Annotated in this window: 107 protein-coding genes (1 of these 107 running past the window's edge); 93 read left to right on the forward strand and 14 right to left on the reverse strand. The window is 29.1% G+C overall.

Annotation, left to right across the window (positions count from 1 at the left end; genetic code table 11):
• Positions 1 to 28 precede the first annotated feature (28 nt).
• From J2Z71_RS09080 to J2Z71_RS01680, 3 genes are all read left to right on the forward strand, one after another.
• Positions 29 to 142 carry an IS3 family transposase gene (locus J2Z71_RS09080; protein WP_425351653.1) on the forward strand — a complete coding sequence of 38 codons (114 nt, stop codon included), beginning with the start codon at positions 29 to 31 and terminating at the stop codon, positions 140 to 142.
• A gap of 113 nt (positions 143 to 255) precedes the next feature.
• Positions 256 to 1,845: an S-layer homology domain-containing protein gene (locus J2Z71_RS01675; RefSeq protein WP_210060119.1), complete on the forward strand. Its 1,590-nt coding sequence runs from the start codon at positions 256 to 258 to the stop codon at positions 1,843 to 1,845.
• A gap of 89 nt (positions 1,846 to 1,934) precedes the next feature.
• Positions 1,935 to 2,291: a class II SORL domain-containing protein gene (locus tag J2Z71_RS01680; RefSeq protein WP_210060120.1), complete on the forward strand. Its 357-nt coding sequence runs from the start codon at positions 1,935 to 1,937 to the stop codon at positions 2,289 to 2,291.
• 37 nt (positions 2,292 to 2,328) lie between these two features.
• Here J2Z71_RS01680 and J2Z71_RS01685 read toward each other — a convergent pair whose 3' ends face one another.
• Positions 2,329 to 2,985, reverse strand: a complete 657-nt coding sequence (locus tag J2Z71_RS01685) for a GntR family transcriptional regulator (protein ID WP_245311151.1) — start codon at positions 2,983 to 2,985, stop codon at positions 2,329 to 2,331.
• Positions 2,986 to 3,139: 154 nt separating this feature from the next.
• Here J2Z71_RS01685 and J2Z71_RS01690 point away from each other — a divergent pair, with 154 nt between their 5' ends.
• The 3 genes from J2Z71_RS01690 to J2Z71_RS01700 all read left to right on the forward strand — a co-directional run bounded on the left by J2Z71_RS01690 (position 3,140) and on the right by J2Z71_RS01700 (position 5,908).
• Positions 3,140 to 4,453: an aspartate kinase gene (locus J2Z71_RS01690; RefSeq protein WP_210060122.1), complete on the forward strand. Its 1,314-nt coding sequence runs from the start codon at positions 3,140 to 3,142 to the stop codon at positions 4,451 to 4,453.
• 96 nt (positions 4,454 to 4,549) lie between these two features.
• Entirely contained in the window at positions 4,550 to 5,173 is a 624-nt protein-coding gene (locus J2Z71_RS01695) for a PepSY domain-containing protein (RefSeq protein ID WP_210060123.1), read from the forward strand.
• A 429-nt stretch (positions 5,174 to 5,602) separates the two neighbouring features.
• Complete coding sequence (locus tag J2Z71_RS01700; protein ID WP_210060124.1) at positions 5,603 to 5,908, forward strand: hypothetical protein; 306 nt, start codon at positions 5,603 to 5,605, stop codon at positions 5,906 to 5,908.
• Between the two features lie 56 nt (positions 5,909 to 5,964).
• Here the strand turns inward: J2Z71_RS01700 and J2Z71_RS01705 are convergent, their stop codons facing one another.
• Positions 5,965 to 6,636 (reverse strand): MBL fold metallo-hydrolase, encoded by a 672-nt coding sequence (locus J2Z71_RS01705; RefSeq protein WP_210060125.1) that lies wholly within the window; start codon positions 6,634 to 6,636, stop codon positions 5,965 to 5,967.
• Positions 6,637 to 6,774: 138 nt separating this feature from the next.
• Between J2Z71_RS01705 and J2Z71_RS01710 the strand changes: the two genes are divergently transcribed.
• From J2Z71_RS01710 to J2Z71_RS01720, 3 genes are all read left to right on the forward strand, one after another.
• Positions 6,775 to 8,037: a S1C family serine protease gene (locus tag J2Z71_RS01710; protein WP_210060126.1), complete on the forward strand. Its 1,263-nt coding sequence runs from the start codon at positions 6,775 to 6,777 to the stop codon at positions 8,035 to 8,037.
• Between the two features lie 132 nt (positions 8,038 to 8,169).
• Positions 8,170 to 9,132 carry an NAD(P)-dependent oxidoreductase gene (locus J2Z71_RS01715; RefSeq protein ID WP_210060127.1) on the forward strand — a complete coding sequence of 321 codons (963 nt, stop codon included), beginning with the start codon at positions 8,170 to 8,172 and terminating at the stop codon, positions 9,130 to 9,132.
• A gap of 150 nt (positions 9,133 to 9,282) precedes the next feature.
• Positions 9,283 to 11,022, forward strand: coding sequence for an ABC-F family ATP-binding cassette domain-containing protein (locus J2Z71_RS01720; RefSeq protein WP_210060128.1), 1,740 nt, complete (start codon positions 9,283 to 9,285; stop codon positions 11,020 to 11,022).
• A gap of 41 nt (positions 11,023 to 11,063) precedes the next feature.
• On the opposite strand, the gene J2Z71_RS01725 is transcribed toward J2Z71_RS01720, so the two are convergent.
• On the reverse strand, positions 11,064 to 11,639 hold the full coding sequence (locus J2Z71_RS01725) for a xanthine phosphoribosyltransferase (protein WP_210060129.1): 576 nt from the start codon (positions 11,637 to 11,639) through the stop codon (positions 11,064 to 11,066).
• A gap of 136 nt (positions 11,640 to 11,775) precedes the next feature.
• Here J2Z71_RS01725 and J2Z71_RS01730 point away from each other — a divergent pair, with 136 nt between their 5' ends.
• The 19 genes from J2Z71_RS01730 to J2Z71_RS01820 all read left to right on the forward strand — a co-directional run bounded on the left by J2Z71_RS01730 (position 11,776) and on the right by J2Z71_RS01820 (position 29,240).
• Positions 11,776 to 12,297, forward strand: a complete 522-nt coding sequence (locus J2Z71_RS01730) for a nitroreductase family protein (protein WP_210060130.1) — start codon at positions 11,776 to 11,778, stop codon at positions 12,295 to 12,297.
• 50 nt (positions 12,298 to 12,347) lie between these two features.
• Complete coding sequence (gene tsaE, locus J2Z71_RS01735) at positions 12,348 to 12,818, forward strand: tRNA (adenosine(37)-N6)-threonylcarbamoyltransferase complex ATPase subunit type 1 TsaE (protein ID WP_210060131.1); 471 nt, start codon at positions 12,348 to 12,350, stop codon at positions 12,816 to 12,818.
• The gene (tsaB, locus tag J2Z71_RS01740) at positions 12,799 to 13,485 is read left to right on the forward strand and encodes a tRNA (adenosine(37)-N6)-threonylcarbamoyltransferase complex dimerization subunit type 1 TsaB (protein ID WP_210060132.1); all 687 of its coding nucleotides are present in this window, start codon (positions 12,799 to 12,801) and stop codon (positions 13,483 to 13,485) included. Before tsaE ends, tsaB begins: the two co-directional genes overlap by 20 nt.
• Positions 13,466 to 13,906, forward strand: coding sequence for a ribosomal protein S18-alanine N-acetyltransferase (rimI, locus tag J2Z71_RS01745; RefSeq protein ID WP_210060133.1), 441 nt, complete (start codon positions 13,466 to 13,468; stop codon positions 13,904 to 13,906). Before tsaB ends, rimI begins: the two co-directional genes overlap by 20 nt.
• A 3-nt stretch (positions 13,907 to 13,909) precedes the next feature.
• Positions 13,910 to 14,908 carry a tRNA (adenosine(37)-N6)-threonylcarbamoyltransferase complex transferase subunit TsaD gene (gene tsaD, locus J2Z71_RS01750; RefSeq protein ID WP_210060134.1) on the forward strand — a complete coding sequence of 333 codons (999 nt, stop codon included), beginning with the start codon at positions 13,910 to 13,912 and terminating at the stop codon, positions 14,906 to 14,908.
• A 9-nt stretch (positions 14,909 to 14,917) separates the two neighbouring features.
• Positions 14,918 to 15,361, forward strand: coding sequence for a ribose 5-phosphate isomerase B (rpiB, locus tag J2Z71_RS01755; RefSeq protein ID WP_210060135.1), 444 nt, complete (start codon positions 14,918 to 14,920; stop codon positions 15,359 to 15,361).
• A 98-nt stretch (positions 15,362 to 15,459) separates the two neighbouring features.
• Complete coding sequence (locus J2Z71_RS01760; protein ID WP_210060136.1) at positions 15,460 to 17,025, forward strand: glycoside hydrolase family 26 protein; 1,566 nt, start codon at positions 15,460 to 15,462, stop codon at positions 17,023 to 17,025.
• Between the two features lie 212 nt (positions 17,026 to 17,237).
• Positions 17,238 to 19,316 carry a glutamine synthetase III domain-containing protein gene (locus J2Z71_RS01765; protein WP_210060137.1) on the forward strand — a complete coding sequence of 693 codons (2,079 nt, stop codon included), beginning with the start codon at positions 17,238 to 17,240 and terminating at the stop codon, positions 19,314 to 19,316.
• A gap of 8 nt (positions 19,317 to 19,324) precedes the next feature.
• Positions 19,325 to 20,923, forward strand: coding sequence for a CTP synthase (locus tag J2Z71_RS01770; protein ID WP_210060138.1), 1,599 nt, complete (start codon positions 19,325 to 19,327; stop codon positions 20,921 to 20,923).
• A gap of 262 nt (positions 20,924 to 21,185) precedes the next feature.
• Positions 21,186 to 22,586, forward strand: a complete 1,401-nt coding sequence (cysS, locus tag J2Z71_RS01775; RefSeq protein WP_210060139.1) for a cysteine--tRNA ligase — start codon at positions 21,186 to 21,188, stop codon at positions 22,584 to 22,586.
• Positions 22,571 to 22,996, forward strand: a complete 426-nt coding sequence (locus J2Z71_RS01780; protein WP_210060140.1) for a Mini-ribonuclease 3 — start codon at positions 22,571 to 22,573, stop codon at positions 22,994 to 22,996. Before cysS ends, J2Z71_RS01780 begins: the two co-directional genes overlap by 16 nt.
• Entirely contained in the window at positions 22,986 to 23,744 is a 759-nt protein-coding gene (gene thyX, locus J2Z71_RS01785; protein WP_210060141.1) for an FAD-dependent thymidylate synthase, read from the forward strand. Before J2Z71_RS01780 ends, thyX begins: the two co-directional genes overlap by 11 nt.
• A gap of 9 nt (positions 23,745 to 23,753) precedes the next feature.
• Positions 23,754 to 24,494 carry a 23S rRNA (guanosine(2251)-2'-O)-methyltransferase RlmB gene (gene rlmB / locus J2Z71_RS01790; RefSeq protein ID WP_210060142.1) on the forward strand — a complete coding sequence of 247 codons (741 nt, stop codon included), beginning with the start codon at positions 23,754 to 23,756 and terminating at the stop codon, positions 24,492 to 24,494.
• Complete coding sequence (locus J2Z71_RS01795) at positions 24,466 to 24,999, forward strand: NYN domain-containing protein (protein ID WP_210060143.1); 534 nt, start codon at positions 24,466 to 24,468, stop codon at positions 24,997 to 24,999. Before rlmB ends, J2Z71_RS01795 begins: the two co-directional genes overlap by 29 nt.
• 126 nt (positions 25,000 to 25,125) lie before the next feature.
• Positions 25,126 to 25,791 carry an S-layer homology domain-containing protein gene (locus tag J2Z71_RS01800; protein ID WP_210060144.1) on the forward strand — a complete coding sequence of 222 codons (666 nt, stop codon included), beginning with the start codon at positions 25,126 to 25,128 and terminating at the stop codon, positions 25,789 to 25,791.
• A 96-nt stretch (positions 25,792 to 25,887) separates the two neighbouring features.
• Positions 25,888 to 26,988 carry a hypothetical protein gene (locus J2Z71_RS01805; protein WP_210060145.1) on the forward strand — a complete coding sequence of 367 codons (1,101 nt, stop codon included), beginning with the start codon at positions 25,888 to 25,890 and terminating at the stop codon, positions 26,986 to 26,988.
• Positions 26,981 to 27,823, forward strand: a complete 843-nt coding sequence (locus J2Z71_RS01810; protein ID WP_210060146.1) for a mechanosensitive ion channel family protein — start codon at positions 26,981 to 26,983, stop codon at positions 27,821 to 27,823. The genes J2Z71_RS01805 and J2Z71_RS01810 overlap by 8 nt, the downstream gene beginning before the upstream one ends.
• The gene (locus J2Z71_RS01815; RefSeq protein ID WP_210060147.1) at positions 27,823 to 28,047 is read left to right on the forward strand and encodes a DUF951 domain-containing protein; all 225 of its coding nucleotides are present in this window, start codon (positions 27,823 to 27,825) and stop codon (positions 28,045 to 28,047) included. The genes J2Z71_RS01810 and J2Z71_RS01815 overlap by 1 nt, the downstream gene beginning before the upstream one ends.
• A gap of 65 nt (positions 28,048 to 28,112) precedes the next feature.
• Positions 28,113 to 29,240, forward strand: a complete 1,128-nt coding sequence (locus J2Z71_RS01820) for a glycerate kinase (protein WP_210060148.1) — start codon at positions 28,113 to 28,115, stop codon at positions 29,238 to 29,240.
• A gap of 894 nt (positions 29,241 to 30,134) precedes the next feature.
• On the opposite strand, the gene hydF is transcribed toward J2Z71_RS01820, so the two are convergent.
• The 4 genes from hydF to J2Z71_RS01840 are packed head-to-tail and all read right to left on the reverse strand — an operon-like array spanning position 30,135 to position 34,019.
• Positions 30,135 to 31,280, reverse strand: coding sequence for a [FeFe] hydrogenase H-cluster maturation GTPase HydF (hydF, locus tag J2Z71_RS01825; RefSeq protein WP_210060149.1), 1,146 nt, complete (start codon positions 31,278 to 31,280; stop codon positions 30,135 to 30,137).
• A gap of 9 nt (positions 31,281 to 31,289) precedes the next feature.
• The gene (gene hydG, locus J2Z71_RS01830; protein ID WP_210060150.1) at positions 31,290 to 32,711 is read right to left on the reverse strand and encodes a [FeFe] hydrogenase H-cluster radical SAM maturase HydG; all 1,422 of its coding nucleotides are present in this window, start codon (positions 32,709 to 32,711) and stop codon (positions 31,290 to 31,292) included.
• Positions 32,712 to 32,724: 13 nt separating this feature from the next.
• Positions 32,725 to 33,765, reverse strand: a complete 1,041-nt coding sequence (gene hydE, locus J2Z71_RS01835; RefSeq protein ID WP_210060151.1) for a [FeFe] hydrogenase H-cluster radical SAM maturase HydE — start codon at positions 33,763 to 33,765, stop codon at positions 32,725 to 32,727.
• A complete protein-coding gene (locus tag J2Z71_RS01840; RefSeq protein ID WP_210060152.1) occupies positions 33,762 to 34,019 on the reverse strand; it encodes a TM1266 family iron-only hydrogenase system putative regulator in 258 nt (85 codons plus the stop codon). The genes hydE and J2Z71_RS01840 overlap by 4 nt, the downstream gene beginning before the upstream one ends.
• A gap of 255 nt (positions 34,020 to 34,274) precedes the next feature.
• Between J2Z71_RS01840 and rpsF the strand changes: the two genes are divergently transcribed.
• The 14 genes from rpsF to pyk all read left to right on the forward strand — a co-directional run bounded on the left by rpsF (position 34,275) and on the right by pyk (position 47,629).
• Entirely contained in the window at positions 34,275 to 34,559 is a 285-nt protein-coding gene (rpsF, locus tag J2Z71_RS01845; RefSeq protein ID WP_210060267.1) for a 30S ribosomal protein S6, read from the forward strand.
• A gap of 30 nt (positions 34,560 to 34,589) precedes the next feature.
• Complete coding sequence (locus J2Z71_RS01850) at positions 34,590 to 35,111, forward strand: single-stranded DNA-binding protein (protein WP_210060153.1); 522 nt, start codon at positions 34,590 to 34,592, stop codon at positions 35,109 to 35,111.
• 18 nt (positions 35,112 to 35,129) lie between these two features.
• Positions 35,130 to 35,354, forward strand: coding sequence for a 30S ribosomal protein S18 (gene rpsR, locus J2Z71_RS01855; RefSeq protein WP_210060154.1), 225 nt, complete (start codon positions 35,130 to 35,132; stop codon positions 35,352 to 35,354).
• Between the two features lie 144 nt (positions 35,355 to 35,498).
• On the forward strand, positions 35,499 to 35,765 hold the full coding sequence (locus tag J2Z71_RS01860; protein ID WP_210060155.1) for an autorepressor SdpR family transcription factor: 267 nt from the start codon (positions 35,499 to 35,501) through the stop codon (positions 35,763 to 35,765).
• Positions 35,762 to 36,415, forward strand: a complete 654-nt coding sequence (locus tag J2Z71_RS01865; RefSeq protein ID WP_210060156.1) for an SdpI family protein — start codon at positions 35,762 to 35,764, stop codon at positions 36,413 to 36,415. Before J2Z71_RS01860 ends, J2Z71_RS01865 begins: the two co-directional genes overlap by 4 nt.
• 502 nt (positions 36,416 to 36,917) lie before the next feature.
• Positions 36,918 to 37,838 (forward strand): aspartate carbamoyltransferase, encoded by a 921-nt coding sequence (gene pyrB / locus J2Z71_RS01870; RefSeq protein ID WP_210060157.1) that lies wholly within the window; start codon positions 36,918 to 36,920, stop codon positions 37,836 to 37,838.
• Complete coding sequence (locus tag J2Z71_RS01875; RefSeq protein WP_210060158.1) at positions 37,838 to 38,266, forward strand: aspartate carbamoyltransferase regulatory subunit; 429 nt, start codon at positions 37,838 to 37,840, stop codon at positions 38,264 to 38,266. The genes pyrB and J2Z71_RS01875 overlap by 1 nt, the downstream gene beginning before the upstream one ends.
• A 1-nt stretch (position 38,267) precedes the next feature.
• Entirely contained in the window at positions 38,268 to 38,966 is a 699-nt protein-coding gene (locus J2Z71_RS01880; RefSeq protein WP_210060159.1) for a dihydroorotate dehydrogenase electron transfer subunit, read from the forward strand.
• The gene (locus J2Z71_RS01885) at positions 38,959 to 39,858 is read left to right on the forward strand and encodes a dihydroorotate dehydrogenase (protein WP_210060160.1); all 900 of its coding nucleotides are present in this window, start codon (positions 38,959 to 38,961) and stop codon (positions 39,856 to 39,858) included. The genes J2Z71_RS01880 and J2Z71_RS01885 overlap by 8 nt, the downstream gene beginning before the upstream one ends.
• 313 nt (positions 39,859 to 40,171) lie before the next feature.
• The gene (gene whiA / locus J2Z71_RS01890) at positions 40,172 to 41,146 is read left to right on the forward strand and encodes a DNA-binding protein WhiA (protein ID WP_210060161.1); all 975 of its coding nucleotides are present in this window, start codon (positions 40,172 to 40,174) and stop codon (positions 41,144 to 41,146) included.
• Complete coding sequence (locus J2Z71_RS01895) at positions 41,115 to 41,381, forward strand: HPr family phosphocarrier protein (RefSeq protein ID WP_210060162.1); 267 nt, start codon at positions 41,115 to 41,117, stop codon at positions 41,379 to 41,381. The genes whiA and J2Z71_RS01895 overlap by 32 nt, the downstream gene beginning before the upstream one ends.
• Positions 41,382 to 41,446: 65 nt before the next feature.
• Positions 41,447 to 44,896, forward strand: a complete 3,450-nt coding sequence (locus J2Z71_RS01900) for a DNA polymerase III subunit alpha (RefSeq protein WP_210060163.1) — start codon at positions 41,447 to 41,449, stop codon at positions 44,894 to 44,896.
• 7 nt (positions 44,897 to 44,903) lie between these two features.
• Entirely contained in the window at positions 44,904 to 45,863 is a 960-nt protein-coding gene (locus tag J2Z71_RS01905) for an ATP-dependent 6-phosphofructokinase (protein WP_210060164.1), read from the forward strand.
• A gap of 20 nt (positions 45,864 to 45,883) precedes the next feature.
• A complete protein-coding gene (gene pyk, locus J2Z71_RS01910) occupies positions 45,884 to 47,629 on the forward strand; it encodes a pyruvate kinase (RefSeq protein ID WP_210060165.1) in 1,746 nt (581 codons plus the stop codon).
• 28 nt (positions 47,630 to 47,657) lie between these two features.
• Here the strand turns inward: pyk and J2Z71_RS01915 are convergent, their stop codons facing one another.
• Positions 47,658 to 48,203, reverse strand: a complete 546-nt coding sequence (locus tag J2Z71_RS01915; protein WP_210060166.1) for a hypothetical protein — start codon at positions 48,201 to 48,203, stop codon at positions 47,658 to 47,660.
• A 202-nt stretch (positions 48,204 to 48,405) separates the two neighbouring features.
• Between J2Z71_RS01915 and J2Z71_RS01920 the strand changes: the two genes are divergently transcribed.
• From J2Z71_RS01920 to J2Z71_RS01955, 8 genes are all read left to right on the forward strand, one after another.
• Positions 48,406 to 49,578 (forward strand): iron-containing alcohol dehydrogenase, encoded by a 1,173-nt coding sequence (locus tag J2Z71_RS01920; protein ID WP_210060167.1) that lies wholly within the window; start codon positions 48,406 to 48,408, stop codon positions 49,576 to 49,578.
• A gap of 129 nt (positions 49,579 to 49,707) precedes the next feature.
• Entirely contained in the window at positions 49,708 to 50,880 is a 1,173-nt protein-coding gene (locus J2Z71_RS01925) for an iron-containing alcohol dehydrogenase (RefSeq protein WP_210060168.1), read from the forward strand.
• 84 nt (positions 50,881 to 50,964) lie between these two features.
• On the forward strand, positions 50,965 to 52,458 hold the full coding sequence (gene glpK / locus J2Z71_RS01930) for a glycerol kinase GlpK (RefSeq protein WP_210060169.1): 1,494 nt from the start codon (positions 50,965 to 50,967) through the stop codon (positions 52,456 to 52,458).
• Positions 52,459 to 52,501: 43 nt separating this feature from the next.
• Positions 52,502 to 53,083 (forward strand): SF0329 family protein, encoded by a 582-nt coding sequence (locus J2Z71_RS01935; protein ID WP_210060170.1) that lies wholly within the window; start codon positions 52,502 to 52,504, stop codon positions 53,081 to 53,083.
• A 293-nt stretch (positions 53,084 to 53,376) separates the two neighbouring features.
• Positions 53,377 to 54,621 (forward strand): UV DNA damage repair endonuclease UvsE, encoded by a 1,245-nt coding sequence (gene uvsE / locus J2Z71_RS01940; protein ID WP_210060171.1) that lies wholly within the window; start codon positions 53,377 to 53,379, stop codon positions 54,619 to 54,621.
• A gap of 386 nt (positions 54,622 to 55,007) precedes the next feature.
• Positions 55,008 to 56,552 carry an NAD(P)/FAD-dependent oxidoreductase gene (locus tag J2Z71_RS01945; protein WP_210060172.1) on the forward strand — a complete coding sequence of 515 codons (1,545 nt, stop codon included), beginning with the start codon at positions 55,008 to 55,010 and terminating at the stop codon, positions 56,550 to 56,552.
• Between the two features lies 1 nt (position 56,553).
• Complete coding sequence (locus J2Z71_RS01950; protein ID WP_210060173.1) at positions 56,554 to 57,021, forward strand: tRNA (cytidine(34)-2'-O)-methyltransferase; 468 nt, start codon at positions 56,554 to 56,556, stop codon at positions 57,019 to 57,021.
• Between the two features lie 5 nt (positions 57,022 to 57,026).
• On the forward strand, positions 57,027 to 57,662 hold the full coding sequence (locus tag J2Z71_RS01955; RefSeq protein WP_210060174.1) for a class II aldolase/adducin family protein: 636 nt from the start codon (positions 57,027 to 57,029) through the stop codon (positions 57,660 to 57,662).
• 333 nt (positions 57,663 to 57,995) lie between these two features.
• Here the strand turns inward: J2Z71_RS01955 and J2Z71_RS01960 are convergent, their stop codons facing one another.
• Positions 57,996 to 58,466, reverse strand: a complete 471-nt coding sequence (locus J2Z71_RS01960; protein ID WP_210060175.1) for a methylglyoxal synthase — start codon at positions 58,464 to 58,466, stop codon at positions 57,996 to 57,998.
• An 811-nt stretch (positions 58,467 to 59,277) separates the two neighbouring features.
• Between J2Z71_RS01960 and J2Z71_RS01965 the strand changes: the two genes are divergently transcribed.
• Entirely contained in the window at positions 59,278 to 59,724 is a 447-nt protein-coding gene (locus J2Z71_RS01965; RefSeq protein WP_210060176.1) for an REP-associated tyrosine transposase, read from the forward strand.
• 680 nt (positions 59,725 to 60,404) lie between these two features.
• Here the strand turns inward: J2Z71_RS01965 and J2Z71_RS01970 are convergent.
• Positions 60,405 to 61,268 (reverse strand): YitT family protein, encoded by an 864-nt coding sequence (locus tag J2Z71_RS01970; RefSeq protein ID WP_210060177.1) that lies wholly within the window; start codon positions 61,266 to 61,268, stop codon positions 60,405 to 60,407.
• A 1,063-nt stretch (positions 61,269 to 62,331) separates the two neighbouring features.
• Between J2Z71_RS01970 and J2Z71_RS01975 the strand changes: the two genes are divergently transcribed.
• The 28 genes from J2Z71_RS01975 to J2Z71_RS02110 all read left to right on the forward strand — a co-directional run bounded on the left by J2Z71_RS01975 (position 62,332) and on the right by J2Z71_RS02110 (position 103,341).
• Positions 62,332 to 64,899 carry an S-layer homology domain-containing protein gene (locus tag J2Z71_RS01975; RefSeq protein ID WP_210060178.1) on the forward strand — a complete coding sequence of 856 codons (2,568 nt, stop codon included), beginning with the start codon at positions 62,332 to 62,334 and terminating at the stop codon, positions 64,897 to 64,899.
• 1,642 nt (positions 64,900 to 66,541) lie between these two features.
• Positions 66,542 to 67,108, forward strand: a complete 567-nt coding sequence (locus J2Z71_RS01980; protein WP_210060179.1) for a sigma-70 family RNA polymerase sigma factor — start codon at positions 66,542 to 66,544, stop codon at positions 67,106 to 67,108.
• Entirely contained in the window at positions 67,098 to 67,571 is a 474-nt protein-coding gene (locus J2Z71_RS01985) for a peptidoglycan recognition protein family protein (RefSeq protein ID WP_210060180.1), read from the forward strand. The genes J2Z71_RS01980 and J2Z71_RS01985 overlap by 11 nt, the downstream gene beginning before the upstream one ends.
• 896 nt (positions 67,572 to 68,467) lie before the next feature.
• Positions 68,468 to 69,130, forward strand: a complete 663-nt coding sequence (locus tag J2Z71_RS01990) for an S-layer homology domain-containing protein (RefSeq protein ID WP_210060181.1) — start codon at positions 68,468 to 68,470, stop codon at positions 69,128 to 69,130.
• Positions 69,131 to 69,368: 238 nt separating this feature from the next.
• A complete protein-coding gene (locus J2Z71_RS01995) occupies positions 69,369 to 71,246 on the forward strand; it encodes an S-layer homology domain-containing protein (protein WP_210060182.1) in 1,878 nt (625 codons plus the stop codon).
• 225 nt (positions 71,247 to 71,471) lie between these two features.
• Positions 71,472 to 71,999 (forward strand): S-layer homology domain-containing protein, encoded by a 528-nt coding sequence (locus tag J2Z71_RS02000; protein WP_210060183.1) that lies wholly within the window; start codon positions 71,472 to 71,474, stop codon positions 71,997 to 71,999.
• 58 nt (positions 72,000 to 72,057) lie between these two features.
• Positions 72,058 to 73,662 (forward strand): hypothetical protein, encoded by a 1,605-nt coding sequence (locus tag J2Z71_RS02005; RefSeq protein ID WP_210060184.1) that lies wholly within the window; start codon positions 72,058 to 72,060, stop codon positions 73,660 to 73,662.
• 124 nt (positions 73,663 to 73,786) lie between these two features.
• On the forward strand, positions 73,787 to 76,981 hold the full coding sequence (locus tag J2Z71_RS02010) for an S-layer homology domain-containing protein (RefSeq protein WP_210060185.1): 3,195 nt from the start codon (positions 73,787 to 73,789) through the stop codon (positions 76,979 to 76,981).
• A 381-nt stretch (positions 76,982 to 77,362) separates the two neighbouring features.
• On the forward strand, positions 77,363 to 81,034 hold the full coding sequence (gene rpoB, locus J2Z71_RS02015) for a DNA-directed RNA polymerase subunit beta (protein WP_210060268.1): 3,672 nt from the start codon (positions 77,363 to 77,365) through the stop codon (positions 81,032 to 81,034).
• 112 nt (positions 81,035 to 81,146) lie between these two features.
• A complete protein-coding gene (gene rpoC / locus J2Z71_RS02020) occupies positions 81,147 to 84,722 on the forward strand; it encodes a DNA-directed RNA polymerase subunit beta' (protein WP_210060186.1) in 3,576 nt (1,191 codons plus the stop codon).
• Between the two features lie 263 nt (positions 84,723 to 84,985).
• Positions 84,986 to 85,399, forward strand: coding sequence for a 30S ribosomal protein S12 (gene rpsL / locus J2Z71_RS02025; protein ID WP_210060187.1), 414 nt, complete (start codon positions 84,986 to 84,988; stop codon positions 85,397 to 85,399).
• Positions 85,400 to 85,492: 93 nt separating this feature from the next.
• Positions 85,493 to 85,963 carry a 30S ribosomal protein S7 gene (rpsG, locus tag J2Z71_RS02030; RefSeq protein ID WP_210060188.1) on the forward strand — a complete coding sequence of 157 codons (471 nt, stop codon included), beginning with the start codon at positions 85,493 to 85,495 and terminating at the stop codon, positions 85,961 to 85,963.
• Positions 85,964 to 85,981: 18 nt separating this feature from the next.
• Positions 85,982 to 88,063 carry an elongation factor G gene (gene fusA / locus J2Z71_RS02035; protein ID WP_210060189.1) on the forward strand — a complete coding sequence of 694 codons (2,082 nt, stop codon included), beginning with the start codon at positions 85,982 to 85,984 and terminating at the stop codon, positions 88,061 to 88,063.
• Between the two features lie 22 nt (positions 88,064 to 88,085).
• Entirely contained in the window at positions 88,086 to 89,279 is a 1,194-nt protein-coding gene (tuf, locus tag J2Z71_RS02040; RefSeq protein ID WP_210060190.1) for an elongation factor Tu, read from the forward strand.
• A 163-nt stretch (positions 89,280 to 89,442) separates the two neighbouring features.
• Positions 89,443 to 89,976, forward strand: coding sequence for a biotin transporter BioY (locus J2Z71_RS02045; RefSeq protein WP_210060191.1), 534 nt, complete (start codon positions 89,443 to 89,445; stop codon positions 89,974 to 89,976).
• Entirely contained in the window at positions 89,976 to 90,371 is a 396-nt protein-coding gene (locus tag J2Z71_RS02050) for a DUF1284 domain-containing protein (protein WP_210060192.1), read from the forward strand. The genes J2Z71_RS02045 and J2Z71_RS02050 overlap by 1 nt, the downstream gene beginning before the upstream one ends.
• Positions 90,372 to 90,434: 63 nt before the next feature.
• On the forward strand, positions 90,435 to 90,878 hold the full coding sequence (locus tag J2Z71_RS02055) for a hypothetical protein (protein ID WP_210060193.1): 444 nt from the start codon (positions 90,435 to 90,437) through the stop codon (positions 90,876 to 90,878).
• 58 nt (positions 90,879 to 90,936) lie between these two features.
• Positions 90,937 to 92,316: an aminotransferase class I/II-fold pyridoxal phosphate-dependent enzyme gene (locus J2Z71_RS02060; RefSeq protein ID WP_210060194.1), complete on the forward strand. Its 1,380-nt coding sequence runs from the start codon at positions 90,937 to 90,939 to the stop codon at positions 92,314 to 92,316.
• Complete coding sequence (tmk, locus tag J2Z71_RS02065) at positions 92,313 to 92,930, forward strand: dTMP kinase (RefSeq protein ID WP_210060195.1); 618 nt, start codon at positions 92,313 to 92,315, stop codon at positions 92,928 to 92,930. The genes J2Z71_RS02060 and tmk overlap by 4 nt, the downstream gene beginning before the upstream one ends.
• Positions 92,927 to 93,253: a cyclic-di-AMP receptor gene (locus tag J2Z71_RS02070; protein ID WP_210060196.1), complete on the forward strand. Its 327-nt coding sequence runs from the start codon at positions 92,927 to 92,929 to the stop codon at positions 93,251 to 93,253. Before tmk ends, J2Z71_RS02070 begins: the two co-directional genes overlap by 4 nt.
• Positions 93,254 to 93,269: 16 nt before the next feature.
• Positions 93,270 to 93,554, forward strand: coding sequence for a cyclic-di-AMP receptor (locus J2Z71_RS02075; RefSeq protein WP_210060197.1), 285 nt, complete (start codon positions 93,270 to 93,272; stop codon positions 93,552 to 93,554).
• Positions 93,554 to 94,507, forward strand: coding sequence for a DNA polymerase III subunit (locus J2Z71_RS02080; RefSeq protein WP_210060198.1), 954 nt, complete (start codon positions 93,554 to 93,556; stop codon positions 94,505 to 94,507). The genes J2Z71_RS02075 and J2Z71_RS02080 overlap by 1 nt, the downstream gene beginning before the upstream one ends.
• Complete coding sequence (locus tag J2Z71_RS02085) at positions 94,504 to 95,394, forward strand: PSP1 domain-containing protein (RefSeq protein ID WP_210060199.1); 891 nt, start codon at positions 94,504 to 94,506, stop codon at positions 95,392 to 95,394. Before J2Z71_RS02080 ends, J2Z71_RS02085 begins: the two co-directional genes overlap by 4 nt.
• Before the next feature lie 3 nt (positions 95,395 to 95,397).
• A complete protein-coding gene (locus J2Z71_RS02090; RefSeq protein ID WP_210060200.1) occupies positions 95,398 to 97,539 on the forward strand; it encodes an alpha/beta hydrolase in 2,142 nt (713 codons plus the stop codon).
• A 63-nt stretch (positions 97,540 to 97,602) separates the two neighbouring features.
• Positions 97,603 to 97,875, forward strand: a complete 273-nt coding sequence (locus J2Z71_RS02095; RefSeq protein ID WP_210060201.1) for a hypothetical protein — start codon at positions 97,603 to 97,605, stop codon at positions 97,873 to 97,875.
• A 15-nt stretch (positions 97,876 to 97,890) separates the two neighbouring features.
• A complete protein-coding gene (locus J2Z71_RS02100; protein WP_210060202.1) occupies positions 97,891 to 98,376 on the forward strand; it encodes a ferritin in 486 nt (161 codons plus the stop codon).
• A 260-nt stretch (positions 98,377 to 98,636) separates the two neighbouring features.
• Positions 98,637 to 98,807, forward strand: a complete 171-nt coding sequence (locus J2Z71_RS02105; RefSeq protein WP_210060203.1) for a DUF362 domain-containing protein — start codon at positions 98,637 to 98,639, stop codon at positions 98,805 to 98,807.
• Between the two features lie 259 nt (positions 98,808 to 99,066).
• Positions 99,067 to 103,341: a 2-hydroxyacyl-CoA dehydratase gene (locus J2Z71_RS02110; protein WP_210060204.1), complete on the forward strand. Its 4,275-nt coding sequence runs from the start codon at positions 99,067 to 99,069 to the stop codon at positions 103,339 to 103,341.
• Between the two features lie 31 nt (positions 103,342 to 103,372).
• On the opposite strand, the gene J2Z71_RS02115 is transcribed toward J2Z71_RS02110, so the two are convergent.
• Genes J2Z71_RS02115 through J2Z71_RS02125 form a run of 3 tightly spaced genes read right to left on the reverse strand, consistent with a single transcriptional unit; the run spans position 103,373 to position 105,636 of the window.
• Entirely contained in the window at positions 103,373 to 103,951 is a 579-nt protein-coding gene (locus tag J2Z71_RS02115; protein ID WP_210060205.1) for a TetR/AcrR family transcriptional regulator, read from the reverse strand.
• 57 nt (positions 103,952 to 104,008) lie between these two features.
• Positions 104,009 to 104,944 carry a copper amine oxidase N-terminal domain-containing protein gene (locus J2Z71_RS02120; RefSeq protein ID WP_210060206.1) on the reverse strand — a complete coding sequence of 312 codons (936 nt, stop codon included), beginning with the start codon at positions 104,942 to 104,944 and terminating at the stop codon, positions 104,009 to 104,011.
• An 8-nt stretch (positions 104,945 to 104,952) separates the two neighbouring features.
• Positions 104,953 to 105,636: a ferlin gene (locus tag J2Z71_RS02125; RefSeq protein WP_210060207.1), complete on the reverse strand. Its 684-nt coding sequence runs from the start codon at positions 105,634 to 105,636 to the stop codon at positions 104,953 to 104,955.
• Positions 105,637 to 105,927: 291 nt separating this feature from the next.
• Here J2Z71_RS02125 and J2Z71_RS02130 point away from each other — a divergent pair, with 291 nt between their 5' ends.
• From J2Z71_RS02130 to J2Z71_RS02140, 3 genes are read left to right on the forward strand one after another with little or no spacing between them, the layout of a single operon-like run.
• Positions 105,928 to 107,256, forward strand: coding sequence for a CCA tRNA nucleotidyltransferase (locus J2Z71_RS02130; protein ID WP_210060208.1), 1,329 nt, complete (start codon positions 105,928 to 105,930; stop codon positions 107,254 to 107,256).
• Position 107,257: 1 nt separating this feature from the next.
• Positions 107,258 to 108,601, forward strand: coding sequence for a phosphoglucosamine mutase (gene glmM, locus J2Z71_RS02135; protein ID WP_210060209.1), 1,344 nt, complete (start codon positions 107,258 to 107,260; stop codon positions 108,599 to 108,601).
• A 9-nt stretch (positions 108,602 to 108,610) separates the two neighbouring features.
• Positions 108,611 to 109,450 (forward strand): DegV family protein, encoded by an 840-nt coding sequence (locus tag J2Z71_RS02140; RefSeq protein ID WP_210060210.1) that lies wholly within the window; start codon positions 108,611 to 108,613, stop codon positions 109,448 to 109,450.
• A 27-nt stretch (positions 109,451 to 109,477) separates the two neighbouring features.
• Here J2Z71_RS02140 and J2Z71_RS02145 read toward each other — a convergent pair whose 3' ends face one another.
• On the reverse strand, positions 109,478 to 109,813 hold the full coding sequence (locus J2Z71_RS02145) for a hypothetical protein (RefSeq protein ID WP_210060211.1): 336 nt from the start codon (positions 109,811 to 109,813) through the stop codon (positions 109,478 to 109,480).
• A gap of 507 nt (positions 109,814 to 110,320) precedes the next feature.
• Here J2Z71_RS02145 and rpsJ point away from each other — a divergent pair.
• The 11 genes in view from rpsJ to rpsQ are tightly spaced (at most 59 nt apart) and all read left to right on the forward strand, a layout consistent with a single transcriptional unit that may run on beyond the window.
• Entirely contained in the window at positions 110,321 to 110,638 is a 318-nt protein-coding gene (rpsJ, locus tag J2Z71_RS02150) for a 30S ribosomal protein S10 (RefSeq protein ID WP_210060212.1), read from the forward strand.
• Between the two features lie 59 nt (positions 110,639 to 110,697).
• Positions 110,698 to 111,330: a 50S ribosomal protein L3 gene (gene rplC, locus J2Z71_RS02155; RefSeq protein WP_210060213.1), complete on the forward strand. Its 633-nt coding sequence runs from the start codon at positions 110,698 to 110,700 to the stop codon at positions 111,328 to 111,330.
• 20 nt (positions 111,331 to 111,350) lie between these two features.
• Entirely contained in the window at positions 111,351 to 111,974 is a 624-nt protein-coding gene (gene rplD, locus J2Z71_RS02160; protein ID WP_210060214.1) for a 50S ribosomal protein L4, read from the forward strand.
• Complete coding sequence (rplW, locus tag J2Z71_RS02165) at positions 111,974 to 112,264, forward strand: 50S ribosomal protein L23 (protein ID WP_210060215.1); 291 nt, start codon at positions 111,974 to 111,976, stop codon at positions 112,262 to 112,264. The genes rplD and rplW overlap by 1 nt, the downstream gene beginning before the upstream one ends.
• A 19-nt stretch (positions 112,265 to 112,283) precedes the next feature.
• Positions 112,284 to 113,114, forward strand: coding sequence for a 50S ribosomal protein L2 (rplB, locus tag J2Z71_RS02170; RefSeq protein WP_210060216.1), 831 nt, complete (start codon positions 112,284 to 112,286; stop codon positions 113,112 to 113,114).
• 13 nt (positions 113,115 to 113,127) lie between these two features.
• Complete coding sequence (gene rpsS, locus J2Z71_RS02175; RefSeq protein WP_210060217.1) at positions 113,128 to 113,412, forward strand: 30S ribosomal protein S19; 285 nt, start codon at positions 113,128 to 113,130, stop codon at positions 113,410 to 113,412.
• 18 nt (positions 113,413 to 113,430) lie between these two features.
• Positions 113,431 to 113,766, forward strand: coding sequence for a 50S ribosomal protein L22 (rplV, locus tag J2Z71_RS02180; protein ID WP_210060218.1), 336 nt, complete (start codon positions 113,431 to 113,433; stop codon positions 113,764 to 113,766).
• Between the two features lie 13 nt (positions 113,767 to 113,779).
• Positions 113,780 to 114,517, forward strand: coding sequence for a 30S ribosomal protein S3 (gene rpsC, locus J2Z71_RS02185; RefSeq protein ID WP_210060219.1), 738 nt, complete (start codon positions 113,780 to 113,782; stop codon positions 114,515 to 114,517).
• A gap of 24 nt (positions 114,518 to 114,541) precedes the next feature.
• On the forward strand, positions 114,542 to 114,973 hold the full coding sequence (gene rplP / locus J2Z71_RS02190; RefSeq protein ID WP_210060220.1) for a 50S ribosomal protein L16: 432 nt from the start codon (positions 114,542 to 114,544) through the stop codon (positions 114,971 to 114,973).
• Positions 114,963 to 115,169, forward strand: a complete 207-nt coding sequence (gene rpmC, locus J2Z71_RS02195) for a 50S ribosomal protein L29 (protein ID WP_210060221.1) — start codon at positions 114,963 to 114,965, stop codon at positions 115,167 to 115,169. The genes rplP and rpmC overlap by 11 nt, the downstream gene beginning before the upstream one ends.
• A 4-nt stretch (positions 115,170 to 115,173) precedes the next feature.
• Positions 115,174 to 115,343, forward strand: partial view of a 30S ribosomal protein S17 gene (gene rpsQ / locus J2Z71_RS02200; protein WP_210060222.1) — the 5' portion only. The gene runs 85 nt beyond the window's last position; the window shows 170 of its 255 coding nt (coding positions 1-170); it begins with the start codon at positions 115,174 to 115,176; its stop codon lies beyond the right edge, outside the window.

The following is a 115,343-nucleotide window of genomic DNA, read 5'->3' on the forward strand; positions in this document are numbered from 1 at the left end:
AAGATTAAGATTAGTTGGTTTAAAAAATATGAAAGAAACTATTTTGGAGATAAAAAAATACGTTCAGTGGTATAATACTGAACGTATTCAAAAAGCCTTAGGATACTTATCTCCCTTAGAATACAAATTAAAATATCTATAATATTTTATTTGATGTGTACTTGACAGGGCATAGTATCTATGCCTTCTTTTTTTATTACATAATTGTTAAATTTATAATTATTTTATATAATAATAAATAAGAGGTGAATCAATTTGAAAAAATCGTTTAATAACTACTTATTTTTAATTTGTACTTTAATATTTTCAATAATTAGTACAAATGTTTATGCCGCAGAAGACATTCAAGTTATATTAGAGCAGCCAGCAGTATATTCCGCAGCACCTGGAGATAAATTAAAGTATACCTTAAATGTAAAACTTCCAAAGGATTATGAAAATAAATATAAATCCTTTGCAATAACTGTTCTTATGGACAATAATTTAGAAGTAAAAAATACAGAATTAAAAGACATAAAACTTCAAGAAAATAAAATTTCTGTAAAGACAACAAATCTGACAAAGAGTACACAAAACTTAGTAACTTTTACAGTTTCAGAAACAAAACTTTTAAATAAAAAAGAAGACATTAAATTAGATATTAATACAGAAGTTAAAAAGGGAGTAAAGGGAGATAATCTTTTTAAAAATTCCTTTGTACTAACTTATACTGACAGAGCAGGAAAAGAAGAATCAGATCCACAAAAAGATTTAGTTTCAAATACTTCAACAAATGGACTTTTAAATGTAAATGAAGTTTTTAGTAATTCAAAAGAAATTAAGGGAACTACTGAAAAAAATGCAAGTTTAAAAGTATTTTTAGGTGAAGAGATTATATCAGAAGGTAAAAGTAATGATAAGGGAGAATTTAGCTTAAAGATAACTCCTCAAAAAGAAGGAACTGAAATTAAAATAGTAAGTTATTTTAAAAAAGATGCAGAAGAAAAAAATTCATCGAAGGAAATAGTTGTTAAAGAAGAAAAAATTGAAACAACTGATTTATTAGATAAAGAAGAATCTAGTGAAAAAGTAGATGTTAAAAAATATAATATGACAGTTTTAAAGGACTTTTTAAATATGGCAGATGATCTTAATGTAGATAATGCATCAAAAGAGGACTATGCAAGACTTAAAGCCGCTATTGCAAATGGAGAATATATAAAAGTTAAGTCTAAGGTTTTAGATGTTGATTATAAAAATGCAATAGATAAATTAGAAGAAGCTATTAAATATATTAGAAAACCTTATATGACTGGATATAAAGAAGATAAATTTGGACCAAATGACAAAATGACAAGAGCACAAACTGCAGTTGTACTTTCAAGAATAATTAAAGATGAAGAATTAGAAGGTTATTATTCTTCTTTTAAAGATGTAAAACAAGACAAATGGTATGCAGAGGCAATTGGATTTATGGAAGAAAAAGAAATATTAAAGGGATATAAAGATAAGACTTTTAAACCTGAAAAATCTATTACAAGAGCAGAGTTTGCCTCTTTAGTATCAAAAATAATAGATGCAGAAACTGAAAAAGATTCAATTGAATTTAAAGACTTAAAAGAAAATCACTGGGCAAAAGATGATATAGATACTATGACTTCTCTTGGAATTATGAATGGTAGAACAAAGGATACTTTCGCACCTAATGAAGAAATTACAAGAGCAGAAGTTGCAAAAGTTTTAAATAAAATTCAAAAGAAAGAAATAAATAAAGATTTTATAGATAATTATTCTAAAAATCCTTTTACTGATGTTAAAAAGGGCTTTTGGGCATATTATGACATATTAGAAATAACAGCAAATTAAAAATATTATATAAACTTGGTATAACTTAATAATTTTTGGGTAATTAATAATAGAGAAGAAAATTAATTTTAATAGGGGGTTATATAATAATGAAAAAAATTACAGAAACAGTACAAAGTGGAGATTGGAAAGCAGAAAAGCATGTGCCAGTATTACATGTTGAAGAAAACAATGGAATACTTAATATAAAAGCTATTGTTGGAGAAGAAATTGAACATCCAAATACATTAGAACATCATATTGGATGGATTAAAATATTCTTCCAACCAGAAGGAGCTAAATTCCCAATTGAAGTAGCTTCATATGATTTCTCAGCTCATGGAGAAGAGGAATTATTTACAAAACCAGAAGTAGCAGCAGCTATTAAAACAGACAAAAAAGGAACTGTATTTGCAATTAGCTACTGTAATATTCACGGACTTTGGGAAAATTCTCAAGAAATTTAATATACTAAAAAAGAGATTGCTAAGCAATCTCTTTTTTTTAAAATCTAAACATTTTGTAGTCACTTTGTGATTCAAGCATAGGATAGATATTTGAAACATATTTATAACTAAGATCAAAGGCTCTATCTTGATCTTTTGCTTCAATAGCATCATAAATACTACTAACACTATCATAAACATCTTTAATATTATTTTCATCTTTAAAAATGAAGTTTGCAAATCTATAAAGTCTTTCATTTATTACAAATAAAGTATCTCTTAAAATTGAATTTTGAGTTAACCTTATAAGAGCTGCATTCCAGTTCATGATTTCTTTTTTAGTTGTTTCAAGATCATTTTCCTCATAGGCTACAATTAGCTTTGTGACAATGTCTTCAAGTTCTTGAGTTCTTTTTGCAATACCTTCTTGAGCAAGAAGTTTAACAGCAAGTGGTTCAAGAGCAGTTCTAACATCGTATAAGTCTTTTGCTTTCTTCATAGAAATTTTAGAAACTATGTAGGATTTTCTAGGAAAGTTTTCTACAAGACCTTCATCATTTAATCTAGAAAGAGCCTCTCTAACAGGAGTTCTGGAAACCTCAAGTTCTTTTGCAATATCCATTTCTATAAGTTTATCTCCAGGAAGAAGCTCGTTGTTTAAGATTTTTCCCTTTAGATTATCGTAAACTATGCTACTTAATGATTTTTTTTCCATATAAATCGTCATTCCTCACTTCTTTTATTCAATTATTATTATAACAAATTTAAGTGCTAGATTATACACTATATTCAAAGTTTTTTGGAATTCTTGACGAAAATTGCACTAAATATTAATATATATATAATTATATTTTTTTAGGGAGGATTTTATGAGTATAATAGTATCGAAATTTGGCGGAACATCACTTGCCAATGGAAGACAGTTTTTAAGAGTAAAGGATATAATTTTATCAAATGAAGATAGAAAATATATCGTTGCATCAGCTCCAGGAAAATCAAATAGTGAAGATACCAAAGTAACGGATTTATTATATTTAAGTTATGATCTTGCAAAACATAAAATTACATTTATAGATACTTTAGAAAAAGTTTTTGATAAATATAAAGATATTATAAAAAATGCAAACTTAGATTTAGATTTGTCTGAATATTTTAATCAATTAAAAATAGATTTAGAAAGTGGAAAAGATAGAGATTTTATAGCAAGTAGAGGAGAATATTTAAATGCTTATATACTTGCAAATTTAATAGGTTATGACTTTGTAGATGCAAAGGACTTAATATTTTTTGATGAAAATGGAAACTTTGATGAAAAAAAATCATATAATGCAATAGAAAATATGAAAAAAAATCATAAAAATGCAGTAATACCAGGATTTTATGGCTCTATGCCAAAGGGAAATATTAAAACATTTTCAAGAGGTGGAGGAGATTTAACAGGATCTATAATTTCAAGAGGAGTAAAAACAGACCTTTACGAAAATTGGACAGATATATCTGGATTTATGAGTGCAGATCCAAGAATTGTAAAAAATCCAAATAAAATTGAAGTAATAACATATAAAGAACTTCGTGAGCTTTCTTATGCAGGAGCATCAGTATTACATGAAGAGGCGATTATTCCAGTTACAGTTGCAGGAATCCCAATTGAAATTAAAAACACATTTAAACCAGAAGAAAAGGGAACATTAATAGTTGAAGATACTTTTGAAAAGGGATTATCAGAAATAACAGGAGTATCTGGAAAAAAACATTTTTCAGTAATAAATATTGAGAAAGTTCAAATGAATAAGGACAAGTCCTTTCATAGAAAATTAATGAGCGTACTTGAAGTAAATGGAATATATCTTGAGCATATGCCATCAAGTATAGATTCACTTTCATTAATAGTTGCAGATAAGTACTTAACTGGAAAAATAGACACATTAGAAACAGAAATTAAAACCTTAGTAAATCCAGATAAAATATCTATAAAATCAAATATTGCACTTATAACAGTAGTAGGTCGTGGAATGATAAATTCTGTTGGAACATCTGCAAAATTATTTACAGCACTTGCAGCAGCAGGAGTAAATATAAATATGATAGTACAAGGTGCAAGTGAGCTAAATATAATTGTTGGAGTAGAAGAAAAAGACTACGAAAAAGCCATAAATAGCATATATGATTCATTTATGAATTAATTGTGAAAAATTAAACTATTATGTTAGCCTTTCGTAAAATGTGGTATAAATCAAAAAAGAGATGAAATCGCATAAATACTAATAATGGAGGTTAATATGAAGAAAAAATTAATTTTAATTTTAGGATTAAGTTTTGTTTTAACAGCTTGTGGAAATAAAAATGTTGCAAATAAAACAGATAATAATCAAAACATAGGAAATAAAATTGAAAATGCAGTAAATATTGACAATGATAATACAAAAGACATACAAGAACTTAGAATGGCAAATGGTAAGAATATAGCCTATGAAGATATAACAATTAAAGCAGAAGAGGCAGCTAGAATTTTTAAAAATGATAAGCCAAATGTAAATTTAAAAGATATATCTTTAGAAATAGAAGCAAATTCCTATGTTTATAAACTAAGTGGAGTAACAGAAACAGAAGAATATGAAATTGAAATAAATCCTGTAACAGGAGATATTATTAAAACAGAAACAGAAAAAGATAGAGATCTTGTAGAAGGATTTGAAATTAATGATGATCATCTTGCAAAAATAGATCCTATTATTGAAAAAGCACTTGCAGATGCAGGAGAAGAATATAGCTTTTACGAATGGGATATAGAAGTAGATGATGGAAGAATAGAGTTAAATGTAGAGCTTAGAGATAAATCAGGAAAAGATATTGAATATAAATACAATGTTGAAAATGAAGAGCTAATAGAAAAAGAAAGATAATAAAAATAAAAAAACCAAGGATGGGAGTCCTTGGTTTAATTTTTTCCATTCCATAATAATCTGAAAGGAGAGGAAGGAAAATTTCTTTTTTGGTATAAAAATTAATTCTATTAATCTTAAGGGGGTACCTCTTGATTAATAATATGTTTCATATAAATAAATGGGTGTAATGTAGCATACTTACTAATTGATAGTCAGTATCACTAACTTGATATAAGTATATAATAATAATTATCAATTGTAAAGCCTTTTTTAAAAGAATTTTAAGAATTTTTATAAATTTTATTATTTTAATAAGTATTTAAAAATATCAGCTTAATATATTGAAAATTAGCCATTATTTTAAAATAATAAGTTGTAAGTATTATATTAAATATATTTATTAAAATTTATGTTATATTAAATATAGATTTTAAGATAGGAGTTATTATGAAAAAAAGAGATATTTCAGAGATACAAAATTTTTTATATGTAATTTTATTATTTTTATTATTAATACTTTTAACTAAAAAGGACATTGCAATAGATATAAGATTTACAATGTTAACATTAGTACTTATTATTTATATAATAATTATTTCAATTGGAATTAAAAAATTTATTGATGAATATAAAACTTTAGATTCTTCTAAGAAACTAATATTTTTAATTAAAGAAGTTTTCTTAATTTTAGTATTAGTAGGTTATTTTATAGTTTATTATATGAATTTAAAAGAGTATTTACTATTGAGATAAATAAATCTTTTTAGAGTAAATTATATAAATAAAAGAATAAGAAGCCCTAGGGCTTCTTATATTTTTAAATCAAATTCTTGATTATCATGTTCTACTGTCATAATTATTTTGTCTTTAAATTTATCTTGATATTTATCTTTAAATTTTTGAGATAGGTTGAAGTCTTCCCACATATGCATTGGGAAATAGTATTTAGCAGAAGTATTTTCTAAGAAATATTTTCCAGTTAAATCATAGGAATCTTTCATTCTAGGATCTACTACCATCATTACAACATCTACATCTAAGTCTTTAAACTTATCTACTTCTGATTCAAACCATACTTTCATATGATCTCTATCTTCTTTAGTATATCTATCCCAAACCCAATGATTTAAGTCTCCTGCATGTATTACAGAAAAATCATCACCCTTAACATAAAAGGCAACTCCTTCATCAGTTGAGCCAGTAGTTTTTATTAAAAGATCAAATAAATTATATTCATTATCAGGACTTACAATTAAAGTATTTTCTGGTGGATTAGTTTCAATATCATCACTTAATACATAATAATCTGCTTTTAGTTCAAATATTTCTTCAATAAAGTGATCGGCATGTCTATGAGTTGAGAAAAATATTACTTTTTTATCCTTTGGAATATTTAACTCCCCACCAATATAATCAAATACTAAATAATAATTTTTGCTTTCTACAGTATAACAAGAATGTTTTACAAAAGTTATTTTCATAAATCTCCTCCTCTTTATTATAGATAACCAATTTTTCAAATTTTAATATTAAATTTTCAAAGTCCTTATATTAATTTGCCACTATATTTTCACATTTTATAAATAAAATAGGGTATATAAATTTAAAGGAGGGGTTTTATGGCCGATTTTAAAGAGGATTATAATTATGACAACTATTATGGAAGAAAAAAGAAAAAATCAAATAAAGGAATTGTAATTTTATGTCTTATATGTGCAATTATTGGAGGTGTAATTGGCTCTGCAATAACTTCTGTTTTATTTGGGGGAAGTGAACTTCAAAGTACAGGTAATTCTAATGAAAATATAACGATTAATGCGAAAACAGAAAATACTGTAGCAGCAGCTGTTGCAAAAAAAGCAATGCCATCAGTTGTAGGTATTACAACTAGTGAAATACAACAATCTATTTTTGGAGCAGTTGAATCTCGTGGTACTGGATCTGGAATTATAGTTGATGAAAAGGGATATATTCTAACTAATACTCATGTTGTAAAAATGGGAGGAAAATTAGTAAATTCCTGTAAGGTATTACTTAATGATGGAACAACAATAGAAGGAAAGCCAATTTGGGCAGATTCCTCAATAGATGTTGCAATTGTAAAGGTAAATACTACTGAAAAATTAAAATCAGCAGAACTTGGAGACTCAGATGAACTACAAATTGGAGAAACTGCAATAGCAATAGGAAATCCAATAGATATGGCATATCAAAGATCTGTAACTCAAGGAATAATATCAGGTCTAAATAGATATGTTGGTCAAGTAGATGGAGGAGGATATATGACAGGCCTTATTCAAACAGATGCTTCGATTAATGAAGGTAATTCTGGAGGACCTCTTTTAAATGCTAAGGGACAAGTTATTGGAATGAATACTGTTAAGGTTTCTGTTGGAGAGGGACTTGGATTTTCTATTCCTATAAATTCTGTAAAACCTATTATAGATAGTGTAATAGAAACAGGCGATTATAAAGTAGTATCTATGGGAACTGAGTCTTTAGATGTAGCAAGACTTCAAAGATATTATGAAAAAGATCTAGGAGTAAGAGAAGGAGTATTTGTATTTAGAGTTTATGAAAATTCTCCTGCTGCGAAATCAGGAATAAAAGATGGAGATATTATTGTAAAAATTGGAGAGGATAATATTTCTACAGTAGACTCACTAAAATCAACTCTTTATAAATATAAAGTTGGAGATAGTGTAGATATGACTATTATAAGAGATGGAAAAGAAGAAAAAGTAAATATTACTTTTACTGATTATTCCGTAGCTGATGATGCAAATGAAGATAAAGATGAGAATTTTAAAGAACAAAAAATAGAAGAAAATAGAATTAAAGAAAAAAGTCCATCAGATTTATTAAAAGAATTTGGATTTTAATTATAGAAGTCCCTTTTAGAAGGGACTTTTTTATGTTATTTGTCTATATTAGTTTAGTTTAATACTTAAAAGTGTATAAAGACAATACATTAAGATAATTTCTAAATCTAATAATAGAAAGAGAGTATTAATATGAAAATTTTAATAAATAATTGTTATTATTCACCGAAAAATGATTTTAAGGAAGAAATTGAAATATTAAAAAATGCCTTTGAAAACAATATTGAAATTGAAATATATGATTATAAAAATAAAAAAGAATTTATAGAAAAATTACAGGGAACAGATATTTTAATGACAAATAATTTAAATCTTGATGAAGAAATCTTAAAAAATGCAAAAAATTTAGAGTTGATTTCACTTATGCAAAATAATTATCAAAATGTAGATATTGAGTTTGCAAAGAAAAAAAACATTGTAATTGCTCTATCTAAGGAAGATTTTGAAGTAGAGGTTGCAGAAAGTGCCTTAGCTATGGCTTTTGCCTTAAATAGAGGGATTAAATTTTATGATGTTGAAATAGAGCTTTTTAAAATTTGGGACTATACAAAATTAAAAGAGCCAAAGACAATGGAAGAGATGAGTATTGGAATAATTGGATATAATAGATTTGGAAGATATACTTCTAAAAAGTTTGCACCACTTGTAAAAGATATTATGATATATGATAGTGAAGAAATCAAATCTTTTAATAATGAGAAAATAGTAGATTTTGATTATCTATTAGAGAATTCTGATATTATAATTAATCATATGGATTTTAATGAAGGTGAGTTTTTTAATTTAGAAAAGTTTAAAAAGATGAAAGAAAAGCCACTATTTATTGATCTTTCAGAAAAAATGCAAATTAATAAGGAAGATTTAATTTCAAGTTTAAATAAGGGCTATATTAAAGGTGCGGGGCTTGATTCTATAGATTATAGAAAATTAGAGATTTATGGAGAAAGACTTTTTGAGAGAAGTAATGTGATTATTACTCCAAATTCTTCTTTCTATTCTAAAAATTCTATGGATAAATTAAGAAAAAATGCATGTTTAAATATAATAAATTATATAAATAAAAATTATAAGGAAATTCCAATTTTAATAAAGTAGAAGCTCTCCTAAAAGGGAGAGTTTTTATTTTATTTAAAAAAAGTATTTAATTTAATATAAAAATAATTGAAAGAATAGTTAAAAAATGCTATACTACACCTAAAAATTAATTGATAATTTGTATATTGTCAATATAGAAAGGCTGATGAAATGCTAAAAGTAAATAACTTGTCTTATTGGCAATTACAAAAAGATTTATATAAGGAGATATCCTTTAGTGTAGAAGAGAAAGATCACTGTGCTTTTATAGGAATAAATGGAAGTGGAAAGAGCACTTTAATAGATTTAATAATAAATTCTGAAAAACACTCTTATAATGGAGATATTGAACTTGATAATAATGCGATAATTGGATATATAAGCCAGTTTTCAAATATGGATGATATTAAGGATTTAACTATATTTGAATATATTGCAAAGGACTATTTAACTCTTCAAAAAGAACTTGAAAATATATGTATTGAAATGGAAACATCTTCTGAAATAGAAAAACTATTAGAAGAATATCAAAGAGTTTCTGATGATTTAGATGCTCTTGGTGGAAGTGATTTTGAACAAAGTATTAGCAAGAAGATGAATCTTGCAAATTTATCAAATTATAATGAATTACTAATATCTGAACTTTCTAGTGGAGAGTTTAAACTTGTAAAGATTATAAAAGAAATGCTTCAAAATCCAGATTTATTAATAATGGATGAACCTGATGCTTTTTTAGATTTTGAGAACTTAAATTCACTTAGAAATTTAATAAATTCCTATAAGGGAACTCTTCTTGTAGTTACTCATAATAGATATTTATTAAATAATTGTTTTAACAAAATACTTCATTTAGAAAATACATTAGTTCAAGAATTTAATGGAAAATATATTGATTATAAATTTTCACTACTTGAAAGCAAAATTGAACTTCAAGAGCTTTCAATAAAAGATGAAGAAGAAATTGAAAGAAATGAAGTAATTCTTAGAAAATATCGTAAAGCTGCATCTTTAAACCCTGATGCAGGAATTGGAAAATATGCAAAAGCAAGGGCTACTATTATACAAAGGCTTGAAGATAGAAAGACAAATGCGCCTTTTGTATATATAAAAGAGCCAGAGATAAATCTTTATACTGAAAAGGAAATAGATGATGATATAGTTTTAGAAGTTAAGGATTTAAATATTTCCTTTGATGAAAGTATATTAGAAAATATTTCTTTTGATATTTTGAAAAATGAAAAAGTTGCAATTGTTGGAGCAAATGGAACTGGAAAAACTTCTCTTTTAAGAAAATTATATAAAAATAATGATAATTCAATTAAATATAATGAACTTGTAGATTTTGAATATTTATCTCAAGCTCAAGGTGAAGTCTTAGATGAAAATAATACTGTTTTTGAAGAATTGTCACAATGTAATTTTGAAACTAGAGAGGATATTATTTTATCTCTTGAAAAATATAATTTTAATGAAGAATTTTTAGAACAAAAAATATCATCTCTTTCAGGTGGAGAGAAAAATTTAATTCAAATAATAAAAATAGAGTCTGCAAAGTCAAATATGCTATTACTTGATGAGCCAACTAGCCATTTAGACACATATTCTCAAATAGCTTTAGAAAAGGCAGTTAAAAATTATAATGGATCAGTTTTAATGGTATCTCATGATTTATATTTTATTATTAATACAATGGATTATGTGCTTTTAGTTGAAGATAAGTCTATAAGAAGAATAAATATGAAAAAATTTAAAAAACTTGTCTATTCAAAATATTTTGAAAGAGAAACTATGGAGCTTGAAGAAAAGAAAAAATTATTAGAAACAAAAATTGAAAAAGCTCTTGAGGACAATAATTTTGAACTAGCTCAGGTTTTAGCTTTGGAACTTTCTGAAACAATTAAATTAATATAATAAAAAAACTATTATTGATTAATCAATAATAGTTTTTTTAATTAGTTATCAAATTCAAATTTTCCATTTTCAATAGTTTTTATAATAGCTAGAGAAAGAAGATCATATCCCATATCTCTAATTATTTTTCCACCATCTTGAAATCCCTTTTCAACAGCTACAGAAAGCCCTTCAATTTGACATCCTGCTTGATTTGCAACATCAATTAGTCCTTTTAATGCATTTCCCTCAGCTAGGAAATCATCAATAATAAGAAGATTATCATCACTTGATAAATATCTTTTAGAAACAGTTACATTGTATTCTTTATTTGATGTGTATGATTTTACAACTGATTGATATAAATCATCACCAATATTTGATGTTTTTTGTTTTTTTGCAAAAACTACAGGAATATAAGAAAATGCCTGTGATACAACTGTTGCAAGTGCAATTCCTGATGCTTCAATTGTAAGTATTTTATTTATATTTTTGTCTTTAAAGTGTTCATAGATTTCTTGACCAAGTTTATTTAAAAATTCTATATCAAGTTGGTGATTTAAAAAGGAATCTACTTTAATAATATTACCATCTAGAATTCTTCCGTCTTTAAGAATTCTCTCTTCTAATAAGTTCATACTTTTTACCCCCTGTCTAAATTATATATATAATATCTTATTTATTAAAATATATTTTAGAATAATATATAAATGATATACTAATAATAGGAAAAATGGTAGATAAAATATGAAAAAATATGTTTAAGGGGGATTTATGTTTTTAGATTTAGCAAAAAAGAGAAGAAGTATAAGAAAATTTACAGATGAAAATGTATCTGATGAAGATTTAAAATATATTTTAGAATGTGCACTTCTTTCTCCCACTGGTAGAGGAGTGGACTGCAAAAAATATATAGTAGTAAGAGATAAAAATATGTTAAAGAAACTTTCTGTATATAAGGCATCAGGTGCAAGATTTATAGAAAATGCAAATCTTGCAATAGTTGTAATAACAAATAAAGATATTGCTATAACAACCTATGAGCAAGATGCATGTATTACTGCTTCTTATATTCAACTTGCTGTAAGCGATATAAATTTAGGATCTTGCTGGGGAAATGTTCTTGAACAAAAAAACGAAGATGGTAAACTTGGACATATGGTTATAAGAGGTCTTTTAGATATTCCAGAAAATTATAATGTTGAATGTGTAATAGGAATTGGACATATAGATGAAAGACCTAAGGAAAAGAAAGAGCTTGATTTTAGTGAACATGTGCATTTTGAAAAATTTTAATCTGTAAAAAAACTGCATTTTTTGATATAATTTCTACTTTAGAGGTGCTTATGAAATTTATTATAGAAAATAGAGAAAAAACGAAAAAATTTGGGGAATATTTAGGTAGTATTTTAAACTCTGGAGATGTTATTTGTCTAAATGGAGATTTGGGAACTGGAAAGACAACTATGACAAAGAGCATTGGCCTAGGTATGGGAATTGATGACTATATTACATCACCTACTTTTACAATAATAAATGAATATTATGGAAATCTTAATCTTTATCATTTTGATACCTATAGACTTAGTTCAAATGCTGATGTAGAATATTTAGGATTTGATGAATATTTTTATGGTGATGGAGTTTGCATAATTGAATGGGCTAATAGAATAAAAGATGCACTTCCAGAAGATTACCTAGAGATGAATTTAAAAAGAATTGATGAAGAAAAAAGAGAAGTTGAAATTGTGGCCGTAGGACCTAGGTCGCAAGAATTATTAGAGGAGCTAAGAAATAATGAAAATTCTTGGAATTGACACATCTACAATGAGAACATCTGTTGGAATTGTTGAAGATGATGAAATAGTTGCAGAATACTTATTATCAGGAAGTAGATTTCATTCTGAATCTATAACTGAAATGATTAATGATATTTTTAGTAAATTAGATTTTACTATTAATGATATTGATCTATTAGCAGTGGGAGTTGGACCTGGATCTTTTACAGGTGTAAGGATTGCTGTAACTATACAAAAGACTTTTGCACAATTTCTTAAAAAAGATATTTGCGGAGTTTCATCACTTAAGGCAATGGCAGTAGATACAAATTCAAATAGAATAATAGTGCCTATTGTAGATGCAAAAAGACATAGAGCATATAGTGGTATATACAAAGAAGAAAATGGAAAAATTATAACTTTAAGAGAAGATGATCTTAAAGATGTAAGTGAAATAATAAAAGAACTTAAAGATTTAGATAAAGAGATTTTACTAACAGGACCTGGAAGAAAAGTGTTTTTTGATGAATTTAAAGAAGAATTAGATGTATTAATGACAAATGATATGGGACTTTCTGGTACAAAAATTGCAAAAATTGCAAAGGAAAAGTTTGAAGAAAGTGGTTCTGATAATTATTTTGAAGTTCTTCCAAATTATTTAAGACTTTCACAGGCAGAAAGAGAATATGAAAAAAGAAATAATTAGACTTGCAATAGGAAGTGATTTAGACAGAATACTTGAAATAGAAAATCACTCCTTTGACACGCCTTGGTCTAGGGAATCTTTGAGAATTGAAATAGAAGAAAATGAACTTTCAGAAGTTTATATTATTGAAAATGACTTTGATATTTTAGGTTATATGGGATATATGAAGATTTTTGATGAAGCTCATATTACAAATATTGCAATTGATAAAAAGTATAGGGGCCTAGGCTATGGACGAAAACTTGTAGAAGAAGTAGTTGAAAAATTAAAAGAAGAAGATTTTAATATAACTCTTGAAGTTTCTGAAAAAAATAAAGCTGCAAGAAATTTATATGAAAGTCTTGGATTTGAAGAAGCTGGAATTAGAAAAGATTACTACAAAATAGGTGATAATGCACTTATTATGTGGAATAGAAGGTGAAAAATGATTACATTAGCAGTTGAGTCTTCTTGTGATGAAACATCTGTAGCAGTAGTAGAAGATGGACGTAAGATATTATCAAATGTTATAGCATCACAAATAGATACTCATAAAAAATTTGGAGGAGTTGTTCCTGAAATTGCATCAAGAGAACATGTTGAGGCAATTAATACAGTTTTTCAAGAAGCTATTGAAGAAGCAAAAATTACTGTTGAAGATATAGATTTAGTTGTGGCAACTAGAGGACCAGGACTTATTGGAGCATTACTTGTTGGACTATCAGCAGCAAAGGCTTTTGCCTATGCCATTAATAGACCATTTATTGGAGTAAATCACATAATAGGACATGTTTGTGCAAATTATCTATCTCATGAAGAGTTAAAACCTCCCTTTGCAGGACTTATAATATCTGGAGGACATACCTATTTATTAAAGGTAAAGGACTATGTGGACTTTGAACTTGTAGGTAGAACTCGTGATGATGCAACAGGAGAGGCCTTTGACAAAGTTGCAAGATCTATGGGAATTGGATACCCTGGAGGACCAGTAATAGACAAACTTGCAAAAGAGGGAAATTCTAATGCAGTGGAATTTCCAAGAATAATGCTTGAAGAAAATTCCTATGATTTTTCTTTTAGTGGACTTAAAACATCAGTTATAAATTATCTACACAATAAAGAACAAAAGGGCGAAGAAATAATAGTAAAAGATGTAGCAGCATCTTTTCAACAAGCTGTAATAGATGTTCTTGTGGAAAAAACATTTAGACTTGCTCATGAATATAATTTTGACAAAATAGTTATATCAGGAGGAGTTTCTGCAAATGATGGAATAAGATCTGCCTTTGAAAAAAGAGGAGAAGAAGAGGGAATAAAAATTTATTATCCTAAAAAAATACTATGTACAGACAATGCAGCAATGATTGCAAGTGCAGGATATTATTTATATAAATCTGGAAATTACGACAAAGAAACTACAGCAAACCCAAACTTAGGGTTATAAGGAGGAAATATGAAAATAGGATTTGGATCAGACCATGCAGGATTTGAACTTAAAGAATTTTTAAGAAAACATTTAGAAGAAGCAGGATATGAATGTGTTGATTATGGTACATTTAGCGAAGATAGAGTTGATTATCCTGATTATGGAAGAATAGTTGGAGAAAAAGTAGCAAGTAAAGAAGTAGATAAGGGCGTATTAGTTTGTGGAACAGGAATAGGAATATCCCTTGCAGCTAATAAAGTAAAAGGCGTAAGAGCTGCAGTTTGTTCAGAGTCTTATTCAGCAGCAATGGCAGCAAAACACAATAATGCAAATATAATTGCAGTAGGTGCAAGAGTTGTTGGAGATGAGGTTGCAAAACTTATTGTTGATACATTTTTAAATTCTGAATTTGAAGGTGGAAGACATGCAGATCGTGTTGCAAAAATAGATAAAATAGAAGAAAACAACTAATCATTGCCTCCTTTTATAAATTTAAAGGGAGGCTTTTTTACTTGTAAAAATATGATTATATAGTAAGATAATCATATAATGATTATTAGGAGGAATCTATGAAAGAAATAAAAGTACTTGTTGCCTCGGTATTAATGATAATAATTATAAGTTTTTCTGGTGCGAAAAATACATATGCTTCAGAATTTTTAGAAGAAACTTATGAAGTAATTCCAGTAAGTAATAATGAGAGGCAATTTAAAAATCATGTAGATGGATATTCTATAAATATTCCAGTGGATTCAGCAATATCTTTTGATGCAGAGCAATTAAAGACTCAGTTTAATTTTGGAAATACTGAAGTTAAGATTTTTATTCAGGACTTTTTCAAAGAATTTAATTACAATGACTATTTATACTATTCTCTAAAGGGGCTTAGAAATAATGCAATAGATCATAATTTTACAAAAGATGGAGCAGAAAATACAGCAATAGGACAAGCTCATGTAGTTGAGTTTAATAGACGTAAGTTAAGTGGAATAAGCAATGATAAAAATAATTATTATATTTTAATTAAAAAACTTGATGATGGACGTGCTTTAACTTTTATGGCAAAATCAAGTGATCTAATAAATAAAGATCAATTAAATAGAATGCTTTCTACTTTTAATTCAAACTTAGGAAGAACAAAAACACCTTATATTAGAAAATCAAAGGATGTTTTTTTTGATAAGTATGGAAATGAAAATGCAAATCCTAAATGGGATGACAAAACAAAAAATCTATATGTAGAAGACTTTATAAAATCAAATAAACAACATTGGGGAATATTTTCTCAAGATTATTGGTTTACAAATAAAGTAGCAGAACTTGAAGAAAAAACTGGTATGGATTTTAAATATATGATTTTATATCATAGTTTTACAAGTAAAAATGACACATTAAGATATGCAATTCAAGCTGCAAGATCCTATGATAAATATGTAGAGTTTACTCTTCAAACAGATATAAATGGAGGTAAAAACTTAATTTATGAAGTTCTTGAAGGTGGACATGATGATTTTATTAGAGAAATGGCAAGAATAATAAAAGAAGAAAAACATCCTACACTTATAAGACTTGCAAATGAAATGAATGGTGACTGGTGCTCTTATTCTGCATGGAATACAGGACTTGATTCAGATATATATATGGCTTATTACAATTATATTTATAGCATAATGGAAGAAGAAGGAGCAAATCCTTATTTAATCTATGTATTTAATCCAAATGGAAGATCATTTCCAGATTTTAAATACAATCAAGAGTCAATGTATAGACCACTTGATGATAGATTTCATATAATGGGACTTACTCTTTATAATACAGGAACATATTATCCAGATGAAAAATGGGAAAGTTTTGAATCTCTATATGGACCACTTTATAATGATGCTATAAGCAAATATGATAAACCACTTATGATTACAGAATTTGCTTGTTCTAGTATTGGTGAAGATAAACCAGCTTGGACAAGAGATATGTTAAATCAAATTGAAAAGTACAATAGAATAAAAGTTGCAATATGGTTTAATGGAATAGATAAAGATGCACAGGGTAATCCTGCAAGAGTGTATTTAATAGATGATCCAATAGAAAATGCAGAAGTTTTTAAAGAACATTTTTCAAAATCTATATTCAAATAAAATTAATTCCTAGAAAGTCTAACTTTCTGGGAATTTTTAAATAAAAGTTCAAAAAAATCTAAATTAAGCTTCCTTAAACTATTGACAAGGAAAATAAATTTATATATCATAAAAGAAAACACCATAAAAGTTTTTTAAAGAACTAAATAATGTTTTTTTTTCATATTGGCAAAATTGATTTGCCAATTTTTTTGTGTTTATATGGAGGTAAAATGAAAAAAAACGTATTAGAAGAATTTGGTTCAATGACCTTTAATAAGGCTAAGATGAAGGAAAAATTACCATATCCTGTCTATTTAAAATGGAAAGAAGCCTTAAGGACAAATAGAGATTTAGATAGAGAAAGTGCCGATACAATAGCTCATGCAATGAAAGAGTGGGCAATTGAAAAAGGTGCAACACATTATTCACATTGGTTTCAACCACTTAATGGGCTAACTGCTAAAAAACAGGAGGCTTTTTTAGATAGGTCAAAAGAAAATGAACCTATGAATAGATTTTCAGGCAAAGAACTAATTAAATCTGAATCAGATGCATCATCATTTCCAAGTGGTGGAATAAGATCAACTTTTGAAGCAAGAGGATATACTTATTGGGATTTAAGTGCAAACTCATTTATATTAGATAATGTATTATATATTCCAACTATATTTTTATCCTTTACAGGCGAAAAAATTGACAAAAGAGCTCCACTTTTAAATTCTATAAATGCTCTTTCAAAAGAAGGTTCAAGAATTGTAAATCTTTTTGAAAAGTCAGTTCACACTTATAGAGTTAGACCAAAGATAGGGCTTGAGCAAGAGTTTTTCTTAGTTGATAAATCCCTTTATGAAAAAAGATCAGATTTATTAAATTGTGGAAGAACATTAGTAGGCGCAAGACCACCTAAGGGACAAGAACTTGATGATCACTATTTAGGAGTTATTCCAAGAAGAGTTATGAACTTTTATGAAGATGTTAACAAAGAACTTTGGGCTCTTGGAATTTATGCAAAAACTGAACACAATGAAGTAGCTCCATGTCAGTTTGAAATAGCTGTTTTATTTGAAAATGCAAATATATCAATTGACGATAATCAACTTGTAATGAGTATTTTAAAATCAACAGCACTAAAACACAATCTTGTATGTCTGCTTCATGAAAAACCCTTTAATGGTGTAAATGGAAGTGGAAAACACAATAATTATTCAATAAGTACAAATTATGGTTTAAATTGTTTTGAACCTGGGAAAAATCCTAGTGAAAATTTCATATTCTTATTATTTACAGCAGCAATAATTGAGATAACAGATAAATATCAAACACTTTTAAGACTTAGTTCATCATCTGTTTCTAATGACTACAGACTTGGAGGACATGAAGCACCTCCTGCAATAGTTTCACTGTTTTTAGGAAGAGATCTAGAAGATGTATTTAAGTCTATTGCCTATGAAGATTTTTCTTTAAGAGATTATGAAGATAATGTAAAAATCAATAGTTTAGGTTATGTGAAAAAAGATAAATCTGATAGAAATAGAACATCAACAGTTGCATTTACTGGAAATAAATTTGAATTTAGAATGCTTGGTTCTTCAAAATCAGCATCAGATATTAATATTGTAATTAATACAGCTATGTCTAAGGCACTAAAGGATATGGCAGATAGATTAGAAAATATTGATGAAGAAAAATTAGAAGAAGAGGCTTTAGAAATTGTAAAAGAAAAATATCTAAATCATAAAAGAGTTATCTATGATGGAGATAATTATTCAAATAATTGGATAGAAGAAGCTAAAAAAAGAGGACTTAAAAATTATCCAAGATTTTTAGATGCTCTATTAGGTGCAAAAAATGAAAATGCACAAGAACTTTTTATAGAAGAAGAGATTTTTACAGAAAAGGAAATAAATGCAGTTTATGATGTATTTATGGAAGAGATAATAAAACATCATAGACTTGAAATAAGAATATTAAATGCTATGATTACTAAAGATATAATTCCATCAGCAATGAGAGAAATTAAAGAAATATCTTCAGTACTTTCCTTTGTGGAAAATAATGAGTTAAGTAAAATATTAAATATTTTAAACATAAATATAAATAAGCTATTAAAATTGAAAAATGATTTGAAAAATATATATGAAGATTCTCTAAAACTTACAGATATAAAAGATCAAGCTGTTTTATTACAAAATCAAGCTGTAAGTATTATGGAAGAAATTAGAAATATATCTAATGAAATAGAAGAAAATGTAAGTAGAGAAAATTATAATATCCCAACATATGAAGATATTTTCAATTCGTTAATTTAGGAGGAAATATGACTAAATTTATTTTTGTAACAGGTGGAGTAGTTTCAGGTATAGGCAAGGGAATAACAGCGGCAAGTATTGGTAGAATGCTAAAAGACAGAGGTCTTACAGTATTTATGCAAAAATTTGATCCTTACTTAAATATAGATCCAGGCACAATGAGTCCATACCAACATGGAGAAGTTTTTGTAACAAAAGATGGAGCAGAAACAGATCTTGATTTAGGACATTATGAAAGATTTATAGATGAAGAACTTACTAAAAGAGCAAGTATTACAACTGGTAAAGTTTATTCAAAGGTTATAAATAAAGAAAGAAGAGGAGATTATAATGGACAAACAGTTCAAGTTATCCCTCATATAACAGACGAAATTAAAAATGCAGTATATAAAGCAGCTAAAGAATCAAAGGCAGATATTGTAATAACAGAAATTGGTGGAACAGTAGGAGATATAGAGTCACTTCCATTTTTAGAGTCAATTAGACAAATTCACTCAGAAAATGAGCAAGATGATGTATTATTTGTTCACACAGTATTAGTTCCACAAATTCCAGGATCAGATGAACTTAAAACAAAACCAACTCAACATTCTTTCAAAGAGCTAATGAGTAATGGAATTAAAACAGATATTATTATAATAAGATCTGATGGAGAAATAACTGATTCAATTAAAAAGAAAATTTCACTATTTTGTGATGTGCCAGTTGATGCAATAGTTCAATCTAAAAATGTAGAATTAATATATGAAGTTCCACTAGTATTTAAAGACCAAGGACTTGATAAGTACATTCTTAAAAAATTAAATTTAGACAATGAAATAATTTCTCAAAACTCTTGGGAAAATATGGTAGAAAGATTTAAATCAGCAGACAAAAATCTAAATATTGGACTTGTTGGAAAATATACAGAACTTCATGATGCATATTTATCAGTTATTCAAGCACTTTTTGATGCAGGATATGAAAATGGTGCAAAAATAGATATTAAATGGATAAATGCAGAAGAACTTGAAGATGAAAAAAATGTAAATGAAGTATTCAAAGACTTAGACGGAATAATTGTTCCAGGTGGATTTGGAAGTCGTGGAACAGATGGAATGGTATTATCAAGTAAATATGCAAGAGAAAACAATATTCCTTTCTTTGGAATATGTTATGGAATGCAAGTAGTACTAATAGATCTTGCAAGAAATGTATTAGGATTTAAAGGTGCAAATAGTACAGAAATAGATCCAGATACTAAATATCCAATTATTGATTTATTAGAAAACCAAGAAGAAATTGATGAAATTGGTGGAACACTAAGACTTGGAAACTATGAATGTTCATTACAAGAAGGAAGTAAAGCAAGAAGTCTTTATAATGAAGAAAAAGTTCTTGAAAGACATAGACATAGATATGAATTTAATAATGATTACAAAGAAGATCTTGAAAAAGCTGGAGTAGTTTTCTCTGGAATAAATGAAGAACTTAATCTTGTAGAGATAGTGGAATTAAAAGAGCATAAACACTTTATAGCTTGTCAATTCCACCCAGAATTTAAATCAAGACCAAATAGAATACATCCACTATTTGATGGATTTGTAAAAAGCTGTATTAATAAATAAGAAGTTGAAAAAAACTTTAATATAATATAAAATTAAACTTAGTTAAATAGTTTAAAAGGCTAAGAAATAGGAGATTGTATTGAAACTTTTAAGAGAACAGTTTTAGTTGCTGAGAGAAACTGTAAAGAAGATTTACAAGTGTGCACCAGTGGAGCCTTGTGGATTGATCTCCTTATAGATTTTAAGTATAAATTAGAGTGGAACCACGGAAATATAATATCGTCTCTTAGCGGAGGCGATTATTTTTTTATGGAGGGAAATTATGAAATTATATAATACTTTAACAAGACAAAAAGAAGAATTTATACCACTTAAAGCAGGTCATGTTACTATGTATAACTGCGGACCTACAGTATATAATTTTATACATGTTGGAAACGCAAGACCTTTATGTGTATTTGATACATTAAGAAGATATTTTATATTTAAGGGATTAGATGTAAAATTCGTAGTAAACTTTACAGATATTGATGACAAAATCATCAACAAAGCAAATGATGAAGGTGTAAGTTTTACAGATATAACAGAAAGATATATAAAAGAGTTTAAAAAAGATGCAGGAGGACTTAATTTATATGAATACGAAACAATTAACCCTCGTGCAACAGAGCATATTGATGAAATAATAGATTTTATATCAAAACTAATTGAAAAAGGTGCAGCTTATGAAGTTAATGGAGATGTTTATTTTAATATAGATGCAGCAAAAGACTATGGTAAACTTTCTCACAAAAAACTTGAAGATTTAATTTCAGGAGCAAGAATAAATATAAATGAAATTAAAAATAATCCTGCAGACTTTGCACTTTGGAAAGCTAAAAAAGAGGGAGAACCTGCATGGAACTCACCTTGGGGCGAAGGAAGACCAGGTTGGCATATTGAGTGTTCAGTAATGGCTAAGACACTTCTTGGAGATACAATAGATATTCACTCAGGTGGAGAAGATTTACAATTCCCACATCATGAAAATGAAATAGCACAATCTGAAACTTGTAATGAGGTTCCTTTTGCAAAATATTGGCTACACAATGGAATGATTACTGTAAATAATGAGAAGATGTCAAAATCTAAAAATAACTTCTTTACAGTTCGTGAAATTTCTGAAGAGTATGATCTTGAAGTATTGAGATTTTTCTTATTAACAGCTCATTATCGTTCACCAATTAACTTCTCAAGAGAGGTAATGGATCAATCTAAAAACTCACTTGAAAGAATATATAATGCAAAAAATAAATTAGAAGAACTTTTAGAATTAACAGAAGAAAAAGACTATTCACAAGAAGACAAAGAATATCTTGGAATTATAGAAAAAGAATCAAAAGAAATGTTTGTAAATTCTATGGACGATGATTTAAATACAGCAGATGCAATTACTGCAATATTTAATCTTGTAAAGGCAGTTAATACAAACTTAGATGAAAAATCAAATAAAAAAATAGTAATAGATTCACTTAATATGTTAATGGAACTTTCAAAAGTACTTGGAATTTTAAATAAAGAAGAAGAAAATATAGATGAAGAAGTAGAAAGTTTAATTCAAGAAAGAGAAGATGCAAGAAAAGACAAAAACTTTGCAAGAGCAGATGAAATAAGAGATATTTTACTTTCTATGAATATAGCAATAGAAGATACAAGGACAGGAACTAAATGGAAGAGAATTTAATGTTTTTAAATGTATCAGATAAGGTTTATGATGAAAGTTCTATAAGAGAACTTTCTCCCTTAGCTCTTGCATTTTTAGGAGATGGAGTTTTTGAACTCTTAGTTAGAACAGAACTTCTAAACAAAAATAAAAATCCAAAAACACTTCATAGAGAAGCGATTAAATCAGTTAAGGCATCAGCTCAAGCTACAAAAATAAATAGAGTAATAGATATTCTTACAGAAGAAGAGCTAGGTGTCTTTAGAAGAGGAAGAAATGCAAAATCTCATACAATGCCAAAAAATGCAACTGTTAGAGATTATAAAGAGGCAACAGGACTTGAAGCGCTTTTTGGATATCTTTATTTACTTAATAAAGGCAGTAGAATTTTAGAATTATATAGTTTAATGGAGGAAGATAGTGAAAGTTGAAATTATAGCAAATACTCCAAATCCAGATGAGGTAATAGCACAAGCTGCAAAACTTTGTTATTCACAAGTTGGAGTTAATGAAATTAAAGAAAAACTTACAAAAGAAAATACTGATAAGTTTCTTAAAATGTTAATGAGCTTTTCTCATGCATCACCACTAGAGCATGCAAGTTTTACCTTTGCAGTAGAGGGAGTATCAAGAACACTTACTCATCAATTAGTAAGACATAGAATAGCAAGTTATTCTCAACAATCACAAAGATATGTAAAGCTTGATAATTTTGAGTATATTATCCCTCCAGCAATTGCAGAAAATGAAGAAGCTCTTAAAATCTATAGAGAAATAATGGAAAAAGATAAAGAGGCTTATGGAAAAATCTCTGAACTTCTTATAAAAGATAAAGCAAAAAAATATATAGAAGCAGGACTAGATGAAGAAAAAGCTTATAAAAAAGTTGAAAAAGAATCTATTGAAGATGCAAGATATGTATTTCCAAATGCTTGTGAGACAAAAATTGTCTTTACAATGAATGTAAGAACTCTACTACATTTCTTTGAACTTAGATGTTGTAATAGAGCACAATGGGAAATAAGAGAACTTGCAACAAAGATGCTAATAGAATGTAAAAAAGTAAGTCCAATATTATTTGGAAATGCAGGACCAGCTTGTGTAAGTGATAAATGTCCTGAGGGAAAGATGACTTGTGGAAAAGCAGTAGAAGTACGCGAATATTTTAAAAGTCTTTAAGGGTGAAAAATGAAAGAATATATTTATGGAAGAAATCCAGTAATTGAAGTATTAAAAAATAGAAAAGTCGATAAGTTATATATTCAAAAGGGCGACAAAGAAGGTTCTATTAAAAAAATATATGCCCTTGCAAAAGAGCAAAGTATTTTAATTACAGAAACAAATAAAAAAAAGTTAGATGAAATGTCTAAAGGAGAAAACCACCAAGGAATAGTAGCCTTAGTAAGTGGATTTGAATATTCCTCTCTTGATGAAATAATAGACTCTTGTGATGAAAATGGAAGAGTTTTAATACTTGAGAGAATTGAAGATCCTCATAATTTAGGTGCAATAGCAAGATCTGCAGAAGCTGCAGGATTTAATGGAATTATAATACCAAAACATGGATCTGTTTATGTAAATGATGCAGTATATAAAACATCTGCAGGAGCAATAGAAAATATAAAAGTTACTATTGAAACGAATTTATCACAGGCAATAGATAAATTAAAAGAAAATAACTTTTGGGTTTATGGAACAGATATGGGAGAAGAATCCTATTCTGATACAGATCTTACAGGAAGAGTTGCAATAGTAATAGGAAACGAAGGCCGTGGTATTGGTCATAGTGTAAAGAAAAATTGCGACAAAATAATTTCCATTCCAATGAAGGGTAGTATTAATTCATTAAATGCATCTTGCGCTGCATCAATTATTATGTTTGAAGTATTAAGACAGGAAAATGAAAAAAATATATTACAAAAAAGATGAGAAATATCTTTTTGTAGATGGCTACAATATAATTAATTCTTGGGAAAAATTAAAAAATTTATCTTCACAAAATCTTGAGGACACAAGACAAAAATTAATGGACGAAATGTCTGAATTTGCAATATTTACAGGAGAATCAGTAATTCTTGTATTTGATGGCTATATGGTAAAAAAATCCCCTGGAGCAATTTATAAGTATAAGGGGATTTTAGTAGTATATACAAAAGAGTTTGAAACAGCAGATCATTTTATAGAAAAAGAACTTCATGAAATCGGAAGACTAAGACAAGTAAGAGTTGCAACTTCTGATAATGTAGAGCAACAAATGATATTATCAAGAGGTGGAACTAGAATATCTGCAAGAGAACTTGAAATAGAAGTAGAAAATGTAAAAAATAATATAAATAAGAAATCAGTAGAACTTAAAAATTCAAATCAAAAAATAAATGCAATAGATGACAAAACTCTGGAAAAATTAGAAAAGTTAAAAGAAAAAATTAATTAAATCATATTTCATTTATGTTACAAAGAGTAAATTTTCTGTAACAGAAATTTAAAACTAGCAAGTAGCTATAACTGTTATAATGTAGGTAGTTAAACTATGTTATAACAAGTGAAAAAGGTGAAATAGATGAAAAAGGGTAAAAAGGTGCTATTAATTTTATTTACTTTTCTTATAATCTTTAATTCATCTTCAATTTATGCACAAAAGTTTCAAGATACAAAGGGGCATTGGGCAGCAAGCTATGTAGATAAACTTTCAGATTCTGGAATAATGACTGGATATGATGGGAATAATTTTAAACCTGATTCTTATATTTCCAGGGCAGAATTTTATTCAGTAGTAAATCAAATGGCAGGACTAGACAAAACTTATACTGTTACGTTTTCAGATGTATCAACATCAGATTGGTTTTATAATGATGTTGCAAAGGGAATAAAGGCAGGTTATTTAACACCAACAACTGGAAATCTTAATCCAAATAAACCTATAACAAGACAAGAGGTTACAGGAATACTTGGATATATGTACAAAGTAACTCCTGATGAAAGTGTACTTAAAAAATTTAAGGATCAATCAGCAATATCATCAGATAATAGAGGATATACAGGAGCCCTTGTAAAACTTAAAATAGTAGATGGTTACGAAGACAATACTTTTAGACCAAATGCTGGCATAACAAGAGGGGAAATTTCAAAGATAATTTGTCTATTAATGGATGGCTATGGTCTTCCTGGCAAAAGAGTAGTAGTTGATAGTAAAATCAAATTTGGAGACAGAAGTCTCTACAAATAAAAAAGAGTTTTTACAAGGAAGAGCTGTAAAAGCTCTTTTTTTATTACTTAGTTTTTTCTTCTTAAACCCTGTGATATAATTATCTTGGAGGTAGTAATGGAAAAGTTTACTCAGAAGCAAAAGAAAATAGGATTAATTGCAATAATAGTAATTGCTGCATTGATCTTTATATTTATAAATAGAGGAAGATTAAATCACAATAAAGAAATTAAAAAAGAACTTACAATTGGAATAACAGATAGTGCAAAAGACTTTCATATAAGTTCACAATCAACAATGTTATGGGATGATAAAACACTATATTTTTGTGACAAATCAGGAGAACCCTTTAAGAAGATAACTAGAAAAGAAGAAAATTTAACAGTATTTTTTACAAATAATTATGCTTTTATATATGATCCAGATATTAAAAAGTTATATGAATACTCAGAGCTTGGAGAACATTTAAATACAATAAAAGTTCCAGCAGAAGTATTTAATGTAGAATACCAAAATAAAAATATAATAATACATGCAAAAAGAAATGGTACAGAATACTTATACAATTTAAAGACAGATGGAAGTCTTAATGAAGCATATAAAACAGATAATTATATATTGACCTATGATATAGAAGAGCCAAAGAAAAACTATGCAGTAACAGAAATTACAACATCGGCAAATGGATATAAAAATATCCTAACTTATGCAATAGATGGCGAGAAAAAAACTAAAGAGGCATTATCAGAAGTAGGGCTTTTTGTCTGTTCAAATAAAAAATCAACAACACTTATAACAGATAAAAATATATATAAATTTACAAAAGATGAAAATATAACAAAGAAAGTTCCAAATATAAGCGATGTAATAAGCGATGGAAATAATTTATATTTACTTCATAGTGGAATAATATCAAAGTACAATAAAAACTTAGAAGAAACAGAAAAATATATATTAGCAGCAAATGTAGAAAAAATTATAAAAGTTTCAAATTCTCTATATGCCTATGGAAAAAATGACATTGGAGGAGAAATAGGAACTAGAAATGAATTTTATACAAGACTTGGATCATCAGTAGAAAAAGTTGAAATAAATGGACTTACAATAGCTGCCTTAAAAGAAGGCCGAGTATCTATTTATAAAGTTGTAAATTCAAGAGATCATAATAAAAATACATTAAAGGATATATCTAAGGAGCAAGATAAGAAAAATGACTAGATTTACAGAAGACTTTTCAAGATATATAAGAAGTGAAGCAGGAAACTTAAATGTGCTTGGAAAAATATTAGGAATAGTAGTAATATTTATAGCAGCCTATATAATTTCAAAAGTAGTATCAGCACTAATCTCTAGAAAATTATATTCAAAATCTATGAAAAAATATAATTCATATAGTAGAATAGTGACAATAATGGAACTTATTAAAAAGATAATAAAAATTTTAATATATTTCGTTGCAATAATGACAGTTATGGAATTAATTGGAATAAAGACAACATCAATACTTGCAACAGTGGGAGTTGGATCATTAGCACTTTCCTTTGGAGCTCAAAACTTAGTAAAAGATGTAATAAATGGATTTTTTATAATAGTAGAAGATCAATATGCTGTGGGAGATTTAATAGAAATATCAGGCTTTGAAGGTCATGTAGAAGAACTTGGTCTAAGATGCACAAGACTTCGTGATTTTAATGGAATGCTTCATATAATCCCAAATGGAACTATATCAATAGTTACAAATAAACAAAGAGGCACTATGAGATCAAAAGTTGATGTTCAAATAGATATAAAAGAAGATCCAGAAGTAGTAATAGCGCTAATAGAAGAATCCCTAATAGGACTATCAGATGATCCAATAGTAATAAAAGGACCAAATGTATGGGGAATAACGCTAAATACAGAAAGAGGATATACAGTAAGTGCTGTTGCCTATTCTAGAATAACAGACAAAACAAATCTAGAGTATGAAATGAGAAAGCGAATAATAAAAATTCTAAATAAAAATAATATAAAACTTCCTCAAGTTCGAGGAAATGTAAATGAGGTGTCGTAATGTTAGAGTATGAAGTAGGAGATATTGTAACACTAAAAAAGGGACATCCCTGTGGAGCAAATGAATGGGAAATCCTAAGAACAGGCGTAGATATAAAACTAAAGTGCATAGGCTGTGAGCGAATGATTTGGGTTAGTAGAATGGACTTTGAAAAAAGAGTTAGAAAAATAAAAGAAGAAGAAAAATTTGTAAGTATAATTCATCACAAGAAAAAAGAAGACTAAGAAGTAGTTTAAAACTACTTCTTTTTAATTTATACTATAAGTATTAAAAAATAGGAGAGAAAAAGATGAAAATATTTGTAGCAGTAGATTCATTTAAAGGATCAATGGGATCAATAGAAGCAGGAACAATAATAAAAGAAGCAATAATAGAAGAAATTCCAGAAGCAGAAGTGAAAATTTCACCACTAGCAGATGGCGGTGAAGGAACAGTAAAAGCACTAGTAGATGGACTAAAGGGAAAATACATAGATGTAGAAGTACAAGGACCATTAAATGAAAAGATAATTGCAAAATACGGAGCAGTAGATAAAGTTGCAATAATGGAAATGGCAGAATCATCAGGACTGACACTAGTAGAAAAAGAAAAAAGAAATCCATTATTTACAACAACTTATGGACTAGGAGATATGATAAAAGATGCCCTAGATAAAAATTATAGAGAATTTATCATAGGAATAGGAGGATCTGCAACATCAGATGTGGGACTTGGAATGCTTCAAAGTTTGGGATTTGAATTTTTAGACAAAAATGGAAATAAAGTTGGAATATTTGGAAAAGACTTAGAAAATATAGCAGAAATAAAAGATGAAAAAGTAGACAAAAGAATATATGAATCAACATTTCAAATAGCTTGTGATGTAGATAATCCACTATTTGGAAAAAATGGAGCAGCATATATCTATGGACCACAAAAAGGAGCAAGTAAAGAAGATATAATAAAACTAGATAAATATACAAAAAACTTTTCAGAAATAGTAAAAGAAAAATACAAATTAGAAAATGAAAATATCAATGGAACAGGAGCAGCAGGAGGACTTGGATATGCCTTTAAAACATTCTTAAAAGCAGACTTAATTCCAGGAATAGAAATAATAACAGACTTCTTAAAAATAGAAGAAGAAATAAAAAGCTCAAAACTTGCAATAACAGGAGAAGGAGAACTAGATCATCAAACAATGATGGGAAAAGCACCAAGTGGCGTTGCAAAAATTGCAAAAAAATATAATGTTCCAGTAATAGCAGTAGCAGGATCCCTTGGAAAAGACGTAGAAAAAATAAATAATGAGGGAATAGACGCATACTTTTCAATAACACCAAAGCCAATGACCTTAGAAGATGCAATGAATAGCGAATTTGCAAAGAAAAATTTAAAAAGCACAATCAAGCAAATTATGAAAGTATATAAAATGTAAGGATAATATGTATTTTGGAAGGAATATATGGTTTTGTAGATATATACATTGTAATTCGGAGCATTGGGGACAATGCTCCCTACGTTTTTTAATGGAGATTTTAATATATCAAATATTTATATGTTCGGACCTTTTCGTAGGGACGCATTTCCAAGGCGTCCATTCCCATAATGTTTTATATAATAAATAAAATATGTATGTTGGAAGGAATCTATGATTGTGTGAATATGTGCATTTCAAAATGATTATTGTAAAAAAGATTTAGATGTGCGGACCTCTTTGTAGGGACGGTTGTCCCTAACCGTCCGTTTGGAATTGTATGTATTAATAGAGGAACGAATCTATGGTTTTGTAGATATATACATTGTAGTTCGGAGCATTGGGGACAATGCTCCCTACGTTTTTTAATGGAGATTTTAATATATCAAATATTTATATGTTCGGACCTTTTCGTAGGGACGCATTTCCAAGGCGTCCATTCCCATAATGTTTTTAAATAAATAAAATAAAAATGTATGTTGGAAGGAATCTATGATTGTGTGAATATGTGCATTTCAAAATGATTATTGTAAAAAAGATTTAGATGTGCGGACCTCTTTGTATGGACGGTTGTCCCTAACCGTCCGTTAGGAATTGTATGTATTAAAATGACCTTTAAATGATAAGGGTTTTAACTAATTTAAGATTATATAAATACATACATTGTATTCGGAGCATTGGGGACAATACTCCCTACTCCCTACATTTTTCAACAAAGGTTGATATCTTTTAAAATATGTTGATATATAAATAAAAAATATAAAATTATGCACAGATTATTTTAATTTTAAATACTTATAAACAAAAAGAAGACCAATTGGCCTTCTTATCTACAATTTAATTTTAACCTTATTTTTAATAGACGACTTTATCTAATATATTATTTAGATGGGCGATTGTTATGCCATAGTTTGTTATTGGTGTATTTGTATTTTTTGCCCTATTTATTCTATTCATCACATGGGATCTATTAAACATACAAGATCCACATAGTATTACTAAATCATATTTACTTAAATCTTCTGGAAAGTCATTTCCACTTACATGGATAATTTCCATATCTCCAAATTTATTTCGAAGGAGTTTTGGGATTTTTACTCTTCCTATATCTTCTTCTAGTGGAGCATGGGTGCAAGCTTCTGCTATTAGAACTTTTGAGTTTTCATTTAAACTATCTATTGCAGATGCTCCTTTTACAAATTCAAATATATCTCCCTTTGCTGCTGCAAATAATACTGAAAATGATGTTAAAAGTGATTTTTCAGGCTTATTTTCATATACATATTTAAATATTTGTGAGTCTGTAATTATTAAATCTGGATCTTTTTTTAGCATTGTAAGACTTTTTAAATACTGATCTTTTGTAGTTGATACTACTATACATTTATTGTCTAGTAAGTTTCTAATTGTTTGAACTTGTGGAAGTATTAATCGTCCCTTTGGAGCTTGTATGTCTTGTGGCATTACAAGAAGGACTAAGTCATCTTTTTTTACAAGTCTTGTTACTAGTTCTATTTCTCTATCTACTTCTTTTGTCAGTTCTTTTATTTTTAGTCTTAGTTTTTCTTTGTCGAATTTTATTGATTCTATATTATATTTTTCTTTTAAATTTTTTTCTAATTCTTTATTTTCGTAATTATTAAATACTGCAAGAAGTGGTTTATTTTTTTCTTTTAATTTATTAAGCCATTTTTCATCTAGATTATCTTCTCTTATTACTATTAGTCCAATATCTATTTTTTCGATTACTTCTTTAGTCTTTTTTTCTCTTTCTTTTCCAAGAGCAGAGTCATCGTTAAATCCTGCTGTATCAATAAATACTACTGGTCCTATTTCAAAAAGCTCCATTGCTTTATATACAGGATCTGTTGTTGTTCCTGATATATTTGATACAAGGGATATTTCTTGATTTGTCATTATATTTAAAATTGTTGATTTTCCTGCATTTGTAGGACCAAATATTCCAATGTGAAGTCTATTTGATTTTGGTGTTGTATTCATTTTTACTCCTTAAAATCTAAAGTCTCTTTCTCCATTTTGTATATTAGAAATATAGTCTGTTGCTTTTTTCTTTACTATTTCATTTGTAATATTTTCTAATTCTTTTTTGATTATTTCATCGCCAAGTTTTTTAGTTTTTTCTGTTGAATAGTCTTCTAAATATTCTTTTAATGTCATTAATGCATTTGGATGACAACAATTTACAATTTGTCCAGATTTTAGAAGTTGCATAAATCTATCTCCAGTTCTGCCTTCACGATAGCATGCTGTACAAAATGATGGAATATAACCCATTTCAAGAAGCCAGTCAACTATTTCATCTAAACTTCTTTTGTCTGATGTGTCAAATTGTGATGAGTCTTCTTCTTCTTTTACTTCTTCATGAGCATATCCACCTACTGATGTTCTTGATCCACCACTTATTTGTGATACGCCAAGTTTAAGTGCTTTTTCACGAGAAGATTTTGATTCACGTGTTGAGATTATCATTCCTGTATAGGGAACAGCAATACGAAGGACTGCAATTATATGTTCAAATATTTCATCTGAAATTGCATTTGAAAAGTCTTCTGGATTTATATCATCTGCAGGGCAAATTCTTGGTACTGAAATTGTGTGAGGTCCACAGCCGAAAGTTTCTTCTAAATGTTCTGCATGCATTAGAAGTCCTGTGAAGTCATATTTATAGGAGTTTAATCCAAACAATACACCAATGCCTACATCGTCTATTCCTGCTGTCATTGCTCTATCCATTGCCTCTGTATGGTATTCATAGTTTGACTTTGGTCCTGTTGGATGAAGCTCTTCGTAGTTTTTCTTATTATAAGTTTCTTGGAATAGTATATAAGTACCAATTCCTGCATCTTTTAATTTTTTGTAGTTTTCTATAGTTGTAGCTGCAATATTTACATTGACACGTCTTATTGCACCATTTTTGTGTTTTATATTATAAATTGTATTTATTGATTCAAGTACATAGTCAATAGGGCAGTTTACTGGATCTTCACCAGTTTCTAGGGCAAGTCTTTTATGTCCCATATCTTGAAGTGCCATTACTTCTTCAACTATTTCTTCTTGAGTTAGTTTTTTTCTGCTTATATGCTTATTTTTGTAGTGATAAGGGCAGTAAACACAGCCATTTACACAGTGATTTGATAAGTAAAGTGGAGCAAAGAGTACAATTCTATTTCCATAGAAGTTTTTTTTGATTTCTCGAGCAAGTGCCTTTGTACTTTCTTTTATTTCTTGATCTTCACATAAAAGTAGTGTTATTGCATCTCTATGAGAAATTCCCTTATAGTCTTTTGCTTTTTCTAAAATGTTTTTAATTAATTCTAAGTTGTTTTTATTTTCTTCTGCATATTCTATTGATGAAAGTATTTCTTCATCATTAATAAATTCTTCTGCTATATGTGATGTTTTATTATACATAATGACCTTCTCTCTAATCAACTTGGACAAAGTCGCCTTTATCCATTACTATTTCATAACCGATTTTTTTAAAATTACTTTTTAAAGTTTCTAAATTTTCAGCACATTCCATATTTGTATAGAGTTTATTGTCATAGAGATTGTAGTTTTCCTTTGCAAAGTCTGGGGATATATTTGGCATAAATACATTTGCTCCAACTTCTATTCCACGAACTCTTCCATTTTCTGAAAGTGTTGCAAGGGCAGTTGTTGCAGGAAGATTTGCATTTGGAAACATAATTCTAAGAATAGATAATAAATATATTGTTAAATCCACACTTCCATTTTTTTCTTTTGAAAAAACAGTATCATGTTGTGATATAAAAGGGCCTATACCTATCATTTCAGGGTTTAGATTTTTTAAAAATTTAAGATCTTTAACTAAATCTTTATTTTCTTGATAGGGAGCTCCTACCATAAATCCTGCACCTGTTTGATATTTTAATTCTTTTAAATATTTTAAGGATTTTTTTCTATTAGAAAGGCTCATTTCCTCAGGATGAAGTTTTTTATAAAGCTCATTACTTGCTGCTTCATGTCTTAATAAAAACCTATCTGCACCTGATTCTTTTAAGATTTTATAGGAATTATATTCTCTTTCTCCAATAGAAAGTGTAATGGCGCTATTTGGTGATATTTTTTTAATATTTTTTATAATATCTACTAGTATTTCATCAGTAAAATATGGATCTTCTCCTCCTTGTAATACAAAGGTTTTAAATCCTAAATCTGATGCAAATTGAACGCTTTTTAAAATATTTTCTTTAGACATTCTATATCTTTTTACATTTTTATTATCTCTTCTTATGCCACAATAATAGCAATTATTTTTACAAATATTGCTAATCTCTAAAAGACCTCTTACAAATATTTTGTTTTTGAAATATTTATTTGTAATTTTTCTAGATTCTTTAAAAAGTTTTTCTGAAAAGTCATTCTGATTATCAAGAAGATATAAAAATTCTTCTTCACTTAGATCCTTGTATTTAACTAATTTATCAACAAGATCTATCATTTTTTTGTATTTGAGTAGGCAGTTTTTACAGAAACAAGAGGAACCATACCAAGCTTTCCAGATAGTGAATTAATTCTATCTTCAGGTCCATCAACCATAACACTTATAAGAGAAATTTGTCTTTCGGCGTAGGGTATTCCCATTCGTCCAACAATAATATCTCTATATTCATGTAAATAGCCATTTACCTTTTCAACTACTTCTTCTTCACACTTATTGATTACAATAGCGATTATAGCAAGTTTGTTTTCCATCTTTTACCACCTCTTTCTTTTAATTATTCCACCTAAAAATTACAGAAAAAATCTATAATAATCAGAATGACTGTAAAATTATAACACAAAAATAGATATTAGAAAAAACTAATGATTTTAAATATTATAATAAAATAAAATGCCCTTAAATATTGACAATACATAGCTTTTAAATTATAATGTTAAAGATTCATACAGAATCCTTGCTCAATGAAACTATTGAGCCGATAGTCCATAGGGAGGTGAATGGAAATGATGAGAAATTACGAAGCTATATTTATGTTTTACCCTGATGCAGATGAGGAAAAGAAAGTTAAACACTTTGATAGATTAAAAGCTATTATTGAAGATAACGGAAAAATCTCAAACATTGACGAATGGGGAATGAGAAAGTTAGCATATGAAATTGAATACTACAAAGAAGCTTCTTACGTATTAGTAGAATTCGAAGTAGAAACTGAATCAATTAAAGAAATCGACAGAGTTTCAAAAATACTTGATACAGTTATGAGACATATGATTATTGCAGTTGAAGACTAATTGCAGTTTTTATAAGTAAAGGAGAGTTTTATGAATAATGTATGTTTAGTTGGTAGACTTACAAGGGATCCTGAACTTAGATATACTACAAGTGGTATGGCAGTTGTAAGATTTACTCTAGCAGTAGATAGACGTATGTCAAAAGAAAAACGAATGGAAGCTGAAGCTAAAAACCAACCTACAGCAGACTTCATTTCATGTACAGCATGGAATAAAACTGCAGAACTTATTGCAAATTATGTGCAAAAAGGTAGTAGACTTGGTGTAGAGGGACGTATTCAAACAGGAAGTTATGAGAAAGATGGTCAAAGAGTTTACACAACTGATGTTATTGTAAACAGTATGGAATTTTTAGATCCAGCATCACAAAGTGGTGGAATGAGACAAAACCAAGGTGGACAAAACTTTGGAAATCAATCAGGACCTGTTAATTCTGCATATAATAACAATTTTTCTCAAAACCAAAATCAAAATAATTTTGGAGGCAATAATAGCCAACAAGACGATATTGATGGGTTCTTTCCTATAGACAATGACGACATCCCATTCTAATTTAAGGAGGGTAGAAAGATGCAAAGAAGATATAGACCTAGAAAAAAAGTTTGTGCTTTCTGTCAAGATAAAGACAAAAAAATTGATTATAAAGATACTCAAACTTTAAAAAAATATGTATCAGATAGAGGAAAAATTCTTCCTAGAAGAGTTACAGGAGCTTGTGCTAAGCACCAAAGAGCAATCACTGTTGCTATAAAAAGATCAAGACAAGTTGCACTACTTCCATATAGTGCTGACTAATCATTTGATTAATCTGAATAATTATAAGAAGCCACTAGGCTTCTTTTTTTATTTAGTCTATTTCGAAAAAATTCAAAATAGATTGTATTTATCTTTTAAAGCATATATAATTTACTTATAAAATTTAGATTAGGTTGTGATTTTATGAAACTTGAAGAAGTTTTCAAAGCCCTATCTGATAAAAAGAGAAGAGATATTTTAGAGCTTTTAAAAAAGGACTCTATGAATGCAGGAGAAATAAGTAGTCATTTTAATATGAGTTCTGCAACTATTTCTTATCATTTATCTATACTTAAAAAAGCAGATTTAATTAAGGAAAAAAAGTACAAAAACTTTATATTTTATGAACTTAATGCATCTGTCTTTGAGGAATTAATATTAATATTTATGAGTTTTAAGGAGCAGGTATGAATAGACAAAAAAGAGAGAAATTATATTTTATATTATCTTTAATAGGATGTTGTGTGCCTATAATAATGGGAATATGTTTTTATAATATAATGCCTAGAGAAATGCCAGTACATTTTAATAATAGAAATATTGCAGATGATTTTGCATCTAAAGAGGTTGCTCTTTTTGTAATTCCAATATTTATAATTGCAATATTTTTATTTAGTGTTTTTATGATAAAAAAAGATCCTAAAAGACAAAATCAAAGTAATGGAATATTATATGTTTTATATGTATTTATGCCGATTATATCAATATTAACATCTTCATTTTCCATATCTTATGCTCTAGGATATAGACCAAATATTTCTATGTATATAATAAGAATTATTTCTGTATTTTTTATATCAATTGGAAATTTACTTCCAAAGACAAAGAGAAACTACACAGTTGGAATAAAAGTTCCTTGGACTTTAGATTCTGATAAAAACTGGAATAAAACACATAGATTTGCAGGATTTTTGTGGACTATTGTTGGAGTATTAACTTTATTATTTAGTTTTTTATTTGAAAAATATATGAATAATCTTTTTTTAGTAGGAGCAGTTTTAATGATTATTCTTCCCATAATATATTCTTATATTTTGTATAGAAAAGAAAGTAATATATAAAATAAAAGCTTGACCGAGGTCAAGTTTTTTCTAATTTTAAATAGATTTAGATAATAAATACTATAAGTTATTTCTTATACAAGTATTATAAGGGGATATTTCATAATACTTTAAATTTTTGGGAAAGTTGTATAAATTTAACAAGAAATTATATAAGGTTAACAGGACTTTATAATAATCAATACTAAAACAAAAATCCATTTAAAATTAAGAACAAATTAAGTATAAATATTAAGTAAAATATTATAATATCAATATACACTAATTTAATACAATATACAAGTTTAATAATAGATTATTATATTTATTATTAAAATCAATTGACTTTAGATTAAGTATGCTATATCATATCTTAAAGATAAAATTTTAGAAAGATATTACTTTTAATTTAGTGCGGGACGCTAAAAAGGTATTTGATTTAAGATAAAACTTATTTAACAATATAAGTCTATTTTCTTGCCTAATTCCTGCACGGCAAGTTTTTTTATTTAGGAGGTAAAACATGCCAAGGCATTTAATACAACCATTAGACTTTACAACAGAAGAATTCGAAGATTTATTCAGACTAGCTGATGATATTTTACTAAACCCCGTTAAATACGGTAGTGTTTGCAATGGTAAAGTATTAGCTAGTCTTTTTTTTGAACCTTCAACAAGAACTAGATTATCCTTTGAAACTGCAATGTTAAGACTTGGTGGACAAGTAGTTGGATTTGCAGATGCAAAAGTTTCTTCTACATCAAAGGGTGAGTCACTACAAGATACTTTAAGAACTGTAGAAAACTATGCAGATATTGCAGCGATGAGACATCCTAAAGAAGGAGCAGCACTGCTTGCTTCAAAGGCTATGACTAATATGCCAATTATAAATGCAGGAGATGGAGGACATCAACATCCAACTCAAACTCTAACAGATCTTATGACTATAAGACATTATAAAAAAAGATTTAATAATTTAACTATAGGACTTTGTGGAGATTTAAAATTTGGAAGAACTATCCACTCTCTTGTAAGAGCAATGAATAGATATGAAAATGTAAAATTTGTATTTATATCACCAGATGAACTAAAGATGCCAAGACAATTTAAAGAAGAACTAAGTGAGGATTCTTATAGAGAAACTTCAAATCTTTCAAGTGCCATTGAAGAATTAGATATACTATATATGTCAAGAGTTCAAAGAGAGAGATTTGTATCTGAGGAAGAGTATTTAAGACTTAAAGATTTCTTTGTACTAGATGAGGAAAAAATGAGTCTTGCAAAGGAAGATATGATAGTACTTCATCCACTTCCAAGAGTAAATGAAATAGCTACTGAAATAGATAAAGATGAAAGAGCAGTTTATTTTGAACAGGCAAAATATGGAATGTATATAAGAATGGCACTAATAATGTTTCTTTTAGATATAGAGGTGGAAAAATAATGATAAATGTTTCAAAGATAAAAAAGGGAATTGTACTAGATCATATAGAAGCAGGAGAGGGATATTGTCTATTTAAAGCCCTAAAATTAGATGAGGTTTCAGATACAGTAGTACTTATGCAAAATATCTCATCTACATCAAAGGGAAAAAAGGACCTTATAAAAATAGAAACTGATTTTCAAGTAGATTTTACAGTTTTAGGACTTATTGCACCACATACTACTGTAAACTATATTGAAGATGGTGAAAGAGTTAAAAAATTCAGAATGGAACTTCCAGAAGAAGTACATGGAATAATGAAATGTAAAAATCCAAGATGTATTACAAATTCTGAAAAAGTAGAAGATATACTATTTACATTAGTAAATCCAGATAGTAAAGAATATAGATGCGAATACTGTGATTCATTGACAAAATACGAGGGATAAAATGGCAAAAGTTTTAGAAAACATAAAAATTGACAATAATTATTATTTATTAAAGACAGATTTAAAAATGGATGTACTGCCAGGCCAATTTTTTATGCTAAGAGCTTGGGGAAATTATCCTACACTTTCAAGACCAATAAGTATTTATGATGCTAGTAATACTTTAGAGTTTTTATATGAGGTTGTAGGAGAGGGAACAAAAATACTATCACAACTAAAAGTTGGAGATGAGCTAAAAGTTGAAGGTCCCTATGGCAACTCTTTTAAAACTAAGGATATTAAAGAAATTTCTCTAGTAGGTGGTGGAGTGGGAGTTGCTCCCTTCTACTACCTTATAAAAAAATTAAAAGAAGAAAATGAAAATATAGATATAGATTTTTATATTGGAGAAAGAGAAAATCAAGAAATAGAAAATGCCTTTTTAGATTTAGATGTAAATTTAAAAATTAAAAAAGGTGGATTTATTACAGATATTTTAGAATTTGACAAAAAATTAATCTACACTTGTGGTCCAGATATTATGATGAAAAATATTACAAAACTTGCACAAGAAAATAATTGTGAAGTATATGTTTCTCTAGATAAGAGAATGGGCTGTGGAGTTGGAGCATGTCTATCTTGTACATGTAAGACAAAAGATGGAAATAAGAGATCTTGTAAAGAAGGACCTATATTTAAAGGAGGAGATATAATTGAATAGACTTAAAACTACAATATGTGGAGTGGAATTTAAAAATCCAATTATAACTGCCTCTGGTACTTATGGATATGGTAGAGAATATGAAAGATATTATGATCCAGCAGTACTTGGTGGAATATCTTCAAAGGGAATAACATATCATGCAAAAGAGGGAAATACTGGAATTAGAATATGGGAAACACCTTCTGGAATAATAAATTCTATTGGTCTTGAAAATCCTGGAATAGAAGTATTTTGTAAAGATATGATAGAAGATATGTTGCAAATTGACACAAATATCTTTGTAAATCTTGGAGGAAATACAATAGAAGAATATGTAGAAGGGGCAAAAATGTTAAATGATTTTGACTTTTTTGCAATAGAGTTAAATATATCTTGCCCTAATGTAAAAGAAGGTGGAATGGCCTTTGGAACTGATGAAGAGGCAGCTTATAGAGTAGTAAGTGCAGTAAGAAAAGTTTCAAAACATAGATTATTTGTAAAATTATCTCCAAATGTAGGAAGTATTGTAAATATTGCAAAAGCTGTAGAAAGAGCAGGAGCAGATGGAATAAGCTTAATAAATACTATTCTTGCAATGGCAATAGATGTAGATAAAATGGAAAAAGTATTTGACAATACCTATGCAGGTCTATCAGGACCAGCTGTAAAGCCAATAGCCCTTAGAATGACACATGAAGTGTGCAAAAATGTAAATATACCTGTAATAGGAATGGGCGGAATTACAACAGGTATAGATGCAATAGAGTTTATTTTAGCAGGAGCATCAGCAGTTCAAGTTGGAACAGCAAACTTTATGAATCCAAGAGCAGTTTTAGAAATAAAAGATCAAATGGTAGAATATTTAGATAATAAGGATAAAAGTGTAGATGAAATAAGGGGATTAGTATAAAATAAAATAAATTTTTTTATAAAATAAATATTTCTTATAGAACAAAACTCTTCATATTAAGAGTAGAATTAATATATTCAAATATTGTAAAATTAAGGAAGTCTTTGAAAACTTCCTTTTTAATTTTAAGAAATTTTCCCCAAATTTTCACGAAATTGTGTATAATGATATTAAGAGTAAGTTCAAATTATATATTTTTCTTTAGAACTTAATATTTTGTAAATAAATGTTTATTATCTACACATTTATAATAAAAAATTTGCAAAAGTGTTTAAGTTTTAGTATAATGTATAAAATCTGATGAGGTGAGATGATGAGTTTTTCATCCTCTGTAAAAAATGAAGTTGCTAGAAAAAAGTTGTCAGACATTTGTGATATGACAGCTGAGTTATCTGGTATGCTTCCAATGTGTGGAGCATTAAAATTCAATCAATTTCAAATAGTTACTTTAAGCTTTAATACAGAAAATGCATCTGTTGCTAGAAGGATATTTACTTTTTTAAAGAGATATTATTCTGAAGATGTAGAAGTAGTAGTAAGTAAAAGTAAGCAGCTGAAGAAAAATAATATTTATTCAGTAATCCTAAAAGATGGTAGTGCAGTAAAGACACTCCTTTATGATTCAGATTTCATTAAGGATGAAAACGTATTTATGCCGAATTATAAGCCATTTTTCCTACTTGAAAGTGATTGTTGTAAAAGATCATATATAAGAGGTGCTTTTTTAGGAGCAGGATCTATATCTAATCCAGAGAAGTCCTACCATCTTGAATTTGTATCTAATAATGAAGAACACGCAAAATTTCTATCTAGTTTAATAAATAGCTATAATTTAAATTCTAAGATAATTAAAAGAAAAGAAAATTATGTTATATATTTAAAAGAAGCAGAACAAATTTCAGACCTACTTGCAATTATTGGGGCTACAAACTCAGTGCTTGAATTTGAAAATATTCGAGTAGTTAAGTATATGAAAAATAGAGTAAATAGGATAGTTAATTGTGAAACAGCTAATTTAAACAAAACTGTAAATGCCTCTGTAAAACAGGTTAATGATATACTTTATATTAAAGAATCAATAGGACTTAACAGTTTACCTGAGCCTTTAAGAGAAGTAGCAGTACTTAGGGTGGAAAATAGAGATTCTAGTTTGAAAGAAATTGGAGAAATGCTTGATCCACCAGTTGGCAAGTCGGGGATTAATCATAGATTAAACAAAATAAAAAAAATCGCAAGTAAGTTAAGGAGTGAACAGGATGATTTCAAAAACAGTAACGCTAAAAAATGAAGATGGTTTACATGCAAGGGCTGCAGCACTATTTGTTAGAACAGCTAATAAATATGGTTCTGAAATCACTCTACAGGCACATGGAGACAGTGTAAATGGCAAAAGTATTATTGGTATTATGTCCCTTGGCGCTTTTTGTGGAGAAGAAGTAATAATAAGTGCTTTAGGTACAGATGAAGAAGAAGCCGTTGAAAGTTTAGTAAATTTAGTAGAAAATAATTTTATAGAAATTTAGCAGCTTAGAGTTTTAATAGTTAACTATTAAAGCTCTTTTCAATTTATAGATATGTGGAGGTAAAAGTGAAAGATTTTGTTCATTTACATGTCCATAGTGAATATTCTCTTTTAGACGGATCTGCAAAAATTCAGGAGCTTCCAAAAAGAGCTAAAGAACTTGGAATGAATGCAATAGCTTTAACAGATCATGGAAATATGTATGGAACTATAGCTTTTTATAAAGCTTGTAAAGAAGAGGGGATAAAACCCATCTTAGGATGTGAAGTATATGTTTGTGATGGAGATTATTTAAAAAAAGACAAAAACTCTAAAAGATACCATTTAATACTTCTTGCAGAAAATAATATTGGATATAAAAATCTTATGAAGATAGTATCTGAGGGATTTGTAAATGGATATTATTATAAGCCAAGAGTAGATAAAAATATTCTTAGAAAATATAGTGAAGGTATTATTGCATCAAGTGCCTGTCTTGGAGGAGAGGTACAAAGAAAGTTAAATTATGGAGAATATGATTCTGCTAAGGAATCTGCAAAAGAATATGAAGAGATTTTTGGAGAAGGAAATTTTTATTTAGAACTTCAAAATCATGGCATAAAAGAGCAATTAAGTGTAAATAAGGATCTTGAAATCTTAAGTAAAGAGACGAATATTCCACTTATTGCAACAAATGATGTTCATTATTTAAATAAAGAAGATGCAAAGGCCCATGATGTGCTTTTATGTATTCAAACGGCTAAGGTTGTATCTGAAGAAAACAGAATGAAATTTGAAACAGAAGAATTTTATTTAAAAAGTAAAGAGGAAATGTATGAGCTTTTTTCAAATAATGAGGAAGCTCTATTAAACACGCAAAAAATTGCAGATAGATGTAATGTAGATATTTCTTTTCATGAATTACATCTTCCAAAATTTGATATTCCACAGGGATATACAAATATTACTTATTTAGAAAAACTTGTAAAAGAAGGTTTAAGTAAAAGATATCCTGAAATTACAGATGAAATTAAAAAAAGATATGATTATGAATTTAATACAATTGTAAATATGGGATATGTAGATTATTTTCTAATAGTTTGGGACTTTATAAGATTTTCTAAAGAAAATGGAATAGAAGTAGGACCAGGACGTGGTTCTGCAGCAGGATCTATAGTATCTTATGCTCTTGAAATAATAGATATTGATCCTTTAGAATTTGATCTTCTATTTGAAAGATTTTTAAATCCTGAAAGAGTTTCAATGCCAGATATTGATATAGACTTTTGCTATGAAAGACGTGAAGAAGTAATTGAGTATGTAATAGAAAAATATGGAAGTGACAATGTAGCACAAATTGTTACCTTTGGTACAATGGCAGCAAGAGGGGCAATAAGAGATGTAGGTCGTGCACTTGATTTAAGTTATGGAAGAGTAGATTATATAGCAAAACAAATACCCTCAGAGCTAAATATGACTATTGAAAAAGCACTTAATATATCAGAGCCTCTAAAGAAGGAATACAATGAAGATATAGAAGTTAAAAATCTAATAGATACAGCTTTAAAAGTAGAAGGACTTCCTCGCCATACATCAACTCACGCAGCAGGAGTAGTTATTTCAAAAGATCCTTTGACAGAATATGTTCCACTTACAAGAAATGGAGATATTATTGCAACTCAATTTAATATGATTGAGCTTGAGGAATTAGGTCTTTTAAAGATGGATTTTTTAGGGCTTAGAACTTTAACTGTATTAAGAGATGCTTTAGAATTAATAGAAAAAAATCATAATAAAAAAATTGATTTTTCAAAAATAGGTTTAAATGATAAAGATGTGCTTTCTATGTTTGCAAGAGCTGAAACTCTAGGAGTATTTCAATTTGAGTCCTCTGGAATGAGAGCCTTTTTAAGAGAGCTTCGTCCCGATGCCTTTGAAGACTTAGTAGCAGCAAATGCACTTTTTAGACCAGGACCTATGAACCAAATTCCGAAATTTATAGAATCAAAACACAATCCATTGAAAATTTCATATATTCATGAAAAACTTGAGCCGATTTTAGATGTAACTTATGGCTGTATTGTATATCAAGAGCAGGTCATGCAAATAGTTCAACAAATTGGTGGATATTCTCTTGGACGAGCAGACCTTGTAAGACGTGCTATGTCTAAGAAAAAAATGGATGTAATGGAAGAGGAAAGACATAATTTTATATATGGTAAAATAGATGAAAATGGAGATGTTATTTGTTGTGGAGCTATTGAAAATGGAGTAGATGAAAAATCAGCAAATGAAATTTATAATTTAATGATTGATTTTGCAAATTATGCTTTTAATAAATCTCACTCAGTAGCCTATGCAGTAGTAGCTTATAGAACAGCTTATTTAAAATATTACTATCCAAAGGAATTTATGGCAGCACAGATTTCTTCTTATATGGGAAATTCTGATCAAGTTGCTCTTTATATAGAGGAGTGTAAAAGACTTGGTATAGAAATACTCCCGCCAGATATTAATAAGTCCTATAAAAAATTTACAACAGAAAAGGGGAAAATTAGATTTGGTCTAAAGGCTGTAAAAAATCTTGGAGAAAATTTAATAGATGAAGCAGTTAGATTAAGAGAAAAAGACGGAAAATTCACATCACTTGAAGACTTTGTAAGAAGAGTTTCAAAGGAAAAATCTTCAGCAATGAATAAAAGAGCCATAGAGTCTTTAATAAAATGTGGAGGATTTGACTCTCTTGGAGGAAATAGAGCACAGTATTTAGCAATTTATGAAAAGACTATATCAAATATTACAAATAATATAAAAAATAATATAGAAGGACAATTTTCACTATTTGACTCCTTTGACAAAAAAGAGGAACTGCCAAAACTTAAAGACTTTAACAAAAAGGCAAAACTTGAAATGGAAAAAGAAATAGCTGGAGTATATATTTCAGGCCATCCACTAGAGCCCTATGCTGCAGCACTTAAAACTCTTTCTACAACAAATACTATAAGTTTAAATGATTCTTTTAAATCTGGTAAAATAAATAAAGATGTATTTGTAAAAATAGCAGGTCTTATTAAGACAAAAAGAACTATGATTACAAAAAATAAAAAGATGATGGCCTTTGCCACATTAGAGGATTTATATGGAATTGTAGAACTTATAATATTTCCAAATACTTTTATAAAATATCAAGAACTTATTAAAGAAGGAGAAGTTGTCCTAATTAAAGGTCATGCTCAAGGGTCTGAGGTAGAAGATGCAAAAATTATAGTAGATTCTATATCATCTTTAAATAAATCTTCAGATAAAAGGGTATTTTTAAAGATAAGTTCAATGAATAATACAATACTTGTAGATAATATAAAATCAATACTTAAAGATTATAGGGGAGATACTCCTGTAGTATTATTTGCAGAGAATGATAAAAAATCCTATGGTACAGAAAAAACACTTTGGATAAATGAAGAGAAGTTTAATGAACTTAAAATAGAACTTTTAAATTTATTAGACAATGATCCAAATAGAATAATATTAAAGTAGGTGACTTATGGAAAAAATTGCAATATTAACAAGTGGAGGAGATGCTCCAGGAATGAATGCTGTAATAAGATCAGTTGTAAGAACAGCAATCTATGAAGGAGCAGAGATTTATGGAGTAGAGGGCGGATATGAAGGCCTTATAGATGGAAAACTTACAAGATTATATGAATCATCTGTTGCAGATATAATCCAAAGAGGTGGCACGATTCTTGGAACTTCAAGATCTACAAGATTTAAAACAGATGAAGGATTTAAAAAGGCAATACAAGTATTAGAAGTATTTGGAATAAAAAAAGTCATAGTTGCAGGAGGAGATGGCTCATTAAGAGGGGCATTAAAATTATCTCAAGCAGGAATAGATGTAGTTGGGATTCCACTTTCAATTGATAATGATCTGGGATATACTGATTATACTATTGGATTTTTTACAGCAGTTGAAACTGCAACAGAGGCAATCTCTAGAATTCGTGATACAACAGAAGCTCATGGACGTGCAAATATTGTAGAAGTTATGGGACGAAATTGTGGAGATATAGCACTTTATTCTGGACTTGCAGGTGGTGCAGAAAGTATAATTGTACCTGAGAGAAAAGACGATATAGAAGAAATCATAAAAAAAGCAATAGTAACTAGAAATAGAGGCAAAAAATATCATATAATAGTAATGGCAGAAGGTGCTGGAGATACTAATGAGTTTGCAAAGGAATTTGAAAAACTTACTGGAATAGATACTAAAGTTACAGTTCTTGGATATATTCAAAGAGGTGGAAGTCCAAATATTGTAGATAGAATGTTAGGTTCTACAATTGGAAACAAGGCAGTAACAGAAGTATTAAAAGAAAACTCAAGTTTTGCAATAGGATATACTAATGGAAAAGTAAAAGTTTTTGATCTTGAAGAAGCACTTAGCATAGATAAAGTATTTAATGACGAAATTAACGAAGTAGTAAAGGCAATTTCTATCTAGATTGAGTAAGGAGGAAAAAAGTGAAAAAGACTAAAATTGTATGTACAATTGGTCCTGCAAGTGAAGATGAAGAAGTTTTAAGACATCTTATAGAAGAAGGTCTTGATGTAGCAAGGCTTAACTTCTCACATGGAACACATGAAGAACATAAGAAAAAAATAGAAACTATTAAAAAATTGAGAAAAGAATTAAATCGTCCAATAGCTATTATGCTAGATACTAAGGGACCAGAAATAAGACTTGGCGATTTTAAAGACAAAATGGTTCTAGATTTAAAAGATGGTGACAAATTTACATTAACTACAAGAGATATTATAGGTGATGAAAATATAGTTTCAGTATCTTATAAAGATCTTCCAAAGGATTTAAAAGTTGGATCAAAAGTTCTTATAGATGATGGACTAGTAGGACTTGTAGTAGAAAGCATTGAAGATACAGAAATCTACACAATAGTAGAAAGTGGTGGAAATATTTCATCTCATAAGGGAGTAAATGTTCCAAATGCACATATTAAATTACCAGCACTTACAGAAAAAGATAAATCAGATATATTATTTGGTATAGAAAATGATATAGACTTTATCGCTGCATCTTTTATAAGGACAAAAGACGATGTGCTTGGGATCAGAAAAGTCCTAGAGGACCAAGGAAACTATAACATCAGAATAATATCTAAAATAGAATCAAGACAAGGTCTTGAAAATATAGATGAAATCATAGATGCATCAGATGGAATAATGGTAGCAAGAGGAGATCTTGGTGTTGAAATAGCAACAGAAGAAGTACCTATTGCACAAAAGGAAATTATAAAAAAATGTAATCTTGCATCAAAGGCAGTAATTACTGCAACACAAATGTTAGATTCAATGATTAGAAATCCACGTCCTACAAGAGCAGAGGCAAATGACGTTGCAAATGCTGTACTTGATGGAACAAGTGCTGTAATGCTTTCAGGGGAATCTGCAAATGGAAAATATCCAGAACTTGCAGTTAAAACAATGAGAAGAATAGTAGAAGTTACAGAAAGCTCCTTTGATTATAGAGAACTTTTAATTAGAAGAATAGAAAGTGTATCTAATACAACAACAAATGCCATAGGAAAAAGTACTTGTACTCTTGCAAGAGAACTTGAAGCAAGTGCAATAATAACAGCAACTACATCAGGATATACTACAAGATCAATTTCTAAATTTAGACCAGAATCTAAAATAATTGCAACAACAACATCAGAAAAAGTAAGAAGACAATTATCACTAGAATGGGGAATAGAATCAATACTTGTTCCAGCACTTACTAATACAGATGATGTAATAGAAAATTCAATAGAAATGGCACTTAAAGAAAATCTTGTAAAACCAGGAGATACAGTAATATTAACAGCAGGAGTTCCAGTTGGACTTGCAGGCTCTACAAACCTTATAAAAGTTCAAACAATTGCAGAAATATTATGTAAGGGAACAGGACTTGGAAAAGAAGTAATAACTGCAAAGGCAGTAGTAGTAGAAAAAATTGAAGATTTAATAAAAGACTTTAAAGATGGAGATATAATAGTAACTTCATCAACAGATAGAGATATTATAAAATATGTAGAAAAAGCATCAGGAATAATTGCAGAAACAGCAGGATATACATCTCATGCAGCAGTAACAGGTGTTACACTTGAAATACCAACAATAGTTGGAGCTCATAATGCTAAATCTGTAATTAAAACAGGTGATATAATAACACTTGATCCAACAGATGGAACAGTTAAAAAAGGTCTTTAATATAAAAAGCATCTCCTAAGGAGATGCTTTATTTTTCGAAATTTATAAAATCATTTTGGATATTATCTATAAGATATTTGTCATCTTTTTTTATAATAGTAAACTCTTGAGTATTTTTATAATCAGTTTTTATATTATTTTTAAGTTCAATATGAAGTTCATAATCCACCTTGTAAATATCCTGTGAGACTTTTTCAATAGAGACAATATCAACACTAGATTTTTTAATATTATTGATTTTTAGGTTAAAATTTGGAAGATTTCTATTTACAATCAAGTCATTTAAACAATTTAAACTAATTAAATCTCTATAGTTATTAAAATATTTAACAGAATCAAAGGAATTTTCATTTTCAATTTCTTTATTTGTTTGAATATCAAGATAAATTGTAGTAGAAGACTTTTCAATATCTTCTTTAATTTCAGCAATATCATCATTAGTAAAATACATCTGATCATAATAAGTATTTAAAAAAGAGTTTATTAAAGCTTCCTTTTCATCTCTATTACAAGAGACTAAAAAAACAAAGGAAAATAAAGTTATAAAAATAATTAATAATTTTTTCTTTTTCATAAAATCACCTCGAAAAAAATCTAAATTATTGAACTTAATATCACTATATCACAATAAATAAATATTATTAAATAAAGGGAATATTTAAATTAAATGAAGTATCACAAAAAATGACTAAATATAATGTATAATCACAGTATAAATAGAGTATATATAAAATATAAGATAAAATTAAATTAATATAAATTATCAGGAGGTAATTATGCAAGATTTTATTTTTGAAGTAAGTACTAAAATTCTCTTTGGAAGAGATAATTTAAAAAAACTATCAAAAGAAATAAAAGCACATGGAAATAAAGTTTTAATTTGTTATGGAGGAGGTTCTGTAAAAAGATCAGGACTATATGACAAAATAGTAGCAAATTTAAAAGAAAATAATATAGAATACAAAGACCTTGCAGGAATAGAGCCAAATCCTAGAATAGAATCAGTAAAAAGAGGAATAGAAATAGTAAAAGAAAATAATATTGATTTTATACTAGCAGTAGGTGGAGGATCAGTAATAGACTGTGCAAAACTTGTAGCAGCAGGAGCAAAAATTGAAGCAGATCCTTGGAAAATAGTCCTTGGAGAAGAAAGAGTAAGAGAAGCTCTACCAATAGGAGCAATCCTTACAATTGCAGCAACAGGCTCAGAAATGGATAATTTATCAGTAATTTCAAATATGGATACAAAGCAAAAATTAGCTTGGGGATCAAAATATGTACTTCCAAAATTTGCAATTATGAACCCAGAATACACTTATACAGTTCCAAAATATCACACAGCAGCAGGCTCTGCAGATATAATGAGTCATACAATGGAAAACTACTTCTCATTAAATGATGGATGCTATATGCAAGATAGAATGTCTGAAGGAATACTAAAGACAGTAATAAACTATGGACCAATTGCCTATAATGATCCAGAAAATTACGAAGCACGTGCAAACTTAATGTGGTCAAGTTCTTGGGCAATAAATGGACTATTGGGATCAGGAAAATCAACAGCTTGGTCAGTTCATGCAATGGAACACGAACTATCAGCATATTATGATATAACACATGGAGTAGGACTTGCAATCTTAACACCAAGATGGTTAAGACATGTATTAAATGATGAAACAGTAGAAAAAATTGCAACATTTGGAAAAAATGTCTTTGAAATAGAAGAAACATCTGATAGATTTGAAGATGCAAATAAAGCAATAGATGCACTTCACAAATTCTTTAAAGAAGAACTTAATATCCCAATGACACTAAAAGAAATTGGAATAGACGAAACACATCTAAGAGAAATGGCAGATGCTACAATAACACATAATGGTGGAAATATTATGGGATTTGTAGAACTATCATCAGAAGATGTATATGAAATATTTAAAGAAAGTTTATAATTAAATAAAGGGCTAAGTAATTAGCTCTTTTTTACATAAAAGAGTAAAAATAAAGTTTAATATTAAAAATTTAAAAGGGTATAAATAATATATCAGTTTAAATAAATAATTGTTTTTTAGGAGGTAATTATGCAAGATTTTATATACCAAGTAGATACTAAAATACTATTTGGTCATGATCAACTTAGAAACCTGTCTAAGGAAATAAAAAAATATGGTAATAGAGTACTTATTTGTTATGGTGGTGGAAGCATAAAAAAATCTGGTCTTTATGATAAAGTTATAAAAGAATTAGAAGAAAATGATATCTTTTATAAAGAGCTATGGGACATAGAGCCAAACCCTAGAGTAGAATCAGTAAAAAGGGGAGTAGAAATAGTAAAAAAACATAGCCTAAACTTTATACTTCCAGTAGGTGGAGGATCAGTAATAGACTGTGCAAAACTTGTAGCAGCAGGAGCAAAAGTTGAAACAGATCCATGGAAGATAGTTATTGGAGAAGAAATTGTAAAAGAAGCACTACCAATAGGAGCAATACTTACAATTGCAGCAACAGGCTCAGAAATGGATAAAGCATCAGTTATAACAAATGTTAAAACAAAGCAAAAACTAGGCTGGGCATCAAAACATGTACTTCCAAAATTTGCAATTATGAACCCAGAATACACATATACAGTTCCAAAATATCACACATCAGCAGGAGTAGCAGACATAATGAGTCATACAATGGAAAACTACTTCTCACTAAATGATGGATGCTATATGCAAGATAGAATGGCAGAAGGCATATTAAAAACAATGATAAAATATGGACCAATAGCTTATAATGATCCAGAAAACTACGAAGCACGTGCAAATATAATGTGGTCAAACTCATGGGCGATAAATGGACTATTGGGATCAGGAAAATCAACAGCTTGGTCAGTACATGCAATGGAACACGAACTATCAGCCTACTATGACATAACTCATGGAATAGGACTTGCAATCTTAACACCAAGATGGTTAAAACATGTGCTAAATAATGAAACAGTAGAAAAAATAGCAACATTTGGAAAAAATGTATTTGAAATAGAAGAAACATCTGACAAATTTGAAGATGCAAATAAAGCAATAGATGCACTATATAAATTCTTTAAAGACGAAATGCATATACCAATGACACTTCAAGAGCTAGACATAGATGAAACACATCTAAGAGATATGGCAAAAGCTACAATAAGACATAAAAATGGACCAATAAAAGGATTCCAAACACTACAAGAAGAAGATGTATATGAAATTTATAAAATGAGTCTTTAAGTATCATTCTTGAAATTTATAAAATTAATAGTTAATATAAGAGTTGGGATTAATTCCTAACTCTTATTTATTAGGTGGTAAAAAATGAAAAAATACATAATGGCAATAGATTCAGGAACAACTTCAAATAGATGTATAATATTTAATAAAAAAGGTGAAATAGTATCATCATCACAAAAAGAATTTAAACAATACTTCCCACAACCAGGATGGGTAGAACAAGACGCAGACGAAATATGGTCAAATCAAATAGGCGTCTGTGTAGAAGCAATAAACAAAGCAAATATAAAAGCAGAAGAAATCTCATCAATAGGAATAACAAACCAAAGAGAAACAACAATAATTTGGAACAAAAAAACAGGAATACCAATATATAATGCCATAGTATGGCAATGTAGAAGAACATCAAACTACTGTGACGAGCTTAAAAACAAAGGCTATACAGAAAAAATAAAAGAAAAAACAGGACTATTAATAGATGCCTACTTTTCAGCAACAAAAATCAAATGGATACTAGAAAATGTAGAAGGAGCAAAAGAACAAGCAGAAAAAGGCGAACTACTCTTTGGAACAGTAGATACATGGCTAATCTATAAACTAACAGGAGGAAAAACTCACGCAACAGACTACTCAAATGCCTCAAGAACAATGCTCTATAATATAAACGAGTTAAAATGGGACGAAGAAATATTACAACTATTAGAAATTCCAAAAGAAATACTACCAGAAGTTAGAAACTCATCAGGAAACTTTGGAAAAGTAATAGCAAAATACTTCGGAGGAGAAATAGAAATAACAGGAGTAGCAGGAGATCAACAATCAGCACTATTTGGACAAATCTGCCTAGAAGAAGGAGAAGCAAAAAACACCTATGGAACAGGAGCCTTCCTTTTAATGAATACAGGTAGAAAAAAAATAGAAAGTAAAAAAGGACTACTAAGCACAATAGCTTGGGGAATAGATGGGAAAATAACCTACGCACTAGAAGGATCAATATTTGTAGCAGGATCAGCAGTACAATGGCTAAGAGATGATTTAAAAATAATAGACTCATCAGAAGACTCCGAATATATGGCAACAAAAGTAGAAGATACAAATGATTGCTATATAGTACCAGCCTTTACAGGACTAGGAGCACCATACTGGGACCAATACGCAAGAGGAACAATAGTAGGACTAACAAGAGGAGTAAACAAATACCATATAATACGAGCAACACTAGAATCAATAGCATTACTATCACAAGACGTACTTCATGTAATGGAAAAAGAATGTAATGGCAAACTTAAAAAATTAAAAGTAGATGGAGGAGCATCAGCAAATAACTTTATGATGCAATTTCAATCAGACATAACAAATACAAAAGTAGTACGTCCAAAACTACTAGAATCAACAGCAAGAGGAGCAGCCTTTTTAGCAGGAATACACTCAGGATTTTGGACAATAGAAGAAATACAAGAATTAGAAAAAGATGCAAGAATATTCATACCAAAAATGTCAGAAGAAGAAAGAAATAAAAAAATAAAAAGATGGCATAGAGCAGTAGAATATTCAAAAAATTGGGCAAAAGAAGACTAAGTGAGTTTAAACTCACTTTTTATTTTGGAGAAATAGGTGGAAAATGAGAAAATGGTCTAAAATAAACAAAGAATTTAAAAACTTAAGAGCAAAATCAATGGAAAAAACAATAGATATAGGAATTACAAGCTATAGAAAAGCCCATGAGAATGCAGGAAGAGGATATATAAGAATAAATGGAATAGAAATTTTAAACGCCTGCACACTTTCAAAAAATATAGAAATGAATAAAAGAGAAAAAGAAAATAAAAATATAGAAATAGACAAAAACCTATTAGAAAAAGAAAAATTAAACTTAAAAAACAATTTACTTTATGAAGACTACAATAAAGAAGAATTAGAAAACATTGCAAAAAATAGATTAATATATGAAATATCTGAAAAAGAATTATTAAAAGAAAATATATATGACGAACTAGACTTAGTTTATTCTATAGAAGAATTTTTAAATATGAATATACAAGAAGCGATAAAAAGTAAAAATAACTTAATAAATATCTTTTACTTAATAGATAGACGAGTGGGAAAAAGAACTCTTAAAACAATAGAAAAAGAAATAGAAGAAAAAGATGAATTAGTAAAAAATATATATAAACTAAGATGTATCAAGGAAAATATTGTGTAATCAAATATATCATTCAAAGATAATTATAATACATATCATTTAAATTGACGCCTTGGAAATGCGTCCCTACGCTAACATTGTGTATTGTAAGGAGCGTTGTCCCCAACGCTCAGCATACAACGTATGTATTTAAATAATAAAAAATTAGTTTCAAATGTATTTTTTGAAAATATCCCCCGACGTAGGGAACTCTCTCCGAGAGGTCCGAACAAATAAATCATTTTACAATAATCATTTTATAATGTATATATTTACACAATCATAGATTTAAAAAATAAAAAAGGAGAATAAAAATGATTGGATATGCTTGTTTACCAGTAGGATTTAGAGACTATTCATTTAAAAAAGTATTAAAGAAAAATCTAAACTACGAAAACTTAAAAATAGCAATAAAAAACAACCTAAACTCATTAGACAAAATATTAGAATACAATATTGAAAATAATATTAAACTATTTAGAATATCATCAGATTTAATACCCTTTGGCGACAAAGCCTTAGAATACATTGACTGGAAAAAAGAATTTAAATGTGAATTTGAGAAAATAGGACAAAAAATTAAAGAAAACAACCTAAGAGTATCATTTCACCCAGGGCAATATACAGTTCTAAACTCACCAAAAGAAGAAGTTGTAAAAAATACAACAATGGATCTAAAATATCATTGCAATGTACTAGATCTTATGAACTTAGACAAAAACCATAAAATAATATTACACGTAGGTGGAGTATATGGAAATAAAGAATTAGCCACAAAAAGATTTATAGAAAACTATAAAAAACTAGATACAAATATAAAAAATAGACTAGTAATAGAAAATGATGATAAATCTTATAATGTAGATGACCTTTTATATATTAATTCACAAATAGAAATACCACTTGTATTTGACAACCTTCACAATGAAATAAATCCAGCAAAAACAAAAAGAAATGAAGAAGAAATAATAAAAATATTTGCAAAAACTTGGAAAAAAAGTAACGGAAAACAAAAAACACATTACTCACAACAAGACAAAAACAAACAAATAGGATCACATTCAAAAACCATAGATATTTTAGAATTTAAAAAATATTATGAAAAAATAGACCAAGAAATAGACATAATGCTAGAAGTAAAAGACAAAGACCTATCATCAATAAAAATTAATAATCTATTTAAAAATCATGTAAAATATTTAGAAAAAGAATGGGCAAAATATAAATACAATATACTAGAACATAGTCCAAAAAACTATTTTGAAATAAGAGAACTATTAAAAGACAGGCAAAACTATAATATCTTAGAATTTTATGAACTAATAGACAGCTCCTTAGAAAAAGAAATAGAAAAAAATAACTTTATAAATAGTTCAGATCATGTTTGGGGATACTTTAAAAAAATAGCAGAAGAAAAAGAAATAGAAAAATATCAAAGATACAAAGAAAAATATTTAGAAAATAAAATAACTATAAAACCAATAAAAAAATATCTTTTACAACTCTCAGAAAAATATAAAAGTGAGTATCTATTAAAATCCTATTACTTTAATATATAAAACATTATGGGAACAGATGCCTTAGAAATGCGTCCCTACATTATGTAATCAAATTAAACTTTTGATATATATAATATCTCCGACGACGTAGGGAACTCTCTCCGAGAGGTCCGTACATCTAAATCTTTTTTACAATAATCATTTTACAACATATGTATTTACACAACTATGGATTAGTTGAAATGTATATCATTCAAAGATTGTTATAATGCATACCATTTAAACGGACGGTTAGGGACAACCGTCCCTACAAAGAGGTCCGTACATCTAAATCTTTTTATCATTATTATATATACACAACCATAAATTTCTTAATATTCCATAATATAACAATTATTTGTTTTTAAAAATCTTAAAATTTGATATTATATAAGCAGGTGAAAAAAATGATACTTATAAAAAACATAAGGCTTGAAAAAGACAATATGAAAGCCCTAAAGAAAAAAATTTCAAAAGAATTGAGAATAGACGACAACTTTAAATTTGAAATCTATAGAAAATCAATAGATGCAAGACGTGGAATAGTCTATAACTATCAAGTGCTAGTAGATGTAGAAATTCCAGAGAAAAAACTTGCAAAAATAAAAAACGCATCATACTTTGAAGAGAAAAACTACGAAATACTTCCACCCTACAAAGACAAAACAATTACAGTAGTAGGCTTTGGACCAGCAGGAATATTTTGTTCATATATACTTGCAAAATATGGCTACAAACCAGTAATAATAGAACGTGGAAAAGACGTAAAAAATAGACAACTAGACATAGCAGAATTTTTCAGAAGTGGAAAACTAAACGAAGAATCAAATATCCAATTTGGAGAAGGAGGAGCAGGAACATTCTCCGATGGAAAACTAACAGCAAGATCAAAAGACTTTAGACAAAGAGAAGTCTTAAAAATCCTAGTAGAAAATGGTGCTCCAAAAGATATAATGTACGAACAAAAACCTCATATAGGAACAGACATACTGATGAATGTTATGAAAAATATGAGACAATATATAATATCAAAAGGTGGAGAAATTCATTTTGAAACTAAAATGCAAGACTTAATAATAGAAAATGAATTAGTAAAAGAAATAAAAACAAACAATGGAAACTTTTCATCAGATGTATATATACTTGCACTAGGACACTCAGCAAGAGATACATTCTATATGCTAAAAGACAAAATTGAAATGGAAAACAAACCCTTTGCCGTAGGATTTAGAATAGAACATCCACAAAAAATGGTAAACAAATCTCAATATAAAATAGAAGAAGAATCACTTCCAAAAGCAAGTTATATGCTAACATATCAAGCAGAAAAATATAATAAAGGAGTATATACATTTTGTATGTGCCCAGGAGGATATGTAGTCAATGCATCATCAGAAGAAAAAAGGCTTTGCGTAAATGGAATGAGCTACCATGCAAGAGATGGAAGAAATGCAAACTCAGCAATAATTTGCACAATAGATGAAAATATATATGGTAAAAACCTATTAGACGGAATAAAATTCCAAAGAGAAATAGAAGAAAAAGCCTTTAAACTAGGGGGCGAAAACTTCTTTGCACCAGTTCAAAAAATAAAAGACTTCTTAGAAAATAAAGAAACAAAAGAACTAGGAAGCGTAGAGCCAACAGTAAGACCAGGATATACACTATCAAAACTAAACAATATATATCCAGAAGAAATAACAAAATCAATTCAAGATGCAATAATAAATATGGACAAAAAACTCCATGGATTTGCACTAGAAGAAGGAATACTAACAGGCGTAGAAGCAAGATCATCATCACCAGTAAGACTTCTTAGAAAAGAAAACTTACAATCAACAAAACTAAACAACTTATATCCCATAGGAGAAGGTGCAGGATATTCAGGAGGAATAGTCTCATCAGCCATAGATGGAATAAAAGCTGCAGAAAAAATCATAAAAGGAGAATAAAATGTCATTAAATATAGTTTTTTATGAACCAGAAATTCCATTTAATACAGGAGCAATAGCAAGAACATGTGGCCTGACAAATACAAGCCTTCATCTAATAGAGCCGCTGGGATTTTCAATAGATGACAAACATCTAAAAAGAGCAGGACTAGACTACTGGCATCTAGTAGATATAAATGTATATAAAAACTTTGAAGAACTAAGAGAAAAATACAAAGACAGTACATTTTACTATGCAAGCACAAAATCAGACAAAAAATACACCGACGTAAAATTCAAAGATGGCGACTTTATAGTATTTGGACCAGAAACAAGAGGATTGCCAGAAGACTTAATCTTTAGTAATATTGATACAGCAATAAAAATACCAATGTTAAAAGACTTTGGAAGAAGTTTAAACCTTTCAAACTCAGCAAACATAATTTTATTTGAAGCACTTAGACAACTAGACTTTTTAGATTTGGAGTGATAAAAATGGAAGATAGAAAAAGATTAGAAATAATAGAATATGGAAACAAAATCTTAGAGGAACACCTGACATTTGGATCAGGTGGAAACCTAAGCCTAAGATATGACGAAAATATGCTAATAACACCATCAGGCGTACCCTATGAAGAACTTCAAAAATTAGAAATAGTATATATGAACTACGAAGGCGAAGTTATAATAGGAAAACTAAAACCATCAAGCGAATATATGATACATTCAAAAATCTATCAAAAAAGAAAAGACATAAATGCAATAATACACACACATTCAAAATATATAAATGTATTAGGAGCAATAGGAGAAGACCTAAAAGCCGTACATTACCTAATAGCATCAAGTGGGGATTCAATAGTAAAAGTGGCACCCTATGAAACATATGGCACAAAAGAACTAGCAAAAAGAGCATTAGAGTACTTAGAAAATAGAAAAGCAGTAATACTTGCAAACCATGGACTAGTAGCCTGTGGCGAAAACTTAGAAGAAGCACTACAAATATCAAGAGACCTTGAATTTTGTGCCTTCGTATATGTAAAAGCATTAGCAGTAGGAAAAGTAAACATAATACCAGACGAAAAAATTAAAGAAGTAGTAGAAAAATTTAAAACACATGGACAAATATAAAAAGTAGAAGTAGGATAAAACCTGCTTCTTTTTTGTTGTATATCGTTAAAAGTACATCTAAATCATTTTACAATAATTATTTTGTAATGAACGTATATACACAGTCATATATTAGTTTCAAATTACATTGTTTAAATAATTTTATAAATCATCATATGAATGGACGCCTTGGAAATGCGTCCCTACACATACATTATATAATCAAATTGAACTTTTAATATAAAATATCCCCGACGTAGGGAACTCTCTCCGAGAGGTCCGTACATTTAAATCTTTTTAAAATCATCATTTTACAACATATATATTCACACAATAAAAAAGAGCCAAAGGCCCTTACTCAATAACCAAACTTTTCCTATCATTACTTAACTTATCATAATCAATAACCTGCCTATTATACTCAGAATTCATAAAAGGAGAAGAAAGTAAAAAATCAGCAGTACTAACATTATTAGCAATAGGAATATTATACAAAACACCAATCCTATTAAGAGCCTTAACATCAGGATCATGAGGTTGCGCCTCAAGAGGATCCCAAAAGAAAATCATAAAATCAACATTTCCCTCAACAATCCTAGAGCCAAGTTGCTGATCACCACCAATAGGACCAGACTTAAAAGCAAAAACATCAAGACCAGTTTTCTCAGAAATCAAAGTAGCAGTAGTACCAGTACCACAAAGATTATGATTTTTTAAAATATCCTTATTTCTCAAAACCCAGTCAATAAGCATAGACTTCATATGATCATGAGCAACAAGAGCAATATTTTTCTTTTTACTTGAAACAATATCTTTATATTCCATAAAATACCTCCTAATAATAAATTACCCAATAAAAATAATATATATGTAAAAATAAAGTAAGAAATAGGTAAAATATTTATAGTAAAATAAATATATAATATCTAAATTATTTAAAATCATTTAAAATCATAGTTAATGCACATATTGAATTGATTATATAAACCATTATATGAACGGACGCCTTGGAAATGCGTCCCTACGCTTACACTGTATAATCAAATTAAATTTTTTATATAAAATATCCCCAACGTAGGGAACTCTCTCCGAGAGGTCCATACAAATAAATCATTTTACAATAATCATTTTGTAATGAACGTATATACACAGTCATATATTAGTTTCAAATTACATTATTTAAATGATTCTATAAAACATTATAGGAACGGACGCCTTAGAAATGCGTCCCTACGCTTACACTGTATAATCAAATTAAATTTTTTATATAAAATATCCCCGACGTAGGGAACTACTACCAGAGGTCCGAACATTTAAATCATTTATCATTATCAACACACACATCAAATTGATTATATAAACCATTATATGAACGGACGCCTTGGAAATGCGTCCCTACGCAAACATTGTGTAATCAAATTAAACTTTTGATATAAAAAATATCCCCGACGTAGGGAACTCTCTCCGAGAGGTCCATACAAATAAATTATTTTAAAATCACCAACATACACATCAAATTGATTATATAAAACATTATATGAACGGACGCCTTGGAAATGCGTCCCTACAAAGAGGTCTATACAATTAAATCATTTAAAAATTATCTTTAAAGGGTATGTAGAAATTAGGTGATTAAATGTATAAAAATAGAAAATCAATAAGATTAAAAGATTATGATTATTCCAAAAATGGATATTATTTTATAACAATAGTTACAGAAAATAGAGAAAAATATTTGTCAGAAATTAATTGTAAGAATGAAGTAATATTATCGGAAATAGGAAAAGAAATAGAAAATTCAATATTATTTATAAATAGTAATCAAATAAATGTAGATAAATACATAATAATGCCAAACCATATACATATTATATTAATATTAGAAAATTCAGAAAAATCAATTATAGAAATAATAAAGAATTTTAAAAAATTCACATCAAATAATATCAAGCAAAATTATAATAAAAAATTATGGCAAAAATCTTATTTTGATAAAATAATAAGATCAGAAAAACAATATTTAGCATTATGTGAATATATTGAGAGTAATCCATTAAAATGGAACTTAGATAAATATTATTAAAAGGAATATACATTGTATAATCAAATTAAATTGTATATTTAAAATATCATAGACGTAGGGAACTCTCTCCGAGAGATCCGTACAACTAAATCATTTTACAATAATCATTTAGGAATACACGTATCTACATAATCATATATTAGTTTCAAATTACATTATTTAAATGATTCTATAAACCATTATATGAATGGACGCCTTGGAAATGCGTCCCTACGCAAACATTGTGTAATCAAATTAAACTTTTGATATAATCACAAACATACACATCAATATGATTATATAAAATATTATGGGAATGGACGCCTTGGAAATGCGTCCCTACGCAAACATTGTGCAATCAAATTAAACTTTTGATATAATCACAAACATACACATCAATATGATTATATAAAATATTATGGGAATGGACGCCTTGGAAATGCGTCCCTACGCAAACATTGTGCAATCAAATTAAATCTTTTTAAAATTATTATCAACATACATATCAAATTGATTATACAAAATATTATATGAACTGACGCCTTGGAAATGCGTCCCTACACTTACACTGTATAATCAAATTAAATTTTTTATATAAAATATCTCTGACGTAGGGAACTCTCTCCGAGAGGTCCGTACATATATATCTTTTATAAGGTAATACACATATCCACACAATAAAAAAAGGATGGCTAACCACCCTAATCAAAAGTAAACCCAAGCCCCGAAACCTCACTAACCTGTGAAACATAAATAAAAGCACTAGGATCAATCTTATTAATAAAATTTCTAAGCTTTATGTAATCCTTTCTGTCCACAACAGTAGTCAAAATCTTCCTTTGCTCATTAGAATATCCACCAATAGCCTCATAAATAGTACTTCCACGATAAAGCTTAACAATAATAAAATCATTAATCTCATCAAGACAATCAGAAGAAACAGTAAGACTAAACTTAGAACCAAAACCAGCAAGAATCCTATCAACAATCAGAGAATTTACAAAAACTCCAAAAAGCGAATACATAGCAATCTTCGGACCATACAAAATAAGAGCCCCAATAGTAATAAGCCCATCACTAATAGCAAGCCCAAAACCAAAAGACATATGCGAATACTTTTCAATAATCTTACCAATAATATCCGTACCACCAGTCGAAGCACCCTCATTAATAACAAAACCAACACCAATAGCCTGAATTAAAATTCCAAAAAATAAATTAATGAAAATATCATCAGTAATAGGAGTAGTAATAGGAGTAAACCTCTCCAAAATACCTAAGAAAAAAGACATAGCAAAAGTTGAATAAATAGTATAAGCACCAAAAACCTTACCAATAGTAGCAAGTCCCACAGCAAAAAGTATAAAATTTATTAAAAATAAAATAACACTAATTGACAAATTTGGAAAAATAGTAGCAATCAAAATCGCAAGACCAGAACTCCCACCAGCAGCAAGATTATCAGGTGCAAGAAAAAAGTGAAGCCCAGCAGCAATAATAAAATTGCCAAGATTTACAATAAGAAACCTCTTAAAGCGTCTATAAGTTGATAAATTAGATTTCAAAAGAAACACCCCCTACTAATTATAATTTGAAAAGATATTGGCAACAACCCCCAAAAAAATTATATATATAAAAAATCTTCTGACGTAGGGAACTACTACCAGAGGTCCGAACAATTAAATCATTTATCATCATCAACACACACATCAATATGATTATATAAACCATTATATGAACGGACGCCTTGGAAATGCGTCCCTACACTTACACTGTATAATCAAATTAAACTTTTAATATATAATATCTCTGACGTAGGGAACTCTCTCCGAGAGGTCCGAACAACTAAATCATTTTAAAATTATCGTTTTGTAATTCACATATATACACAGTCATATATTAGTTTCAAATTACATTGTTTAATTGAATGTATAAACCATTATATGAATGGACGCCTTGGAAATGCGTCCCTACGCAAACATCGTGTAATCAAATTAAATTTTTTATATATATATAATATCTCTGACGTAGGGAACTACTATCAGAGGTCCATACATCTAAATCTTTTTAAAATTATTATCAACATACATATCAAATTGATTATATAAAACATTATATGAATGGACGCCTTGGAAATGCGTCCCTACGATTACACTGTATAATCAAATTAAATTTTTTATATATAATATAGCTCCATACATACCATTCAAACACACATTATTTAAATTATTACCTTCAAAACACTCCCCACAAAAATTAACTAAACTTAACAATATATTTAATAAACCCATATTTTCAAAAGATTCAACATGACAAAATACATAATAAATCTCAAAAATCAAAAATTATTAACAAAACCTAAAAACCATACAACCATTGAAACTACCACATTTAAAAGGTAAAATGACAACAATATTTCAAAAAAAGCCCCTTTGTAACACAACTGTAATTTTACATTTAAGGGCAGTAGTGTATAATATTAATGAACGAGGAACTTGACAACTAAATATTTTTTAAGCAAAGATATTTAATGTCTACCTCGAAGATATGTTGTTTAGAATAACAACAAGCAAAAGTTTTAAGACTTTTGTAGAGTCTACAAAAATTTTAAGGAGGTCGAAAGACATTATGAACAATAAGAAATTCTTATCTCTAGTACTATCACTAGTAATGGTACTAGGAACATTCACAAGTGTCTTCGCAGCTTCTACTACTGACAAAAAAGACGAAAAAACAACTGAAACAAAAGTTGAAAAAGTTGAAAAAATTGTTGGTAAAGATAATAAAATTCAATATATTATCGACAAGAAGTTTGTTGAAGGATACGAAGACGGAGATTACGGATACGATAAAAATATCAAAAGATCTGAAATCACTAAACTTTTAGTTTTTGCTAATGGTCATAAAGAACTATCAGAAAAACTACAAGGATCAATGAAAGTTTACTCAGACGTTGACACAGCTTTCTGGGCAAACGGAGTAATCACAGTTGGAACTACAGTTCCATCAAGCTCAAATAACCAAGCTATGCTACAAGGATATCCAAACGGAACTTTCCTACCAGAAAGAAACGTAACTTATGCAGAACTTGCTAAAATGTTAGTAGTACTTGCAAAAGAAGACCTAACAGCAGACATGGTTAAAACAGCTAACGCTAACTGGGCATCACAATGGATGACTTGGGCAGCAGAACTAGGAATCCTAGATGACGTTACAGTTGCAAACTCAGACGCTTTTGCTACAAGAGCAGATGCATTCACTATGCTTTACAACGCTCTTTACAAAATGCAAAACTTCAAAAGAGAAGCAGCTAATGACGAAATCGGAGTTCTTTCAAAATTATCAAACAAAGTTCTAACTCTTAACCAAGATTCAGAACAAGAATACAAAATTACTGATGATACAGTATTCGTTAAACACAATGTTAACGGAGAAAAAGAAAAAGATAATGATAATGTAATTAAAGTTTCTACAATGAAAGACGCTGAATTCTACAAAGGTTCACTAGTAAGAATTATGTATAATGACAAAAAAGAAGTTACACATATTCTTGAACTAGGAAACCCTGAAGAAGGAGCTCTTAAAAATAGAAAAGATGACGCAATTACACTTGGACATGAAAAAGCAATAACTTTAGTTGAAGACAATGCTAGATGGGATAATGTTGCTGATGCTACAATCTCAACTAAAATGTTTAAAACAAATGTTATTGATAAAGAAGAATTTGCAACAAAAGGTATGAAGTATAGTGACTTAGATGATAATACTATTACTTCTTATGTTAAATTTGGATTTGATGGAAAAACTGATGTAAACAAATTAACTTTTGTTTATGTAGAAGAACAAAAAGATAGAGCTGCTAATAGCGAAATTAAACTTAATACTGAAAATGTAATTAAAGTTGATGATGAAGACGCTAGAGTATTCATTGCTAACCCAGCTAACAACCAAATGAAAGAAGTTAAAGACGTTTATGAAGCAATCAGACTTATTGGTTACAGAGATAATCTTGATTTCGTTCCTAACGTATATGTAGGATATGACGACAACTCAAGCAATACTGCTATTGGAACAATTGGTTCAAAAGCAGAAGCGAAAGTTATCGTATTTAACATTGTTTCAAAAGACAATGACATGGCTGAAACTTACAGAGTAGTTAACGAAGTTACTTCAAAAGGTGACGTAACTCTTGAAAACACTGATGGTAAAAAATTCGATGAAAATCAATTTAAAAATACTAACAGAATGCCATTCAACTCATTCGAAAAACTTGACGTTGTAGAATACACTTATGACTCAGTTGACGACTCATATGATTGGGAAGTACTAATCGAACATGATGATACTGACAAATACCCAATCGTTGAAGTTGATGAAATTGATGGAGATGTAATTGTAGTTAAAGATAATGAAGGAAGAAAATCAATCCTTAATATCGAAGATGCAGACATCTTTACAGCAAAACAAGACTTTAAAGAAGGATCAATAATCCAATTTGCTCTTGAAAAAGATGGTAAAAACAATGTTGTTAATGTAATTTCTATTCTTGACAAAAACACAGATCTTGAAGGAGATTTAGAATCAACAGGAAGCGACAAAAATGTTGAATATTACTTTGGAAAATATGACAGATTAGGATATGTTAGAAATGTTGACTTTACTAAAACTGATGATGTAACATTAAACTACACTTACTTTGAAAAACTTCTTTCAAAGAGAGGAAGCGGAAAAGATGATTCAGTTACAATTACTGAAGGTCTTGGTAAATCATTAGATAAATCTGAATATAAAGAAAAAGATGCTAATTTAGTTTTTGTATTTACTAACAATGATTATGATAACTTATCAAAAGTAAGAGTAATCAAAATTAGTGATGATGGAGAAATTAAAGTAGTTGAAGATATTAAAGCATTAAGTGAATCAGAATTAGCTGCTGAAAAAATTAAAGAAGCTAAATTTGATGTAGATGCTATTAAACTTCCAAAATTCGAAAATACAGCAACAGCAGCAGAAATAGCTCAAGCAATAAATGATGAAGTTGCAGAAGTTATAAAAGATTACAAAGGTGTAACTGCTACTGAAGTTAAAGCATCAGATATTAATATGACAGCTGGCGAACATGATGCTACTGTAACTTTATCATTAGATAAAGTTGATGATGTTAAATCTACAGTAGAGTATGAAGTTGAAGCTTAATTAGCTTAATAAAGAATTTAAACCTAAGGAGAAATCCTTAGGTTTTTCTTTTTTTAGGATACCTTTTGGTGTCCTTTTTTTATTGTGTTTTTTGATATATGATTTTTTCGTAGGGAATGTTGTTCCTAACCCTCCATTTCAAACGTGTATATGAAAATAACTTTTGAACGATATATATTTGAAAAGATTTATATGTTTGGACCTCTCGGAGAGAGTTCCCTACGTTGATACAATGTTCTTTACGATATGCAAAATACGTTTTGAAATGATGATTATAAAAAGATTTAATTGTACGGACCTTATTGTAGGGAGGGTTGTCCCTAACCCTCCGTTTAAAATGTGTTTATGAAAATGACATTTGAACGATATATATGTATGGACCTCTCGGAGAGAGTTCCCTACGTCGGGGGATATTTTGAAAAAATAGATTTGGAACGAATTTTTGATTGTTTAATTACATACATTATATGCTGGCACCCACGACAATGCTCCTTACAATACACAACATATGCGTAGGGACGCATTTCCAAGGCGTCCATTCCAATAATCTTTTATAAAATCTTAAAAAATGTATGTTGATGAAAATAAAAAGATATATATGTATGGACCTCTGGTAGTAGTTCCCTACGTCAGGGATAAATTAATAATAAAAATTTAATTTGATTAAACTGTGTATTTGTAGGGACGCATTTCCAAGGCGTCCATTCCCATAGCACCACGTAAGGAGGGTTGTCCCTAAACCTCCGTTTAAACGCATATATAAAAATAATATTTGAACGATATATATGTATGGACCTCTCGGAGAGAGTTCCCTACGTCAGGGATAAATTAATAATAAAAATTTAATTTGATTAAACTGTGTATTTGTAGGGACGCATTTCCAAGGCGTCCATTCCCATAATGTTTTATATAATCATTTAAACAATGTATGTTGATGAAAATAAAAAGATATATATGTACGGACCTCTCGGAGAGAGTTCCCTACGTCGGGGATATTTTGAAAAAATAGATTTGGAACGAATTTTTGATTGTTTAATTACATACATTATATGCTGAGCATTGGGGACAATGCTCCTTACAATACACAACATATGCGTAGTGACACATTTCCAAGGCGTCCATTCCCATAGCACCACGTAAGGAGGGTTGTCCCTAACCCTCCGTTTAAATCGTGTTTATGAAAATGACATCTCAACGAATTTATGATTTTGTAAATAAATACGTTTTGAAATAATGATTTTAAATGATTTATTTGTACGGACCTCTCGGAGAGAGTTCCCTACGTCGGGGGATAAATTTAACATATATTTTATTCTTATAACAATGCTCCTTACAATATTCAACGTATGCGTAGGGACGCATTTCCAAGGCGTCCATTCCTATAGTACCACGTGGCGTCCATTCCTATAGTACCACGTAAGGAGGGTTGTCCCTAACCCTCCGTTTGTAATGTATATATTGTAATAATATTTGAACGATATATTCGGGCACCCATGACAATGATCCTTACAATATTCAACATACATTTTATTTTTATAACAATTCTCCTTATTTAATATTTCCTAATTTCCTTGATTTATCCGAACATATATTCTATAATGTAATTACGAACGAATGTTTGATATATATGAAGGAGGTTAAAATGAAAAAAGAATACGAAGAATTAGATGAACTGATCTATCTTGCAAAAAATAATCAGGAGATGGCAAAGGTTAGATTAATAGAAAAATTGTCCCCACTTATTAAATCCTCAATCAAAAAATATTGCCCAATATATTTACATTATGAAGATTTATATCAAGATGGAATAGTAATAATACTAGAATGCTTAGAACTCTATGACGAAGAAAAGGCGAATTTTCTTGCAATGGCAAAGTCCTATTTAAAATATCATTATATTGAAACATTAAAATACTTAAAAAACATTGAAAAAGATATTTCAAAAACAGATGAAGAAGAAGACATAGTAAATCTAATTTCTTCAAAAGAAAATATTGAGGAGGAATTTATATTTTATGAAGAAGTAGAATTTTTAAAAAAGAAACTTGAGATTTTAACATTAAGACAAAGAGATATTCTACTTATGTACTATTATGAGAAGCTATCCCACAAAGAAATAGCACAAAAGCTAAATATTTCAAAATGGACTGTTGTAAATACTAAAAGACGTGCCCTTGAAAAATTAAAGGAGGTATATAATGTTGATTAATAAATGTCCTATAAAATTTAATTATTCCAGTAGATATAATACTTTGCCGAGATTTATCATTATTCACGATACGGGAAATACTTCTAAAGGTGCAAATGCCCTTGCACACTTTAAATATTTTAATAGTGCAAATAGAAATGCATCAGCACACTTTTTCGTAGATGATAGTGAGATAATAGAAACAGTAGAAGTAAACCTTGCATCTTGGCATTGTGGCGATGGGCGAGGTAGATATGGTATTACAAATAGAAACTCTATTGGTATAGAAATGTGTGTAAACTCCGACTCTGATTTTGAAAAGACTAAAGAAAACACCCTTAAATTAATTAGGTTTTTGATGGAGTTTTATAAAATTCCTTGGGAAAATGTAGCACGACATTATGATGCAAGTAGAAAGATTTGTCCCAGATCAATGAGTAGCAATAACTGGAGTAGCTGGTGGAGTTTCAAAGAGTTGATTTAATTGCCCATTGGGGCTTTTTTTATTACATAAAATTTTAAAAAATGTATTTGGAATGAATATATACATATAATAAAAATTTAATTTGATTATACAGTGTAAGCGTAGGGACGCATTTCCAAGGCGTCCGTTCCCATAATGTTTTATATAATTATATTAATATGTATGTTGATGATTTTAAATGATTTATATGTACGGACATCTGGTAGTAGTTCCCTACGTGGGGGGATATTTTGAAAAAATAGATTTGGAATTAATTTATGGTTTTGTAATTATATATATTACATTCGGGCACCCACGACAATGCTTCTTACAATACAACATATGCGTAGGGACGCATTTCCAAGGCGTCCATTCCCATAATGTTTTATATAATCAATTCAATATGTATGTTGATGATTTTAAAAAGATTTATTTTGATTACACAACATATGCGTAGGGACGCATTTCCAAGGCGTCCATTCCCATAATGTTTTATATAATTATATTAATATGTATGTTGATGATATTTATATTTATGATCTATCGTAAGGAGGGTTGTCCCTAATTCTCCGCTTAAACGTGTTTATGAAAATGAGATTTCAACGATATATATTTGGAATGAATATATACATATAATAAAAATTTAATTTAATTATACAGTGTATGCGTAGGGACGCATTTCCAAGGCGTCCATTCCCATAATGTTTTATATAATCATTTAAACAATGTATGTTGATGATTTTAAATGATTTATATGTACGGACCTCTGGTAGTAGTTCCCTACGTCGGGGATATTATATACTTTCCTATAATGTATAATCTCTAATATAATTCATTTTTTTATCTAACTTCGTTTTAAATCCTCAATCGGTGGTAAACATTAGTTAAGGGTAATATAAAAGTTTGGGGGGAGAAAGATGAGAGGAAAGGACTTTAACAACAAGTATGTAATCATTATATTACTAATTTTATTAATTGGAGTTTTCACAAGTGTTCGTGCTATTGACTCTAAGGCTGATTTGAATATTGGTGATATTGGAAAGGTAGAAAATTTTGAAAAGAATGATGATAAGATAAAGTATTTAAGGGACAAAAAAATAGTAATAGGCTATGAAGATGGTGATTTGAAGCTGGATAAACCTATTAGAAGGTCTGAAATGGCACAACTTCTTATAAAGGCTTTTGGAAAAGAGGATTTGGCTAAAGAGCTTCAAGATTCTTTAAATCCTTATGCTGATATTGAACAATCTTTTTGGGCTAATGGAATTATTGTAGTGGTGACTAAAGTTCCATCATCTCAAAATGGTTTATATATGCTAAATGGATATCCAAATAGAAAGTTTTTACCTAATAGAAATCTAACTTATGCAGAGCTTGCAAAGATTTTAGTAGTTCTTGTAAAGGAAGATTTGACTGTTGATATGGCAAATGATGCTGATGCAAATTGGCCAAAGAAATGGATTAAATGGGCTAATGATTATCAAATTTGTAGGGGATTAGAGGTTGATGATAGCTCTAAAGAGGTAAGTCGTGAGAATGAATTTATTATGTTTTATAATGCTTTGTTATCAAGAAGTTGATTTTATTTGTAGTAAAAAACACTTGTTAATTCAAGTGTTTTTTAATTTGAACTATTTAAAATAAAGTGTACGATAAAAGTATAAAATGACTATTGGACAATTTACTTATAAGTGTTCAAAATTAGCCTTTAGACTGGAATTTATTAAACTAAAGGAGTATAATATTGTTAGGTGAAACAATAATTAAAATTTTGTATAATTTAAGATGAACTAAAATTTATAAGAAGAGGATATAATAATGAAGAACAAAAAAAGAATAGTATTAATGCTATCTATGGCACTTGCTCTTGGAACTATCACAAATACATATGCAGAAAATTTTAAAGTTCAAAGAGTATATGGCATAGATAATAAGGTTGATTATTTAAAAAACCACAACTTTGTAAAAGGTTATGAAGATGGAGATTTAAAATTAAACAAAGGAATAAAAAGATCTGAAATAACAAAACTTTTAGTATATGCAAACGATGGAGAGAATATAGCTAAAAATTTAGAAAAAATTCAAGGATCATATAAGGATGTAGAAATTAATCATTGGGCAAATGGAGTTATTAATGCAGCTACAAATAGTCCTGTTGGAAAAAGTGGATTATTTATGATAAATGGATATCCAGATAAAACATTTAAACCAGAAAGAGAAATTACTTATGCAGAACTTGCAAAAATGCTTGTAGTCCTTGCAGATGATAACCTTACAGAAGAAGATGTAAAAAATGCAGATGCAAATTGGCCAAATACTTGGATTTCAAAAGCACAAGAATCAGGATTATTAGAAGACGTAGCATTTTCAGATGTAAATAAAACTGTAAATAGAGAAGAAGCTTTTACAATGTTTTACAATGGAATATATGAAAAAAGTGAATCATTAAAAGAAAAAAATAAAGAAGAAGTAAAAGAAATTAAAGATTCAGTAGAAGTAAAAGAAAGTAAAAAAAGAAAAAAACATAAAAACAATTCTTCTAATAATGAAGAAGTAATTGAAGAAGAAATATTAAGAGCTCCAACTGATGGACTTAAAGAATTAAAAATAAAAGGTTTGACTTCAGATAATATTAAATTTATGGTATTTGGATTAAATAAAGAAGGAACTAAAATTCAAAAAGTTGTAAATTTAGAAGATGTAAAAACTTATATAGATGAAGAATATAAAGTTGATTTAAAAACTGAAAATATATCAGTAGAAAATGGTACTTTAAAAATAAATGGAAAATTATTAACAACAAAAGAATGGCAAAGTATTAAAGAAAATGGTAAAAAAGATATTCCTTATAGAATAACAGTATTAAATGGAAATACAAAAAATGATAAAGTTGCAAAAATAGCAATCTATGAAGATGGTAAAGCTGTTATTGAAAAGGTTGTAAATAAAGAAGCGACAAAAGCTTTAAGGTTTAAAGTAAAAGCAATTCAAGAAAATGGTAAACAAAAAAAAGCAACAGCTGAAGAAGTTTTAGCTCATTTTAACAAGATAATTGATAAAGGATTAACATTAGATGTAAAAGTAATAAGTGGTGAGTTAGATCTTGGTAACACAAATATGACAAAAGGACTATGGAATACAATAAAATCAGTTGAAGGAGCAAATAAAGCTATTGCTTATAGAATAACAGTAATAAATGGAGAAGAAACTAAGAAAATAGAATTTACAGCAGATGGAAAAGCTCACTTAACAGATGGAAGTAATGGAGCAATGGATTCAGGTTATGTAGATAAGATAAATAAAAATATAGCTGAAGAATTAGAACAATTTTTAATAGAACCAAAAAATGCTAAAAAACTAATATCAGAGTATGATAATTTAAGTGATTCTGATAAATTAAAAATGACTGATGATGAAAAAGAAAATATTGAAAATTTAAAAATTAAATTAGAAGCAAGAGAAAATGAGGCTAAAGAATTTAAAGGTAAACTTGATAAATTGTCAAATTCATTTGATTTAAAAGAAGCAAGAAAATTAATAGATGATTTTAATAATAATACTAGATTTGATACTAAGGAAATTATTACTGAGAGTTACTTAGAAGAATTAGAAGAATTTGCTAAAAAATTAGTAGAAGCAGAAGCAACAGTAGAAGCAGTAGTAACGGAAGTAGAAGAAGTAGAAGAAGTAAAATAATAAATAAAAATATAAAAATACACTGATTTAATTCGGTGTATTTTTTATTTGCAAAATTAAATTGCTTAAAATCCATTAAATACTCCTAATACAAAAATGGCTGTAATAGGCATATATACTTACTTACAGAGGAGATTATTTTCTTGAAAAGGTTTTATAATAATTTTATCTGGGTAGAAAATGACTGTAAATAATAAATGGTCATGTAGTAAAGGGGTGAGAGGAATGAAAAGGAAGAGTTTGGCTTTGGTTTTATCTATAATCTTATTGTCAAATGGTTTTAGTGTTTATGCTAGTGGAAGTGATGATAGTCTAAATAATAATGAGAAAATTCAAAAACTCATAGGTGAAAATTATATACAAGGCTATGGAAATGGTGATTTTGGATATGCTAATAGTATTAAAAGATCGGAGATTACAAGGTTAATTGTATTAGCTGGTAAGCAGCAGGATAAGATTGAGGAGTTAAAAAATACTAGGGGTAATTATAGTGATGTTGGTGTAAGGTATTGGGCTAATGGGGAAATTAATGTTGGAACTTCTATTCCAACTAAGAAGAGTGGTAAGTGTATAATTAATGGATATCCAAATGGAACTTTTTTGCCAGAAAAGGGTGTAAGTTATGCTGAGCTTTCAAAGATGCTTGTTGTTTTGGCAAAGAGTGATTTAGATGATGGACTTTTAAGTGATGAAAAAGCTTCATGGCCAAATGATTGGATTAAATGGGCTGAGGAATTAGGGATTAGGGATTAATAATGATATTATAAATAAAAATCCTAATGAAATAGTAAATCGTGAAGATGCTTTTGTTATGTTTTCTAATGCTTTAGAGATTAGAAAGAATCTTTTAGAAGATGAGCTTTATTCAAAAAATCAGGAGATTTCTTCTAAGCAAGTTAAGTTAAAAAAGAAAAAATCATCTAAAAATAAAAATGAAAGGCAAGAGTTAGAGTCTGAAGAAAAGGTAGATACTCTTGAAAAATTAAAAAAAGATTTAAAAGTTAAGGAAGATAGGTTAAGTAAGGTGGTTACGCTTTTAGAAAGTTTGAGGGAAGAGGCTGAAGTTTTAGAGGGGGAAATTAGAGATTTAAGAGAAAAAATAAGTGATATAGAAAATGAAAATACAAGAGCTGAATTAAGAGTAAGTGAAGTATTAGATATTAATGATGATGATGATTTTTCTAATGATGGAAAAGTTAAGGAAGATGATGGAGCTAATTATAGTCTAGATTTAGAAGATTTAAAAAGTTTATTAGAGGATAAAGAGTCTAGGCTTTTTAGTATTAATGAGGAGATAGAGTCTTTAAAGTTAGAAGAAAGTAGTTTAGGTATAGAGATTGAAAGTTTGAAGAAAAAGATTAGAGTGGAGGAAGTGGAACTTGCTAGAATAAATTTTGAAAATAATGCTAGAAAAATAACTCATATTACATCGGGAAGTGGAGATAATCTTGTTGAGGCTGATGTGTCTAAGTTTCATTATAATAGTGAGAAGGATAGGTTTGAAATCTCTGTAGATATTAAAGGTTTGGAATTTATTGGAAAGGATCATATTGGAAGTTTAGTTGGAAATAAGTCTGGGTTATTTTCAGAAATTCTTCCAAGTCTTGGGGTTAAGGCTGTATATTTTGGAGATGATAGATATTCAGTAGATATTAATGATAAAGATTTTAATATTAAAAAACTTATAGATGCAGCTTTAAAGAATTTAAATAGTAATGGAGAGATATTTTATAGTGCAGATATAAAAGATAATGAAAGTAGTGTGGAATATAGTAGTGATTTTTTAGTTAGTTTTAGTTATATTGTTGATGAGAATATTAAAAATCCTGATTTGGATATTAATAGTGGGGATTATATAAGTAATAGAAATTTAATTGATCAGGATGAAGCTGTAATTGCTGAAGTAAATTCTATTAATGATTATAGGGATAATTTAATAAATAAAACTGTAATTGCTGCTAGTAAGCGTGGTAGAGAGACAGAAACTTTTGATTATTCCTATAGTGATGATGTTTATGAGATAAAGATAAATAAAGAAAAAAATGAGACTACTATTTTATCTGCAAATGGAAAGGGTATTGTAACTGGAATTATCAATTTTTTAACAATATCAAATAAGGGTGATGGTGATGTTGCTAAAAATCTTGTGGAAATAAGGATTATGGATTTAAAGGATAGAGATAAGTTTGCGACAATAGATAGAAAGCAGTTAATATCTATGTCAAAAAATATGAGTATTCCAGTAGGTGCTTTAAAATATTTATCTCCAGATAATGTAAATATTGGTATAAGGACATATTTAGAAGAGTTAATTGGAATTGAAGCTAGAATTGATTATATTTATAAATTAGAGAATTCAGATAAGCAATATGTAAAGACTGAAAAATATATAATGACAAATAATTATATAAAGTAATTTAAATAAGAGAGGCTTTAGGCTTCTCTTTTTTTTATGTAATCAAACCTAAAATAAAAAAATGTATTGAAAAAATTTTTAAAAATATTATAATTATATCCTAAGTATAAAAAAGGGGAAAAATATGAATAAAAAACTAATTGCAGGTCTTGCTTTAACTTTGGTATTAGGTAGTGCTGGTAGTATAGAAGCGAAGGATATAGTTGATATTAATTTAAACAATAGTAAAAAGGTGGAGTATTTAATTAATGAAGATTTAGTCAAGGGATATTCAAATGGTAATTTAGCTTTGGAAAAAAATATATCTAGAGCTGAAATTGTAAAGTTAATAGTTCAAATGAAAAATCAAAGTAGTGATATTGAAGCTTTTAAAAGTGTTGTTGGACCTTTTAAGGATGTAGATAAAAATCATTGGGCAAATGGATTTATAAATATTGCATCAAAAAAATTAGTTGATGGAAAAAATCCAATCATTAGGGGCTATGAAAACAATGAGTTTAGACCAGATGGTATAGTAACATATGCTGAGCTTTCAAAGATGTTATTAATGGCGAATACAGAGGCCTTAACTATTGAAGAAATAAAAGAGGCACAGAAGAGTTGGCCTAATGGCTGGATTGAACTTGCTAAAGATAAAAATTTATTTGTAGGTGTAGATGCTATTTTAGATAAGGTAAATAGAAAAGATGCCTTTACTATGATTTATAATTCTATAGTTTTAGAAAATAGTATTAATCAAAATAAATCTAAGGAAACTAAGTCCTTATCCCAAGAGAGCGTTGAAAAAGAAAAAACATTTAAAAGAAAGGGAAATAATAAATCTAAAGAAAAATTAGAAAATAAAAAAGATGATTTAAATGAGGCTTTAGATGAAATAGAAGTTTTAAAGAAGTCTTTAGATGAAAGTAATCTATCTAGAACAAAGGCTGAGGAAAGTAATAGGATTTTATCTGAAGAATTAAAAAAATCAAAAGAAGATAATTCTAAAAAAACAGATGATATAGATAAGTTTAATAGAGAAAATCTAGAATATAAAAAAATTTTAGAATTAAAAGAAAAAGATTTAATTTCCCTAAAGGAAGAAAATAAAATATTATCTACAAAAGTATATGAAAATAATATAGATATTGAAAATAAATCAAAGGAAATTATATTAAAGAATCAAAATCTAGCAAAACTAGAAGAAGATTTAAATGCTGGTAATGTAGAGATAGAAAAATTAAAAAGTTCAAATGCTAAGCTAGTTGAAAGTTTAGATATAAAGGCAAAAGAAAATTCTAAAAACTCTGAAATTATAGAAAATTTAAAGAAATCTTTAGATGAAAGTAATCTGTCAAGAACAAAGGCTGAAGAAAGTAATAGGATTTTATCTGAAGAGTTAAAAAAATCAAAAGAAGATAATAAAACATTATCTACAAAAGTGCAGGAAAATAATATAGATATTGAGAATAAATCAAAGGAAATTATATTAAAGGATCAAAATCTAGCAAAACTAGAAGAAGATTTAAATGCTACTAATGTAGAGATAGAAAAATTTAAAAGTACAAATGCTAAGCTAGTTGAAAGTTTAGATAAAAACTCTGAAATTATAGGAAATTTAAAGAAGTCTTTAGATGAAAGTAATCTATCTAGGTCTAAGGCAGAGAATAAAATAATTGATTTAGAAAAATCTATTAATGAAATAAATCTTAATAATTCTGAGGTTGTAAAATCCTATGAGGAAGAAAAAGAGAAGTTAAAGGAAAATATAGAAAGTTTAACTTTAAGCTATAATGAAAAAAATAAAGCGATAGAATCTATAAAAAAAGAACTTTTAGAAGAGAGAGAAAATTTATCTAAAAGAGATTTATTAATAGAGGAATTAAAAAAATCTTTAGAAAATCAAAAAGAGAAAAATACAAATCTAAATAATGATTTATTAAATAAAGATAATAGTTTAAAGGATTTAATTGAAGTTCAAAAATCTTTAAATATAAAAATAGAAGAGTTGGAAAACAATATTCTTAATAGAGATAAAAAAATTAATTTATTAGAAAATGAAAATGTTAATTTATCAAAAGAACTATTAGCTAGTGGAGATATTATAAAATCTAATAGAAAAGATTTAGAAAGTTTATCTAATGTTTTAAATGAAAATAAAATTACAATAGAGGATCAAAAGAAAAATATTGAAAGTTTATTAAAGGATATTTCAAATATTAAAGATGAATTAGTGACAAAGGATAAAAATCTAAAGGACTTTGAAAATCAAAATAAATTATTAGAGGAAAAGTCATCTGAAGATGATAATAAGTTAAGTGTTTTAAATGAAAATATAGTTAAAAAAGATGAGTTAATAAAAAATATAAATTCTAAAAATAAAGATTTAGAGAATGTTATATTAGAAAAAAATCAGATATTATTAAATAATGAAAATACTTTCAATGATTTAATAAATAAAAAAGAGTTATTAGTTAATAAAAATAAAGAATTAACTGAAAGTCTATCTAATAAAGATAATGAGATAAATTCTATTAAGTCTGAAATGGAAATAGTAAATAATAAAAATAAAGAGATGTTAGAAGAATTAATTGGAAATAGATCTAGTGCAGATTTATTAAATAAGGAAATTTTGAGGCTTTCTAAAATGGAAGAAAATAATAAAAGTAAAATAAATGCTTTAGAAGATGAAAAAGTTTCTTTGAAAAATAATTTAGTTGAAAAAGATAATATAATTGAAAAACTTAAAAAAGATTTAGAGAGTTCTTCTTCAAGTAATGATTTAATTTTAAAAGATAGAAAAATTAATGAATTAATAGATGAGATAAATAGAATAAAATCAATTAAAGATAATGAGATTAAGGATAGGGATAATAGAATAGATTCTCTAAAGCAAGAGATAGAAAGTTTAAAGAAAAATCAAAATAATGATAATTTAAATTCTGAAAATATTAAACTTAAGGAAGAAATTAAAAGACTTAAAGAAGAGATTGAAGATTTAAAAAAAGATTTAGAAAATAATAAAAAAGATAATAAAGATGATTCTACTCAAACAGATGAATCAACAGAAAGAGATAAGGAATATAATGATGATGAGATTTTACTAGAAAATTTTAATGATAAAAGTAGAGTTTTAAATGAATCAATTATTTATTATATTCAAAATAGTTTTGAAAAACAGTTTGGTGAAATTCCAGAAAAAAATGTTAATGTGTTTAGAGATTGTATAAATACAGTATGGTCTGAAAGTGCAAATAGTAAATATGAATATAATTCTATGAAAGATTTAATATCTGAAATAGATGGATATTATTATTCATATAGATTAATTAATAATTAATAAAAGAGTAGTTTAAGTACTACTCTTTTTTAATTGATATATGTCTATGAATAGTTGATTTATATACACTTATACTATATAGTTAGTTATATATGGCTATATTGAAAGTTTTCATAAGAAATTTTCTCTGTAGCCTTTACATTTACTGTAATTTTTGATTTAATATTATTCGTGATTTTTTTTACATATTAGTTTTGATTTTTATCAATCTGACATAAATTTATTAAAAAAACTTATTAAAAATACATCATTTTATTTGATTTTTCTTGACAAATATGATAATATAATTAATTGCATAATAATAATTAGAGTGGCGTAGTGTTCTCTAAATTAATTGAGTAAGTTAGTGCTTACTAAGAATCATGAGGGGTGAATAATTTAATGGTACATCCTGTAAAATATGGGAAAAGAGAGAGAATGAGTTTTTCTCGAATTGACGAGGTATTATCTTTACCAAACCTTCTTGAAGTGCAGACTTCTTCTTTTGAATGGTTATTAAAAGAGGGACTAAAAGAGGTTTTTGATGATGTTTCACCAATTGAGGACTATTCAGGTAACTTAATTTTAGAATTTGTTGACTATTATGTTTCTGATGAGATTAAATATGATATTGACGAAGCTAAACAAAGAGATACTAATTACTCTGCTCCTTTGAAGGTTAGAGTTAGACTTATTAACTCAGAAACTGGAGAGGTTAAAGAGCAAGAGGTATTTATGGGAGATCTTCCACTTATGACTCCAACTGGTACATTTGTTATCAATGGAGCTGAGCGTGTTGTTGTTTCTCAACTTGTAAGAAGTCCAGGTGCATATTATAAAGTTGAAACTGATAAAACTGGTAAGAAACTTTATTCTTCTACTTTAATTCCAAATAGAGGTGCCTGGCTTGAGTTTGAAACTGATTCTCAAGGCGTAATTAATGTAAGAATAGATAGAACTAGAAAAATTCCTATTACAATTTTACTTCGTGCTATTGGTGTGGAGTCAAATCGTGAAATTTTAGAACTTTTAGGCGAAAGTGAAGGTCTTTTAAAGACTTTTGAGAAAGATACTACTTCTAATAAGAATGAAGGTCTTCTTGAAATCTACAAAAAATTAAGACCTGGTGAGCCTCCAACTGTAGAATCTGCTCAATCACTATTTGAGAATATGTTCTTTGATAGTAAGAGATATGATCTTGCACATGTTGGTAGATATAAATTTAATAAAAAACTAGGTATTGCTACAAGAATTGTTGGTCAATATTCTGGTGAAGATATTATTAATGAAGAAACTGGAGAGCTTTTAGCTTCTAAGGATGAAATTATCTCTGAAGAAATGGCTGAAGCTATTGAACAAAGTGGAATTAATAAAGTAATTGTAACTATTAAGTCTTCACATGAAGATGAAGCTGATAGAGATGTTATAGTTATTGGTAATAATTTTGCAAATGTTGATAGTTTTGAACTTCCATTTAATATGAGAGAAATTGGATTTAAAGAAAAAGTTTATTATCCTTTATTTAAAGAAATATATGAAGAATATAGTGATGATGTTGAAGCTTTAAAAGAAAATTTAAAGAAAAACATTGATCTTTTAAGTCCAAAACATATTGTTGTTGATGATATGATCGCAGCAGTAAGTTATGAATTTGGATTGTTCTTTGGTGTTGGTACTGTTGATGATATAGATCATTTAGGAAATAGAAGAATTAGATCTGTAGGAGAGCTTTTACAAAACCAATTTAGAATTGGTGTTTCAAGAATGGAAAGAGTTATTCGTGAAAGAATGACTGTTCAAGATGTTGATGTAACTACTCCTCAATCTCTTATTAATATTAGACCTGTTACGGCTTCTATTAAAGAGTTCTTCGGATCTTCACAGCTATCACAATTTATGGATCAAAACAACCCTCTATCAGAATTAACTCACAAAAGAAGGTTATCTGCACTAGGACCTGGTGGATTAAGCAGAGATAGAGCTGGATTTGAAGTGCGTGACGTCCATAATTCACACTACGGTAGGATGTGTCCTATAGAGACTCCTGAGGGACCAAATATAGGGCTGATAACATCACTAACAACTTATGCCAGAATTAATGAATACGGATTTATTGAAACTCCTTATAGAATAGTTAAGGACGGAATTGTAACTAATGAAATAGAATATTTAACTGCTGATGTTGAATATGTACAAATAATTGCTCAGTCTAATGAAGAATTAGATGAAAATGGTAAGTTTATCAATGAGAGGGTTGTAGCTCGTGGACATGAGGGTGTAGTTGACGTATTTGATGCGAAGAGCATCACTTATATGGACGTTTCTCCTCAACAAATTGTTGCTGTAGGTACATCTATGATACCTTTTCTTGAAAATGATGACGCCAACAGGGCGCTAATGGGAGCAAATATGCAGCGTCAAGCTGTTCCTCTTCTTACTACAGAATCTCCTGTTGTAGGAACTGGTATTGAGTATAGAGCTGCAAAGGACTCTGGTGTTGTAATAGTTGCAACTGATGATGGTGAGATTGTAAAGGTTGATTCTAATTCTATTTCTCTAAAGAGAGATGGAGATGGAAAGGTTGATGTTTACAAACTTCACAAATTCAAAGGTGGTAACCAAGGTACAACTATTAACCAAAGACCTATTGTAGAACAAGGACAACATGTGTCTAAGGGCGAAATAATCGCTGATGGACCAAGTACTGATAAAGGTGAGCTTGCTCTTGGTAAAAATATCCTAATTGCCTTTATGAACTGGGAAGGATATAACTACGAAGATGCTATGCTTGTTAACCAAGATCTTGTAATAAATGACACTTTAACTTCTCTTCATATTGAAGAATATGAATCAGAAGCAAGAGATACTAAACTAGGACCGGAAGAAATTACAAGAGATATTCCGAATGTTGGAGACGACATGCTAAAAGACCTTGATGAAAGAGGTATTATTAGAAGTGGTGCTGAGGTTAAACCTGGAAGTATTTTAGTTGGTAAAGTTACTCCTAAAGGTGAAACTGAACTTTCAGCTGAAGAGAGACTTCTTCGTGCAATATTTGGAGAAAAAGCTCGTGAAGTAAGAGATACATCACTTAGACTACCTCATGGTGAGCATGGAATAGTTGTTGATGTTAAGACTTTCTCAAGAGCTGGTGGAGATGAACTTCAACCAGGCGTAAGCGAAATGGTTAGAGTATTTATTGCTACTAAGAGAAAAATTCAAGTTGGAGATAAGATGTGTGGTCGTCATGGTAACAAGGGTGTTATTTCAAGAGTAATGTCTAAAGAAGATATGCCTTATATGCCAGATGGTACTCCAGTACAAATCGTACTAAATCCTCTTGGTGTTCCTTCTCGTATGAACTTGGGACAAGTTTTAGAGGTGCATTTAGGACTTGCTGCTAAAAAATTAGGATGGCATGTTGCTACTCCTGTATTTGATGGTGCTAATGAAGAGGATATTATTGATTCTCTTAAAAAAGCTGGATATCCTGTAGATGGAAAAATTCAACTTCGTGATGGTAGAACAGGTGAAGAATTTGATCACCCTGTAACAGTTGGATACATGTATATGTTAAAACTCCATCACCTTGTAGATGAGAAAATCCACGCAAGATCAACTGGACCTTATTCACTTGTAACTCAACAACCACTAGGTGGTAAAGCACAATTTGGTGGACAAAGATTTGGAGAGATGGAAGTTTGGGCTCTTGAAGCATATGGTGCAAGTTATACTCTACAAGAAATGTTAACTGTTAAATCAGATGATATTGTAGGAAGAGTTAAGACTTATGAAGCTATTGTTAAGGGAGAAAATATTCCTCAACCAGGTGTTCCAGAATCATTTAAAGTACTAATTAAAGAGCTTGAATCACTTGCATTAGAAATTAAGGTGCTTGATGAAAATGGAAGAGAAGTTGATCTTCAAAATGATGATGAAGATTTAGATAGAATTGACAATGTTGAACAAAGCGACGAAGATATTAAAGAATTAATTGAAAATACTTCTGCTCCTACTGAGGGTGCTATTAAGAAGATTTCAAGTGAAGATATCGATGGCGATTCTGATGATTAACAAATAGATGAAGATGAAGAGGTTGGTTTTGACAACGAGTTTGAAGTTGACCTTGACGAAGAAGATGAAGATTAGTAAATTTATTTACTAAATAGAAAGGAGAGAGTGCTCCTTGAGCGAACATGAACTATTTCATTCGATAAAAATTGGACTTGCTTCTTCTGAAAAAATAAGAGAATGGTCTTATGGAGAAGTAAAAAAACCTGAAACTATTAATTACAGAACTTTAAAACCTGAAAAAGAGGGATTATTCTGTGAAAAAATCTTTGGACCTACAAAAGATTGGGAATGTAATTGTGGAAAATATAAAAGAGTAAGATATAAAGGCGTAGTATGTGAAAAATGTGGAGTTGAAGTAACAAAGGCGAAAGTCCGTCGTGAAAGAATGGGACATATTGAGCTAGCTGCACCAGTATCTCATATTTGGTATTTCAAAGGAATACCATCTAGAATGGGTCTTGTACTTGATATGAGTCCAAGAGCTTTAGAAAAAGTTTTATATTTTGCTGAATACATTGTTACTAATGTAGAACCAGGAGAAACTTCTCTATATGAAAAACAAATGTTAAATGAAACAGAATATAGAGAATATAAAAGAGAATTTGGCGACAAATTCACTGCAAAAATGGGTGCTGAGGCAATTAAAGAATTACTTCAAAAAATAGATCTTGAAAAAGAATCTAAAGAACTTAAAGAAGATCTTGAAACTTCAACTGGACAAAAGAAGGTTAGAATTTCAAGAAGACTTGAAGTTATTGAAGCATTTATTCAATCAGGAAACAAACCTGAGTGGATGGTTCTTGAAGCTGTACCTGTAATCCCACCTGATCTAAGACCTATGGTTCAACTTGATGGTGGTAGATTTGCAACATCTGACTTAAATGATTTATACAGAAGAATTATAAATAGAAATAACAGACTTAAAAAACTTTTAGATATAAATGCACCAGATATTATTGTAAGAAATGAAAAGAGAATGTTACAAGAAGCTGTAGATGCTTTAATTGACAATGGTAGACGTGGTAGACCTGTTACAGGACCTGGAAACAGACCTTTAAAATCTCTATCAGAAATGCTTAAGGGTAAGCAAGGTCGTTTTAGACAAAACTTACTTGGTAAGCGTGTTGACTACTCTGGTCGTTCTGTAATTGTTGTAGGTCCAGAACTTGAATTTTATCAATGTGGACTTCCAAAAAATATGGCTCTTGAATTATTCAAACCTTTTGTTATGAGAGAACTTGTAGGAAGAGGATTTGCTCACAATATTAAAAGTGCTAAGAGAATGGTTGAAAGAACTAAATCGGAAGTTTGGGATGTGCTTGAAGATGTAATTCAAGATCACCCAGTTCTACTAAACCGTGCACCGACTCTTCATAGACTTGGAATCCAAGCATTCCAACCAGTTCTAGTGGAGGGTAAGGCTATTAAACTTCATCCACTAGCATGTACTGCTTATAATGCTGACTTTGATGGAGACCAAATGGCTGTGCATTTACCACTTTCTGAACACGCTCAAGCTGAAGCAAGACTTCTAATGTTATCTACAAATAACATTCTTGCACTTAAAGATGGTAAGCCTATTACAACTCCTACTCAAGATATGATTCTTGGATGTTATTATTTAACTTTAGATAGAAAAGATCCTCTAAAGGGAGATGGAATGATATTCCAAGATTTTGATGAATTGATGCATGCTTATTTAGCTGGATATTTACATCTTCAATCTCATGTAGGTGTTAGAAGATTTAAAGATGAAAATGACAAACGTGGAAAAATTGTAAATTCTATAACAGGTAGATTTATATTAAATGATTTTATTCCACAAGATCTTGGCTTTGTAAATAGAGAAGAAGATCCATATTCTCTTGAAGTTGATAGAGTTATTGACAAAAAACTTCTAAGTGTAATAATTGAAAAAACTTACAAAAAACATGGAAATATAGAAACTGCTAAACTTCTTGATAATATTAAGGCTGCAGGATATCATTACTCTACAATTGGAGCTATTTCAATTTCAATGGGTGATGTTGAGGTTCCTGATTCAAAACCTGGTATTCTTGAGAAAGCAACAGTTAAAGTTAATAAATATGAAAAAGCCTTTAGAAGAGGACTTATTTCAGATGAAGAAAGATATGAAAAAGTTATTGAAATCTGGAATGATTGTACAGAAGAACTTACAGATGAAGTAATGGATGGATTTGATTCATTAAATAATATTTATATTATGGCTGATTCTGGAGCTCGTGGTTCTAAGAACCAAATTAGACAGCTTGCTGGTATGCGTGGACTTATGGCATCACCATCAGGTAGAACAATTGAGGTTCCTATAACATCAAACTTCCGTGAAGGACTTTCAGTACTTGAGTTTTATATGTCAGCCCATGGTTCTAGAAAGGGACTTGCAGATACAGCCCTAAGAACAGCTGACTCTGGATATCTAACAAGAAGACTTGTAGATGTTTCACAACAAGTTATTATAAATGAAGAAGATTGTGGAACTGATGAATATCTTGTAGCATCTGATTTTAAAGATGGAAAAGAATTAATTGAAGGATTAAAAGATAGAATTGAAGGAAGATATTCCTTTGAAGATATTATAAATCCTGAAACTAAAGAAGTAATGGTAAAAGCTAATACTCCAATTTCAGATGAAGCTGCTGAAGAAATTGTAGCAGCAGGAATAAAAGAAGTAAAAGTAAGATCAGTTCTTGGTTGTAAAACTAAAACTGGTGTATGTGCTCACTGTTATGGAAGAAATCTTGCAACTGGAAATAGGGTTGGTATTGGTGAAGCTGTTGGAGTTATTGCAGCTCAATCAATTGGTGAACCTGGTACTCAGCTTACAATGCGTACATTCCATACAGGTGGTGTAGCAGCAGCTGCTGATATTACTCAAGGTCTTCCTCGTGTTGAGGAACTTTTCGAAGCAAGAAAACCAAAAGGACTTGCTGTTATTGCTGAAATTGATGGTGTAGTTGAAATAAAAGAACAAAACAGAAAACGTGAAGTAATAGTTACTAATGAAAGTGGTCAAAGAGAAAGTTATAATATTGTCTTTGGTGCTAGAATTAAAGTTAAAAATGGTGACTATGTACAAGCGGGAGATGAACTTACTCAAGGTTCTGTATATCCACAAGATTTAATTAGAGTAAAAGGATCTAAGGGTGTAGAAGAATATATTGTTAAGGAAGTTCAAAGAGTTTATAGACTTCAAGGTGTAGACATAAATGATAAGCACATTGAAATAATAATAAGACAAATGCTGTCTAAATATAAAATTGAAGATCCAGGAGATACAGAACTTCTTCCAGGATCATTAGTTGAAAAATATGATTATTTACAAGCTAATAAAAAAGCTGAAAAAGAAGGCTTAAGACCAGCAGTAGGTATTGTAAACTTACTAGGTATTACTAAAGCTTCTCTTGCAACAGATTCATTCTTATCAGCTGCATCATTCCAAGAAACAACTAGAGTTCTTACTGATGCTGCTATAAAAGGTAAGGAAGATATGTTACAAGGACTTAAAGAAAATATAATCATAGGTCAACTTATTCCAGCAGGTACTGGAGTAAGACATAATCGTTCAGTTCAAATAGGAATTTCTAAAGATTTAAAGGAAAATTTTGAAATACTTGAAAATTCTGAAATTCTTGATGAAAATGAGGTTGACTTAGAGCCTGCTCAATGATAAAATTATTTAGTATTTGATACTACACACTAAGACTACCGCTTATGGTAGTCTTAGTGGTGTATAGACTAAGAAGAGCTAAAGGCCATTAGGATATGCTTGAAATTTGTAGTGAATTTTTAAAATATTTATTTTATAATTATAATATAGATATAAAAGCGTATTATCAAAGAAGAGAGAAAAACAATATTGTTTTTCTATACAGGTATTAACACTACATTTAGTAGTGATTTAATATAAATTTTAAATAAGGAGGTGCCTTAATGCCAACTATTAACCAATTAGTTAAGAATGGTAGAAAAAAGGTTACAACAAAATCAAAATCACCAGCACTTGATGTTAACTATGATTCACTTAGAAAAGTAGAAACAAAGGTAAATTCTCCACAAAAAAGAGGAGTATGTGTAGCTGTAAGAACAGTAACACCTAAAAAACCTAACTCTGCTTTAAGAAAAGTAGCTAGAGTTCGTCTAACTAACGGATACGAAGTTATGGCTTATATTCCAGGAATTGGACATAATCTTCAAGAGCATAGTGTTGTATTAATTCGTGGAGGAAGAGTAAAAGACCTTCCAGGAGTTAGATATCACATTATTAGAGGAACACTTGATACTGCAGGTGTTGACGAAAGAAAACAATCAAGATCTAAATATGGTACTAAAAAACCTAAGAAATAATTTTTGATTTTTAATACTTTTATAATAGATTTTTGGCTAAACGGAATTACCGAGTACCAATGAATCGACTATAAATAGTTAAGGAGGGAAGCTATGCCAAGAAAGGGACATATTCAAAAAAGAGAAGTAATGGCTGATCCTAAGTTTGATGATGTTGTAATTACAAAGTTAATCAACAATGTTATGCTTGATGGAAAAAAAGGAACAGCACAAAGAATAGTATATAAGGCATTAGAAAATGTAGCAGAAGCAACTGGAGAAGACTCATTAGAAGTATTCTATAAAGCTTTAAACAATGTTATGCCTGTACTAGAAGTAAAAGGTAGAAGAATCGGTGGAGCAACATATCAAGTTCCTATCGAAGTTAGACCAGAAAGACGTCAAACTCTAGGTCTAAGATGGATTGTTAAATTTGCTAGAGCAAGAGGCGAGCATACTATGGATGAAAGACTTGCAAAAGAAATCCTAGATGCTTCAAACGGACTAGGCGCTAGTGTTAAAAGAAGAGAAGAAATGCATAGAACAGCAGAAGCTAACAAAGCCTTTGCTCACTATAGATGGTAATATAAAGGGAGGAAGCCAATGGCTCGTGAAATACCACTAAATAAGGTTAGAAATATAGGTATTATGGCCCACATAGATGCCGGAAAAACTACAACAACTGAGCGTATTCTTTACTACACTGGAAAAATCCATAAGATTGGAGAAACACATGAAGGTGCTGCTCAAATGGACTGGATGGCTCAAGAGCAAGAAAGAGGTATAACAATTACTTCTGCTGCTACTACAGCTATGTGGCAAGGTCATAGACTTAATATTATAGATACTCCAGGACACGTGGACTTCACTGTAGAGGTAGAGAGATCTCTTAGAGTTCTTGATGGTACTGTAGCACTATTTGATGCAAAATCAGGTGTAGAACCACAATCAGAAACTGTATGGAGACAAGCTGATAAATATAAAGTTCCAAGAATTGCGCACATTAACAAGATGGACGTAACTGGAGCAGATTTCTTTAGATCAGTTGATACTATAGATAATAAGTTAAAGGGAAACCCAGTTCCAATTCAAGTTCCAATGGGAGCTGAAGATCAATTTATTGGAATGATTGACCTTGTAACAATGAAAGCTGAAATTTATAAAAATGAAGATGGTACTGAAATTGAAATAACTGATGTACCTGATGAATATAAAGATTTAGCTGAAGAATACAGAGATAACCTAATTGAAAAAGCTGCTGATTTTGATGAAGATCTAATGATGGCTTATCTTGAAGGAGAAGAAATCTCTGAAGAAATGCTTAAAAAAGCAATCAGAAAAGGAACTCTTGCAGTAAGAATGACTCCTGTAACTTGTGGATCATCTTACAAAAACAAGGGAGTTCAATTATTATTAGATGCAATTATTGCATATCTTCCATCACCACTTGATATCCCACCAGTTAAGGGATCAGCAATTGGATCAGAAGATGAAGATCTAATAAGAAAAGCAGATGATAAAGAACCACTTTCTGCACTAGCATTTAAAATAGTTACTGACCCATTCGTAGGTAAGCTTGCTTACTTCAGAGTGTACTCAGGAACTTTAAAAGCAGGATCATATGTTCTTAACTCATCAAAAGGAAAAAGAGAAAGAGTTGGACGTATTCTTTTAATGCATGCTAATAAGCGTGAAGAAGTTGAAGAAGTTTACGCAGGAGAAATTGCAGCTGCAGTAGGTCTTAAAGACACAGGAACTGGAGATACTCTATGTGACGAGAAAGATTCAATCATTCTTGAAAAAATGGAGTTCCCAGAACCAGTAATCTCAGTAGCAATTGAACCAAAAACTAAGGCATCTCAAGACAAGATGTCAGTTGCACTTCAAAAACTTGCTGAAGAAGATCCAACATTCAAAACACATACAGATGAAGAAACAGGACAAACAATAATCTCAGGAATGGGAGAACTTCACCTTGATATTATCGTAGATAGAATGCTACGTGAATTCAAAGTAGAAGCTAATGTTGGAGCTCCTCAAGTTTCTTATAGAGAGTCCATTACTAAACCATCTGAAGGTGAAGGTAAATACGTTCGTCAATCTGGTGGACGTGGACAATATGGACATGCTAAAATCAAAATGGAACCACTTGAACCAGGTAGCGGAATTCAATTCGTTAATGCTATTGTAGGTGGAGCAATTCCTAAAGACTATATTAACTCAGTACAACAAGGTATTGAAGAAGCTCTTCAAACTGGTATCCTTGGTGGATATGAAGTACTTGATGTTAAAGTAACTCTTTATGATGGATCTTACCATGAAGTTGACTCTTCAGAGATGGCATTCAAAATTGCTGGATCAATGGCAGTTAGAGATGCACTTAATAAAGGTGGTCCAGTATTATTAGAACCAATTATGAAAGTTGAAGTTGTTACTCCTGAAGAATACATGGGAGATGTAATTGGTGACATTAACTCAAGACGTGGTAGAATGGAAGGTATGGAACTTGTAAGTGGAGCACAACATGTTATTTCATATGTGCCTCTAGCTGAAATGTTCGGATATGCAACATCACTACGTTCAAATACTCAAGGTAGAGCTCAACACTCAATGCAATTTGACCACTACGAAGCAGTGCCAAAAAGTGTTGCAGAAGAAGTGCTTGGCGATAAAAAAGACAATTAATCTTTAAGGGAGGCTTAATAAAATGGCAAAAGCAAAATTTGAAAGAACTAAACCACATGTTAACATTGGAACAATTGGTCACGTTGACCACGGTAAAACTACTCTTACAGCTGCTATAACTCTTGTAATGAACAAAAGATATGGTGGAGGAGAATTCGTAGATTACTCTAATATTGACAAAGCACCAGAAGAAAGAGAAAGAGGAATCACTATTTCTACTTCTCACGTTGAGTATGAAACTCCTAACAGACATTATGCTCACGTTGACTGTCCAGGCCATGCTGACTACGTTAAAAACATGATCACAGGAGCAGCTCAAATGGACGGAGCTATTCTTGTAGTATCAGCTGCAGATGGACCAATGCCACAAACAAGAGAACATATCCTACTTGCAAGACAAGTTGGTGTTCCAAAAATCGTAGTATTCCTAAACAAACAAGACCAAGTTGATGATGATGAACTTATCGAACTTGTTGAAATGGAAGTTAGAGACCTACTTTCAGAATACGACTTTGATGGAGATAACACTCCTATCGTTGTAGGTTCAGCTCTTAAAGCTCTTGAAGATCCAGATGGAGAATGGGGAGATAAAGTAGCTCAACTTATGGAAGAAGTAGATGCTTATATTCCAGAACCAATCAGAGATACAGAACATCCATTCCTAATGCCAGTAGAAGATATCTTCTCAATCACAGGAAGAGGAACTGTTGCAACTGGTAGAGTTGAAAGAGGAGTAGTAAAAATTGGAGACAATGTTGAACTAGTTGGACTTACTGAAGAAGTTAGAACAGTTGTTGTAACTGGAGTTGAAATGTTCAGAAAACAACTTGACCAAGCTCAAGCTGGAGATAACATTGGAGCTCTTTTAAGAGGTGTTCAAAGAGAAGAAATCGAAAGAGGACAAGTTCTTGCAGCACCAGGATCAATTAAAACTCACTCAGCTTTCGAAGCAGAAGTTTATGTTCTAAGTAAAGAAGAAGGTGGACGTCATACTCCATTCTTTAACGGATATAGACCACAATTCTATTTCAGAACTACTGATGTAACTGGAGATATCCAATTACCAGATGGTATGGAAATGGTAATGCCTGGAGACAATGCTACTTTCAAAGTAGATTTAATTACACCTATCGCTATGGATGAAGGACTTAGATTCTCAATTAGAGAAGGTGGAAGAACTGTAGCTTCAGGAGTTGTTTCAAAACTTATTGACTAATTAATTTTAATTTAAATAAGAAATTTAAGAGGAGAGATAATCTCCTCTTTTTTTTATGCAAAAATTTAATAAAACTCTATTGTTAACTTGACTTATGAGTATAGGTAAACTATAATTAATGTAAACTCAAATAAATACATAGTTAACAAAAGGAGATTATAAAATGAAGACGAAAGATTTAGTTATTTGTTCATTATTTGCAGCAATAACAGTAATACTTGCTCAAATTTCAATACCATTTCCAGGAGGAGTGCCACTTACAATGCAGACTCTTGCAGTATCTTTATGTGGAATAATTCTTGGATCTAAAAGAGGATTTATATCACAATGTATATATGTATTATTAGGAGCAATAGGACTTCCTGTATTTGCATCTTTTTCAGGAGGAGCTCAAATAATATTTGGACCAACAGGAGGCTTTATATTATCTTTTCCAATAATGGCTTATATAATAGGATTTATCTGTGAAAGAAGTGATAATAAAGCTTTAATAATATTCTCAATGATTCTTGGAAGTGTAGTTAATTATTTTATTGGAACAGTTCATTTTGTACTTATTACTAAAATGACTATGCTTGAAGCTTTTCTTGTTTGTGTAGCACCATTTATAGTAACAGGACTTGTAAAGTCTTTAATTGCTGCAGTAATTGGAATTAGGCTTAAAAAGAATATATCAATGCAAGGAGTATTAGAATAATGAAACTAAGACCACATCATTTAATGTGCACACAGGGATATAGTGGAAAGGGATATAGTAAAGATTTTGTAGAAAATATGAATAATATTACAAATATTCTTAGAAATAATAAAGATGTAAAAATTAATTTAGTGTTTTTTACAGATGATATATGTATCTCTTGCCCTGAAAAGATAGAAGAAGATTTATGTAGTTCTAATAATAAAATCAAAAGTATTGATGAAAAAGTAGTTAGATATTTTAATCTTGAAGAAAAAGAATATAATTATAAGAAAATAGTTAAATACATAAAAGATAATATGACAGAGGAGATTATGGATGATATTTGCTCTACTTGTCAGTGGTATAATATGAGTAAATGTAAAGAAGTTATGTGTAGTGATAGAAGCTTATAAAAGAGCTTCTTTTTTTTATATATTTTTCTTTAAATTATGATAAACTATAATTAGGTGATGAAAATGGAATTTATAAAAAAATACAAATATAGCTTAATAGTAATATTATTATTAATTGTTTTTGGTAGATTCTTTTTTAATAAAAGTATGCCAATAGATAATTTAGTAAATAGTGTAGAATCAAATTCTGTAATACTTAAATATGACAAACATGATGATAGCAAAATAATGACAATAGATAATGAAGAAGATATGAATAAGTTAAGAGAAATTTTATATGGTACAAAAATTAAAAAAATAGGTAGAAAGTCCTATGTACAAGATAGGGATAATAAAGCTTTTACACTTGATTTTGAAGATGATTTAGTACTTGCCTTTAGAGATGGTAAAAATGTAGATATTACCACTAAGGAAAATGGAGAAATACTCACTAGAAGTTATAGAGTATTAAGTGGACTTAAAAAAGATGAAATATTTAAATTATTTGAAGAAAGTACATCTAAATAAGATGTGCTTTTTTAAATTTAAAAGATTCTCTATGATATAATAAATTTCAGGAGGAAGTATGAAAAGATATATATATAAGTCAGTAGAAAATATGAAGGACAAAACTGTATTTTCAATGCCAGGGCATAAATCAAAGGATGTATTTGATTTTGATTATAAATTTGATATAACTGAAGTTATGGGCGTAGATAATTTACTTGATCCTCAAGCTTGTATTTTAGATTCGGAAAAAGAAGTTGCAAAAATCTTTGGAGTGAAAGAATCTTTTTATATGGTAAATGGCTCGACAGGAGCTCTTCACATTGCTATTGCAACTGCAACTAAACCAGGTGATGAAATCTTAATTCAAAGAAATTCACATAAATCTATTTATAATGCTCTTGTAATAAATGATTTAAAGCCTCATTATATAAATGCAAATTATAATGAAAAATTTAATTTGTTTACGGGTATAAATACAGATGAATTAGATAAAAAATTAAGCGAAAATAAAAATATTAAAGTAGTTGTACTTACAAGTCCAAATTATTTTGGTATTTGTTTAAATTTAAAGGAAATCTCAAAGGTTATAAAAAAACACAATGGGATTTTAATAGTTGATGAAGCTCATGGAAGTCATATTAATTTTACTGATAAAAGGGAGTATTCGGCAGTTAATTATGCTGATTTTATAGTTCATTCTACACATAAGACTATGCCAAGTCTTACTCAATCGGCAATACTTCATCTAAATAGTGACAAATTTACAAGAGAAGATGTTTTAAAGAGAATAAATTTATTACTTACTACATCTCCTTCTTATTTACTTACTCAGTCATCAGAGTTTGGAGTAGATTATATGCAAAAGTATGGAAGTGATATTTTAAAGAGAAATGAAGAGTATATATTTGATCTTAAAGAATCTCTAAAAAACAAAATTGATTTTTTTAATGGTGATGACAATGATGATTCTTTTTCTTATTATGATCCTACTAAGATACTATTTAGAATACCCTCATTAAGTGGTTTTGAGATTGTGAAAAGCTTATTTTTACGATATAATATAAGACTAGAAATGGGTGATTTATACTATGGCCTTGCTCTTAGTACTATATGTGATGAAAAGAGCGATTTTGAAAAATTAAAAGAGGCTTTAGAAGATATATCAAAAATTTCTAGCAAAGAGGAAATTAAAATAAATAGAATTAATATTATAGAACCTGAAATTGTATATTCTCCAAGAGATGCTTTTTATATGAATAGTGAAAGTGTTGATTTGAATATGTCACAGGGAAGAGTTTCAAGTTCAATAATAGCTGCATATCCACCAGGAGTGCCTATTGTTTCCTTTGGAGAGAGAATTACAAAAGATATTATAAATGAAATAAATATATATTTAAAAAGTGGCATAGAAGTCATAGGAATAGATAGAGGAAGGGTTGAGGTTATTTTAGAATGAAGGGAATTTTTATAACATTTGAAGGTCCAGATGGTTGTGGTAAAAGTACTATTTCTAATTTGGTATATGAAAATTTAAAAGATAAGTATGAAATAGTAAAAACAAGAGAGCCAGGTGGAACGGAAATATCAGAAAAAATTAGAGATTTAATATTAGATGTTAATAATTCTTCTATGACTGATAGAACTGAAGCCTTACTTTATGCAGCATCAAGAGCACAACATGTTGAGGAGAAAATTATTCCTGCCATAAATAGTGGTAAGGTTGTTATATGTGAAAGATTTGTACTTTCATCTATTGCATATCAAGGATATGGACGTGGTCTTGGAGAAAAAGACATAAGAATGATTAATGATTTTGCTACTTCTGGATTAAAACCAGATATTACTTTTTTATTTGATATGAAGGGAAATTCTTCAGTAGAAAGAAAAATTGAACTTGGTGGAGATAGACTTGAAATATCAGGAAGTGAATTTCATAAAAGAGTAAATAAAGCGTATGAAGATTTATCTAAAAAAGATGATTATTATATAATTGATGCAACAAAAAGCATAGATGAAGTTCTTGAAAGCTGTCTTAATATTTTAAAAGCAAAGCTTGGAGGTATAAAATGAAACTTGTTATATCTATAGTGCAAGATGTTGATGCAGACACTCTTGTTGAAGAAATCATAGATAAAAATTTTAGAGTTACAAAAATGAGTACTACTGGAGGCTTTTTAAAAAGCGGTAATACTACATTATTAATAGGTGTAGAAGATGATAGAATTGATGAGCTTTTAGAAATAATAGACGATAATTGTAAAACTCGTGAAGTTACAAAGACTATTCAAACTATTAATATTCCAGGACAGGCAATGATCCCTGTACCAATTCAAGTTAAAATTGGTGGGGCAACAGTTTTTGTGTTGAATGTAGAAGAGTTCAAGAGATATTAAGGTATAGGTGATTAATATGAAAATGATTATAGCAATAGTACAAGATAAATTTATAGATGAACTTATTGATACTTTTTTAGATGAGGATATTCATGTAACTAAGGTTTCTTCATCAGGTGGATTTTTCAAAAGTGGAAACTCTACACTAATGATTGGTGCAGAAGAGGAAGAACTTGATAATATAGATAAAATCTTTAGAAAAGTTACAAAGGCAGAAGTTACAAAAACAGATAAAGGTGAATTTGAAATTTCTGGAGCTACAATATTTGTAATAGATGTAGAAAAGAGTATGAGAATTTAATGCTTGTTGATTTTGTAGGAAATGAAGAATCAATAAAAGAACTTGAGAAAAATCTAGAAAATAAGGACTTATCTCATGCTTATTTGTTTTTGGGAAATGAGGGAGTTGGAAAGTTTACTGTTGCAAAGGCACTTGCTAAGCGAATTCTTTGTGATGAAAACGAGTCCTATTACTGTGAAATTGCCGATGATTTTTATCATCCAGATCTTAAAATATTAAGAGCGGACAAATCTATAAAAAAAGCTGAAATAGATGAACTTGTGGCAGATTCCTTTAAAAAGCCCTTTGCATCAAAATATAAAGTATTTATAATAGATGGATTTGAAGATGTAACTGTAAGTGGTCAAAATGCACTTTTAAAAACTTTAGAAGAACCAGAGGACTATTTAAAAATAATACTTACATCAAAAAACTCAAAAAAAATATTACCGACTATTTTATCAAGAACAAGAATTATAAAATTTAATAATATTATGGAAGATGATGTTATAAAGTTCTTAATAGAAAAAGAAAATATAGGAATAGACAATGCCACTCTTTTTGCAAAATTATCAAGTGGCTCTGTAAATAGAGCCCTAAACTATGCAAAAAATCCTAAGTATTTAAGTTTAAGAGAGCAAGCTATTTCAATATTTGATAGACTTTTAAATAAAACTACATCATCTCCTTTTAGAGAGTTTAGTTTTTTTAATGAAAATAAAGAATATCTCAATGAAATTTTTAATATATATTTACTTTTTTTAAGAGATATTGCAATAATTGATTTAGGACTTAATGAAAATAATATTATGAATATAGATAAATTAACTATGCTTAAAAAACAGAATATTACTGCCCAAAAGGCAACTATGATTTCTGATGAAATTATAAAAACTATTGAGCTTTTAGAAAAAAACACAAACTTTGAGCTTACAATAGAACAGTTGCTTATAAATATAGGGGGAATGAAATGATAGATGTAGTAGGCGTTAGATTTAAAAAAACAGGAAAAATTTATTACTTTGATCCTAAAGAATCAGGAGCAAAGGTAAATGATGATGTCATAGTAGAAACTATAAGAGGACTTGAATTTGGAACTGTTGTAATAGAAAAATCCTTAGATGATTTAGATTTAAATTCAGAACTTAAACCTGTTATTAGAATAGCAACTATAGAAGATCAAACAACTAATATAGATAATAGAAATAAAGCTAAAGAAGCTCTTATTATATGTGATCAAAAAGTAGCAGAACATAATTTGAATATGAAGCTTATAAATTCTGAGTACACTTTTGATAATAGTAAACTTCTTTTTTATTTTACAGCAGAAGGTAGAATTGACTTTAGAGAACTTGTAAGAGACTTAGCTTCAATATTTAAAACTAGAATAGAACTTAGACAAATTGGAGTAAGAGACGAAGCAAAGACAATTGGTGGACTTGGTTGTTGCGGTAGGGCAACTTGTTGTAGTTCCTTTTTATCAGAATTTACACCAGTATCAATAAAAATGGCAAAGGATCAAGGACTTTCATTAAATCCAACTAAGATTTCTGGAATTTGTGGAAGACTTATGTGTTGCTTAAAATATGAGCAAGAAGGATATGAATGTATTCTTAAGAAAATGCCAAGAGTTGGTGAAATTGTAGATATAGAAGGTAAAAAGGGAACAGTAGTAGATTCTTATACTATTCAAGAACTTGTTAAGATAAAATTCACAAACAAAGATGAAGTAAGTTATGAATTTTATGAAATAGATGAAATTAAAAGAACAAGAAAGATAGATGAAAGCTATGAAGTCACAAGGTCTCACTATGAAGAAGAAATAAGACCTGAAGAGTTAAAAGAACTTGAAAGGGAGTGATTGATGAAAGGTGAGTATTCTCACTTTTCATCTTTTTTTATGAGAATAAATAACTTAATTGCTAAAATTCACAGCAAATTTAAATTTTTTATATTAAAACATTTTGGAAATAATAAAAAAGCAAATATAATTATTAAAATATTTATATCAATGATAATAGCATCTGATTATTATTATTATATTGCAGATAGAGGATATCCTGCTTTAGCAGTTTTTTTAGTATGTAGTTTAATATTATATATATTAGTAAGTTTATTTACATATTTATGTAAGAATATATATTTATTGTTAAAGCGATTTAGAGCGAATAATGTAGTGCTTTTTATCTTATTAGTATATGTCATCAATAGTGCACTAATTAAGTGCAAAAACGACTCTAAACTCCTTAAAAGCGATATATTAATAATGAGCTTAATAGTTGGAATTATTATATTTTTATTTTCAAAATCCTTAGTTTCTTTTGTAGTAAATAAGAAGAAGATTTCTTTTCCTATATTTATAATAACAGCTATTAGTGTGATATTTATTTTAGCCTTTTTAGTATTTCCTGGATATTCTGAAAAATCAGCAATAGAATATGCAGAAATAGGTACAGAAGAAATAGAAGATCCTGCTCAATTTAGTTCAAAACTTATAGAGTATGGAAATAAAAATCCTAAGGAAATTTCACTTCTTAATTATGTATCTTATTCTGGAAAGAAAAAGAAAATAAGAGATACTTATTTTGATAAATCTCTTTTAGAAGTTCCAATAAAGGGAAGAATATGGTATCCACAAAATAAAGAGAAGTCTCCTGTACTTTTTATAGCACATGGAAATCACAGATTTACTGAAGAAAATTATAAGGGATATGACTATTTAGGAAGATATCTTGCAAGACGTGGATATGTAACAGTATCGGTAGATATGAATATGTTAAATGGATTTATGAAATATGGTCTTAGTGGAGAAAATGATGCAAGAGCAATACTTTTACTTGAAAATATAAAAGAAGTATTGGCATTAAATAATAATAAAAATAGCAAATTATATAATTTAATTGATGAAGAAAATATTGTAATTGCAGGGCATTCAAGAGGTGGAGAAGCAGTTGCAATAGCTGAAAACTATAATAAAATTAGGTACAATCCAGATAATGGCAAGGAATATAATTACAATTTTAATATAAAGGGAGTTATTTCAATATCTCCAACAGTAGATCAATATAATCCTTCTGGAAAAGATATTAAATTAAAAGATGTAAATTTCTTAACTATTCACGGAACTCATGATAAGGATGTAACAGGATTTCAAGGTATGAAATTATATAATAATACTTATTTTACTGAGGAGTCTAATAATTTTAAATCAGCTGTATATGTTGCATATGCAAATCATGGTCAGTTTAATTCTAGGTGGGGAAGTGCAGATACTGATCCGCCACAATCATTAATAGTAAATAAAAAATCTCTTTTAGAAGTAGAGGAACAAGAGGAAATCTTGTGCAAGTATGTATATGAATTTTTACAAAATACTTTTGGATTTACAAATGATAAGACATTATTTAAAAATCCTCAAAGGGTAAATATGCCAAAAACTCTTTATTATGCAAGATATAGTGATTCATCTTTTAAAAACCTAGTGGACTTTGAAGAAGATTATGATTTAACTACATCAAAGTCTGGAAAGATAAGGTTTGATAATATGAGTAAAGTTTCAGAGCAAGAAATTTCTATTGGTGGGTATAATACTAATAATACGGCAGTGTATTTATCTAATAATAAAAATGGTATTTATCAAATATCTTTAGATGAACTAGAAGATGCAAGAGAATATTTACAATTTGATGTTAAAACTAAAAGACAAGAAAAATTTGAAGATATAGATTTAAGTGTTGAACTTGTAGATGATTATGGAAATTCATCAAAACTAGATATATCAGATTATTTAAATATTTATCCAGATATAAAAGTTGAACTTTCAAAGTTACAATTGTTAAGTAATTCTTATAATTATAAAGGGAGTTTTCAAACTGTAAGAATTCCAATAGATGATTTTATATTAAGAGATAAATTAGTTAGAACAAATATTAAATATATAAATTTTGTCTTTGGAGATGATTATTCCAGTTCAATACTGTTAGATGATATTGGTTTTTCTAATTAATATTAAAGTTGATTTAAAGATATATTTAAAGGGTAATAAATATAAAGATAGGAGAAGATGACAATGTTTAAGACTTTACTAATAAATCAACTTAATACAGCAGATAAAAACGACAATAGAAAAATATTTTTCTTGTTGGGAAATATGGAAGATGTTCGAAATGATCTGTTAGAGGTCTTTAACAAAAAGGACTCAAAGTATTATGGGAAAATTACTTTTAGATATAATGGCATTAGTATTATAATGAGTACTAATGAAATTCCTGATGTCATTCGAAAGCTTATAGAGATGGATATAGATATATATAGTGTATATGAGGCGTATGAACCTAGATAATGGAGGGTTAAATAGATGTCAGATAAACTTATAAAGGGACTTAATGATCAATTTAATTTTGAAATTGAAAGCGGATATTTGTATTTAGCAATGAGTGCATATTTTAAAGAAGAAGAAATGAATGGATTTGCACACTTTATGGCAAAACAAGCTCATGAAGAGTTTGAACATGCAAAGGGATTTTATGATTTTATCTTTGCACTTGGCGAAAAAGTAGAATATGAAGAAGTTGCTAAACCAAAGAGTGAATATAAAGATTTTAATGAGGCTTTTAAAGATGCTTTAGAGCATGAGAAATTAGTAGCTGAAAAAATAGAAGCTCTATATGCACAAGCTTTAGAAGAAGATAATTATAAAGTATTAGAATTTTTAGGACAATATGTTACTGAGCAAGTTGAAGAAATAGATACTTTTAATGGTATTATGACTAAACTTGAAAGAATCAATGGAGCATGGTCTGGACTATATATTTTCGATTCAGAACTAGCTCAAAGGCAATAGTTCTTAAATATTAAGGTCTCGCATATGCGGGACCTTTTTTAATAAAAGAACCTTCAATAAGATAAATTTAATTATGTTTTGTGTTGAAACTCCATTAAAACAGTGGAAATTAAATAAATTATACTTTTGTTGTGGAATTTAATTGTTAATAATATTTCAATAAAAAATTGAAATAATGATTTAATTGTGTTAAAATTAATTCCGATGGGAGATTAAGATAATTCTTAATTAAGGTATAAAATTTAATGGAGGTGCTAATTATGGCATATATAATTACTGACGGATGTATCGCTTGTGGAGCTTGTAAACCAGAATGTCCAGTGGACGCAATTTCTGAAGGAGCTATCTACACAATTGATGCAGATACTTGTATAGACTGTGGATCTTGTGCAGGAGTTTGTCCTACAGGCGCAGCTCAACCAGAAGACTAATTGAATTATTAAAGAGAAGATGAAGGTTTTCGCTTTCATCTTTTTTTATTTGCCAAAATTTAAATAATATGCGATAACTATTCACTTAATACCTTTATTTTAAACTATTAATATGTAAGAATTTATGTTAATATGAGGACACATTCAAGTTATTTTTTTAATACATAGAAGTAATGTTTTTTACTTCTTAATTATTCATTTTAGATAATTTATAAATATGAGATTTTATAGATGTTTTATATTGAAAGGAGCATCAAAAATGAGAATTCACATGGGCCTTGATGTAGGATCAACGACAGTTAAATTAGTAGTTCTTGATGATACTTATAATATCCTATACTCAACTTATAGAAGGCACTTTTCAGATGTGAAAAAAACAGTTCAAGAAGTCATTAATGAGTGTTATAAAACCTTTAAATATGATTCTGTTACTATTGCTGTTACAGGATCAGGTGGACTTTCAATTCATGAACTTTTAGGAATAGATTTTATTCAAGAAGTTGTAGCAGGAACAGAGGCAATTAGTCACTATATACCTCAAACTGATGTTGCAATTGAACTTGGTGGAGAAGATTCTAAAATAACTTATTTAAAGGGTAGTATAGAGCAAAGAATGAACTCTATATGTGCTGGTGGAACTGGTGCATTCATTGATCAAATGGCAGCGCTTTTAGAAACAGATGCTGCTGGACTAAATGAACTTGCAAAGGATTATAAAAAAATATATCCTATTGCATCACGTTGTGGTGTTTTCGCAAAAACAGACATTCAAGCTTTAATAAATCAAGGAGCAAGTAAATCTGATATTGCAATATCAGTATTTCAATCAGTAGTTAATCAAACTATTTCAAATCTTGCTTGTGGTAGACCTATTAGAGGTAATGTTGCGTTTTTAGGAGGTCCTTTATATTTCCTTCCCATGTTAAAGGAAAGATTCATTGAAACTTTAGAACTTAGTGAAGATGAGGCTATTAGCCCTGAAAATTCACAAATATTTGTAGCCCTTGGAGCTGCAATTTCAAGTTTTGATAGCGAAGTTATTTCTTTTATGGAGCTTTACAAAAGAGCTAATAGTAAAGAAGAAATACAAAATAAAAAAAGTGATTTAATAGAGCCTTTATTTACTAGTAAAGAAGAAGTAGAGGAGTTTAAGGAAAAACATATTTCAAAAAGTTTTGTAAAAAGAGACTTAAAGACTTATGAGGGAGCAATGTATTTAGGAATAGATTCAGGATCTACAACTTCTAAACTCTTATTATTATCAGAAGATAATGAAATGCTTTATTCTTATTATGGTTCAAATAAGGGAAATCCATTAGAAATAGTAGTAGAGCATTTAAAAATTATATATAGTCAAATGAATGAAAAGTCATATATTGCTGCTGCAGGTTGCACAGGATATGGAGAAGACTTTTTAAAAGCAGCACTTAATCTAGATTTTGGAGAAGTTGAAACTATAGCTCACTTTACAGCTGCTAAATATTTTGATCCAGATGTTGATTTTATATTAGACATTGGTGGACAAGATATGAAGAGTATGAAGATACATGATGGAGTTATAGAGTCTATTTTATTAAATGAGGCATGTTCTTCAGGATGTGGATCATTTTTAGAGACTTTTGCTCATTCTGTAAATATGACTTCTGAAGAATTTGCAGAAATAGCACTAGAGTCTAGAGCTCCAGTAGATCTTGGTTCAAGATGTACTGTATTTATGAATTCAAATGTAAAACAAGCTCAAAAAGAAGGCGTTGATATTTCTGATATTTCAGCAGGTCTTGCTTATTCAGTTATAAAAAATGCCATTCAAAAAGTTATAAAAGCAAGAGATCCAAAAGAGCTTGGAGAAAATATTGTAGTACAAGGTGGAACATTCTTAAGTGATGCAGTACTTCGTTCTTTTGAAAAGATAACAGGTGTAAATGCAACAAGACCATCAATAGCAGGTCTTATGGGCGCTCTTGGAATGGCTCTTATTTCTAAAGAAAAATCAACTGGAAAATCTACTTTAATAAGTAAAGAAGATTTAGATAAATTTACTTATAAAACTATATCAACAAATTGTAATAAATGTACTAATCAATGTGCTCTTTCTGTAAATATATTTTCAAATGGAAAAAGATATATTACAGGAAATAGATGTGAAAAGGGTGCAGGAATAGTAAGACATGAAGAGGATAATCTTCCAAACTTATATGAGTATAAATACAAAAGAGTATTTGATTATGAAAGTATTCCTGAAGAAAAGGCAAAAAGAGGAGTTGTGGGAATTCCTCGTGTACTAAATATATATGAAAACTATCCTTTCTGGCATACATTCTTTACAAATCTTTCATATAGTGTTGTATTATCAGGAAAATCAACTAGACAGATGTATGAAAAGGGAATTGAGTCAATTACATCTGAAACAGCTTGTTATCCTGCTAAAATAACACATGGTCATGTGGAGGATTTAATAGAGCAAGGTGTGAAATTTATATTCTATCCTGCAGTATTCTATGAAGAAAGACAATTTGAATCTGCAGATAATACTTTAAATTGTCCAGTTGTAGCTGGATATTCTGAAGTTATTAGAAATAATGTTGAGGAAATAACATCAGAAAATATTAAGTTTTTAAATCCTTTTATATCCTTTGATGATAGAAAAAAACTAGAAAAAAGACTTGCAAGAGTATTTCCAGAAATAAATAAAAATGAGATTTACAATGCAGTTAGAGAAGCTTATAAAGAGCAAGATAGATATAAAGAGGATATATACAATCAAGGAAAAAAAGCTTTAAAGACAATAGAAGAGGAAAATTTAAAGGCAATTGTCCTTGCAGGAAGGCCATATCATATAGATCCTGAAATAAATCATGGTATCCCTGAACTTATTAATTCCTTAGGTCTTGCTGTTATTTCAGAAGATGCTATAGCAAATTCTACTGATGTAGATGGAAGACTTAGAGTTTTAGATCAATGGAATTACCATTCAAGGCTATATAGAGCAGCACAATTTGTTGGAAATCATGACAATCTTGAAATGATTCAACTAAACTCCTTTGGATGTGGACTTGATGCTGTTACAACTGATCAAGTTAATGAAATATTAAATTCTTATCATAAGATATATACAGTTCTAAAAATAGATGAGGTAAATAATCTAGGAGCTATAAAAATAAGAATAAGATCATTACTTGAAGCTGTTGAGAAAAGAGAAATAACAAAAGAGCCTCTTATTATTGATGAAAAGCCAATAATGTACACAAAAGAAGCTGCAAAAACTCATACATTATTACTTCCTCAAATGGCGCCACTTCACTTTGAACTATTTAAAAATGTTTTAAAAGGTGAAGGATATAATATAGAAGTTTTAGAAAACTTAAGTCCTAAAGTTGTAAATGAAGGGCTAAAATATGTAAATAATGATGCCTGTTATCCATCAATATTTGTAGTGGGACAATTTATAGATGCATTAAAATCTGGAAAATATGATACTGATAATTTAACTTTAATAATATCTCAAACAGGAGGAGCTTGTCGTGCTTCAAACTATGTTGGTTTTATTAGAAAAGCATTAAAAGATGCAGGATATGGTCATGTTCCAGTCCTTGCACTTTCATTTCAAGGAATAGAGCAACATCCAGGACTTGAAATACATCCTGCACAATTAATAAGAATAGCTAAAAAATTAATAGTTACAATGTTATATGCAGATTTAATTATGAGACTTACTCAAGCAACAAGGCCTTATGAAAAAATAAAGGGATCTGCAAATATGCTAAGAGATAGATGGATGAAAATAGCATCAGATGAAAATCTAGATACTTCTAAAAAAGCCTTTAAGAAAAATGTTGAAGAAATGGTATCTGAATTTGAAAGACTTGAAGTTTATAATATTAAAAAACCAAAAGTTGGAATAGTAGGAGAGATTCTTGTAAAATATCTTCCAGCTGCAAATAATTATATTGCAGATGTTTTAGAAGAAGAGGGAGCTGAGGTTGTAATATCTGATCTTACAGACTTTATGATGTACTCCTTTAAAAATGCAGAAATAAAACATGAAGATTTATCTAAATCCTATGTTCAATCACTTATATGTAATTTAGGTATTAAATATATTGAAATGTATAGAAAATATATTAGAGAGTCTCTTGAAAAGACAAGATTTACTCCACCTGTAAAAATTGAAGAACTAATGGACTATGCACAAAACTATGTTCATTTAGGAAATCAATATGGAGAAGGATGGCTTCTAACTGGTGAGATGGTAGAGCTTATAGAATCAGGTGTAGAAAATATAGTATGTGTTCAACCCTTTGGATGCTTGCCAAATCATATAACAGGAAAAGGTGTAATAAAATCAATAAGAGACACTTATGAAAAAGCTAATATTATACCAATAGACTTTGATGCTTCTGCATCTGAAGTAAATCAAATTAATAGAATAAAACTAATGCTTTCTCAAGCTAGAAAAAATATGCAAGAACCAGAAGAAAGTATTAAAAATATAAAAGAAGAAAAGAAAAAAGTAGCATCAAATTTAAACAAATAAAAAAAAGACCTTGAATATTCAAGGTCTTTTTTTATATAGTATATTTAATTAATTCTTTAATTGATCTTCTAAATCTATTTACATCAATATCTAAAAGGTCATGATTAAGAGATACGAAAAATCCATTAGAAAGTAAATATAAAGTAGCAGCAAGATCCTTAGAACTCATATGTCCAGGATGTTGAAGCTTTACTCTTTCAATTTCAATAACAGATTCTATCTTCTCATATTGACGTTTTAGAAACTCTTTATAAATTACAATAGATGAGTCAGGCGCACCATTACTTAAATCACTTTGCCATCTGTAAAGCTCACGAGAATGCTTTACAAAAAAGTCTATTAGATTGTCGAATTTTTCTTCTAAAGTTACATCTTCATATAAGATTTCATCAATTCGCTTATCATATCTTTCAATAAGTATATTTAGTGCTAAATTGTGTAAGTTTTCTTTGTCTTTAAAATGATAGTAAATTGGAGTTCTAGATGTATTACAATTTGCAGCTATTTCATTTAGATTAGCTTTAGAATATCCTTTTTCAGCAAATACTTCAAAAGATGCCTCGAGTATGTCTTCTTTTATCTTTCTTACATTTTCAGTTGAGTTATTCATACTTTCACCTCTTATATTATACCTTTGTAATACTACTATCTATATTAAATTGTTAAGTTAAATTTTTTCTAATAAATTTTTAATTGTTTCATCATTTAAAAGATCAGAATTTTTATCTTGTTTTTCTACAGTTTCATTATAGATTTCAATATCCTTATCAGGAGTATATTCTTCTCCTTTAAGTTCAGATTGAAGAGCCTTAGCAGCTTCTGAAATCTTTATTGAAAACTTAGTTTGAAGATTCATAACTTTCTTAGCAATATCGCTATTTCCTTCTATTAAAGCATCTTCATAGCCATTTAGCATATTTTGAGCATTGTCCATAGCTTCTAAAAGTAACTTATGTGACTTTTTAAACTTATCAGGAACATTTAACTCAGAAATATTTTTAACATTTAAATTAATTTCAGAAGAAAGTTCATCAAACTTAGCTTTTATCTCATCTTTAGAATACTTAGATGCATTTTCATAAAAATAAGATTTAATTTCTTCAAACTTAGCTTGAGTAATTTCAGTATATTTAGAAATATTATTTAAATATTCATTTTCTTCACTAGTTAAATTAGAATATTTTTCATTTTCTAATACAACAGTTCTACTATCATTGTCCCATTTAACATCTACTCCGAAGTTTTCAGAAATAAATCTAATAGGTACATAAGTCCTATTATTATAAAGAGTAGGTGCTACATCAGTTATTTTAGTTTTACCATCTACATTTATATTTTTGTCATTAATAGTAAGAACCATATTTTTATCATTATTATTTATAGATACAGTTCTTTTATCATTGTCCCATTTAACATCATATTCTAATGCCTCGGAAATAAATCTTACAGGTACAAGAGTCCTATTTTCTTTAATAAATGGTGCAACATCACTTTTGATTTCATTTCCATTAAGAGTTATTTTTACATCTTGAGCTAATACATTTCCTGTACATAAACTAAGAGCAAGTGTAAGCATAAGTGTTGCTTTTTTAAAATTATTCATAAATCCTCCTACTTATTACTTTTTGAAGTTTTAACAGATTTGTCTTTTGAATTAGAATCTTTTTTAGAATTAGAACTATTTTCTGTGACTTTTTTAGAAGTATCTTCTTTTTTAGTACTAGTATTTGCTGATTTTTTAGAAGTATCCTTTTTTTCGTCCTTCTTAATATTTATATCCTTATCCTTAGTGTTTTTATCACTTTCATCATCTTTTAGGTAATTTGCTTCAATATAATTTAAATTTCCATCATCAGAACCTTGAATTTCAATAAAAGATTCCTCGACATTTGTTGGAGTAATAACTCCATCTGTACCGTCTTTATAAAAAATTAAATACTCTCTTCCTGCTGTAAGAGATTTAGGAAGTTTAATTTCTATATTAGATAAATCGCCCTTATAATCTTCTATAAAATTTACAGTTGTTTTATTTTCAGCATCTACTTGAATCTTAACTCGGGTTATATAATCAGATCCAGTCATTAAATCGTTTAAAAGTTCTTTATCAACTTTAACAGTAGCTGTTTTTTCCTTTGTATCTTTTTTCTCATCTTCAAAAATATTATCTTCAACATCACTAGTTTCTATTTTTAGATTATTATTTGTATCTACTTTCTTTTTATCACTTTTTTTACCACAAGAAGTAAGAAGAAGTGAAATAGATAAAATAGATGTAACTATTAATTTCTTATTCATATATACCTCCATTAAATTATGTATTTTAGTAAATTATATCATATATAAGCCTAAAGTATGAACGTTTAGTATTATATAATGTCTAAAAATATATTAAATTATTATAATATTTTTAAGAAATGAAATTTAAATTAGTATAAGTAGAAAATTTAAATTAAACTTTTAAATTTTAAATATTAAATATAAGTGTTTTTAATATAAAGACTTGATTAATCAGCGCTTTTTTTATATCTTAAATCTTAATATTTTTCAAAATACTACATATTATGCTATAATTAAATAGGTGATATTATGCCTGATGAAATAGTTTATATTTTAGAGAAACTACAAAAACATGGTTATAAGTCTTATGTTGTAGGTGGTTCTGTAAGGGATTATATGCTTTTTAAAGAGCCACATGATTTTGATATTGCAACATCTGCTAGACCTGAAGAAATAGAAGAGCTTTTTAAAGAACATAGCTTAAGTGACATAGGTAAGAAATATGGTACAATTGTCATAAGAGTAGGTATTTATGATGTTGAGATTACAACTTTTAGATTAGAAAGTGATTATGAAAAGAATAGAAAGCCTAAAAGTGTAATATTTACAGATAAATTAGAAGAAGATTTAAAAAGACGAGATTTTACTATAAATGCAATGGCAATGAATAGTAAAGGTGAAATTATTGATTTATTTAATGGAAAAGATGATTTAAATAAAAAGATTATAAGAACAGTTGGGTCTGCTAAGTGTAGGATTGAAGAAGATGCACTTAGGATACTTCGTGCTATTAGATTTGCAGGAAGTTTTGATTTTAAAATAGAAGAAGAATTATATAGTGAGATTATAAAAAATAGAAATTTAATTAAAAATTTATCTCCTGAGAGAATTAAATCAGAAATAGATAAGATGTTATTATTAGATATTCCATCTAAGTCTTTTAAGATAATGGCAGATACTAAGGTTTTAGAAATTGTATTTCCAGAACTTTATAAGACGGTTGATTATGATCAAATGACGCCTTATCATGAAAAGACACTTTTTGATCATATTCTTTGTGTAGTTGATAATGTGCCTAAGAAGTTATCTATTAGATATGCGGCTTTGTTTCATGATATAGAAAAACCAAAAACTCTATCTATTGATAGTTATGGTATAGGGCATTTTTATGGACATGATGATTTAGGGGCAATTAGAGCAGAGGATATTTTAAAAGAGTATAATTCATCAAATGAACTAATTAACTCTGTTAAATCCCTTGTAAAAGAACATATGAAAGCTCCAGAGGATACTATGACAGATAAGGCTTTAAGAAGACTTATAAAAAGAGTTGGAAAGGATAATGTCTTAGATTTATTAGATCTTATGATTGCTGATAGAATTTGTACTACTAATGGACGGGATTTTGAATTTTTAATTAAAAGGCAAAATAGAATAAAAGAACTACTTAATGAAGATGTAATTATAAAAGAGAAGTTTTTAAAAATAGATGGAAATGATTTGATTAAACTTGGGTTTAATGAAGGTAAATTAATAGGAGAAATTTTATCTTATTTAGAAGAAATTGTCCTAGATGATCCAAGTTTAAATGAAAAAGAAATATTACTAAATGTAGTTTTAGAAAAATATAGGAGTTAATATGGGTAAATTATTTGGAACAGATGGTATAAGGGGTATTGCAAATTTGAAACTAACTCCATCTTTAGCATTTAATGTTGGACGTGCAGCTGGATTTGTTTTATCAAAGGAAAAAAAGGGAAAGGTAGTTATTGGTAGAGATACTAGATTATCGGGACATTTACTTGAATCAGCACTTGCATCTGGACTTATGTCAATTGGTCTTGATGTGGAACTTGTTGGGGTAATTCCAACACCTGCAATAGCTTATTTAACTAGAATGGAGGATTTTTTAGCTGGAGTTGTAATATCAGCTTCTCATAATCCTTTTGAATATAATGGAATTAAGTTTTTCTCAAGTAATGGATATAAACTTCCTGATGAGGTTGAGAATCAAATTGAGGATTTAATATTTTCAGATACAAAAATCTACAAGGATGCAACTGGTGAGGATGTGGGATCTTTAAGATATTCTCATAAGGGACAAGATAAATATGCAAATTATTTAAAGTCTTTATCTAATCTTGATTTAAGTGGAATAAAAATAGCTCTAGATACTGGAAATGGAGCGCTTTATGAAATTGCAGAAGATGTTTTAAGTTCTCTTGGAGCAGATGTTGTAGTAATAAATAATAAGCCAAATGGCAAAAATATTAATGATAACTGTGGATCTACTAATCCAGATCTTATAAAAGAACTTGTAATTAAGGAAAAAGCTGATATTGGTATGAGTTTTGATGGAGATGCTGATAGAATTATAGCAGTAGATAATAAGGGTAGAATTGTAGATGGAGATCATATTCTTGCAATTTGTGCAACTTATTTAAAAAAGGACAATAAATTGACTAATGATACAGTTGTTGGAACTATTATGGCAAATATAGGTCTTGAGAAGTATTTAAATTCAATTGGAGTAAATCTTGTTCATACAAAGGTTGGAGATAGATATGTACTTGAAGAGATGAAGAAAAATAATTATGTAATAGGTGGAGAGCAATCTGGACATATTATATTTTTAGATTACAATACAACTGGTGATGGTCTTGCAACGGGACTACATCTTTTAGAGGTTATGAAAAAGTCAAATAAAACTATGGCAGAGCTAAATGATTTAATGACTAGTTATCCTCAAGTTTTAATAAATGCAAATGTAAGAAATGATTTAAAGGATAGATATATGGAGTTTCCTGAAATAGTTGAAAAGATTAAGGAAATTGAAGATAAATTTAATGGAAGTGGAAGAGTGGTAATAAGACCTTCTGGAACAGAGAGCTTAGTAAGGGTTATGATAGAAGGCGAAGATGAAAAAGTACTTGAAAAAGAAGCAAGGAATTTAGCTGATTTTATAGAAAAGAAGCTTAATTAGGAGGATTATATGAGCTATAAATTAATAGTAGATTCAGGATGCGATCTAACTACAGAAATGGAAAAAGAGATGAATATAAGTACAATTCCTTTTAAAATAGCAGTAGATGATAAAGAGTTTATAGATGATGAAAATTTTAATATGGATTTATTTTTAGATACTATGAAAAATAGTTCTAATCCAATTAAAACCTCATGTCCTTCACCCTTTGATTATGAATCTGAAGTTGAAAAAGCTAGTGAAGATGAGATTTTTATACTTACAATATCTTCTAAGTTATCAGGATCTTACAATAGTGCTAATATTGCAAAAAATCAAATTCTTGAAAAGGATCCTAAGAAAAAGGTACATGTATTTGATTCAAAAACTGCAAGTGCAGGAGAAACTTGTATTGCGCTTAAAATTAATGAATTTATAAAAAATGGTCTTGGTTTTGATGAGATAGTTGAAAAGACAGAAAAAGAAATTGATAAATTAAAGACATTTTTTATTCTTGAAAATTTAGATAATTTAATTAAAAATGGAAGAATAAAAAAGACTGCAGGTCTTATTGCAAATGTGTTAAATATTAGACCTATTATGATTGGTGAAAATGGAGAGATTTCTCTTTTTGAAATGAATCGTGGATTTAAAAAGAGCCTTTCTAAACTTGCAGATGCTCTTGGAAATGTAGTAGATGATATAGAGGATAGAACTCTTGTGATTTCTCATGTAAATGGTCTTGAAAAGGCAGAGGAGTTTGAGAAGAAGGTAAGATCTCTTTATAATTTTAAAGATATTAAGATTATTCACACTAAGGGACTTGCTTCAGGTTATGCAGATAATGGAGGCATAGTTATTGCCTTTTAAATAAGAAATAGTACCTATTAATAGGTACTATTTTTCTTTTTTCTTTTGATTTTTTTTATAATTAATAATATAAACTGCATATAGAGCAATTAAAATTAGTGAAAATACAAAATCAGATGGTTCTAAGATATCTCTATTTGTTTTGTATCTTGTAAGCATTCTGAATATATTATAAAGAACTATTATTAGGAAAAATTTAAATATTTTTTTGAACTTTCCCTTTTTATCAAGATTTATATTCTCCTTTCTTAGTTCTTCGTTTAGTTCTATTTGATATTGTGCATGTTCACGTCTTTGTTTTTTGCTATTTTTTAAGTAATTTTCAAATCTTTCTTGAAGTCTTTCTTTAAAATTCTTTTTCATAGTTATGATTTTATGCTAAATTTAAAAATAATTCAATAATTATGAGGAAAAACTATCTATAAAGGGCTATTTTACAAGTATTGAAAAGTTTTTGAAAAAATATTGAAAAAGTACTGGATTTATTTTGGAACTTGTATTAAAATAGGGAACAATGTGCTTATTAAAGAACTTCTTAATTTTTATTACATTATATATATAATAAAAAAACACATAAATTTTAAAAAAACAAAAAAGTTAAGAAAAATCTAAAAAAGTCCTGAAAAAGGCTTTACAATAAGCATTCTATTAGATATAATGTTTAAGCGTTAAAAAAAGAAACTTTGCGACGATTCTATAAGTTGCTTGAGGTTTTATGGAAAAAAGGAGCTTCAAGGTAATTATGGAGGAGAAGTCCAGCTAGATCTGGGCGGGGTTATTTTTTCATTCTGTCGTCTAGGATACACCAGGCGGCGTTTATCAGTAACCTGACTTCGCAAAATATGCATTTATGCGAGTAGGAGGGAAATTATGTCAAACAAAGGCAAACAAAAAATAAGAATCAGACTTAAAGCTTATGATCATGAACTTTTAGACAATTCTGCGGCAAGAATAGTAGAAGCTGCTAAACAAACAGGTGCTACTGTTTCAGGTCCAATTCCACTTCCAACAGAAAAGGAAGTAATTACAGTTCTAAGAGCTGTTCATAAGGATAAAGATTCTAGAGAACAATTTGAGCAAAGAACTCACAAACGTCTAATTGATATTGTTAATCCAAGTCAAAAGACAGTTGATTCTTTAATGAAACTCAACTTACCAGCTGGTGTCGATATTGAAATTAAGCTATAAATAATTGTTCTTTATAAGATTGTTAAGGCAATCCGCTGTAAATTTTAGGAGGTGCAACAATGAAATTTTTAATTGGAAAAAAAATAGGAATGACTCAAATCTTCAATGAAGAAGGAACAGTTACTCCTGTAACAGTTATTGAAGCTGAGCCTAACGTAGTTATCCAAAAGAAAACTGTTGAAATTGATGGATATGAATCTGTTCAAGTTGCAACAGGAAGTATTAAGGAAAATAAAGTAAATAAACCAATGAAAGGTCATTATGAAAAAGCAGGCGTTGAAGCAAAAAGATACGCAGCTGAATTCAGAACTAATGAAGTAGAAAACTACAACATTGGAGATGAAATCAAAGTAGATCTTTTCGAAGTTGGAGAATTTATTGACGTTACAGGAACTTCAAAGGGTAAAGGAACTCAAGGTGTTATTAAGAGACATGGATTTGCTCGTGGACGTGAAACTCACGGTTCTAAATTCCATAGAATGCCCGGTGGTATGGGAGCTGCTTCTTATCCAGGAAGAGTTTGGAAAAACCACAGAATGGCAGGAAAAATGGGAAATGAAAGAGTAACAGTTCAAAACCTTGAAATCGTAAGAATTGATACTGACAAGAACTTAATCTTAGTCAAAGGTGCAATCCCAGGACCTAAAAAGGGAACTGTAACATTAAAAGAGACTGTTAAGGCTCATAAGTAATGAAAGGAGGGTATTAAGATATGCCTAAGATTCAAATGATCAATATGGAAGGAAATCCAGTTGAAGAAATTGAACTAAATGAAAATATTTTTGATATAGATATAAATGAACATGCTGTTTATCTTGTAGTTAAAAATATATTAGCTAATAAAAGACAAGGAACACAATCAGCTAAAACTAGAGCGGAAGTTCGTGGTGGCGGAAGAAAACCTTGGAGACAAAAGGGAACTGGTCGTGCTCGTCAAGGAAGTATAAGATCTCCACAATGGAGAGGTGGTGGTGTTGTATTTGCACCAAAGCCAAGAGATTATTCTTATACAACTCCTAAAAAAGTTAGAAGACTTGCTATGAAGAGTGTTCTTACTTCTAAGGTTCAAGAAAATGAACTTATCGTTGTAGATAATATTCAAATGGAAAGTGCAAAAACAAAGAACTTTGTACAAATGTTAGATAATATTAAAGCTAACAAAAAAGCTCTTGTTGTTATTGCAGATAGAGATTTAAATGTAATGAGATCTGCTAAAAACATTGAAGGTGTTGAAACTGCAATGGCTAGTATGATTAATGTGTATGATATCTTAAAATATGATTCACTAATTATTACTAAAGACGCTCTTAATATAATTGAGGAGGTGTTTAACTAATGAACGTATATGATATTATTAGAAAACCAATTATCACTGAAAAAAGTATGACTGATATGGAAGATAACAAATATACTTTTGAAGTTGAAAAACATGCTACTAAAGCAGAAATTAAATCAGCTGTGGAAGAAGTTTTCGGCGTAAAAGTTCAAAGGGTAAACACTATGAACATGCGTGGAAAAATGAAAAGACAAGGTGCACATCAAGGAAGACGTCCATCTTGGAAAAAAGCTATTGTTAAACTAACTGAAGATTCTAAATCAATCGAATTCTTCGATGGTATGGAATAATTGATTAGGAGGTAAAAAGATGGCAATTAAAGGATATAAACCAACTTCTCCTGCTCGTAGACAAATGACTGTCTCAACTTTTGAAGAGATTACAAAAAAGACTCCTGAAAAAAGTCTTACTATAAATTTAAAAACTACTGCTGGAAGAAATGCTCACGGAAGAATAACTTCTAGACATAGAGGCGGCGGAGTTAAGAGAAGATATAGAATAATCGACTTTAGAAGAAACAAAGACGGAATACCAGCAAGAGTAGCTTCAATAGAATACGATCCATATAGAACAGCTTATATAGCTCTTTTAAACTATGTTGATGGAGAAAAAAGATATATTTTAGCTCCAGTAGGATTAAAAGTTGGCGATATGGTTGAATCTGGAGAAGAAGCAGACATTAAGATCGGTAATGCTCTTAAATTAAAAGATATGCCAGTAGGTACTATTATTCATAATGTAGAACTTACACCAGGCAGAGGTGGACAACTTGCAAGATCTGCAGGAACAGAAATCCAACTTATGGCTAAAGAAGGAAAATACGCTCATTTAAGATTACCATCAGGCGAATTTAGACTAGTAAGCCTTGAATGTAGAGCTACAATTGGACAAGTAGGAAACATCTCACATGAACTTATTACTTTAGGAAAAGCTGGAAAAAGCAGATACCTAGGTAGAAGACCACATGTAAGAGGTTCTGCAATGAACCCAGTAGATCACCCTCACGGTGGTGGAGAAGGTAGAACTCCAATAGGTAGACCTTCACCAATGTCTCCATGGGGTAAGAAAACTCTTGGACTTAAGACTAGAAAAAGAAGCAAGAAATCTAACGCTTATATTATAAGAAGAAGAACTAAGTAATCGGAGGGGAAAAATGAGTAGATCAGTTAAAAAAGGACCTTTCGCAGATGAACATCTGTTAAAAAAGGTTGATCAATTAAACGAAACTAATGATAAAAAAGTTATAAAAACTTGGTCTCGCCGCTCCACAATATTTCCTGAAATGGTAACACATACTATTGCTGTTCATGACGGCAGAAAACATGTGCCAGTATACATTACAGAAGATATGGTAGGACATAAACTTGGAGAATTTGTTCTTACAAGAACATTTAGAGGCCACGGCGGCAAGGCTGAAAAAACAACAGGTTTAAAATAAGAAAGGAAGGGGATTTAAATGGAAGCAAAAGCAATTGCGAAATATGTTAGAATTTCACCATTAAAGGTAAATTACATTTGTGCTGAAATTCGCGGCAAACAAGTTGACGAAGCCCTTTCTATTTTAAAGTTCACTCCAAAAAGAGGAGCTAAAGAACTATACAAGGTGCTTAATTCTGCTGTAGCAAATGCTGAAAACAATCTAAATCTTAATAGAGATGAATTAATTGTTAAAGAAGCATATGCAAATGACGGTCCAACTATGAAAAGATTCCATCCTAAGGCAAAAGGTATGGCATATCCAATTCTTAAAAGATCAAGTCATATTGGCGTTGTAGTAGCAGAAAGAGAGTAAGGGAGGTTAAATAATGGGCCAAAAAGTTAACCCACATGGACTTCGTGTTGGTATTATCAAAGATTGGGATTCAAAATGGTATGCTGACAAGAAGGATTTCGGTGACTTATTAGTAGAAGATAATGAAATTCGTATATATATAAAGAAAAAACTTTTCACAGCTGGTCTTTCTAAGATTGAAATCGAAAGAGCTGCTAATAAAGTTAAAGTAACTATATTAACTGCTAAACCAGGAATGGTAATCGGACGTGGTGGAGCAGGTGTTGAAGATTTAAGAAATGAACTTGAAAAACTAACTGGAAAAAGCGTAGTTATAAACGTTGAAGAAATTAGAAATCAAGACATGGATGCTCAACTAGTTGCTGAATCAATTGCGGAATCTCTAGAAAGACGTGTATCTTTTAGACGTGCAATGAAACAAGCAATTCAAAGAACAATGAGAGCTGGAGCAAAAGGTATCAAAACTTCAGTATCAGGACGTTTAGGTGGAGCAGATATGGCAAGAACTGAAGGATATGCAGAGGGAACAATTCCTCTTCAAACTTTAAGAGCAGACATAGATTATGGATTTGCAGAAGCAGATACTACTTATGGAAAGCTTGGAGTTAAAGTTTGGTTATACAAAGGTGAAGTTCTTCCAGGACAAAAATCTGTAAACACAAATATTAGAGATAGAAACGAAAAAAGAAAAAGACCTCAAAATAAGAAAAAGAACTTTAAATCTAACGATAGAAAAAAAGTTCAAAATTAAGCATGAAGGAAAGGAGGAACAAATATGTTAATGCCTAAGAGAGTAAAATATCGTAGAGTTCACAGAGGCAGAATGAAGGGTAAAGCAATGCGTGGAAACACATTAACTTACGGAGAATACGGCCTTCAAGCACTTGAACCTTCATGGATTACTTCAAATCAAATCGAAGCAGCACGTCGTGCGATGACTAGATATATCAAAAGAGGTGGAAACATCTGGATTAAGATTTTCCCAGATAAGCCTGTTACAGAAAAACCTGCTGAAACACGTATGGGATCTGGTAAAGGTGCTCCTGAATATTGGGTAGCAGTTGTAAAACCAGGCCGTGTTATGTTTGAAATGAGCGGTGTTTCTGAAGAGATAGCTAGAGAAGCAATGAGACTTGCGTCTATGAAGCTACCTATTAAGACTAAGTTTGTTATGAAAGAAAAGGATGGTGAATCAAATGAAGACTAAGGATATTCGCCAAATGTCAAGTGAAGATTTAAATAAAAAAGTAACTGAGTTAAAGAATGAACTATTCAACTTGAGATTTAGGTTGGCAACTGGTCAACTTGATAATCCATCAAGCATTAAGAGCGTTAAAAAAGATATCGCTAGAGTAAAGACAATTCTTAGACAACGTGAATTAGGAATGGGAAAGGAGGCTTAATCTCATGGAAAGAAACAATAGAAAAACAATAATTGGTACTGTGGTAAGTGACAAAATGGATAAAACTATTGTAGTTGCTGTTGAGACTTTTGAGACTCACCCAATATACAAAAAGAGATTTAAGAAAACTACAAAATTCAAAGCTCATGATGAAAAGAACGAATGTGGTATTGG

Origin of the sequence: Peptoniphilus stercorisuis, from assembly GCF_017874395.1 — a bacterium.
Taxonomy (GTDB): Bacteria; Bacillota; Clostridia; order Tissierellales; family Peptoniphilaceae; genus Anaerosphaera; species Anaerosphaera stercorisuis.

Excerpts from the sequence above, each read along its gene's own strand:
- J2Z71_RS09080 (WP_425351653.1), top strand. The coding sequence starts at position 29 with ATGAAAGAAACTATTTTGGAGATAAAAAAATACGTTCAGTGGTATAAT.
- J2Z71_RS01680 (WP_210060120.1), top strand. The coding sequence starts at position 1,935 with ATGAAAAAAATTACAGAAACAGTACAAAGTGGAGATTGGAAAGCAGAA.
- J2Z71_RS01685 (WP_245311151.1), bottom strand. The coding sequence starts at position 2,985 with ATGGAAAAAAAATCATTAAGTAGCATAGTTTACGATAATCTAAAGGGA.
- J2Z71_RS01690 (WP_210060122.1), top strand. The coding sequence starts at position 3,140 with ATGAGTATAATAGTATCGAAATTTGGCGGAACATCACTTGCCAATGGA.
- J2Z71_RS01695 (WP_210060123.1), top strand. The coding sequence starts at position 4,550 with ATGAAGAAAAAATTAATTTTAATTTTAGGATTAAGTTTTGTTTTAACA.
- J2Z71_RS01700 (WP_210060124.1), top strand. The coding sequence starts at position 5,603 with ATGAAAAAAAGAGATATTTCAGAGATACAAAATTTTTTATATGTAATT.
- J2Z71_RS01705 (WP_210060125.1), bottom strand. The coding sequence starts at position 6,636 with ATGAAAATAACTTTTGTAAAACATTCTTGTTATACTGTAGAAAGCAAA.
- J2Z71_RS01710 (WP_210060126.1), top strand. The coding sequence starts at position 6,775 with ATGGCCGATTTTAAAGAGGATTATAATTATGACAACTATTATGGAAGA.
- J2Z71_RS01715 (WP_210060127.1), top strand. The coding sequence starts at position 8,170 with ATGAAAATTTTAATAAATAATTGTTATTATTCACCGAAAAATGATTTT.
- J2Z71_RS01720 (WP_210060128.1), top strand. The coding sequence starts at position 9,283 with ATGCTAAAAGTAAATAACTTGTCTTATTGGCAATTACAAAAAGATTTA.
- J2Z71_RS01725 (WP_210060129.1), bottom strand. The coding sequence starts at position 11,639 with ATGAACTTATTAGAAGAGAGAATTCTTAAAGACGGAAGAATTCTAGAT.
- J2Z71_RS01730 (WP_210060130.1), top strand. The coding sequence starts at position 11,776 with ATGTTTTTAGATTTAGCAAAAAAGAGAAGAAGTATAAGAAAATTTACA.
- tsaE (WP_210060131.1), top strand. The coding sequence starts at position 12,348 with ATGAAATTTATTATAGAAAATAGAGAAAAAACGAAAAAATTTGGGGAA.
- tsaB (WP_210060132.1), top strand. The coding sequence starts at position 12,799 with ATGAAAATTCTTGGAATTGACACATCTACAATGAGAACATCTGTTGGA.
- rimI (WP_210060133.1), top strand. The coding sequence starts at position 13,466 with ATGAAAAAAGAAATAATTAGACTTGCAATAGGAAGTGATTTAGACAGA.
- tsaD (WP_210060134.1), top strand. The coding sequence starts at position 13,910 with ATGATTACATTAGCAGTTGAGTCTTCTTGTGATGAAACATCTGTAGCA.
- rpiB (WP_210060135.1), top strand. The coding sequence starts at position 14,918 with ATGAAAATAGGATTTGGATCAGACCATGCAGGATTTGAACTTAAAGAA.
- J2Z71_RS01760 (WP_210060136.1), top strand. The coding sequence starts at position 15,460 with ATGAAAGAAATAAAAGTACTTGTTGCCTCGGTATTAATGATAATAATT.
- J2Z71_RS01765 (WP_210060137.1), top strand. The coding sequence starts at position 17,238 with ATGAAAAAAAACGTATTAGAAGAATTTGGTTCAATGACCTTTAATAAG.
- J2Z71_RS01770 (WP_210060138.1), top strand. The coding sequence starts at position 19,325 with ATGACTAAATTTATTTTTGTAACAGGTGGAGTAGTTTCAGGTATAGGC.
- cysS (WP_210060139.1), top strand. The coding sequence starts at position 21,186 with ATGAAATTATATAATACTTTAACAAGACAAAAAGAAGAATTTATACCA.
- J2Z71_RS01780 (WP_210060140.1), top strand. The coding sequence starts at position 22,571 with ATGGAAGAGAATTTAATGTTTTTAAATGTATCAGATAAGGTTTATGAT.
- rlmB (WP_210060142.1), top strand. The coding sequence starts at position 23,754 with ATGAAAGAATATATTTATGGAAGAAATCCAGTAATTGAAGTATTAAAA.
- J2Z71_RS01795 (WP_210060143.1), top strand. The coding sequence starts at position 24,466 with ATGAAAAAAATATATTACAAAAAAGATGAGAAATATCTTTTTGTAGAT.
- J2Z71_RS01800 (WP_210060144.1), top strand. The coding sequence starts at position 25,126 with ATGAAAAAGGGTAAAAAGGTGCTATTAATTTTATTTACTTTTCTTATA.
- J2Z71_RS01805 (WP_210060145.1), top strand. The coding sequence starts at position 25,888 with ATGGAAAAGTTTACTCAGAAGCAAAAGAAAATAGGATTAATTGCAATA.
- J2Z71_RS01810 (WP_210060146.1), top strand. The coding sequence starts at position 26,981 with ATGACTAGATTTACAGAAGACTTTTCAAGATATATAAGAAGTGAAGCA.
- J2Z71_RS01815 (WP_210060147.1), top strand. The coding sequence starts at position 27,823 with ATGTTAGAGTATGAAGTAGGAGATATTGTAACACTAAAAAAGGGACAT.
- J2Z71_RS01820 (WP_210060148.1), top strand. The coding sequence starts at position 28,113 with ATGAAAATATTTGTAGCAGTAGATTCATTTAAAGGATCAATGGGATCA.
- hydF (WP_210060149.1), bottom strand. The coding sequence starts at position 31,280 with ATGAATACAACACCAAAATCAAATAGACTTCACATTGGAATATTTGGT.
- hydG (WP_210060150.1), bottom strand. The coding sequence starts at position 32,711 with ATGTATAATAAAACATCACATATAGCAGAAGAATTTATTAATGATGAA.
- hydE (WP_210060151.1), bottom strand. The coding sequence starts at position 33,765 with ATGATAGATCTTGTTGATAAATTAGTTAAATACAAGGATCTAAGTGAA.
- J2Z71_RS01840 (WP_210060152.1), bottom strand. The coding sequence starts at position 34,019 with ATGGAAAACAAACTTGCTATAATCGCTATTGTAATCAATAAGTGTGAA.
- rpsF (WP_210060267.1), top strand. The coding sequence starts at position 34,275 with ATGAGAAATTACGAAGCTATATTTATGTTTTACCCTGATGCAGATGAG.
- J2Z71_RS01850 (WP_210060153.1), top strand. The coding sequence starts at position 34,590 with ATGAATAATGTATGTTTAGTTGGTAGACTTACAAGGGATCCTGAACTT.
- rpsR (WP_210060154.1), top strand. The coding sequence starts at position 35,130 with ATGCAAAGAAGATATAGACCTAGAAAAAAAGTTTGTGCTTTCTGTCAA.
- J2Z71_RS01860 (WP_210060155.1), top strand. The coding sequence starts at position 35,499 with ATGAAACTTGAAGAAGTTTTCAAAGCCCTATCTGATAAAAAGAGAAGA.
- J2Z71_RS01865 (WP_210060156.1), top strand. The coding sequence starts at position 35,762 with ATGAATAGACAAAAAAGAGAGAAATTATATTTTATATTATCTTTAATA.
- pyrB (WP_210060157.1), top strand. The coding sequence starts at position 36,918 with ATGCCAAGGCATTTAATACAACCATTAGACTTTACAACAGAAGAATTC.
- J2Z71_RS01875 (WP_210060158.1), top strand. The coding sequence starts at position 37,838 with ATGATAAATGTTTCAAAGATAAAAAAGGGAATTGTACTAGATCATATA.
- J2Z71_RS01880 (WP_210060159.1), top strand. The coding sequence starts at position 38,268 with ATGGCAAAAGTTTTAGAAAACATAAAAATTGACAATAATTATTATTTA.
- whiA (WP_210060161.1), top strand. The coding sequence starts at position 40,172 with ATGAGTTTTTCATCCTCTGTAAAAAATGAAGTTGCTAGAAAAAAGTTG.
- J2Z71_RS01895 (WP_210060162.1), top strand. The coding sequence starts at position 41,115 with ATGATTTCAAAAACAGTAACGCTAAAAAATGAAGATGGTTTACATGCA.
- J2Z71_RS01905 (WP_210060164.1), top strand. The coding sequence starts at position 44,904 with ATGGAAAAAATTGCAATATTAACAAGTGGAGGAGATGCTCCAGGAATG.
- J2Z71_RS01915 (WP_210060166.1), bottom strand. The coding sequence starts at position 48,203 with ATGAAAAAGAAAAAATTATTAATTATTTTTATAACTTTATTTTCCTTT.
- J2Z71_RS01920 (WP_210060167.1), top strand. The coding sequence starts at position 48,406 with ATGCAAGATTTTATTTTTGAAGTAAGTACTAAAATTCTCTTTGGAAGA.
- J2Z71_RS01925 (WP_210060168.1), top strand. The coding sequence starts at position 49,708 with ATGCAAGATTTTATATACCAAGTAGATACTAAAATACTATTTGGTCAT.
- glpK (WP_210060169.1), top strand. The coding sequence starts at position 50,965 with ATGAAAAAATACATAATGGCAATAGATTCAGGAACAACTTCAAATAGA.
- J2Z71_RS01935 (WP_210060170.1), top strand. The coding sequence starts at position 52,502 with ATGAGAAAATGGTCTAAAATAAACAAAGAATTTAAAAACTTAAGAGCA.
- uvsE (WP_210060171.1), top strand. The coding sequence starts at position 53,377 with ATGATTGGATATGCTTGTTTACCAGTAGGATTTAGAGACTATTCATTT.
- J2Z71_RS01945 (WP_210060172.1), top strand. The coding sequence starts at position 55,008 with ATGATACTTATAAAAAACATAAGGCTTGAAAAAGACAATATGAAAGCC.
- J2Z71_RS01950 (WP_210060173.1), top strand. The coding sequence starts at position 56,554 with ATGTCATTAAATATAGTTTTTTATGAACCAGAAATTCCATTTAATACA.
- J2Z71_RS01955 (WP_210060174.1), top strand. The coding sequence starts at position 57,027 with ATGGAAGATAGAAAAAGATTAGAAATAATAGAATATGGAAACAAAATC.
- J2Z71_RS01960 (WP_210060175.1), bottom strand. The coding sequence starts at position 58,466 with ATGGAATATAAAGATATTGTTTCAAGTAAAAAGAAAAATATTGCTCTT.
- J2Z71_RS01965 (WP_210060176.1), top strand. The coding sequence starts at position 59,278 with ATGTATAAAAATAGAAAATCAATAAGATTAAAAGATTATGATTATTCC.
- J2Z71_RS01975 (WP_210060178.1), top strand. The coding sequence starts at position 62,332 with ATGAACAATAAGAAATTCTTATCTCTAGTACTATCACTAGTAATGGTA.
- J2Z71_RS01980 (WP_210060179.1), top strand. The coding sequence starts at position 66,542 with ATGAAAAAAGAATACGAAGAATTAGATGAACTGATCTATCTTGCAAAA.
- J2Z71_RS01985 (WP_210060180.1), top strand. The coding sequence starts at position 67,098 with ATGTTGATTAATAAATGTCCTATAAAATTTAATTATTCCAGTAGATAT.
- J2Z71_RS01990 (WP_210060181.1), top strand. The coding sequence starts at position 68,468 with ATGAGAGGAAAGGACTTTAACAACAAGTATGTAATCATTATATTACTA.
- J2Z71_RS01995 (WP_210060182.1), top strand. The coding sequence starts at position 69,369 with ATGAAGAACAAAAAAAGAATAGTATTAATGCTATCTATGGCACTTGCT.
- J2Z71_RS02000 (WP_210060183.1), top strand. The coding sequence starts at position 71,472 with ATGAAAAGGAAGAGTTTGGCTTTGGTTTTATCTATAATCTTATTGTCA.
- J2Z71_RS02005 (WP_210060184.1), top strand. The coding sequence starts at position 72,058 with ATGTTTTCTAATGCTTTAGAGATTAGAAAGAATCTTTTAGAAGATGAG.
- J2Z71_RS02010 (WP_210060185.1), top strand. The coding sequence starts at position 73,787 with ATGAATAAAAAACTAATTGCAGGTCTTGCTTTAACTTTGGTATTAGGT.
- rpoB (WP_210060268.1), top strand. The coding sequence starts at position 77,363 with ATGGTACATCCTGTAAAATATGGGAAAAGAGAGAGAATGAGTTTTTCT.
- rpsL (WP_210060187.1), top strand. The coding sequence starts at position 84,986 with ATGCCAACTATTAACCAATTAGTTAAGAATGGTAGAAAAAAGGTTACA.
- rpsG (WP_210060188.1), top strand. The coding sequence starts at position 85,493 with ATGCCAAGAAAGGGACATATTCAAAAAAGAGAAGTAATGGCTGATCCT.
- fusA (WP_210060189.1), top strand. The coding sequence starts at position 85,982 with ATGGCTCGTGAAATACCACTAAATAAGGTTAGAAATATAGGTATTATG.
- tuf (WP_210060190.1), top strand. The coding sequence starts at position 88,086 with ATGGCAAAAGCAAAATTTGAAAGAACTAAACCACATGTTAACATTGGA.
- J2Z71_RS02045 (WP_210060191.1), top strand. The coding sequence starts at position 89,443 with ATGAAGACGAAAGATTTAGTTATTTGTTCATTATTTGCAGCAATAACA.
- J2Z71_RS02050 (WP_210060192.1), top strand. The coding sequence starts at position 89,976 with ATGAAACTAAGACCACATCATTTAATGTGCACACAGGGATATAGTGGA.
- J2Z71_RS02055 (WP_210060193.1), top strand. The coding sequence starts at position 90,435 with ATGGAATTTATAAAAAAATACAAATATAGCTTAATAGTAATATTATTA.
- J2Z71_RS02060 (WP_210060194.1), top strand. The coding sequence starts at position 90,937 with ATGAAAAGATATATATATAAGTCAGTAGAAAATATGAAGGACAAAACT.
- tmk (WP_210060195.1), top strand. The coding sequence starts at position 92,313 with ATGAAGGGAATTTTTATAACATTTGAAGGTCCAGATGGTTGTGGTAAA.
- J2Z71_RS02070 (WP_210060196.1), top strand. The coding sequence starts at position 92,927 with ATGAAACTTGTTATATCTATAGTGCAAGATGTTGATGCAGACACTCTT.
- J2Z71_RS02075 (WP_210060197.1), top strand. The coding sequence starts at position 93,270 with ATGAAAATGATTATAGCAATAGTACAAGATAAATTTATAGATGAACTT.
- J2Z71_RS02080 (WP_210060198.1), top strand. The coding sequence starts at position 93,554 with ATGCTTGTTGATTTTGTAGGAAATGAAGAATCAATAAAAGAACTTGAG.
- J2Z71_RS02085 (WP_210060199.1), top strand. The coding sequence starts at position 94,504 with ATGATAGATGTAGTAGGCGTTAGATTTAAAAAAACAGGAAAAATTTAT.
- J2Z71_RS02090 (WP_210060200.1), top strand. The coding sequence starts at position 95,398 with ATGAAAGGTGAGTATTCTCACTTTTCATCTTTTTTTATGAGAATAAAT.
- J2Z71_RS02095 (WP_210060201.1), top strand. The coding sequence starts at position 97,603 with ATGTTTAAGACTTTACTAATAAATCAACTTAATACAGCAGATAAAAAC.
- J2Z71_RS02100 (WP_210060202.1), top strand. The coding sequence starts at position 97,891 with ATGTCAGATAAACTTATAAAGGGACTTAATGATCAATTTAATTTTGAA.
- J2Z71_RS02105 (WP_210060203.1), top strand. The coding sequence starts at position 98,637 with ATGGCATATATAATTACTGACGGATGTATCGCTTGTGGAGCTTGTAAA.
- J2Z71_RS02110 (WP_210060204.1), top strand. The coding sequence starts at position 99,067 with ATGAGAATTCACATGGGCCTTGATGTAGGATCAACGACAGTTAAATTA.
- J2Z71_RS02115 (WP_210060205.1), bottom strand. The coding sequence starts at position 103,951 with ATGAATAACTCAACTGAAAATGTAAGAAAGATAAAAGAAGACATACTC.
- J2Z71_RS02120 (WP_210060206.1), bottom strand. The coding sequence starts at position 104,944 with ATGAATAATTTTAAAAAAGCAACACTTATGCTTACACTTGCTCTTAGT.
- J2Z71_RS02125 (WP_210060207.1), bottom strand. The coding sequence starts at position 105,636 with ATGAATAAGAAATTAATAGTTACATCTATTTTATCTATTTCACTTCTT.
- J2Z71_RS02130 (WP_210060208.1), top strand. The coding sequence starts at position 105,928 with ATGCCTGATGAAATAGTTTATATTTTAGAGAAACTACAAAAACATGGT.
- glmM (WP_210060209.1), top strand. The coding sequence starts at position 107,258 with ATGGGTAAATTATTTGGAACAGATGGTATAAGGGGTATTGCAAATTTG.
- J2Z71_RS02140 (WP_210060210.1), top strand. The coding sequence starts at position 108,611 with ATGAGCTATAAATTAATAGTAGATTCAGGATGCGATCTAACTACAGAA.
- J2Z71_RS02145 (WP_210060211.1), bottom strand. The coding sequence starts at position 109,813 with ATGAAAAAGAATTTTAAAGAAAGACTTCAAGAAAGATTTGAAAATTAC.
- rpsJ (WP_210060212.1), top strand. The coding sequence starts at position 110,321 with ATGTCAAACAAAGGCAAACAAAAAATAAGAATCAGACTTAAAGCTTAT.
- rplC (WP_210060213.1), top strand. The coding sequence starts at position 110,698 with ATGAAATTTTTAATTGGAAAAAAAATAGGAATGACTCAAATCTTCAAT.
- rplD (WP_210060214.1), top strand. The coding sequence starts at position 111,351 with ATGCCTAAGATTCAAATGATCAATATGGAAGGAAATCCAGTTGAAGAA.
- rplW (WP_210060215.1), top strand. The coding sequence starts at position 111,974 with ATGAACGTATATGATATTATTAGAAAACCAATTATCACTGAAAAAAGT.
- rplB (WP_210060216.1), top strand. The coding sequence starts at position 112,284 with ATGGCAATTAAAGGATATAAACCAACTTCTCCTGCTCGTAGACAAATG.
- rpsS (WP_210060217.1), top strand. The coding sequence starts at position 113,128 with ATGAGTAGATCAGTTAAAAAAGGACCTTTCGCAGATGAACATCTGTTA.
- rplV (WP_210060218.1), top strand. The coding sequence starts at position 113,431 with ATGGAAGCAAAAGCAATTGCGAAATATGTTAGAATTTCACCATTAAAG.
- rpsC (WP_210060219.1), top strand. The coding sequence starts at position 113,780 with ATGGGCCAAAAAGTTAACCCACATGGACTTCGTGTTGGTATTATCAAA.
- rplP (WP_210060220.1), top strand. The coding sequence starts at position 114,542 with ATGTTAATGCCTAAGAGAGTAAAATATCGTAGAGTTCACAGAGGCAGA.
- rpmC (WP_210060221.1), top strand. The coding sequence starts at position 114,963 with ATGAAGACTAAGGATATTCGCCAAATGTCAAGTGAAGATTTAAATAAA.